General features: G+C 39.1%; 100 protein-coding genes. 26 read left to right on the top strand and 74 right to left on the bottom strand.

Features of this window, described 5'->3' with window-relative positions:
• Positions 1-48: 48 nt before the first annotated feature.
• The 5 genes from DWV85_RS07160 to glmS form a co-directional block, all read right to left on the bottom strand.
• Positions 49-705 (bottom strand): amino acid ABC transporter permease, encoded by a 657-nt coding sequence (locus DWV85_RS07160; RefSeq protein WP_004693858.1) that lies wholly within the window; start codon positions 703-705, stop codon positions 49-51.
• A gap of 123 nt (positions 706-828) precedes the next feature.
• The gene (locus DWV85_RS07155) at positions 829-1,641 is read right to left on the bottom strand and encodes an amino acid ABC transporter substrate-binding protein (RefSeq protein WP_004693860.1); all 813 of its coding nucleotides are present in this window, start codon (positions 1,639-1,641) and stop codon (positions 829-831) included.
• A gap of 259 nt (positions 1,642-1,900) precedes the next feature.
• A complete protein-coding gene (locus tag DWV85_RS07150; protein WP_021147724.1) occupies positions 1,901-2,377 on the bottom strand; it encodes a hypothetical protein in 477 nt (158 codons plus the stop codon).
• 36 nt (positions 2,378-2,413) lie between these two features.
• Positions 2,414-3,400 carry a tryptophan--tRNA ligase gene (gene trpS / locus DWV85_RS07145; protein WP_123138422.1) on the bottom strand — a complete coding sequence of 329 codons (987 nt, stop codon included), beginning with the start codon at positions 3,398-3,400 and terminating at the stop codon, positions 2,414-2,416.
• Between the two features lie 56 nt (positions 3,401-3,456).
• On the bottom strand, positions 3,457-5,289 hold the full coding sequence (gene glmS, locus DWV85_RS07140) for a glutamine--fructose-6-phosphate transaminase (isomerizing) (RefSeq protein ID WP_119562334.1): 1,833 nt from the start codon (positions 5,287-5,289) through the stop codon (positions 3,457-3,459).
• 524 nt (positions 5,290-5,813) lie between these two features.
• Between glmS and DWV85_RS07135 the strand changes: the two genes are divergently transcribed.
• Complete coding sequence (locus tag DWV85_RS07135) at positions 5,814-7,334, top strand: hypothetical protein (protein ID WP_123138421.1); 1,521 nt, start codon at positions 5,814-5,816, stop codon at positions 7,332-7,334.
• Positions 7,335-7,453: 119 nt separating this feature from the next.
• Here the strand turns inward: DWV85_RS07135 and DWV85_RS07130 are convergent, their stop codons facing one another.
• From DWV85_RS07130 to DWV85_RS07070, 13 genes are all read right to left on the bottom strand, one after another.
• A complete protein-coding gene (locus DWV85_RS07130) occupies positions 7,454-8,476 on the bottom strand; it encodes a tetratricopeptide repeat protein (RefSeq protein ID WP_123138420.1) in 1,023 nt (340 codons plus the stop codon).
• Positions 8,477-8,709: 233 nt separating this feature from the next.
• Positions 8,710-10,062 (bottom strand): phosphoglucosamine mutase, encoded by a 1,353-nt coding sequence (glmM, locus tag DWV85_RS07125; RefSeq protein WP_123138419.1) that lies wholly within the window; start codon positions 10,060-10,062, stop codon positions 8,710-8,712.
• A 186-nt stretch (positions 10,063-10,248) separates the two neighbouring features.
• A complete protein-coding gene (locus tag DWV85_RS07120) occupies positions 10,249-11,847 on the bottom strand; it encodes an FAD-dependent protein (protein ID WP_123138418.1) in 1,599 nt (532 codons plus the stop codon).
• Positions 11,848-12,063: 216 nt separating this feature from the next.
• Positions 12,064-12,990 carry a CdaR family protein gene (locus DWV85_RS07115; protein ID WP_004693876.1) on the bottom strand — a complete coding sequence of 309 codons (927 nt, stop codon included), beginning with the start codon at positions 12,988-12,990 and terminating at the stop codon, positions 12,064-12,066.
• The gene (cdaA, locus tag DWV85_RS07110; protein WP_004697909.1) at positions 12,987-13,799 is read right to left on the bottom strand and encodes a diadenylate cyclase CdaA; all 813 of its coding nucleotides are present in this window, start codon (positions 13,797-13,799) and stop codon (positions 12,987-12,989) included. The genes DWV85_RS07115 and cdaA overlap by 4 nt, the downstream gene beginning before the upstream one ends.
• A gap of 117 nt (positions 13,800-13,916) precedes the next feature.
• Positions 13,917-14,231, bottom strand: coding sequence for an XdhC family protein (locus DWV85_RS07105; RefSeq protein WP_004693881.1), 315 nt, complete (start codon positions 14,229-14,231; stop codon positions 13,917-13,919).
• Complete coding sequence (locus DWV85_RS07100; protein ID WP_008602931.1) at positions 14,221-14,949, bottom strand: XdhC family protein; 729 nt, start codon at positions 14,947-14,949, stop codon at positions 14,221-14,223. The genes DWV85_RS07105 and DWV85_RS07100 overlap by 11 nt, the downstream gene beginning before the upstream one ends.
• Entirely contained in the window at positions 14,933-15,745 is an 813-nt protein-coding gene (gene yqeB, locus DWV85_RS07095; protein ID WP_123138417.1) for a selenium-dependent molybdenum cofactor biosynthesis protein YqeB, read from the bottom strand. The genes DWV85_RS07100 and yqeB overlap by 17 nt, the downstream gene beginning before the upstream one ends.
• On the bottom strand, positions 15,742-16,422 hold the full coding sequence (locus tag DWV85_RS07090) for a nucleotidyltransferase family protein (RefSeq protein ID WP_255422594.1): 681 nt from the start codon (positions 16,420-16,422) through the stop codon (positions 15,742-15,744). The genes yqeB and DWV85_RS07090 overlap by 4 nt, the downstream gene beginning before the upstream one ends.
• 48 nt (positions 16,423-16,470) lie before the next feature.
• Complete coding sequence (gene yqeC / locus DWV85_RS07085; RefSeq protein ID WP_008715366.1) at positions 16,471-17,229, bottom strand: selenium cofactor biosynthesis protein YqeC; 759 nt, start codon at positions 17,227-17,229, stop codon at positions 16,471-16,473.
• A 41-nt stretch (positions 17,230-17,270) separates the two neighbouring features.
• Complete coding sequence (locus DWV85_RS07080) at positions 17,271-19,568, bottom strand: molybdopterin cofactor-binding domain-containing protein (RefSeq protein WP_123138415.1); 2,298 nt, start codon at positions 19,566-19,568, stop codon at positions 17,271-17,273.
• On the bottom strand, positions 19,568-20,020 hold the full coding sequence (locus tag DWV85_RS07075) for a 2Fe-2S iron-sulfur cluster-binding protein (protein WP_123138414.1): 453 nt from the start codon (positions 20,018-20,020) through the stop codon (positions 19,568-19,570). Before DWV85_RS07075 ends, DWV85_RS07080 begins: the two co-directional genes overlap by 1 nt.
• The gene (locus DWV85_RS07070; protein ID WP_004697661.1) at positions 20,020-20,802 is read right to left on the bottom strand and encodes an FAD binding domain-containing protein; all 783 of its coding nucleotides are present in this window, start codon (positions 20,800-20,802) and stop codon (positions 20,020-20,022) included. Before DWV85_RS07070 ends, DWV85_RS07075 begins: the two co-directional genes overlap by 1 nt.
• A 155-nt stretch (positions 20,803-20,957) precedes the next feature.
• On the opposite strand from DWV85_RS07070, the gene DWV85_RS07065 reads away from it, so the two are divergent.
• The gene (locus DWV85_RS07065) at positions 20,958-21,842 is read left to right on the top strand and encodes a QueG-associated DUF1730 domain-containing protein (RefSeq protein WP_123138413.1); all 885 of its coding nucleotides are present in this window, start codon (positions 20,958-20,960) and stop codon (positions 21,840-21,842) included.
• Positions 21,843-21,989: 147 nt separating this feature from the next.
• Here DWV85_RS07065 and yfbR read toward each other — a convergent pair whose 3' ends face one another.
• From yfbR to DWV85_RS07050, 3 genes are read right to left on the bottom strand one after another with little or no spacing between them, the layout of a single operon-like run.
• A complete protein-coding gene (gene yfbR / locus DWV85_RS07060; protein WP_123138412.1) occupies positions 21,990-22,580 on the bottom strand; it encodes a 5'-deoxynucleotidase in 591 nt (196 codons plus the stop codon).
• A 25-nt stretch (positions 22,581-22,605) separates the two neighbouring features.
• Positions 22,606-23,463 carry a D-alanyl-D-alanine carboxypeptidase family protein gene (locus tag DWV85_RS07055; RefSeq protein WP_123138411.1) on the bottom strand — a complete coding sequence of 286 codons (858 nt, stop codon included), beginning with the start codon at positions 23,461-23,463 and terminating at the stop codon, positions 22,606-22,608.
• A gap of 25 nt (positions 23,464-23,488) precedes the next feature.
• The gene (locus DWV85_RS07050; RefSeq protein ID WP_008602951.1) at positions 23,489-24,418 is read right to left on the bottom strand and encodes a mechanosensitive ion channel family protein; all 930 of its coding nucleotides are present in this window, start codon (positions 24,416-24,418) and stop codon (positions 23,489-23,491) included.
• A 175-nt stretch (positions 24,419-24,593) separates the two neighbouring features.
• Between DWV85_RS07050 and DWV85_RS07045 the strand changes: the two genes are divergently transcribed.
• Positions 24,594-25,370 (top strand): adenosylcobinamide amidohydrolase, encoded by a 777-nt coding sequence (locus tag DWV85_RS07045; RefSeq protein WP_004697710.1) that lies wholly within the window; start codon positions 24,594-24,596, stop codon positions 25,368-25,370.
• 275 nt (positions 25,371-25,645) lie between these two features.
• Here DWV85_RS07045 and DWV85_RS07040 read toward each other — a convergent pair whose 3' ends face one another.
• The 3 genes from DWV85_RS07040 to DWV85_RS07030 are packed head-to-tail and all read right to left on the bottom strand — an operon-like array spanning position 25,646 to position 28,889.
• Positions 25,646-26,623, bottom strand: a complete 978-nt coding sequence (locus tag DWV85_RS07040) for an asparaginase (protein WP_123138410.1) — start codon at positions 26,621-26,623, stop codon at positions 25,646-25,648.
• 38 nt (positions 26,624-26,661) lie between these two features.
• On the bottom strand, positions 26,662-27,429 hold the full coding sequence (nadE, locus tag DWV85_RS07035) for an NAD(+) synthase (RefSeq protein WP_123138409.1): 768 nt from the start codon (positions 27,427-27,429) through the stop codon (positions 26,662-26,664).
• A gap of 8 nt (positions 27,430-27,437) precedes the next feature.
• The gene (locus DWV85_RS07030) at positions 27,438-28,889 is read right to left on the bottom strand and encodes a nicotinate phosphoribosyltransferase (protein ID WP_118091037.1); all 1,452 of its coding nucleotides are present in this window, start codon (positions 28,887-28,889) and stop codon (positions 27,438-27,440) included.
• Positions 28,890-29,190: 301 nt separating this feature from the next.
• On the opposite strand from DWV85_RS07030, the gene DWV85_RS07025 reads away from it, so the two are divergent.
• The 4 genes from DWV85_RS07025 (at position 29,191) to DWV85_RS07010 (ending at position 34,288) form a co-directional block, all read left to right on the top strand.
• The gene (locus DWV85_RS07025; RefSeq protein WP_118091038.1) at positions 29,191-30,639 is read left to right on the top strand and encodes an aminoacyl-histidine dipeptidase; all 1,449 of its coding nucleotides are present in this window, start codon (positions 29,191-29,193) and stop codon (positions 30,637-30,639) included.
• Positions 30,640-31,063: 424 nt separating this feature from the next.
• Positions 31,064-31,933: a GTP-binding protein gene (locus DWV85_RS07020; RefSeq protein WP_008602960.1), complete on the top strand. Its 870-nt coding sequence runs from the start codon at positions 31,064-31,066 to the stop codon at positions 31,931-31,933.
• Complete coding sequence (locus DWV85_RS07015) at positions 31,930-33,465, top strand: permease (RefSeq protein ID WP_123138408.1); 1,536 nt, start codon at positions 31,930-31,932, stop codon at positions 33,463-33,465. Before DWV85_RS07020 ends, DWV85_RS07015 begins: the two co-directional genes overlap by 4 nt.
• Positions 33,466-33,523: 58 nt before the next feature.
• Positions 33,524-34,288 (top strand): TIGR03943 family protein, encoded by a 765-nt coding sequence (locus tag DWV85_RS07010; protein WP_008715346.1) that lies wholly within the window; start codon positions 33,524-33,526, stop codon positions 34,286-34,288.
• Between the two features lie 168 nt (positions 34,289-34,456).
• Here the strand turns inward: DWV85_RS07010 and DWV85_RS07005 are convergent, their stop codons facing one another.
• The gene (locus DWV85_RS07005; protein WP_008602966.1) at positions 34,457-35,023 is read right to left on the bottom strand and encodes a biotin transporter BioY; all 567 of its coding nucleotides are present in this window, start codon (positions 35,021-35,023) and stop codon (positions 34,457-34,459) included.
• A gap of 394 nt (positions 35,024-35,417) precedes the next feature.
• Here DWV85_RS07005 and DWV85_RS07000 point away from each other — a divergent pair, with 394 nt between their 5' ends.
• Positions 35,418-36,005: a PepSY domain-containing protein gene (locus DWV85_RS07000; protein WP_008602968.1), complete on the top strand. Its 588-nt coding sequence runs from the start codon at positions 35,418-35,420 to the stop codon at positions 36,003-36,005.
• 482 nt (positions 36,006-36,487) lie between these two features.
• Here DWV85_RS07000 and DWV85_RS06995 read toward each other — a convergent pair whose 3' ends face one another.
• The 7 genes from DWV85_RS06995 to DWV85_RS06965 form a co-directional block, all read right to left on the bottom strand.
• Positions 36,488-37,759, bottom strand: a complete 1,272-nt coding sequence (locus tag DWV85_RS06995) for an O-acetylhomoserine aminocarboxypropyltransferase/cysteine synthase family protein (RefSeq protein ID WP_123138407.1) — start codon at positions 37,757-37,759, stop codon at positions 36,488-36,490.
• Between the two features lie 289 nt (positions 37,760-38,048).
• Positions 38,049-39,008 (bottom strand): homoserine O-succinyltransferase, encoded by a 960-nt coding sequence (metA, locus tag DWV85_RS06990; protein WP_004697897.1) that lies wholly within the window; start codon positions 39,006-39,008, stop codon positions 38,049-38,051.
• Between the two features lie 43 nt (positions 39,009-39,051).
• On the bottom strand, positions 39,052-40,236 hold the full coding sequence (locus DWV85_RS06985; protein WP_123138406.1) for a MalY/PatB family protein: 1,185 nt from the start codon (positions 40,234-40,236) through the stop codon (positions 39,052-39,054).
• A 10-nt stretch (positions 40,237-40,246) separates the two neighbouring features.
• Entirely contained in the window at positions 40,247-41,380 is a 1,134-nt protein-coding gene (locus DWV85_RS06980) for a PLP-dependent aspartate aminotransferase family protein (protein ID WP_038125772.1), read from the bottom strand.
• 152 nt (positions 41,381-41,532) lie between these two features.
• A complete protein-coding gene (locus DWV85_RS06975) occupies positions 41,533-42,036 on the bottom strand; it encodes a hypothetical protein (protein ID WP_008602979.1) in 504 nt (167 codons plus the stop codon).
• Positions 42,037-42,095: 59 nt separating this feature from the next.
• Entirely contained in the window at positions 42,096-42,500 is a 405-nt protein-coding gene (locus DWV85_RS06970) for a PACE efflux transporter (RefSeq protein ID WP_123138405.1), read from the bottom strand.
• 399 nt (positions 42,501-42,899) lie between these two features.
• Complete coding sequence (locus tag DWV85_RS06965; protein ID WP_118091041.1) at positions 42,900-44,366, bottom strand: DASS family sodium-coupled anion symporter; 1,467 nt, start codon at positions 44,364-44,366, stop codon at positions 42,900-42,902.
• Between the two features lie 208 nt (positions 44,367-44,574).
• On the opposite strand from DWV85_RS06965, the gene DWV85_RS09400 reads away from it, so the two are divergent.
• Positions 44,575-44,880 carry a hypothetical protein gene (locus DWV85_RS09400; protein ID WP_077708046.1) on the top strand — a complete coding sequence of 102 codons (306 nt, stop codon included), beginning with the start codon at positions 44,575-44,577 and terminating at the stop codon, positions 44,878-44,880.
• Here the strand turns inward: DWV85_RS09400 and DWV85_RS06955 are convergent.
• The 6 genes from DWV85_RS06955 to DWV85_RS06930 form a co-directional block, all read right to left on the bottom strand.
• A complete protein-coding gene (locus tag DWV85_RS06955) occupies positions 44,856-45,065 on the bottom strand; it encodes a hypothetical protein (protein ID WP_012863840.1) in 210 nt (69 codons plus the stop codon). The two genes, DWV85_RS09400 and DWV85_RS06955, sit on opposite strands and share 25 nt — an antisense overlap.
• Positions 45,066-45,377: 312 nt before the next feature.
• Positions 45,378-46,202: a MetQ/NlpA family ABC transporter substrate-binding protein gene (locus DWV85_RS06950; protein ID WP_008602988.1), complete on the bottom strand. Its 825-nt coding sequence runs from the start codon at positions 46,200-46,202 to the stop codon at positions 45,378-45,380.
• Between the two features lie 54 nt (positions 46,203-46,256).
• Complete coding sequence (locus tag DWV85_RS06945; protein WP_123138404.1) at positions 46,257-46,928, bottom strand: methionine ABC transporter permease; 672 nt, start codon at positions 46,926-46,928, stop codon at positions 46,257-46,259.
• A complete protein-coding gene (locus tag DWV85_RS06940; RefSeq protein WP_118091044.1) occupies positions 46,928-47,950 on the bottom strand; it encodes an ATP-binding cassette domain-containing protein in 1,023 nt (340 codons plus the stop codon). Before DWV85_RS06940 ends, DWV85_RS06945 begins: the two co-directional genes overlap by 1 nt.
• A gap of 253 nt (positions 47,951-48,203) precedes the next feature.
• On the bottom strand, positions 48,204-49,070 hold the full coding sequence (locus tag DWV85_RS06935; RefSeq protein ID WP_039965380.1) for an EamA family transporter: 867 nt from the start codon (positions 49,068-49,070) through the stop codon (positions 48,204-48,206).
• 319 nt (positions 49,071-49,389) lie between these two features.
• Entirely contained in the window at positions 49,390-50,262 is an 873-nt protein-coding gene (locus DWV85_RS06930) for a helix-turn-helix transcriptional regulator (RefSeq protein WP_123138403.1), read from the bottom strand.
• A 519-nt stretch (positions 50,263-50,781) separates the two neighbouring features.
• Between DWV85_RS06930 and pflB the strand changes: the two genes are divergently transcribed.
• The 3 genes from pflB to pflA all read left to right on the top strand — a co-directional run bounded on the left by pflB (position 50,782) and on the right by pflA (position 54,000).
• Positions 50,782-52,899 (top strand): formate C-acetyltransferase, encoded by a 2,118-nt coding sequence (pflB, locus tag DWV85_RS06925; protein WP_123138402.1) that lies wholly within the window; start codon positions 50,782-50,784, stop codon positions 52,897-52,899.
• 75 nt (positions 52,900-52,974) lie between these two features.
• Entirely contained in the window at positions 52,975-53,211 is a 237-nt protein-coding gene (gene grcA3, locus DWV85_RS06920) for an autonomous glycyl radical cofactor GrcA3 (RefSeq protein WP_004693956.1), read from the top strand.
• A 12-nt stretch (positions 53,212-53,223) separates the two neighbouring features.
• Positions 53,224-54,000, top strand: coding sequence for a pyruvate formate-lyase-activating protein (gene pflA / locus DWV85_RS06915; RefSeq protein WP_004693958.1), 777 nt, complete (start codon positions 53,224-53,226; stop codon positions 53,998-54,000).
• Positions 54,001-54,119: 119 nt separating this feature from the next.
• Here pflA and DWV85_RS06910 read toward each other — a convergent pair whose 3' ends face one another.
• Positions 54,120-56,015, bottom strand: a complete 1,896-nt coding sequence (locus DWV85_RS06910; protein WP_012863834.1) for a cation-translocating P-type ATPase — start codon at positions 56,013-56,015, stop codon at positions 54,120-54,122.
• A 200-nt stretch (positions 56,016-56,215) separates the two neighbouring features.
• Here DWV85_RS06910 and DWV85_RS06905 point away from each other — a divergent pair, with 200 nt between their 5' ends.
• On the top strand, positions 56,216-56,779 hold the full coding sequence (locus DWV85_RS06905; protein ID WP_008603003.1) for a TetR/AcrR family transcriptional regulator: 564 nt from the start codon (positions 56,216-56,218) through the stop codon (positions 56,777-56,779).
• A gap of 14 nt (positions 56,780-56,793) precedes the next feature.
• Here the strand turns inward: DWV85_RS06905 and DWV85_RS06900 are convergent, their stop codons facing one another.
• Positions 56,794-57,744, bottom strand: coding sequence for an NAD(P)-dependent oxidoreductase (locus DWV85_RS06900; RefSeq protein WP_123138401.1), 951 nt, complete (start codon positions 57,742-57,744; stop codon positions 56,794-56,796).
• Between the two features lie 310 nt (positions 57,745-58,054).
• Between DWV85_RS06900 and alr the strand changes: the two genes are divergently transcribed.
• Positions 58,055-59,167 (top strand): alanine racemase, encoded by a 1,113-nt coding sequence (alr, locus tag DWV85_RS06895; RefSeq protein ID WP_004697849.1) that lies wholly within the window; start codon positions 58,055-58,057, stop codon positions 59,165-59,167.
• A gap of 404 nt (positions 59,168-59,571) precedes the next feature.
• Here the strand turns inward: alr and DWV85_RS06890 are convergent, their stop codons facing one another.
• The 3 genes from DWV85_RS06890 to DWV85_RS06880 form a co-directional block, all read right to left on the bottom strand.
• Positions 59,572-59,850 (bottom strand): hypothetical protein, encoded by a 279-nt coding sequence (locus DWV85_RS06890; protein WP_004693966.1) that lies wholly within the window; start codon positions 59,848-59,850, stop codon positions 59,572-59,574.
• 158 nt (positions 59,851-60,008) lie between these two features.
• Entirely contained in the window at positions 60,009-60,629 is a 621-nt protein-coding gene (locus DWV85_RS06885) for a ribonuclease E (protein ID WP_119562388.1), read from the bottom strand.
• Between the two features lie 515 nt (positions 60,630-61,144).
• Positions 61,145-61,708, bottom strand: coding sequence for a PepSY domain-containing protein (locus DWV85_RS06880; RefSeq protein WP_004693970.1), 564 nt, complete (start codon positions 61,706-61,708; stop codon positions 61,145-61,147).
• Between the two features lie 160 nt (positions 61,709-61,868).
• On the opposite strand from DWV85_RS06880, the gene fliB reads away from it, so the two are divergent.
• Positions 61,869-62,780 carry a flagellin lysine-N-methylase gene (fliB, locus tag DWV85_RS06875; protein WP_123138400.1) on the top strand — a complete coding sequence of 304 codons (912 nt, stop codon included), beginning with the start codon at positions 61,869-61,871 and terminating at the stop codon, positions 62,778-62,780.
• A 54-nt stretch (positions 62,781-62,834) separates the two neighbouring features.
• On the opposite strand, the gene DWV85_RS06870 is transcribed toward fliB, so the two are convergent.
• The 4 genes from DWV85_RS06870 to DWV85_RS06855 all read right to left on the bottom strand — a co-directional run bounded on the left by DWV85_RS06870 (position 62,835) and on the right by DWV85_RS06855 (position 66,397).
• Positions 62,835-63,464, bottom strand: a complete 630-nt coding sequence (locus tag DWV85_RS06870; RefSeq protein ID WP_024061725.1) for a hypothetical protein — start codon at positions 63,462-63,464, stop codon at positions 62,835-62,837.
• 72 nt (positions 63,465-63,536) lie between these two features.
• Positions 63,537-64,220: a hypothetical protein gene (locus DWV85_RS06865; RefSeq protein ID WP_021147683.1), complete on the bottom strand. Its 684-nt coding sequence runs from the start codon at positions 64,218-64,220 to the stop codon at positions 63,537-63,539.
• Positions 64,221-64,459: 239 nt separating this feature from the next.
• Entirely contained in the window at positions 64,460-65,131 is a 672-nt protein-coding gene (locus DWV85_RS06860; RefSeq protein ID WP_123138399.1) for a hypothetical protein, read from the bottom strand.
• A gap of 351 nt (positions 65,132-65,482) precedes the next feature.
• Positions 65,483-66,397 carry a metal ABC transporter substrate-binding protein gene (locus DWV85_RS06855; RefSeq protein ID WP_004693983.1) on the bottom strand — a complete coding sequence of 305 codons (915 nt, stop codon included), beginning with the start codon at positions 66,395-66,397 and terminating at the stop codon, positions 65,483-65,485.
• A 147-nt stretch (positions 66,398-66,544) separates the two neighbouring features.
• Here DWV85_RS06855 and DWV85_RS06850 point away from each other — a divergent pair, with 147 nt between their 5' ends.
• The 3 genes from DWV85_RS06850 to DWV85_RS06840 all read left to right on the top strand — a co-directional run bounded on the left by DWV85_RS06850 (position 66,545) and on the right by DWV85_RS06840 (position 68,782).
• The gene (locus DWV85_RS06850) at positions 66,545-67,330 is read left to right on the top strand and encodes a metal ABC transporter ATP-binding protein (RefSeq protein WP_008603025.1); all 786 of its coding nucleotides are present in this window, start codon (positions 66,545-66,547) and stop codon (positions 67,328-67,330) included.
• Positions 67,323-68,141, top strand: a complete 819-nt coding sequence (locus tag DWV85_RS06845; RefSeq protein ID WP_004693987.1) for a metal ABC transporter permease — start codon at positions 67,323-67,325, stop codon at positions 68,139-68,141. The genes DWV85_RS06850 and DWV85_RS06845 overlap by 8 nt, the downstream gene beginning before the upstream one ends.
• A 230-nt stretch (positions 68,142-68,371) precedes the next feature.
• Positions 68,372-68,782: a Fur family transcriptional regulator gene (locus DWV85_RS06840; RefSeq protein WP_008603029.1), complete on the top strand. Its 411-nt coding sequence runs from the start codon at positions 68,372-68,374 to the stop codon at positions 68,780-68,782.
• Positions 68,783-68,863: 81 nt separating this feature from the next.
• Here DWV85_RS06840 and DWV85_RS06835 read toward each other — a convergent pair whose 3' ends face one another.
• The 4 genes from DWV85_RS06835 to DWV85_RS06820 form a co-directional block, all read right to left on the bottom strand.
• Positions 68,864-70,204, bottom strand: coding sequence for an anaerobic C4-dicarboxylate transporter (locus DWV85_RS06835; protein WP_008603031.1), 1,341 nt, complete (start codon positions 70,202-70,204; stop codon positions 68,864-68,866).
• Between the two features lie 187 nt (positions 70,205-70,391).
• Positions 70,392-71,780 carry an adenosylmethionine--8-amino-7-oxononanoate transaminase gene (gene bioA, locus DWV85_RS06830; RefSeq protein WP_123138398.1) on the bottom strand — a complete coding sequence of 463 codons (1,389 nt, stop codon included), beginning with the start codon at positions 71,778-71,780 and terminating at the stop codon, positions 70,392-70,394.
• A 204-nt stretch (positions 71,781-71,984) separates the two neighbouring features.
• The gene (gene bioD / locus DWV85_RS06825) at positions 71,985-72,737 is read right to left on the bottom strand and encodes a dethiobiotin synthase (RefSeq protein WP_123138397.1); all 753 of its coding nucleotides are present in this window, start codon (positions 72,735-72,737) and stop codon (positions 71,985-71,987) included.
• Between the two features lie 562 nt (positions 72,738-73,299).
• A complete protein-coding gene (locus DWV85_RS06820) occupies positions 73,300-73,845 on the bottom strand; it encodes a carbonic anhydrase (protein ID WP_123138396.1) in 546 nt (181 codons plus the stop codon).
• A 347-nt stretch (positions 73,846-74,192) separates the two neighbouring features.
• On the opposite strand from DWV85_RS06820, the gene DWV85_RS06815 reads away from it, so the two are divergent.
• Together DWV85_RS06815 and DWV85_RS06810 are read left to right on the top strand one after the other, a co-directional pair.
• Positions 74,193-75,233 carry a YeiH family protein gene (locus DWV85_RS06815; protein ID WP_024061052.1) on the top strand — a complete coding sequence of 347 codons (1,041 nt, stop codon included), beginning with the start codon at positions 74,193-74,195 and terminating at the stop codon, positions 75,231-75,233.
• Between the two features lie 135 nt (positions 75,234-75,368).
• Positions 75,369-75,983 (top strand): LysE family transporter, encoded by a 615-nt coding sequence (locus DWV85_RS06810; protein WP_123138395.1) that lies wholly within the window; start codon positions 75,369-75,371, stop codon positions 75,981-75,983.
• A gap of 140 nt (positions 75,984-76,123) precedes the next feature.
• Here DWV85_RS06810 and DWV85_RS06805 read toward each other — a convergent pair whose 3' ends face one another.
• From DWV85_RS06805 to DWV85_RS06760, 10 genes are all read right to left on the bottom strand, one after another.
• The gene (locus DWV85_RS06805; RefSeq protein ID WP_021147672.1) at positions 76,124-77,008 is read right to left on the bottom strand and encodes a LysR family transcriptional regulator; all 885 of its coding nucleotides are present in this window, start codon (positions 77,006-77,008) and stop codon (positions 76,124-76,126) included.
• Between the two features lie 195 nt (positions 77,009-77,203).
• Positions 77,204-78,409 carry an MFS transporter gene (locus tag DWV85_RS06800; protein ID WP_008715280.1) on the bottom strand — a complete coding sequence of 402 codons (1,206 nt, stop codon included), beginning with the start codon at positions 78,407-78,409 and terminating at the stop codon, positions 77,204-77,206.
• 291 nt (positions 78,410-78,700) lie between these two features.
• Positions 78,701-79,306 (bottom strand): hypothetical protein, encoded by a 606-nt coding sequence (locus tag DWV85_RS06795; RefSeq protein ID WP_008715278.1) that lies wholly within the window; start codon positions 79,304-79,306, stop codon positions 78,701-78,703.
• 119 nt (positions 79,307-79,425) lie between these two features.
• The gene (locus DWV85_RS06790) at positions 79,426-80,697 is read right to left on the bottom strand and encodes a putative porin (RefSeq protein WP_004697905.1); all 1,272 of its coding nucleotides are present in this window, start codon (positions 80,695-80,697) and stop codon (positions 79,426-79,428) included.
• Positions 80,698-80,948: 251 nt separating this feature from the next.
• On the bottom strand, positions 80,949-81,551 hold the full coding sequence (locus DWV85_RS06785; RefSeq protein WP_165851649.1) for a hypothetical protein: 603 nt from the start codon (positions 81,549-81,551) through the stop codon (positions 80,949-80,951).
• Between the two features lie 324 nt (positions 81,552-81,875).
• Positions 81,876-82,547, bottom strand: a complete 672-nt coding sequence (gene narI / locus DWV85_RS06780) for a respiratory nitrate reductase subunit gamma (RefSeq protein WP_123138393.1) — start codon at positions 82,545-82,547, stop codon at positions 81,876-81,878.
• Complete coding sequence (narJ, locus tag DWV85_RS06775) at positions 82,544-83,068, bottom strand: nitrate reductase molybdenum cofactor assembly chaperone (protein WP_039969529.1); 525 nt, start codon at positions 83,066-83,068, stop codon at positions 82,544-82,546. The genes narI and narJ overlap by 4 nt, the downstream gene beginning before the upstream one ends.
• Positions 83,068-84,495, bottom strand: a complete 1,428-nt coding sequence (gene narH, locus DWV85_RS06770; protein ID WP_123138392.1) for a nitrate reductase subunit beta — start codon at positions 84,493-84,495, stop codon at positions 83,068-83,070. The genes narJ and narH overlap by 1 nt, the downstream gene beginning before the upstream one ends.
• Entirely contained in the window at positions 84,485-88,162 is a 3,678-nt protein-coding gene (locus DWV85_RS06765; RefSeq protein WP_123138391.1) for a nitrate reductase subunit alpha, read from the bottom strand. Before DWV85_RS06765 ends, narH begins: the two co-directional genes overlap by 11 nt.
• Positions 88,163-88,233: 71 nt before the next feature.
• Positions 88,234-88,920: a Crp/Fnr family transcriptional regulator gene (locus tag DWV85_RS06760; protein ID WP_123138390.1), complete on the bottom strand. Its 687-nt coding sequence runs from the start codon at positions 88,918-88,920 to the stop codon at positions 88,234-88,236.
• A gap of 362 nt (positions 88,921-89,282) precedes the next feature.
• Between DWV85_RS06760 and DWV85_RS06755 the strand changes: the two genes are divergently transcribed.
• Positions 89,283-90,620, top strand: a complete 1,338-nt coding sequence (locus tag DWV85_RS06755; RefSeq protein WP_004697837.1) for an MFS transporter — start codon at positions 89,283-89,285, stop codon at positions 90,618-90,620.
• A 665-nt stretch (positions 90,621-91,285) separates the two neighbouring features.
• Here DWV85_RS06755 and hemQ read toward each other — a convergent pair.
• From hemQ to DWV85_RS06725, 6 genes are all read right to left on the bottom strand, one after another.
• Positions 91,286-92,017, bottom strand: coding sequence for a hydrogen peroxide-dependent heme synthase (gene hemQ, locus DWV85_RS06750; RefSeq protein ID WP_123138389.1), 732 nt, complete (start codon positions 92,015-92,017; stop codon positions 91,286-91,288).
• 230 nt (positions 92,018-92,247) lie between these two features.
• Positions 92,248-93,864 carry a protoporphyrinogen oxidase gene (gene hemG, locus DWV85_RS06745; protein WP_123138388.1) on the bottom strand — a complete coding sequence of 539 codons (1,617 nt, stop codon included), beginning with the start codon at positions 93,862-93,864 and terminating at the stop codon, positions 92,248-92,250.
• Complete coding sequence (gene hemH / locus DWV85_RS06740) at positions 93,861-94,760, bottom strand: ferrochelatase (protein WP_012863809.1); 900 nt, start codon at positions 94,758-94,760, stop codon at positions 93,861-93,863. The genes hemG and hemH overlap by 4 nt, the downstream gene beginning before the upstream one ends.
• A gap of 4 nt (positions 94,761-94,764) precedes the next feature.
• Complete coding sequence (gene hemE / locus DWV85_RS06735; protein WP_123138387.1) at positions 94,765-95,808, bottom strand: uroporphyrinogen decarboxylase; 1,044 nt, start codon at positions 95,806-95,808, stop codon at positions 94,765-94,767.
• Between the two features lie 264 nt (positions 95,809-96,072).
• The gene (locus DWV85_RS06730) at positions 96,073-98,967 is read right to left on the bottom strand and encodes an AAA family ATPase (RefSeq protein ID WP_123138386.1); all 2,895 of its coding nucleotides are present in this window, start codon (positions 98,965-98,967) and stop codon (positions 96,073-96,075) included.
• On the bottom strand, positions 98,957-100,228 hold the full coding sequence (locus DWV85_RS06725) for a DNA repair exonuclease (protein ID WP_123138385.1): 1,272 nt from the start codon (positions 100,226-100,228) through the stop codon (positions 98,957-98,959). Before DWV85_RS06725 ends, DWV85_RS06730 begins: the two co-directional genes overlap by 11 nt.
• A gap of 327 nt (positions 100,229-100,555) precedes the next feature.
• Here DWV85_RS06725 and bioB point away from each other — a divergent pair, with 327 nt between their 5' ends.
• Entirely contained in the window at positions 100,556-101,584 is a 1,029-nt protein-coding gene (bioB, locus tag DWV85_RS06720) for a biotin synthase BioB (protein ID WP_004694042.1), read from the top strand.
• A gap of 120 nt (positions 101,585-101,704) precedes the next feature.
• Here the strand turns inward: bioB and DWV85_RS06715 are convergent, their stop codons facing one another.
• The 7 genes from DWV85_RS06715 to DWV85_RS06685 all read right to left on the bottom strand — a co-directional run bounded on the left by DWV85_RS06715 (position 101,705) and on the right by DWV85_RS06685 (position 110,945).
• Positions 101,705-102,067, bottom strand: a complete 363-nt coding sequence (locus tag DWV85_RS06715; RefSeq protein WP_008603073.1) for a hypothetical protein — start codon at positions 102,065-102,067, stop codon at positions 101,705-101,707.
• A gap of 594 nt (positions 102,068-102,661) precedes the next feature.
• Entirely contained in the window at positions 102,662-104,821 is a 2,160-nt protein-coding gene (gene cooS, locus DWV85_RS06710) for an anaerobic carbon-monoxide dehydrogenase catalytic subunit (protein WP_077708012.1), read from the bottom strand.
• Positions 104,822-105,229: 408 nt separating this feature from the next.
• Positions 105,230-106,135, bottom strand: coding sequence for a LysR family transcriptional regulator (locus DWV85_RS06705; RefSeq protein WP_123138384.1), 906 nt, complete (start codon positions 106,133-106,135; stop codon positions 105,230-105,232).
• A gap of 231 nt (positions 106,136-106,366) precedes the next feature.
• Positions 106,367-107,995, bottom strand: coding sequence for a phosphoenolpyruvate carboxykinase (ATP) (locus DWV85_RS06700; RefSeq protein WP_077708010.1), 1,629 nt, complete (start codon positions 107,993-107,995; stop codon positions 106,367-106,369).
• Between the two features lie 368 nt (positions 107,996-108,363).
• Positions 108,364-109,980, bottom strand: coding sequence for a PAS domain-containing protein (locus tag DWV85_RS06695; RefSeq protein WP_123138383.1), 1,617 nt, complete (start codon positions 109,978-109,980; stop codon positions 108,364-108,366).
• Positions 109,981-110,209: 229 nt separating this feature from the next.
• Complete coding sequence (locus DWV85_RS06690; protein WP_004694054.1) at positions 110,210-110,557, bottom strand: TonB family protein; 348 nt, start codon at positions 110,555-110,557, stop codon at positions 110,210-110,212.
• 10 nt (positions 110,558-110,567) lie between these two features.
• Positions 110,568-110,945, bottom strand: coding sequence for an energy transducer TonB (locus tag DWV85_RS06685; protein ID WP_012863799.1), 378 nt, complete (start codon positions 110,943-110,945; stop codon positions 110,568-110,570).
• A gap of 464 nt (positions 110,946-111,409) precedes the next feature.
• Here DWV85_RS06685 and DWV85_RS06680 point away from each other — a divergent pair, with 464 nt between their 5' ends.
• The 4 genes from DWV85_RS06680 to DWV85_RS06665 all read left to right on the top strand — a co-directional run bounded on the left by DWV85_RS06680 (position 111,410) and on the right by DWV85_RS06665 (position 115,287).
• On the top strand, positions 111,410-112,351 hold the full coding sequence (locus tag DWV85_RS06680) for a zinc ABC transporter substrate-binding protein (protein ID WP_012863797.1): 942 nt from the start codon (positions 111,410-111,412) through the stop codon (positions 112,349-112,351).
• A 145-nt stretch (positions 112,352-112,496) separates the two neighbouring features.
• The gene (locus tag DWV85_RS06675; protein WP_077708006.1) at positions 112,497-113,228 is read left to right on the top strand and encodes a metal ABC transporter ATP-binding protein; all 732 of its coding nucleotides are present in this window, start codon (positions 112,497-112,499) and stop codon (positions 113,226-113,228) included.
• Entirely contained in the window at positions 113,225-114,190 is a 966-nt protein-coding gene (locus tag DWV85_RS06670) for a metal ABC transporter permease (protein ID WP_123138382.1), read from the top strand. The genes DWV85_RS06675 and DWV85_RS06670 overlap by 4 nt, the downstream gene beginning before the upstream one ends.
• Complete coding sequence (locus DWV85_RS06665) at positions 114,187-115,287, top strand: metal ABC transporter permease (RefSeq protein ID WP_008603090.1); 1,101 nt, start codon at positions 114,187-114,189, stop codon at positions 115,285-115,287. Before DWV85_RS06670 ends, DWV85_RS06665 begins: the two co-directional genes overlap by 4 nt.
• Positions 115,288-115,343: the final 56 nt, after the last annotated feature.

Here is a 115,343-nt window from a genome sequence, read left to right as displayed (position 1 = left end):
ATAAAACTAGCTACATCATTACATACGACAAACTATCATAGAATTAGATTAATCTTCGTATACAGCAAATCTTCGTTCTAAGTAGTTGAAGATATTCGTTAAAATAAAGGTAAAGATCAAGTAGAATAATGCTGCCACGAGGAATGCAGAAATATCAAAGTCACGTTGTACGATAGATTTTGTAATACGCAAGATATCATTCATCGCTAATACATATACAAGAGATGTATCTTTCAATAAGTTAATCGTCTCATTCGCAAGAGGAGGCAATACACGTTTAAACATTTGTGGCAAAATGATCTTACGCATAGTTTGTGCATAGGTAAAACCAAGCACCTTCGCCCCTTCGTACTGACCTCGAGAGATAGATTGAATGCCCCCACGGAAAATCTCACATAAATAAGCTGCGTAGTTTAATACGAAGGTAAGAACTGCTGCCGTCGCATCATCCATTTGAATGGCACCGTCTGTGATGATTGGTAATGCATAATAGACGAATAAAATTTGTAGCATCAACGGTGTGCCCCGCATTAAATATACGAAAGCATCGACAAGCTTATCTACTAAAGGCAATTTAGATAGGCGTAACATAGCCATTAAAATGCCGCCAGGAATAGATAAAATCCATACAATACAGAATAGCGATACGGTTACCTTTAAACCATCAGCGATGGTTGGGATAATCTGCAATAAATAATCTAACATGAAAGACTCCTTCAAAACACGACTAGAGAAGGGCCATCTGGCCGCTTCTCTAGTGTACATTTCGTTCTTTAATTATCAGTTGTACCTACTGACCATAGTACTATTAGTATATCACGAATTGTACTATTTAGCATCGCTCTTATCTAAGTCTGCGCCTGAGCCTAACCATTTTTCAGCAATTTTATCAGCAGTACCGTCTTTTTTCATTTCAGCTAAGATACCATTAATTTTGTCACGCAAAGCAGTATCATCTTTGCGGAAACCAACAGCGAAATTATCAACGCCGTAGTCAGTACCTTCTACGATTTTGTATTTACCAGGTTCTTTTGTCATAAGATAACGAGCGATTACACCGTCAGCAATAACCGCATCAACACGACCAATACCAAGATCCATAAATGCACTTACAAAATCCGCATAGGATTTTGTTTCTTTAACCGTCTTACCGCTTGGGTCGTTTTGCAATGCTGCTTCACCAGTACTAGCTTGTTGCACGCCTACTACCTTACCAGCTAAATCGGCTTTACCTTTAATGGAATCATCGTCATTACGAACAATGACATATTGTTTATCCTTCATATATGTATTGGAGAACAAAATATTTTTCTCCCGCTCAGGAGAAACTGTTAAGCCATTCCACAACGCATCAATTTTTTTTGATTTTAGTTCCGCTTCTTTACTAGACCAGTCGATAGCTTTGAACTCTACATCCATGCCAGCACGTTTAGCTGCTTCTTTAGCCATGTCGATATCAAAGCCAACGATTTCACCTTTTTCATCTTTAAAGCCCATTGGAGGGAAACTATCATCTAAACCGATAACAACTTTCTTAGGCAATTCTGTATTAGCTTTTTTAGCGTCACCACCACAACCTGTTACAAATGCCATCATAGACACGGCTGCAAGGCCAACGGCCATCATCTTTTTCCAATTCATAACTATCCTCCACGGCGATTATCGCCCATTTACTACTTAATAATATGTTCAATACAGATTTAGATTCCGTACTTAATGATTGTATTATACTTTAGTTTGTTAAAGTTGTAAATAGTTAATTCGATGAATTTTGCATTTTTTATTTTACAGACTCTCCACATATATAGTTTATGATTCTAGATTCATTTGCTTTATGTTTCTGTAGTCCTATATTTATATTTATGTATGCCTATATTATATGACGCTTCGTACTTACACTTTATGACTGCGTATGTTTATGGATAGCCTCAATCATCGCCATTTTATCCTTATACGCCACCTGATGCAGATCAAGTGGTATCACATAGATCCCACCATGACCATTCATTGCTTGCAACTCACGCCATTCCTCAGTGAATCCAATAATATGCTCATAATCAACAAAGACGAAATATTCATCCCCATAGAATAAACTGTGAAAGTATTCTTTCACAGAAAAAGGCCTACGTTTTAACACGAGGCCCTTTTCACAGATAAAAGCTTGACTTTCACCTAATCTATGAAGGGTCCATAATATCACGAGCAACAACAGATAATACCATACACGTTCCGCCCAGTCTGAGGGCATATATTTTACAATCAACGCACACGCAACTAGACCGATGATGCGACCGGTCCATTGTATACCACGATGTATTTCTAAGCTCTGTTGTACGGCACCTGATAAAAAGCGTTCCATCGCCTCTTGTTTCGTCATGGTTTACCTCACAAATTGAAAGTCTACTATATGATTTTATTTACGGCACAAGCCCATAGCTTGCTCTACTTTACGATACATTTGACTCGCTTTAGCATGAGCCTTAGCAGCCCCTTCATCGAGAATTACATCCAACTCAGGACTTGTAATCAATTCATTGTAACGTTGTTGAATTGGCTCAAGGGTTGCTACTAATAGATCGGCAATATCGGATTTAAATACACCGTAACCCTTACCAGCATACATTTCTTCGATAGATTCGTAGCTGTCTTTTGTAATAGCACAGTAAATCCCCATCAAGTTAGAGATGCCAGGTTTATTTTCTTTATCATAGCGAACCGCATTATCAGAATCAGTTTGAGCTCGTTTCAACTTTTTCACGATTAAATCTGGTGCATCCAAAAGACGGATTGTAGCATTTTGGTTATCATCAGATTTACTCATTTTCTTAGTTGGTTCTTGCAAGCTCATAACGCGAGCGCCACCTTCTCCGACCTTGATATCAGGTACTACAAAAGTTTCACCGAATCTACGGTTAAAACGCTCTGCTAAATTACGAGTCAACTCGAGATGTTGCTTTTGGTCTTCCCCTACAGGAACATAATTCGTACCATATAGCAAAATATCTGCCGCCATCAACGGTGGATACGTAAGCAATGCAGTTGGAATAGAATCCCCTTGCTTTTGAGACTTATCCTTGTACTGAGTCATACGCTCTAATTCGCCAACATAGCTAATAGATTGCATAACCCAACCGAGCTTAACATGCTCAGGTACTTCAGATTGAACAAACAATGTTACCTTTTTAGGATCAAGGCCAACCGCAAGGTACAATGCAGCCAAATTACGAGTGTTTTGAAATAATTCTTTTGGATCTTGCGGTACCGTAATCGCATGTTGGTTAACGATACAATAGTAACATTCATCAGTATCTTGATAGTCTAAGAAATTACGTAAAGCCCCCAAATAGTTACCAAGTGTTAACTCCCCACTTGGTTGGATGCCGGAAAATATAACTGCCATAATAGTCTCCCTATATTGAAATAAACCAACAGTGCCAAAGCACTGTTGGTTATATATTATTCTACGGTTACAGATTTAGCCAAATTACGTGGTTTATCTACGTCTGCACCGCGTGTAATTGCTGCATAATACGCCAATAGTTGCAATGGTACAACTGCTAAGATTGGAGCGATAAATTTATTCGCACGAGGCACATAAATTGTGTGGTCTACGTGTTTAGATAATTCTTCGTCACCTTTCATGCCAATACCGATTACAATAGCTTCACGAGCTTTTACCTCTCGGATGTTGCTGATCATCTTATCGTAAACATCCTCTTGTGTAGCCAATGCGATAACAGGTACGCCCTCTTCGATAAGAGCCAATGTACCATGTTTCAATTCGCCACCAGCATATGCTTCAGCGTGGATGTAAGAAATTTCTTTCAACTTCAAAGCACCTTCCATCGCTACTGCATAGTCGATAGCACGGCCCAAGAAGAATGCATCAGATTTGAAGCCATAATGTTTAGCAAAAGCTTTCATATCTTCGTCTACTTCAAAGATTTCATGAATCAAGGATGGTAAGTTTTTAACGCCGCTAAGAATTTCTTCGGCTAAGGCTGGATTTAATTTACCATTTAATTGACCTAGGTATACGGCGAACAACAATCCCGCTACTAATTGAGTAGTATACGCTTTTGTGGACGCTACAGAAATTTCAGGGCCAGCCCATGTGTAAACTTTGTTATCTGCTTCACGAGAAATGCTGGAACCAACAACATTGGTAATGGCCAATGATTTGGCGCCAAGGCGTTTAGCTTCTTTCAAAGCCGCCAATGTATCGGATGTTTCACCAGATTGACTAATAACGATACATAATGTTTTATCATCAGTCAACGGGTTGCTGTAACGGTATTCAGATGCTATTTCCACATCAACTGGAATACGCGCCAAGTTTTCAATATATTGTTTTGTTACAAGACCTGCATGGTATGCAGTACCGCATGCAACGATGAGAATTTTATTGAAAGCGGCTACATCTTCAGCAGTCCAATTTAGCTCATCAAAGATTGCTGTTTTACCATCTTCAGCGATATGTGTACCGAATGTATCGCGAACAGCTTTAGGTTGATCATGAATCTCTTTCAACATGAAATGCTCATAACCACCTTTTTCTGCTGCTTCCGCATTCCAGTTTACATGGAATACTTCTTTATCAACAGGGTTACCTTCACGGTCGAATACGGATACATTATCACGAGTTACGATAGCTAATTCACCATCGCTCAAGATGTATGTATCACGTGTGTAGTTAATGATAGCTGGAATATCGGATGCGACAAAGTTTTCACCTTTGCCAAGTCCGATAACCAATGGGTTTTCTTTTTTAGTACAAATGATTTTATCCGGCTCATCGGAGCAGATGATTTCAAGAGCATACGCACCATCAACACGAGCTAGCATGCGGCGTACTGTGCCCACGAAATCGCCATCGTACATATCCTCTAACAAATGAGCTACAACTTCTGTATCAGTTTCAGATTTGAAATGGTACCCTTTTGCAAGGAGCTCTTCTTTCAAAGGCATGTAGTTTTCAATAATGCCGTTGTGTACAACAGCAAATTTACCATCTTCAGATGCATGAGGGTGGGCGTTCATATCGGATGGACGACCATGTGTAGCCCAACGTGTATGACCAATGCCTACAGTTCCTTCATTAGGATCTGCTTTCACAACTGCCTCAAGATTAGCAAGACGGCCAACCTTCTTTTGAATTTTAATTACATTTTCAGGGCCGATAACAGCAATACCTGCAGAGTCATAACCACGGTATTCTAACTTTGCCATACCGTCCAACAAGAAATCAGATGCTTGATTAAAGCCAATGTATCCTACGATACCGCACATACGTATATCCTCCTATAACTGGGGGTATTTCTAGCCCCAGCAAAAACTAAGGCTAACTAATTAATGTTCTAGATTAATATTCTATTTAATGTATTAAATATTAGTTCAATACAATCCATTCAGATATACTTTGTCCCCATCGTTACCGATGGGCTTTTTAATACCTGTTACGACATGAATATGCCGGAAGAGCATCCGCTGATGACTCGATCACTCTTCACCTCGTCTACCCTAACGACTGCCTTCGCGGGTACTTGCGCTATTCGCCTTTACGAATTTGGAATTCCTTTCTGTGATATACGGCAGAATCAGTACAAAATAAAATATGTACTGACGTATATTATACTAAAAAAATCGATAAAAAGTAAACCACCACAGATAATTCAAAAAGCATAGAAAAGATTGTTTCTATGCTTCACGTCCTTTTCATTGTAAGAAATTATACTTCTATCATTCTAAATTTTACACAATTAGATTTTGTTGTATTTTCAAAATGTATGTATATAATTTGGGAGATGATAATCATGAATAAAACAACTATAAAGAAGCAACATAAAATTAAAAAGAACAGTTTATCATATAGAAAATTGCGTCGTTGGGTATTACCTGCAGTCCTTGGTGCAGCTCTGTCGACATTAGCGGTTATCCCCACCTTAGCCGTAGAGACTCAAACTAGTACTAACGTAGCAGTTGTAACCTCAACAGAACAAACTAAAACAGTACCATCCGCACAAGGAAGCACACCTCCAAACGGCGCACCTCACGGCAAAGCACCTGCGGGTCAATCACCTACAGGCACGTCTAACCAAATACTTCCAAATGGGAATCCTCCTTCTGGCACTCCTAACGATATGCCTCCAACAGCTATGCAGAATGGAGCCCCTAATGGAATGGCACCACAAGTTGAAGTAGATCCTAGTACTTTTAAAGGCACGACTATCGTTACAGAAAACAAATCCATTGCTCACGAATCGATGACAAACACAACAGCCGATCAGAATGCTTTCATCGGTAAAAATAAAGCGGTAATTGATATTGAAAATAGCGTTTTCGATAAAACAGGCGACACTACAAGCGATGACAACAGCAATTTCCGTGGTCAAAACGCAGTAGTCCTCGGTATCGACGGGAGCCAAATCAATATTAAAGGCAGTAATATTACATCTAATTCTAAAGGGTCTAACGCAGTCTTTGCCACTGGTGAGGGCTCTGTTATCAACGTAGAAAACACTAATATCCATACCAAAAGCGATTCCTCTCGTGGTTTAGATGCCACTTACAAAGGCACTGTAAATGGCAAAAATCTAACTATCACCACTGAAGGTGCTCATTCTGCCACACTTGCTACAGATCGCGGAGAAGGCACTATCACCGCAGAAGCAGCCAAACTTACGACATCTGGCGAAGGCAGCCCTGTTATCTACTCCACGGGTAATATTATAGTGAACAATGTCAACGGCATAGCGAATAACAGTGAAATTGGCGTCGTAGAAGGTAAGAACTCCATTACCCTTACAAACTCCAATGTAACAGGCTACAAAGATAATGGTTTCATGCTATATCAAAGCTTCTCTGGTGATGCTGAAAGCGGTATTGCTCGTCTGAAAGCAGAGAATAATACACTTACAACTCACGCTACAGGTGCGTTCCTCTATGTAAACAACACTACTGCTGAAGTAGACCTTTCTAACAATGTAATCTCTATGCCGAACACTTCTACCCTAGTGAAAGCAGCTGCCGACTCCCGTTGGGGAAAAGCTGGTGAGAACGGCGGTCATCTTACACTCCGCACATCTAATCAAGAACTAAGCGGTAATATTATGGCTGATTCAATCAGTACCATCGTACTAGACATGACAAATGGATCTAGCCTTGTAGGCGCTGTAAACACAGACAATGCTGCTAAAGAAGTAACTGTGAAACTCAGCAAAGACTCCAATTGGATACTCACAGGCGACAGCTATGTAAAATCCTTGAACAACGAAGACACAACAGGTAGTAACATTCACTTAAATGGATATAAACTCGTTGTGGCTAATAAATAATAATAAAAGCACTACTTTGAATTATTCCAATCCAAAGTAGTGCTATTCTTTTTCAATCAAAACTATAAAACTTCAACTATATAAATATTCTTTAGCTCTATCACTATGAAGTTAGCGTATTATAAGTTATGAGTTAAACGGTCTATCAAATAGCATCCATATTCTGGCCATAGTTGCAATTCAAGTATAGGTATAAAATTTTCATTTTTAATCTTATACACCAATATATCTAAATCTTCAATATCCTCTTCCCAACTTTTTATACAGTTTTGTTTTTCTTCTTCACTAGAAAAATCTTCATCTACTTTTGTTTCCTCAAGAGACAATATTAGTTCTTCTCTCTTTTCAGCAATTTCTTTCTTAAAATAATCATGCTGATTATTAAGCCAAAGAGCAAAGTAATACGGAGGTCCAGAAACAATACAATCTACTTTTGACTTTTCACATTCCTCTAGAAATAAGGTATACTCACCTAATACATAATAAGCTTCATATACCTGAAAATCATGAATAATGTCAGAATCATAATATTTGTCTTTATATTGTTCATCCTGACCAAGCTTAATTTGTTTTAAACGATTCATCGCTTGATCTTTATAGCCCAAATACACATCACAATAAGCAATAGAGAGTAATAATCGCATTCTATTTGGGTAGTTTTTTAATAACCCTTCAAAAGTAGTCTTTGCTTTCTCATATTTCTTAAGCTCAAACAAACACACTGCATAGCCAAAGTTCATTTCATAATCGTTCGATACTATTATTCCCTTTTCAAAAGCATGTAAACTTCTCTTTAAGTCCTCTGCAGAACCTTTCTCTCTATAAGCTGAAAAATGATATAAAGCCAGCCCTCTGTAAGTCTCTATATATGGGGACTTTAATTTTACAGCAGCAGATAGATAGTCATATTCTTTTATACTCCCCTCATCACTATAATAAAAAGCCAGATTAGTATAAACTTTAGCTTTTTCAGCATCACTCAATTTATCTCTATATTTTTCTAAGAAGGCCTCTAATATAAGCTGTGAATTTCTATCTCTCCTTGATTGTGACTCAGCATATGCAAGCTCACAAGCAGACTCTACACTATTTGGACACTCATTAAGGAGATTTCCAAGCTCCCGTTGATTTACAATCTTCATACGACACCTTAACTATTTACCAATAAGACTTAAACTATATAGCTATAATAACATATAGTGATGGTTCCATTCGGTAACCATCCTAAATAAATATAAAATAAATACCCTCCTATATATGTTCCTGCAGCGACTTTACGTAGGACGGAGCAAAGGGACATATATAGGAGGGTATACCTTTGATATAAATTGTAGAATGGAACCAAACGAAGTAGTATCAAACTACTCATTAAGAGTTAATCCGCAAGCCCTTGTTCTCTACCGATAATATCAGCAATTTCTTGGCACAGGGATTGTAGTTCTTCTTGATTAGGACCTTCAGCCATGACGCGAATGAGTGGTTCTGTCCCGGATGCACGTACTAAAACGCGACCTTCGTCACCAAGTTCTCCTTCAGCTGTTACGATAGCAGCTTTGATGAGGTCATTGTCTTCCCAGCCAGTTTTTGTAGCTACACGAACATTTACAAGAACTTGTGGGTATTTTGTCATAATGCCGGCCAATTCAGAAAGAGGTTGCTTTTTCTCCTTCATAAGAGCTGCCACTTGAACAGCTGTTAACATGCCGTCACCAGTGGTATTGTGATCTAAAAAGATTACGTGACCAGATTGTTCACCACCAACGGAAAGATTATGTTCACGCATGTATTCCAATACATATCGATCACCAACAGCAGTGGAAACTGTTTTCATACCAAGTTCTTCTGCTGCTTTATGGAATCCAATATTACTCATAACGGTACCAACTATGGTATCACCTTTAAGTTTGCCTTCTTCTTTCAACTTAAGGGCGCATAGCAACATGATTTGATCACCATCAAGGACTTGACCTTTTTCATCAACCAATAAACAGCGGTCAGCATCGCCATCATTAGCAATACCAAGGTCTGCATTATGTTGTTGTACGGCTACTTGTAAACCTTCAATATGTGTGGAACCACAATGATGATTGATATTCAAACCATCTGGATTCACATTAATATTGATGACTTTAGCCCCTAGTCCAGACAAAATTTCCGGGCCTACACTGGACGCTGCGCCATTGGCACCATCATAAACGATAGTCAACCCTTCAAGGGACGTATCGATTGTGTGACGTACAAAATGAGCATATAAATGAGCCAAGTTACTATTGAACTCAATTTTACCAATACCATCACCTGTAGGACGTGCCAATTCATTATCTGCACTTTGACGAACATATTTTTCCAATTCATCTTCCACTTCATCAGGTAATTTATAGCCATTACCATCAAAGAATTTAATGCCATTATCTGGATATGGATTGTGAGATGCAGAAATAACAGCACCTGCATCAAAACCTTGTTGACGTACAAGGTACGCTACTGCTGGAGTTGGGATAACGCCTGCAATTACTACATTACCACCAACAGAACAAATGCCCGCCGCTAATGCACTTTCAAGCATAGAACCAGAAATTCGCGTATCGCGACCAATCAAGAACGTAGGGTGATCCTTTGCCTTACCAAAATGTGTTCCTGCCGCACGACCTAAATGATAGGCTAATTCCGGCGTTAAAAACTCATTAACAACACCACGTACACCATCTGTACCAAATAAACGAGCCATAATTATCCTCCTCTAAGGATTTGTGAAGGTTTCACAAGTCTATATATCTACCGTGTGTATCTTTTCAATAATTACTGTTGTGTATTATATCATAATATAGAAAGCATACCTACTATAAAGTCACATCTATATTACATAAATAGTATGAATCTATACTGTAATTCAATTCATCAGTATAATTCCCCACTAATTAGGTTTTGCATATTTTGCCATACATAAAATGGCCGTTTCCGCACCATCAAGGGCAGCACTCATAATTCCCCCTGCATAGCCAGCCCCCTCACCCATAGGATAAAAACCTCCTACAGTAGGAGAAATGCGTTCTTCATTGCGTCCCATACGAAGCGGTGCAGAGGTACGCGTTTCAACGCCTGTCATACACACCGCAGGATCATCAAATCCTCGGATGCGACGCCCCCAGTATGGCAAGGCCCGCTCTAATACGGATGTGACGAATGATGGCAAGCAATCATGTAAATCGCAATTTACAACACCTGGCTCGTAGCTATATATACTATTTTGTACGCTAGGTGCTTGTGAAAGTCCTAAAAACTGTCCTACAGTTTGTGCAGGTGCATGGAAGTTAGAACCGCCCAACTCATAGGCCTTGCGTTCCCATTCTCGTTGAAATGCGACGCCATCTAAAGGATGAGTACCAAAGTCATCTGGACCTACGTTGACTACGATAGCACTATTAGCAACACCGCTATCCCGAGCGTATAAACTCATGCCATTTACGACAACGCCACCATCTTCAGAGGCAGATGCTACTACTTGACCTCCTGGGCACATACAGAAGCTATATGCAGTACGACCTGATTCTTTATCGTGGTATACGAGAGAATATTCCGCTGCACCAAGGCCCAAACTAGATGGATCTACACCATATTGAGACTCATCAATTACAGCCTGATCATGCTCAATACGAACACCGATAGCAAATGGTTTTGCCGTCATTTCCACATTGCGTTTATAAAGCATTTCATATGTGTCACGTGCACTATGGCCTACACCAGACAAAACAACAGTCGTATCAATACGCTCACTACCATTAACTTCAACGCCTACGATACGGTCATTTTCAATAAATAAATCCGTTACCTTAGAACCAAAGCGGACTTCACCGCCCCATTCAATGATGCGCTCACGCATAGCTTTTACCATGGTACGCAATTTATCAGTACCTACATGAGGTTTATGTTTATATAAGATTTCTTCAGGCGCGCCAAACTCTACAAAGTATTTAGATATTTCATGTAACCGCGGATGGGTAATGCGAGTTGTTAACTTACCATCGGAAAAAGTTCCTGCGCCGCCTTCCCCAAACTGTACGTTGGACTCAGGCTTAAATATGCCCTTTTTCCAAAATGTCTCTACATCATGACTACGTGTATCTACATCTTGACCGCGTTCAAGTACGATTGGGCGATAGCCTTCACGAGCTAAGTAAAAGGCTGCCAGCATCCCCGCAGGGCCAAAGCCCATAACAACAGGACGATGTGCTAATGGTACAGCCCCCAAAACGATAGGTTCTGGATCTTCTGCAGCAAATACAGATACATCCTTTTCTTTACCAAGCTTTTTCATGACTTGAGCTTCATTATGAACCTCAATGAATAGAGTATATACAAAAACAATGTTTGGCTTCTTACGGGCATCTACGGCACGTCGAACAACATGAATCGTTTCGATAGCACCACGTAATGGGGGATATTTCTTTTCTACAATACTTTTGATATCCGACTTAACCGTAACAGCCACGCGGAGATTTATTATTCTAATCATATCTTTCCTATTAAAGCCTCCCTTTTAGGTGAGCCTACTTCTTTAATCTTTGACCAAAATTCTTTACCACTTGACCAGTAAAAAAATAGTCATACATCTTTATTATACAACACTCCTATAAAAGCTAATATATAAATCATAAAAAGGCCCTAATAGAGAAATATTCACTCTATTAGGGTCTTTGTCGCAAGATTTCAAAGCCTTACAAAAAACTTATCATCCATTAAGTACTTTCTTTTGTATTTCTACTTTCACCCGTACCGTTGTGGTATTGCTATTAACTCCATTCGGTAATACTAAATTATAGTTACCCTGTACAGTTTCAGTAGCACCCGATACATCGATAGGTTCCGTTTGTATTTCTGTAACGGAATCAATCATTTCTTCACGACCTGTAACTGTTAGTTGCGTTGGTGTAGCAGACGTGGATTTAACTTCATAACCTTCTGCTACTGTACCAACAGTCGGAACAGTAATAGGAACCGCCTTTTCTTTACGTAATAAGTTGAGTTCATATTGTGCTTGGCCTTGGTTTGGATTAATATGTACATCCAGTACATTACCTGCCGTATCCCAAGCTTCTAAAGTACTAACAGCGCTAAAGTTCTTCGTTTGACCAGCCACATTGACTTTCATCACAACCTTGCTCACTGCATTAACTTGTTGCTTACGACCAGAAACAGTTACCTCTTTCGGCACAATCGTTACCGATTTCAAAGCAATATCATCAGAGAACTTGCCGATTGGAACTATTTCAACAGGAATCGTTTTCTCTGCATATTCATCAACATTGATGATGATGTTATCTGGTTTAACCTCCACAAGATTCATCCCTGCCGGAGGCGTAAAATTAATAGTTACATTATTTTGACCTGGTTTTACACCAGATGCATCAATATAAGCCCGTAAATTATCTGATTTCATAGACATAATGGTATCACGTGGACCAGCCAGAACAACACGGACCACATCTGGTGCATCTTCTATGATATAGCCAGAATTGAGATTTTGAACCTGAACAGGTATTGTATAGGTTACTTCCATCACAGGGTTCTGATCGCGCATAATAAAGAACCACATGACGATAGCCGCTAGCAAGGATAATAATTTAGCAGGCCAATTGCGTTTCAAATGAATCATCATTTATTTGCCCTCCATTTCCACATACTAGTAATGGTTTGACGAGGGCGTTCCATAAAGGTGCGCAATGCCTCTTTAATTTGATCCTCTGGTAAATGGCGATAAATATGACCCCCATATGTATAAGAGATGGTCCCTGTTTCCTCACTGACAACGACTACGACAGCGTCTGTTTGCTCAGATAAGCCAATAGCTGCACGGTGACGTGTACCTAGTTCAGTACTCAATGTGCGGTCCTCAGTCAACGGCAACAAGCAGCCCGCTGCACGGATTCGCCCATCACGAATAATCAAGGCCCCATCATGAAGCGGTGTACTAGGAACAAAGATATTTTTAATCAACTCGCGACTCAATACAGCATCGATAAGAATACCAGTATCTACAAAGTCATTGAGACCTACTTCACGTTCAAAAACGATAAGTGCCCCAGTATGTTCACGAGACATAACGCGAGCCGCAGCCATCACTTCATTAATGGCCATATCCATTTCTTCTTCGTTTACATTTTGTGCCTTGCTGAAGATTCGTCCACGCCCCAATTGTTCTAGAGCACGACGCAATTCTGGTTGGAATACAACGGGTAACGCAAAGAGAAGAACGGTCATACTTTGTTGCAAAATCCAGTTGATAACGTATAGATTTAACAGATGACTTAATAAATTTAAAATTGCCAACATAACGAGACCTTTTAAAAGAGAAACGGCCCGTGTATCTTTAAGCAATTTATATAAATAGTAAATACCAATAGCAACGATTATGATATCAACGATATCAAGAAGCCTAAAGGTATGTATAAGTGCGTCAATATGCATAAAAATAGCTCCTTATACAAAATAATAAGGTACAATCAATTCTTTGACTGTACCTTATATTTTAACTCATTTTGAGAGTACTGTAAATTTATAAACAAACGCTGAATGAGATTTTTATTAGATGTTTTGTGTTTCAATCCAAACATCCATTTGGCCCCCACAAACCATGCCTTCTTTAACAGCTACGTCATCATCGAGATGAACATCGATACGACGGTGAGCTTCTTTTTTATTCAAAGAGTCCACCGCACTTAGGCGGATTTCATTTTCCGCACGTCCGCCGCCGATAGTGCCAAAAATAGATCCATCAGGAAATACAACCATAGATGTACCAGCTTTACGAGGTGTGGATCCACAGGTATATAAAATAGTGGCTACTGCTAAGGTTTCGTTTTTACGTTCACTAAGGTATTCAATAAACTCACGATTCATGGATCACTCTACCTTTCCGCAATGAGCCGCCTTTTTTACCACGCACCACTGCCAAATATTCACTAACGATAGATAATGCAATTTCCTCAGGCGTTTGAGCTCCTAAATCTAGACCAATAGGCGCATATACCATATCTAACTCATCTTGAGTCCATCCTTGCTCACGCAACACTTCAAAAGCGTGATGGATGCGTTTTTGGCTGCCCATAACGCCCATATAGGTAGGCAAGTACCCTCGTAATTGTTCTAAGCATATATTATCGTACTCATGAGCACGTGTCACAATGATAAAACCAGTATATTCATCAAGAGGTAAATCGTTCTTGAAGTTTTCTAAAGGCAAGCATTTACGTATGACACGTTCATCAAAGAATTCAGGAACTACATATTCTGGACGGTCATCTACGACTGTAACACGACATCCAATAAACAACAGCAAATCTGTAATCGCTCGGCTAACATGACCTGCGCCTAATACGAGAACTGACGGATCATTTTCTACAGGTTGTACGAAACACTCCATTTCGCCTACCATGCATAGAGAATTTAGCTTTGCTTTATCTACAGTAAACCCTTCAATAGGAGTTCCGTATAGAACCCTTCCATCTTCAGCATAAATAGTCTTATCCCCTTGACGAGGACCGGATAGAACAGTAACCATCACAGTAGTTTCAGTAACCTGTAGACGATCTTTCATCACATCATAAATTGTTTCCATCTAGATTCCTTTCATAATCCCAAGCGGTAACAGCCTCTAATACACCTCCACCGACAGCAAGGGATTTATCTGAAATACTATAGCAATGAGACTCTTCACAACGAGCATCCACATCAGCCAACTTAAAATGATCTGATACGATGAGCCCACTTTTTAAAATGCCTCGTAGAATACCTGTAATTTTTGCTCTTACTGGTTCTTCATCGACATAACCAATTACTTCATTAGCTTGTACAGAATCCCCAATATGACGTTTTGCTGTAAATAGTCCAGCCTTTGGAGAATGAATAACGCGCTCATGAGTGTAGCCACCTACATTTCCAGGGATACCTGTATTAGGTTGAGCTGATCCATCATAGATACAGCGACCTAATGAATGACCACGCATCGTTTCAATGACCACATCTACATCTTCTCCAGCAGTAAATCCAGGGCCCACACCGATAACGAGATCTGCATCATCCCGTTTTGTACCAAGATTCTTTTTACTCAAAATAGCATCGACTACAATCTCTGGTTTTAAAGTGTCCAATAATTCCTCATATGAGCTAGTGACAACGGGGATGATTTCCTGTGCCAATGTATCCTTCACTTCACTAAGAGACACATGACGAGCAACAAAACGTTCCAAAATCATTTCTCCACGATGAACCGCATTACCGTAACATACTTCGCGGCGAATCATGGTAGGAATCGCTATTTCACTAATTACAACGGGATAGCCCGCCCGTCTCAATCTATATACAGCGCCGGAAGCAATGTCTCCGCCTCCACGCATGAGTACCAATGGTTTCATAATGCCTCACTTTCACGATGTTTCAAACGCTCAAAATCATCGGGTGTATCGATATCGTCGCCAATATCATCACTAATCCATAATTTCACGACATGGGCTTTACCATCACCATGAATAATGGTCTTACCCCCTTGATCCCCTTGAATCTGTTGTAAATAATCAAACCAATGAGAACCAAAGAGAACGGGATTTCCCGAGTGATAATTTGCCCCATAATGTGGAACGACGATAGTTTTCGGATGAAAGTTTTCATTAAACGCACGAATGACCTCGTGTACAACAGCACTCGTCAGAAGTGGTTGATCTCCTACTGAACAGAGAATACCGTCTAGCGGTATGGATGACGTATTCATCAAATGACGTACTCCCATCGCTATGGATACGCCTTGCCCTAGTTCAGGATGGTCATTTCGAAGGGCTTCAAAACCATAGTTTGTGACAATTGGTTCTAATTTCTCATGATCATCACCAGTAACCGCCACAAAAGGTAGCCTACACGATACAGTAGAAGCCACCTGTCCACCCCATCCACCTTGAAGAGCCCCACAGACCGCATCTAGAACAGTCTTACCACGCCAGGGCAAGAGTTGCTTATTACATCCCATACGCTTGGATTGTCCTCCCACAAGGAGGACAATGCCAATATGCAAAGGATGACGGTCTATGGGGTCTCTCATGGGACTAAAAGCGGTATTACAATTTGCTTTCATAATAGTCATGAGTACCTACCGACATTGAATAATGCGACGGATTTCACAACTTGCTTTATATCCATCAGCCAAAATGATAGCCGTAATATCACTATCAACAATATGATCAATAAAATCATCGATAATGCGATGTTGCACTGTTTCATAACCAGTACAGAATAATATTTTCTTACCTTTACTGTATTGGAATAAACCTTGCCTATGCAAAACAAGATCAGCCAACATACGAGGAGTTACAATAGCCCCCATATCGCGTTTTACAATATCTTGAACCAGCTCGATATTATGTACGTGCTCATCATCTAATGGGGCCCCTAGCATTTGTAGATTCACGAGGCCAATCGTAGTCTTTGTAAGAGATGGAATGACAGGTTCGGTCATCTTAGGTGCCTTGAGCCATTTTTCCTTCGCCCCATCTGCTTCTACAACAATTTGCCAATTGGGATGTAACTTGGATAAACCATCGATGAGATCACAATCTAAAGAGTCTACTTTTGTTCCTGTAATTCCAGCGAACCACGCACCACAATAGCCACGTAAAAGTCGGTCAGTACAATACTCATCAGCTTCATTAATATTACGAGTATAAATCGGTTCATAATGAGCCACCTGAGACTCATAAAGTCGAGTCGTAGTCGTAACTACGATGGGCTGACCTTTCAGCCGTCCATATTCTACTAGTTTTGAAAGCACAGTCGTTTTACCGCCTGCCCCAACAAGGGCAACGATTCCCGGCTGAATCAATCGATTCCAATAGGATGTTTGTGATGTCATAGAACCAGGCCTCCTTAGAAAGTAAAAGGAACTAGAAATCTCTATACTTTATATTTCTCGTCCATAGCCATAAATACCTTCTCAGGTGTCATAGGTAATGTACGAATATCCGCACCAACTGCATTTTTAATGGCATGTTGGATAGCAGGGCACCCCGTATTGATGACAACCTCACCAATAGATTTAGCTCCGAAGCCACCTGTAGGCTCGTAAGATTCTACAAAGTCTGTATGTAATTCACCAATATCCTGACGGGTTGGGATTTTATAAGTCATAAGATTGTTTGTTTCTAAACGACCATTGTTGGAATAGCGTACATCTTCATATAAAGCCATGCCGATAGCTTGTACTACACCACCCTCAACTTGAACGCGAGCCAATTTAGGATTGATAACCGTACCACAATCAACACAAGAATAGAAATGAAGAGGAATAACCTTACCTGTTTGTTTATCTACCTTCACCTCAGCAATAGATGCCATAAATGGAGGTGGAGACGTATGACTCCCCCATGTAGCAAAACCAGACAATTGCTCCGCATTAACACCAACTAATAATTTTGGTGCCAATTGATGGATATCCATTGTTTTAGCACCATCTTTTGTGGTAGCTACAACGCCGTCAAAGTCAACGTTTTCAACGTCGGTTTCAAAGAATTGAGCGAATTTAGCAATAATCTTAGTGCGCAATTCTTCTGCTGCCATCTTAGCAGCAGTACCTGTTACATAGGTTGTACTAGAAGCGTAAGACCCTGGATCGAATGGTACGATATCTGTATCTGATTCAATAACAGTCATATATTCCATAGGACAGCCGATTACTTCACAGGCCATTTGAGTCAATACGGTATTAGACCCCATGCCCATATCAGAAGACCCAGTATACAGTGTATAATTACCATCGTCACCAAGGCGGATTTCAACAGACGCCACATCGATATTCGCGACACCAGAGCCTTGTAATGCTAAAGCCATGCCCAGTCCACCGCGATAACGCTCATCAATGTCCCAAGAATGAGGGCGTTCATCCCAACGAGCCATTTCTTTTACGCGATTTACAGTATCTTGGAAAAGACCAGAATCAAGATATTCATCTGGAGCATATACTAAGCTTTGTTCACCTTCCGCTATTAAGTTCTTCTGACGTAATTCAGCTGGATCAATCCCCATCTTATCAGCTAACTGGTTTACTGCACATTCTAATGGCCACAATGCTTCTGTTGCACCATACCCACGGAAAGCACCACCAGGAGTTTGGTTAGTATACACACCCTCTGTACCATAATGAACAGCAGTCGCTTTGTTGTACAAAGGTACAGATTTATGTTCGCCAGCCGTTGTAGTAGTGAAGCAATGAGTTGCATGTGCACCAGCGGCTGTGATGGAGTCCATATCAATAACTTTAATAATGCCATCTTTTGTAGCACCTACACGGATTTTCCATTCACGAGCATGACGTGTAGTAGAGCAAGTTTGTGCTTCTGTACGATCGTATAAGAGATAACAAGGTTTTTTCAATGTCCACGCTACAAAGGCCGTCATAATTTCTGTACAAGCCGTTTGTTTAGAGCCGAAACCGCCGCCGATACGAGGTTTAATAACACGGACTTTTGTGGCCGGAATACCGAGTGCACGAGCGATGTGACGGCGTACATGGAATACGATTTGCGTCGAGGATACGATAACTACACGACCTAGCGCATCTATATATCCAAAGCTTTGGAATGGTTCCATCGCTGTTTGGCGTGTGGCCTGGTCAAAGTATGTGCCTTCTGCCACGTAATCACATTTAGCAAGTTCTGCTTCCACATCTCCTACCCGTTTGTGATAGGATACGCAAATATTGCGTTTGTAATCTTGTCCTACAGGGATATTATTGTGAATATCATCTTCAGGATGTACTATAGTTTCATGGTCGATAGCAGTGTGCATATCAAGTACAGGTTTCTGTACTTCGTATTCAATCTTGATAAGCGGCATTGCTTTAAGTGCTGTAGCCTCATCTTTTGCTACGATAAGAGCTACTTCGTCTCCAACATAGCGAACTACAGGGTCCAAGATGAGCGCATCATAAGCGGATGGCTCTGGATATGTTTGACCTGCTAATGTGAATCGCGTATTAGGCACATCTTCATAAGTAAAAATAGCTTCTACGCCAGGGATCAATTTGGCTTTAGATGTATCAATAGATTTGATGCGCGCCTGAGCATGAGGACTACGAAGGGCCTTAATAACGAGCGCATCTTTGGGAACAAAATCACCAGTATAAGACGGTTTACCAGACAAAATACCTTTGGAGTCAACTTTGTCATAGGACTTACCAATATGCTTGTTCATCATTATAGGCCTCCTTCTAAGAATTTACGAACTCCTCGAAGTTGTGATTCATAACCAGTACAGCGACATAAGTTACCTATGAGGTATTCGCGAATCTCATCATCGCTAGCCTTTGGATTTTTGCGTTTCAAATTAATAGCACTCATCATCATGCCAGTTGTACAAAAACCACACTGATCTGCGCCTTCACTTGCGATACAAGCCGCTAATAATTCAGCTTCCTCTTGTAAGCCTTCTAATGTAGTAATTTTATGGCCTGGCGCACGAAATGTAGGGTATGCACAGGACAAAATAATTTCGTCATCCACCCATACAGTGCAAAGGCCACAGTTTGTAGTATCACAGCCACAGCGGACACTGTAATAGCCAAGATTACGCAATGTATCTAGCAACATCTCATCAGTTAGCACATTAACAGTTACATTTTTGTTATTAATATTAAGTACGAGTTCCATTATTGTGCCACCTCCTTAGCTAAGCGTTGAACCATTGCTTTTACCATTTCCATGCGATATTCTTTAGACGCATGAGAGTTAGATTGATACACTAGTTCTTCAGATGCCAATTGACCTGCCTCTTTTGCGGCAGATAATCCTTTTTCTGAAAGCAAAGCACTTGCTTTAACAGCTAATTGAGGTACACCAGGTCTTGTACCGATATACAATTCAACCCCTTTTTCATCATGGCGAAGAGCACCTGTCAATAACGGGAAATCACCACGAGAGATGCGAAGAGCTTCAACAGATACAGGTACATCTACTTTAGGGATGCGAATCTCCACGAGAATATCACGTTCTCTATATGTCATATAATCTTGCATGGACATACGACCGCCTTTAAAGGTAACGATGTCTGCATGCACTGCCAATAGCGCAGGGATGATATCAGAGAAGCCAAACTTACTTGCTACAGAACCGCCCATGGTAGCAGTATTTCTAAATTGAACGCCAAGAATCTCCTTAACGCCTTTAACTACGGCACCGCCGCAGAATTGTTGTAAAGGCTCAAAGCGTTCCACATCTCCTTGTGTCGCCATAGCGCCAATTACAAACTCCTTATCTTCTTCACGAACATAACGCAAATCAAGACTCGCCATATCAATCACTGATGGCCAAGTACGTCGTCCTAGACGCAGCCAACAGCCGCCTGCTAGCATAGGAGCAGTTTTGTTCTTTGTGGCTAATTCATAAGCCTCTTCCACCGTCTTCGGTTGTAATACTTTCATAAATGCTAACATAATCTGTCCTCTCAATGGTATACTAATACTAACAGAATTACGGTGCTAACTATAAAAATACAGTTCTCACCAAACTACAAACTTAACAAAAAACTATAGAATCTCGTGCATTTCTTATACTTTTATTTTACCAATTATTTACCACTAAATCTACGATGAAAGATATAAATTTACAGGAAATTTGCAAAGAATTACATATTTATGAATTTGGAATTGCCTCATGGCCACTACCTGAACAGGCCAAAACTATTTTATTTGAAAGCAACCCCTGCCCCTTCACTACGGCAGATGTGGAGGCAAGACTACTAGGAACGACTCAGTTTATGCCCAAAAGTGCCATCGTTTGTCTATTCCCGTACCATGTACAACACAAAGGCCATGCCAATCTATCTCGCTATACATGGTCAACAGATTATCACCTGGTCATTAATGAATATTTAGAACGTCTTATTGAAAGATTACAAATAATTGATGACTCGGCTCAGTTCTCCATTCATTGCGACACCTCTCCTTTAGCAGATCGGTACATGGCCTACTTAGCAGGCCTTGGCTTTTACGGAAAGAACAACTGTTTTATCAGCCCTAAATGGGGTTCTTATGTCGTTATTGGTACGATTTTAACAACACTAGAACTCAAACCAAATACCCCTCTTGAGCAGTCCTGTATAGGATGCAATCGTTGTATTACAGCATGCTTAGGCCAATGTTTGGGCCATGACGAATTTAAATTCGCGACTTGTAAAAGCTACTTAACTCAGAAAAAAGGAGAACTTACCAATGAAGAGGAACAGATTCTCGCTAAAACACCACTCGTATTTGGTTGTGATGTGTGCCAAGAGGTGTGTCCTCACAACAAAGATATTCCAACTACGCCCATCCCAGAATTCCAACAGATAGAACCGTATATCAATATAGACGAACTAGAAACACTAACGAACAAAGAATTCAAAGCAAAATACGGTCATCGAGCCTTCTCGTGGCGAGGTAAAAAAATACTAATGAGAAATCAAGAGATTATAGATAGAAAAAATAAACTATAATTATTACACGATATGCTGCTAATGGTCACACAAAGAGATTGTCATTAATACTCACATGAGCAAACTGTTACTAATAGGCACATAAGTAGAAGAATCTATAATTACATAAAACTAAAAAAGACGACCTCTGGTCGTCTCTTTTAGTAGTTATTTAATTTCGTAATAGTTCAACTCATCCAAGCTTTTACCAAGAGCAGGGATATATATTTCAAGAAACATATCTACCTCAGGCATATTTAGCGTTTTCAACTTGGCTAAAATAGAGTCATGTGCCTCTTTAAACTCATCATTTCCTGCCTTGAGCTCTTTGACGCATTTCATATAGGCGGAAATTGTATCGGCAGCCTTAACGATAGGCCATTCTGGACTAGCCTCTGCATCAACAAGTATAGGCTTATAAACAGATTGTAACCGATCTGGCAAGGTTGATAGCATTTTTTCTTGCGCCAAAGTTTCAACCTCACCATACAGTTCACGCAACTTTGGATCAAAATACTTGATTGGTGTCGGCATATCTCCTGTAAAGATTTCACTCACCTCATGATACATGGCGATGACAGCTACCTTATTAATATCTACATTTCCACCGAAGTATTCATTTTTTATAGCTCCCAAATTGTGGGCTACCATAGCCACTTCAAGGCTATGTTCTTGAATATTTTCTATTTCCGTATTTCGCATGAGGCTCCATCGATTGATAAAGCGCATGCGTTTTAAAAATGCAAAAAATGAACTCATATGTCCCCCATTACACAACAGGTCCTTAAATTACCCCACGGAGTTTAAAGCCATAATCAAGGAATTGCACCGCTTCATCCCAACGGTTATCATCGTTTAACATGACTACAATCATAGTATGGCCCTTACGTGTGGCAGACGCAATCAAACATTCTCCTGCTGCATTTGTAAAACCTGTTTTCAAGCCATTTGCACCAGGATATTTGTTGCGAATGAAGTGGTTTGTAGTACGAATTGTTTCTGGTGCACGGTTTTGGTACGGCACCTTATAGTAATCATTGGCAACTTTGTCACGGAACATTTGGTATTTCATGCCATATGCGGCAATCATCGCTAAATCACGAGCCGTAGAATGGTGACCCTTTTGTGTTAATCCATGAGGATTCAAGAACACACTATTCTTTGCCCCCGCTTTTGCAGCAATGCGAGTCATATCCTTAGCAAATTTATCCACAGAACCACTTACATTTTCGGCTACTACAACGGCCGCATCATTACCACTAGCAACCATCATACCTTCAAGAACACCTTCCAATGTAATCTGATCGCCTACGCGAACCCCAAGGTTTGATTCTTCCATGCTCGTTGCATAGCTACTTATAGTAGCTAATTCATCAAGCTGTGTGCCCTTTAATTCTAAGGCAGTTAACAAGGTGACCATTTTTGTAGTACTAGCTGGATGCATCCACTTATCTGGGTTCTTTGCAAATAAAATTTCTTTTGTATCTGCATCAATTAGGACTACGGCCTTACCAACAGTAGAAGGAGGTGTAATGTATGCAGCTTGAGCAACACTAGCACCTATAAATATGATTCCTATAAAAGTTATGGCCAATACCAATTTCTTATAAAACATATGAATATTCGTCGTTAAAAGTGTCATCACTCTCGTTCTACCTTCCAGTATCTTAACTTTCAAGACTATCATCTAGTGCTACATTTGTAGTAGTTGCTTTCTTTTTTGTCCCTTTAATTTCACCTGTCGATGTATCTACATTTTGAATATATACTACACGTTGAGGATATGGAATATCGATACCATATTTATCAAAGGCATCTTTTACATCAGACATGATGCTATATTGAACATCGAGAAAATCATTCGACTTAACACGAGCATAAGCAGCAATTCGTACAGAATTATCTCCAAATTCAGAAATACCTATTTCCATATTCTTCGGATTAAGGACACGTTTATCTGCTGCAAAAATATTTTTTAAGATTTTTATTGCCTCATGATGATCATTATTATAACCAATGTCAAACGTAAATGGGATAACCCGTTCTGTAGTATAAACAATGTTAGTTACAGCTTGTGATGTAAGAAGAGAGTTAGGTATGTATACATTCTTTTGATCTTTTGTAGTAATAACTGTATACATAAATTGGATTGATTTAACACTGCCGACTACATCACCCACCTGAATAACGTGACCCGCTCTAAAAGGTTTGAAGATAAGAATTAATAAACCAGATGCTAAGTTAGAAAGGTTATTCTGTAAGGCGAGACCAATACCTAAACCAAAAGCACCAAAAGCAGCTATAAAGGATGTTGTAGGAATACCGATTTGGTTTAAGCAAATCAATACTAACCCTACTAGCAAGGCATAATTAATAATTTGAGTGATAAAGCTCATTGCTGCTGAGTCATAGGAAGCTTTTGTCATAATGCGCACTGCAAAAGCTTTTACCCATTTAATAGCATATCGCCCTATCCAAAATAAAATTAGTGCTAATAAGATATTTCCAGCTTGTGCAAAAAACCAGTCCCTTATTTGAATTAATATATTAGCGTCTTTAAAAAGAAATTCAGAAACAGCACTTAAGAAATTAGCCATAGTAACCATCCATAATATAAATCTATACAATCACAAATATCTATCACAACATAATAGCAATATAATAACGGTAAATATATATGCTATAATTTTACATATGCATTTGCAATACGATAATAAAGATATTATATCGTTATATTCCATATATAACAATCATAAAACTAGGGAGACTTACATGTTCAAAAATCTATACGAAGCACCCCAAGAGCTCGCTACTGGAGGCTATGTAACTAGAGAGTTACACTCCGTTACGGTACACTTTGACGATATCCACTATTCTCTTTCGAGCGGACAATTAAATGGTGGCTATCACCATACGCTAGCGGTACGCAACCAACAGCTAACATATCAAATCGAAACAGAAAAAGATTTACCCGGTGGCTCTGTAGCCGATTATTTGGCTCAAGAATTTGAACATATTGATACTCCTGTTCATTTTAGTACAGCACTTCTCACGTCTGCCACAATGCATCTACACGCCTATGCCAAAGTTGAAGAACATGATACTATTGTGGAAACTATCGTGACTGCAGGCTATGAAAAAACGGCACATCGCGCAGGTACAGGCTATTGTTACGAAGAGCGTGATGGAGACTTCATAGTGCCAGGCACAATCAATATCCTCGTATTTACAAATAAAGCTTTAACAGATAGCGCTATGGTAAAAGCTGTTATGACAATTACCGAAGCAAAAACCGCAGCCCTTCAAGATTGGAATGTTGAAAGCGTACGCCTCCATCCGTTTATTAATGAAGATATTCCTGATGCAATTACAAAAGAACGAAAAACATCTGCCACAGGTACCTCTACAGATGGTATCATTCTCACCATTGATACAAATGGAGATATCTTAACAGATGCTGGTTCCTTTTCACTATTTGGAGACACCTTAGCCAAGGCCGTCTATGTAGGCGTACAAAGAGCACTAGAAAATGCTATCGGCGCTGAATAATCCTATTTTGTAATATACAAAAATATCTAGAATGATACCCCAAAAATTATTATTCAATACCCCACTCATATATGAAAAATATAATACAAATGAAAAACCGCACATCCTAGGCGATCGGAATGTGCGGTTTATTGCATATAAAACTGTTACATATAGTATAATTTTTGAAAATGAATATCAAATTAAAATTTGAGATATTTTCTCAAATTTTTCAAATTAATTATTAGATTCAAAGAATTATTATGTTTCATATGTTCCATGAGTATTATGTGCCTTTAATATTCATGGAAGAATTGTTGTAACTTTTTAAGATTTTTAGTTTTTGTAAGCCCTAGCATCAATAAAATACGCGCTTTTTGTGGACTTAAAGTATCACATACTAGATAGTTTGCCAGTGCATCTTGTGGCACTGCAGATACCATACCACTACCGGTACGAGAAGCACGTACCGTTGGAAACTTTGTATTCTGTGTGATTTGACGTACGTTTTGTGGGATTGTACCATGACCAAGACCTGTTAAAATTAAACCGTCAGGATTTGTAGCAACTACACTCATAGGCACCATATCATCCATACCACCATAGCAGGTCATTATAACTACACGAGGTAACTCAGACAATTTACTCACATCAAATACAGAGTCTTGAGTATGACGTCGAGTAGACACTTTATAATAGTGGGCAACACCATCTTGTACAATACCAAGATGCCCCACTAATGGACTATCAAAAGTCGCTACATTAGTAGTGTTGCATTTAGATACATCCCTTGCCCCATCAATGTAGCCATTTAATACGACTATCACACCTTTACCTACAGACGATGGTGTTCTCGCTACTTGGATAGCTTGCAATAAATTAATTGGCCCGTCTGCACTAATAGCACCTGCGGGTCTCATAGATCCAGTAATAACAATTGGCTTGTCTGTATGAACTGTCAGATTCAGAAAATATGCCGTCTCCTCCATGCTATCTGTGCCATGAGTAATAACAACACCACCGATATCATCTCGATTAACCAATTTTTGCACCAACTTAGAAAGTTCTAACCAGTGATTTACGGTAATATCGGAGCTTTCAATATTACTAAACTGAGTATATGTATAAGGACCATACGGTTTTGTACCAGGTACGGAGGCTAAGATTTTGTCAAGTCCTAACACCCCTGCCGTATAGCCTGTTAAATCAGTATTTGAAGTACCTTTTCCTGCAATAGTTCCTCCAGTACCAATCAAAGCGATTTTTGTCTCCATATTACCTCCACTATAAATCAAGATTTTCACCCTATCAATTAAAGGTTTGGGTCAAATGACGGCATCAACTCTAATTTATGTTTATTAATTCGATTCAGATAGTCGATTCGCTCTTTTGTTGGCTGATCTTCAATTTCACCAGTTCTGATATAACGATCCAGTATAGCATAGGTAAATCCCAATTTATCCTCATCGGACTGACCACTAAGACCATCACTTGGCACCTTATCAACTAGGTGCAATGGAATATCAAGAAGTTTTCCTATTTGACGAACTTCTTCTACTACGAGTTGTGCGAGAGGGCTAAAATCACCTGCACTATCTCCGTATTTTGTAGAGTATCCTACGTAGTCTTCAGATCCATTACAAGTATTTGCTACACGAGCACCATTTGGTAAATTTTGTCCTACTGCATAGAGAGTTGCCATCCGGAGACGAGGCGGGGTATTAATGGCAGCATCTTTAGATAAATCGGTTCTCCCCGTTACAACATCATACCCCTTAGCCTGAACGATAGCATGAGTTAGCGCCTCATAGGCAGCACCAATATTGACCGTCATGTGCGGAATTCCTAAATGATTTACCACTGCCTGAGCATCATCAATATCCGATTGCACTCCATTTGGCATAAGAACACCAACTACGCGATCTGCACCGAGAGCTTCTTTGCAAAGAGCTGCCACGATAGTCGAGTCCTTACCACCTGAAATACCAACTACAGCACTACAGTTAGGACCATTTTTACCAAAATAATCTCGAATCCATTGAATGAGGGCATCCTTTGTAGCTTGTGGATTTTCTAACATAGGCCCTCCTACTTTTTCCGATAAATACGGTTCAATAAATCCATCTTCAATTGATAGTAGCTAGGACTCATATCAAGGTAGTGACGATGTGGATTTTCAAAGCGTTGCTCTTCAGGCCAAATTTCATTAGCTAATTGATCTTGCACATATGCTCGAATTTCCTCTAGTGTTGGTAAGTCCACAACTAATTTACCATCCTTGATAATAAGCTGCTTCATCTCTTTAAAAGTACAATTTTCAAAATATAATTCACGCCAAGGTTGCTCAGGATCGATATAACGATATGGTTCCTCTGTATCAGGTACCTCTCTCAACAATGTTAATAGATCTGCAATCGCACGACCTTTATCATTATAAACACGATATACCTTTTTAAGACCTGGATTAGTAATTTTTTCTACACTTTCAGAAATCTTGATACGAGGTTCCCACATACCATCTTTCTCGATGCTAGCAATTTTATATACCGCACCAAATACGGGGTCACTCTTAGAGGTAATGAGGCGTTCCCCTACACCAAAAATATCAATAGGGCCACCTTGTATGAGCAAAGATGTGATTGTATACTCATCTAGACTATTAGATGCCATAATTTTACAATCTTCTAAGCCTGCATCATCTAGCATGCGCCGCGCTTTTTTCGCCAAATACGCAAGGTCACCAGAATCTAGGCGAATTCCTTTTAAGCGTTTCCCCATTGGCTCTAATACATCCTTTGCTACCTTAATAGCATTGGGCACGCCAGAGTTTAACACATCATAAGTATCAACAAGGAATACTGCATTATCTGGATACACTTCAGCATAGGCTTTGAAAGCATCGTATTCAGAGCCATAGTACATGACCCAACTATGCGCCATAGTACCGCTGACAGGAATGCCAAATTGTTGCCCTGCTAAAACGGTTGCAGTGGACTGAACACCACCAATATAAGCGGCTCTTGCACCGTATACGGCTGCGTCTACATTATGTGCACGACGAGCACCAAAGTCAGCCACAATACGCCCATCCGCAGCGCGAACGATGCGATTAGCTTTTGTGGCGATAAGAGATTGATGGTTCATCATAGTAAGCACTGCAGTTTCTACGATTTGTGCATCTATGAGAGGCGCCACAATTGTAATTACAGGTTCATTAGGATAGATGATAGAACCTTCTGGGAAGGCATATACATCACCGGTGAAAGAGAAATCTTTTAGATATGCTAAAAATTCTTCACTAAAAATACCCTGACTCCGTAAATAAGAGATATCACTTTCATCAAAGTGTAAATTTAAAATGTACTCAACGATTTGTTCGAGACCACCAAAAATAGCAAAACCGCCCTTGTCTGGATTACGTCTAAAGAAAACATCAAATGCGACGCGATCCACATTTTTTAATTTTGTAAAGTAGCCATGTGCCATAGTCATCTCATAAAAATCCATAAGCATGCTAATATTGCGGCTTTCATGTTGCATTGGTTCACCAACCTTCTAAGATCTATAGAAATTTAGTTAATTGTTATTCGTTATTCGTATACCCTCATTATACAATATTATTCCTATATAGCTAGCACCTAGCATAAGCTATCCTAATAATCTTTATTGTGATATAACTATATATATACAATAATAATTTATATAGTTCGTATGTATGAAAGGACCTAGTCTAGACTGTAAAACAAGCGACCATTACGCTATAATATTTTATTTTATATTGTTTTAAAAGCTTTCAATAATACATATATGTCTATTTTACATGAGAATGAAAGGTACCATTATGGAAACAATCGTTCAAGCAAAACGCGTATTAGAAATTTTTAAAGAAATGAGCCAAATTCCTCGTGAGTCCGGCAATGAAAAAGGCATCAGCGATTACATCGTGAACTTTGCTAAAAATTTAGGTCTTGAAGTTCATCAAGACGAAATCTTTAATGTAGTTATCAAAAAAGCTGCATCTCCAGGTTATGAAAACCGTCCATCCATCATTTTACAAGGTCATATTGATATGGTTTGTGTTAAAGACCATGACTCTAACCACGACTTCTCTAAAGATCCAATCGCTAATATCATCGAAGGCGAATGGATGCACGCAGACCATACAACATTAGGTGCCGATAATGGCATGGGTGCTGCTATGATGCTTGCTCTCCTTGAAGATGAAAGCCAACAACATGGACCAATGCAATTATTATTCACTACCAACGAAGAAACTGGTATGGATGGTGCCTTTGCCATTAAAGAAGGTCAAGTAACTGGTGACTACTTACTCAACCTAGATACAGAAGTAGAACATGACTTCACCGTTAGTTGTGCTGGCGGTTGCCACGTACATGTAAAAATTCCATTGTTACGCGATAACAATCAACCAGGCTATGATGCGGGCTTATCCATTACAGTAACCGGTCTTAAAGGGGGGCACTCCGGCATCGAAATCAACGAGCAACGAGCTAATGCAAACCAAGTACTAACCCGTGTACTCTATGATATTCAACAACAATATCCTATTAGCTTAGCGTCTTTCGAAGGTGGCGTAAAACATAATGCAATCCCGTCTAAGGCAGTAGCTGTACTATCCGTACGCTCTGAAGATGTGGCAGCCATTAAAACATTGCTCGCATACCAAGAAAAACAATACCAACACGAATATAGCGTACAGGATCCAGGCCTTACATTTGTAGTTGAAGATGTTCCTACTCCTGAAATAGTATATGCAGAAGACACAACAGAAGCACTTATTACATATATCTATCTTGCACAAGATGGGGTTCATTCTGTAAGTAAGTCTATCCCAAACCTTGTAGAAACATCTAATAATATTGCTATCGTACGTGAAAATCAACATACCATTGAAATACTCATTTCTATTCGTAGTTCCAATAGCAATAGTCTTGAATTCTTAACGAAAAAAATGATGCTTCTTGCAAAAGCACTTGGCGTAGCTGCAGAGCGTACAGGTGGATATCCAGCATGGGAATACGACAAAGGCTCAAAATTGGAAGAACAAGCGATTTCCTTGCATAACGAAATGTTCGATACACCAGCTAATGTAAATGCTATTCACGCAGGTCTCGAATGTGGTTTGTTAAAAGGCGTATTGCCAAATACACAAATGATTAGCTTTGGGCCTACTATCGTAAGTCCTCATACACCATCAGAACGCGTTCATTTACCTTCTGTTGAAAATGTATATGTGTACCTCAAAGCATTATTAGCAAAATTACAATAAAATAAATAATTACTATATTTTTGATGTATAATTTGTTATACTATAAGCAAATAACACATCAAGTTACGAGACCCATGTAATAGTGACTCTCCAACCCTCCTACAAGTAATTCAGCCATCTCTCCAACTGAATTATCTTGTAGGAGGGATTTTTTTCATAAAAATTTTTCAACTACATAAATAAATATTTATTCATACAGGAGTATTCTTTCATATATGAACAACATGGAATGCATCGTTTTATTTATAAATAATTATGAATATCAACTACATGTGCCAGTATACTCATATATAGTATATAATCTATAAATTTCAGAGAAGGCTGTTAAACTCTGATAAACTTGCTAGTTTCCATATACCCCATAGAGTATTTTCTGTGTTATCCTATAGGTGTATACTGTGTTTACATTACGCAGGAGGTATATATGATTCCAATAGTTATCATATCCGGATTTCTAGGTTCTGGAAAAACAACATTCTTACAACATATACTAAAAGAACATACATCGAAAGATAAAATTCTTATTATAGAAAACGATTTTGGTGAAACTAGCCTCGATGCTGCTAATCTTGCAAAAACAGGGGCCACAGTCCGTGAAGTAACATCTGGCTGTATTTGCTGTAGCTTACAAGGAAATTTCCAACAAGCACTACTTGATATTCTGCAAAATTACAAAATCGATATGATCTACATCGAGCCATCAGGTGTTAGCAAGCTCAGTGAAATCATCCATACTTGTAACGACGAGGACATTGCAAAATCTGCTTACATTCACGCATCAATAACGACTGTCGATGCTATGCAAGCACCAATGTTTATCAAAAATTTTGGTCTTTTCTTCAAGGATCAAATCACTCATAGTGATGCGATTTTTTTGAGCCATACAGAAGATATTCAACAGACAAGCATTACAAAACGTATGATTCGCGACCTCGCGCCACATACACCAATTCATGAAGAAGCATGGGATACCATTGGTTTGCGTGATTACATCAAGCGCCTGTATCATTGTCATGATGATCACTGCTTACACGATGAACATTTATTTATGAGTCATACCTTTAAGGATTTGCGCACCCTTAGTCTTGCACAATGGAAAACCATTTTAGAAGGCATGCCTGATACAGTGCTTCGTGCCAAAGGGATTGTACCAACCACGGAAGGTCCTCACGAACTCCAATACGGCACTCATTACTGTTCGCTTTCACCTAGTGAAACTAATGACTATAGTTTAGTCGTTATCGGCACAGATTTTAATGTACCAATGGTACATAACGAAGTGTGTCAATCATGATACCAGTTTATATCGTTACAGGGTTTATTGGATCCGGTAAAAGCACGTTCATAAACGAACAATTACAATACCGTAAAAAGCTAGGCGGTACCGCAATAATCAGCGCCGAAGAAGGCAGTGAACCTCTCATCAAAGAGCCCTTACAACTCAATGCGGATGAACTCAGTGCCATTGTTCCTAGCGATATCAAGTCTTACGAATTGATAGCCTGTAAAATCGGGGATTATTTAAAACGACTACAGCCAAAAGAGCTATGGATTGAGTGGAATGGCATGGTAAGCTTTCATCAACTAGAAGCCTTACTATATAGCGATATATTAAGCCACCTATTACAAGTAGAAAAGGTATTGTATATTTGTACCGATCAATTTGTTTCAACCATACTCCCTGGTTTAGGTAATGATGTAATGAGTCAATTGTATAGTGCAGATTGTATTATCACAGAATCCAATACACATCACGCTTTACTACGTACCTACAACGGAGAGGCTAAAATTATAACAGCTCCTACACCAGAAAAAGTAGAACAACTGTGCCGGAATTCCACATGGGGACTCATTCCTAATCTATTAGTTATTGGTATTACAACCTATATACTGTTGGTCACAGCTTTTCGCCATGACATCCCCTATTCCATTCACCAATGCTTCGCCATAATCACGGGCCTCATCATCGAGGCCATTCCATTCCTTTTATTAGGCACGGTAGGCTCAACGATTATTCGCTATTTCGTACCACAACGAGTATTACTAAAACTGTTAGGTGACCATTCTTTGAAAAGCTATGGGGCTGCTATGGTCAGTGGCTTTGCCTTGCCAATTTGTGACTGTGCCATCATCCCCTTATTCAAGGCGCTAATAGATCGAGGCATCCCTTTATCAGTAGCTCTTTTATTTATGCTCGCTAGCCCGATTATCAACCCTATCACCATTCTTTCTACATGGTATGCGTTTCCTGACAATCCCATGCTCTCCGTATGGCGTATCGTTTTAGGACTAGGTGTTGCCTTGTTAGTAGCCCTATCGTTCCGATTTTGGCCTCCAGCCACATCTATTTTGAAAGCAAGAACACCACAGAATCTTAGCTACGAAGAAATCGTTTTAGAAACAACTAAAACTAAACATATCGAAAAAAAAAGATTGTTAGTCCATATGGAACGAGAGTTTTCTCAACTCTTATTCTATTTTTCCATGGCGGCAACTGTACTATCTATAGTTCAAGTGTATGGCAAGCCTTGGCTTCTCAACGCAGGATTAACCTTGCCAGAATTTACAGCCATTCCAATTTTGCTGATGTTAGCATTCTTCTTTTCAGTCTGCTCTACATCAGATGCCATCATCGGTAAATCCTTGAGCACCTTATTTCCTATTAGCTCCGTAATGGGCTTTCTCATCTTAGGTCCGATGCTAGATATCAAAAACGTATATATATTAAAGCAATATATGCCTACCTCATTTATCATACGATTAAGCATAACGATTGCCGTTATGTCCTATATGGCAGCATTAGTATTCAAATTCTTTCTTAGCTAATTTACAAATTTTTATAATCATTATCTCAGTTCTTAATTAATTAAAAGGAGATGATTTCATGACATTAGGACTGAAAGATCGCTTTTCTATCGTGAAAGGTCTATTGTATCTCATCTTAGGTATCTGTTGTATTTACCTCATTGTGACAGGTCGTTATTTGAACTATATTGCACCGCGTTATGAACTTTTACTAGGTATTAGTGGCGTTGCCCTTATTTTAGGTGGTCTAGCGACGATTATTTGGGCACCGTCAAAATACTACAAGCATAACTGGAAATCTATCGTTCCGATTATTATTCCTATTATGTTGCTCATCGTTCCTCCCGTTCTTGTACCCTCAACAGGCGTTCATGGTGCCACTCGTGTAAACGATGATACTAACAATTTTGACTTTACAAACGATGCTATTGGAGAGGTTGTCACTGTTAACAGTGAAAGCAAAGAGCCAGGAATTTCCAAGGACAAAAAAGAAATCGTTTTGAACTCAGACAATTTCTATCAAACCATTGTAAAAGTTGGATCTAATGCTGATCAATATAAAGACTACACAGTTTATATGACAGGCTATGTGAACCGCGAAGATAATACATTAAAATCTAACGAATTTACTATTTCTCGTATGGCTATGGCTTGTTGTATTGCTGACGTTGCCCCTATTGGCATGACAGCCTATAAAACAGATGGTGATAGCTTACAAAATGAACAATGGGTATCGATTGAAGGAAAGGTTTCTACCCGAGACTTCCACGGTCGTAAACAACCATATGTAGAGATTACAAAAATCAAATCTGCAGAACCTATTTTAGGCTATGTATACCCTTAAGAATTACATAAAAAACGAGGCTTAACGCCTCGTTTTTAATAGGAATGATTCTGTTAAATAAAATAACGTATATTTCATAATTCAATGTCTATATGAATCTACAACAGATTGACGCCTTATAATAGTTATTCTAGTTATTCTAATTATAATAGTTATTAAAACGTCCTATTAGTGCTGTAATTCTTTAATAATTCTCTTGCCGAGAGATGCTGCTACAGCGCACAAGAAAATATCTGGGCCAACTGGGATTAGGAAGCAAGTAATAATGACAGCTTCCACACCAATCGGCTTACCTAAATACAGATTCATAATAAAGTATAGGTACACCATGCCAAGACCATATACAATAAATAGATTTAATATGGATCCGGCTAGCAAACGTTTAAACGATAGTGTATCCATTGTCTCTGCAATGCGTCCTACTGCATACGCACCAACCATAAAACCAATTAAATAACCAAAGGTAGGTTGCAAAATATAACTAGGACCACCACCAGATGTAAAAATAGGAACCCCAACAAGACCTAGTACAATATAAATGCCAACACTAGCGGCACCTAAACGACTACCTAAAACAATGCCCGCTAATGTAGTAAATAAGATTTGCAATGTAAACGGACAATTCGGTAATGGGACCCGTATAAAAGCACCAACCGCGATTAGCGCCACAAAGAGTGCTGTCATCGTTAACTGACGGGTGGTAATGCGAGTTTGTTTTGATACAGTAGAGCTCATGGTATACCTCCATTCATAACAGACCTAAGCAGGAATTTGTGCTATCAATGGAGAATAAAAGTCCAAGATAACACGGAAACAAACTACTAACTATCTAAATTAAAGCACTTGTATTTTTAATTGTCAACTATAGTGATTGACTTTTAGTTTACTATATAGTCTAATACTATATATACTATGTTTTTAGTACTTTTTAAATTTGACTATAGCTAATAGTTATTATCAATAGTTCATAATAACTAAAAGATATACTCATCTTCATACAAAAACTACTAAACTTCATTTATCTTTCATATAACAATATTAAATTATACGTAAGTAGATTGAGTAAAATCTACTTTCACAAAATCGTAACTAAACGAAAATTATAATTTGGTATCAGGAGGCATTGCTTATGAAAAATGTTAAGAAAGTATCCAAAGTACTATGTGCATTTGGCGTTAGTACAGTATTATTAGCAGGTGTAGTTGGTGCAGCTAGCAACCATGGTTACAACAACCATAGCAACTGGAACGGTGTTGGTAGCGTTGCTCCATCCGCACAAGCTAACTATTCTGTTGACTATATGGGCGCTGTTACAGTATTCCAACAACAATTCCCTGGCGCTACTGTAAAATCTATTTCCTATGATGCAAAACACAATCCTTACTATGAAGTAGAAGGTTATTATGGCAACCGTGAAGTAGAGCTTAAAGTAGACGAAGCATCTGGTCAAATCGTTGGTAAAGAAGTAAAAGGTTACTCCAAAGCTTCTAAAACAATTAACGTTCAAAACATCATCATTCCTGAAGTAGCTGAAACAAAAGCTATGGAAAAAGTTGGTTCTGATTTCCAAACTATGGATTGGACCGTTGAACGTGAAAACGGCAGAGTTGTATATGAATTCGATATGACAACTGGCGGCGGTAAAAATGCTGAAGTAAAAGTAGACGCTACATCCGGTAAAGTTATTAGCGCTAAAGTTAAAAACACAAAATACTAAGATTTTCATTTCATCAAGTGAAACCCTATCCTAACCCACTTAGATGACACACTACACATATAACACACATACTATACACACTGTATCCTTTGGATACACTCTCTAACACACTCTCAGAGAGCCCGTAACACTAACCACGGACTCCCTAAATCCTATCTCACACAATAGGAAAACGGTCTGTGCTCACACACCACAGACCAAACGTTACACACACTATACTCCCTTAAAGACCTTGGATCATTAAATCCAAGGTCTTTTTATGCCCATTCTATCAAGATTATATTACACCTACACAACATTTCATTCTTATAAAGACAACAACACACTAATAACGAAAAAGCCTCCCTGCGGGAGGCCTTTTGTATAAGTTTTATAGGTTTGATAGTTATGTGTTCTATTTCTTAAGCAAAGTTCAGCTTAAGGATGTCATTTGTAAGTTTTAAAGGTTTGATCTATAGTTTTCCAAACAAGAGGTACGAAAATTATGCTTTATCTAAAGCTTGTGCCAAGTCTTCGATGATATCATCGATATTTTCAAGGCCGATGGATACACGGATCATATCTGGTGTTACGCCAGCAGATTTTTGTTGTTCTTCGTTAAGTTGTGCATGTGTTGTGGATGCAGGATGGATAACAAGAGATTTAGCATCTGCTACGTTGGCAAGGTTGGAGAAGATTTCCAAGGAGTCAACAAGTTTAATACCTGCTTCTTTACCACCTTTTACACCGAATGTGAATACTGCACCAACACCTTTAGGGAAGTATTTATCAGCTAATGCTTTGTATTTGCTATCTTCTAATTCTGGATAGCTTACCCATGCTACCTTAGGATGTTTGCTCAAGAAATCTACTACTTTACGAGCATTTTCTACGTGACGTTCTACGCGCAAGGACAATGTTTCAATACCTTGTAAGATTTGCCATGCTGCAAGTGGAGTAATGCATGCACCAGTATCACGAAGTAATTGAGCACGAATTTTTACAGTGAATGGGATTGGCAAATTACCAAATACTAATCCATTGTAGTGTTCGTCACCTTCGGAGAAGCCAGGGTATTTACCAGAACCTTTATAGTCGAATTTACCAGATTCTACAACTACGCCAGCCAATGTTGTACCGTGACCACCAAGGTATTTAGTAGCAGAGTGTACAACTACGTCAGCACCATGTTCTAATGGACGGAATAAGTATGGAGATGCAAATGTATTGTCTACAATCAAGATGATATTGTGTTTATGTGCAATATCAGCTATGGCTTGTACATCGATAAGATTAATACCAGGGTTACCAATAGATTCGATATAAACGGCTTTAGTCTTTTCATCGATAGCTGCTTCAAATTCTTCCAAATGATCCGGATTTACGAATTTAGTTTGAATCCCCAAACGAGGCAATGTAGCAGTAAACAAATTATAAGTACCACCATACAATGTGGATGCAGCAACAATATTATCACCAGCATCTGCTACATTTAAAATAGAGTACGTAACCGCTGCAGAACCAGATGCTACTGCAATACCAGCAGCACCGCCTTCAAGTTCTGCCACTCGAGCATCTAATACATCTGTAGTAGGATTGCCAAGGCGAGAGTAAATACCACCAGGATTAGTCAATGCAAAACGACCTGCGGCTTCCTCAGCATCTTTAAATACGAAAGATGTAGTTTGATAAATCGGTACTGCACGAGAACCTGTTGGATCCACGGTATGACCAGCATGTAATTGTAATGTTTCAAATCTGTATTGTTTACTCATTATAATAACTCCTTTATATTAACTATATTTTAAGTTCGTTCTTTATGCCTAGTATAGTACTATGTTTTAAAAAATATGTCTACTATTTTTTATATTCTTTTCTCCATAACTTTAAACTATGGTGGACAAAGGAGGATAAAAGCTTTTACCAAAACCGCTAAAGCGAACTAAGTCATTTATGAGAAATAAAATCCCCTAATTACTTCCAAAGAACTAGCTCCCTTGAGAGATGTTAGAAGTAATTAGGGGTACATAGTACTATCAATAGATTAGAAATAAGTACTTACATTTAGATGTAAGCGCCTAAATTTTTATCCCGTTCAAATTTCATTTTTTGGATTTGTTCAATAATGTACGGTGTTTCTTGGTATACATAGTAGTTTAACCAGTTTGTAAATAAAAGTGTACTTACAGAGCGCCAGCGCACGATGGGACGTTGTTTCGGATCATTATCTGGGAAGTAGTTTTCAGGAACTGCAATATCCATACCTTTTTTGATATCCCGCACGTACTCACGGTTAAGTGTGTCCCAATCGTATTCGGCATGACCAAATACAAAGATATGTTTATTATCTAAGCTACGAACGATAGCAGCACCTGTTGGTTCAGACCCAGCCAAAAGTTCCAAGTCACGATTTTCCTTAATTTGTTGCAACGAAACTGTGGTGTGACGAGAATGTGGCATCCAAAACTTTTCATCAAATCCACGCATGAGTACTGGTCGATCATTATAAATATCATGTTCGTAAACACCGAATAATTTCTCATCCATAATAGATTTGTTAATACCAAAGTGATGATATAAACCAGCTTGAGCTCCCCAACATATATAGAAGGTCGAATATACATGTTCTTCGCCCCAGTTCATGATTTCTACGAGTTCAGACCAATAGTCTACCTCTTCAAAAGGCATTAACTCTACAGGAGCACCGGTAATAATCATACCATCAAAGAACTGGTCTTTTACCTCATCAAAGGTGCGGTAGAAGGTTTCTAAATATTGTTCATCTGTATTTTTAGCCTTACGAGATGCAGTATGTAACAATGTTAAATTAACTTGCAATGGGCTATTACTGAGAGCACGCAAAATTTGTGTCTCCGTCACTTCTTTAGTAGGCATCAAATTGACTAGCAAAATTTGCAAAGGTCGGATCTGTTGATTCTCCGCCCGTTCAGTATCCATAACGAAAATATTCTCTTGAGCTAATTTCGTAATGGCCGGTAAATTTTTTATTACTTTAATAGGCATAATGTCACCTCTACATATTCTACAATTTGATAACCTAATCTAATTAAAAGCCCTTAGCCTCATAGGCACGGCGCCAAGATTCGAGCCCTTCTTCTAATATTTTACGAGGACAAGCAACATTAATGCGTTCAAAGTCCTCCCCATCGATGCCAAACATAGAACCCGTATCGAGCCATAGCTTGGCATCATTGATGATCCATTCGTCTCGCTCTTTAGGGCTCAGCGACAATTGAGAGCAATCTAGCCACATGAGATATGTCCCTTCAGGACGATATACATGAATCTTTGGCATATATTTTGCTATATAGTCGATGGTAAATTGAATATTATCTTGAATATATTCTTTCAATTCATCAAGCCAAGGAGCCCCCACTTTGTAGGCTCCTTCACAGCCAACGATCCCCATCGTATTCAACTGGCTATAACCAGCACGATCTATTTCTTTGATAAAACGGCGGCGTAAGGAATCATTGGGAATGAAAATATTACTTACTTGTAAGCCTGCAATGTTGAAGGTCTTACTAGGTGCTGTACATACAACACAGTGTTCTGCATAGCTTTCACCAAGGTCCGCAAATACCTTGTGCGTATGCCCTTTCCATACAAAATCTGCATGAATTTCATCGCTCACGATGAGCACATTGTATTTAATACAAATATCGCCGAGGCGTTTTAACTCGTCTTCAGTCCACACGCGCCCTACTGGATTATGCGGATTACACAAGAGGAATAATGTAACATTTTCCTCAATGATTGCGCGCTCGATGCCTTCAAAATCGATAGTGTATTTTTCGTCGCCTTTGATGAGTGGCACATTGATAAGACGCCGATTGTTGTCATCAATAACCATGCTAAATGGGTAGTACACCGGTTGGTTGATGAGCACACCTTCCCCCTCCTTGGTGAAAGCTCGAACCGCCATCGCCAAAGCAAATACGATACCAGGCGTTTTAACAAGCCATTTTTGTTCTGGAGTCCAATTAAAACGTGTAGTAAACCAATTCTTTAACACATCGAAATACTCATCATCAGATTCGGTATAACCAAATACGCCATGGTTTACGCGGTCCAATAAAATTTGCTTTAATTCAGGGGGAATTTCAAAATCCATATCCGCTACCCAGAATGGTAACACATCAGCTGGTTTACCGCGCTTAACAGCAAAATCATATTTTAAAGATTTCGTGTGCGTTCTATCTAAAATTTGATCAAAGTTATATTGTCCCATAGGAACTCCTTTATTTATTAAAAGCTTGTTCCAAGTCTGCAATCAAGTCTTCTGTATCTTCAATCCCTACAGATAAACGCAACAAACGACGTGTAATACCTTTACGTTCTGCATCTTCAGGTTTTAAATCTGGATGTGTTTGCGTTACAGGATATGTCAACAAGGATTCTGTACCACCAAGACTTTCAGCGAATTGAATAAGCTTAATACCTTCTAATACTTGTTTAGCCGTTTCTTCGCTGTCTACTTCAAAGGATAGCATGCCTCCAAAGCCTGTTGTTTGAGCTTTATTGATTTCATAACCAGGATGTTCTGGAAGGCCTGGGAACAAAACTTTAGTTACTTTTGGTTGTTTTTTTAGCCATTCAGCAAGAGCAATGGCATTCTTTTGATGTTGCTCCATGCGTAGAGCCAATGTTTTTACACCGCGAATAACGAGCCAGCTATCCATAGCAGATAAACATGCACCTACGGTTTTATATGTTAAACGCAATTTTGCAGCGATTTCTTCGTCTTTTACAATAGTAAAACCAGAAATTACATCGTGATGACCACCGATGAATTTTGTACCACTATGAACAACAATATCGGCACCCAAGGTCAATGGTTTTTGGAAGTATGGGCTCAAGAAGGTATTGTCGATGATTACTAGCGCATTGCGTTCGTGAGCCAATGCACAAAGTGCACGAATATCGGTTATCTCCATCATAGGATTTGTTGGTGTTTCAATATATACAGCCTTTGTATTCGGTTTAAAAGCCGCTTTCACCGCATCAAGATCAGAAGTGCCTACATACGTAAACTCGATACCATTTTGCTCGTAAATATTCGTGAACATGCGGATAGAGCCACCATACAAATCATCACCCAAGATGATATGATCCCCAGGGGAGAATAGATGGAATACTGCGTCCACAGCTGCCATACCGGAGGAAAATGCCAATGCATCTGTACCTTCTTCAAGGCCAGCTATCAATTGTTCCAAACGGTCGCGCGTTGGATTAGACTCGCGCGAATATTGATAACCTGTTGTATCCCCCAACTTTGGATGGGAAAATGTACTAGACATATAGATTGCAGGGGAAATGGCACCAGTGCTATCTGGTTTGCCACTGCCGTGAACACATTTTGTATTAAATTTCATTCCTATCAACTCCTCATATTTGTATACAATATATTAATTATAAAAGTAGACAATGATTACGGTCAACAAAAATGGGCACTCATAGGTCTTGAGTGCCCTTAAAAGGTCATATATATTTTGAATGGGTTGTCATAACTATAAGTTAAGTTCACCTAATATTTAGTGCGTTTTGTAATAAGTAATGCCAAAATTATACCTAATGACGAAGTTACCAATTGCGGCCAACTAGATACGAAAAGCATGGTATTTACAATCTTTGGTGGAAATTGGAACAAGGAGAAGAACAAGGAATACCCTCCAAAGAGTACGCCGGCTTTTACCAAAGCAGCCACAATGATAAGCAATGCCTTTGGTTTATGTTGTAACCAGTGAGCTACGAATACATACGCAGTCGTACCAAGAGCCGTAATCAAAATAAATGGTGGCAACGGCAACATACCTTGTAAATGCGCTACTACTGGAGCAATCCAAGCGATGACGAGTCCATTCTTCCAACCATAGCGCCACGTTGCAAGCACAAATGTAGCAGATGTAATGGAACCGATGAGGAACATACTCACCTGGTTTGGAATAAATGGAAACATGAGGCGCAAGCTTTGCGCCAATAAGGCAACGGCCAACAAGAGACCTGTACCTGTAATAGATTTTGTAGACATAAGAACCTCCTACTATACGATATAGATTTTTCAAGAGGTACCTACCTCATATATTAAAACTAAGCTTCTACAAATAATAAACGTACCCGATCATATACCCAATTATAAACATACGTATAACCTAATATGACTAATGTCATCGTTATATCTGTAACAAAGGCCATCCAAAAGCTCATATGCATCATGTACATAATAATCGGTACTGTAGCAAGCATAAACAAACCTTCAAACAACACCGCATGAACTGTACGGATTACAGGACCTCGTGCTAATCGATCACCTGGTACTAGTTTATCAAATATCCAGTTAAACACAAAATTCCAAACCATAGCCAGTAAGGAAAAAATAACCATCAAAGCAAGAGGCTGACCCTCATGAGGAACAAACTGCATCACCGACCAGCCAATCATAACACAGCCCACCTCATATAAAATCGACTGTACAACACGCTCTGTAGCAGACATAATAATAAACCACCTCCATCAGAAACCCCAAATAAAGATATTTACTATCACATCAATATTATATTTATTTTTTTAGATTTGTCGAGCTCTGTCGAGTTTTTCCATTTTCGGATATAAAGAAAGCCCCTCGTAGTGTTCTGTAAGCTCGACTTGCTACTCCCGAAGTGAGTATTGCCATTTTGAGATAGAAGAAGCCGCCATATGTCTGTCCAGCGACTTGCCCTCCCGAAGTGAGCTATGCCATTTTCGGATATAAAGGAAGCCCCTCGTAGCGTTCTGTAAGCTCGACTTGCTTTTCCCAAAGTGAGTATTGCCATTTCAGGATAAAAGAAGCCGCCATATGTCTGTCCAGCGACTTGCAACGAATGGAGCGCAGAGAGACATATGGCGGCGGAAAGCCTATCCTAAAAGTGGCATTACGAACTGAATCCATGGAATACCCACCACAATAAATATCGCAAGGTAGATAATCCCAAAGATAGCACCTAATTTCCAGAATTCAGGGCCTTTATTATAACCACTAGCAAACCAAATTGGGCTATGACCAGTACCATATGGTGTAAGGATACCCATAATACCCATTGGTACTAAAAGAATCAACATAACTTGAGCTGGATCAACACTAGGAATCTGAAGAATTAGAGTAGCAAATAAGCCTACCATGGCAGTTACATAAGCGGTGCCAGAAGCAAAGAAGTAACGAAGCAAGCAGAATGCTAATAACAAACCAAGAACTGCCATTGTGGGATCTAAGGATACTAAAGAACCACCTGCAGATTTAGCAAGCCACTCCAAAAAGCCTACGTTTTTAAGACCCGCAGCCATAGGTACGAGTGTAGCGAACCAAGTCAAAACATTCCATGCTGGTTTGTTAGCAAGGAAGTCTTGCCATGTCATAATCTTGGTGAAAATCATCAAGATAATAACAATCAAAGCTGTTGTAGTTGGGTTCACTTTAAATGTAGAAGCACCAATCCACAACACAAGAGCCAATACAGAAATCAAGGCCATGAAGATTTCACTGCGTGTCATGGAACCTAATTTCTTATATTCATCCCTTGCCCATGCTGCAATTTCAGGGGACCCTTTTACCTCCGGTTTACAGAATACATAGGTCAATAATGGTGTGATGATAAATAGTATAATACCCACTGGCAAGAATGCTAGGAACCATGTGCCCCAGTTGGCAGCTACGATACCCGACTTTGCAGACAATTCAAGAGCCAATGGATTTGGCGCCGCACCAGTCAAGAAAATAGAGCTAGATACACAAGTTGTTGCCAATGCTACCCAGTTCAAATAGGAACCAATTTTACGAGGATTCTTATCGGGGTAAGAATCGAACATCGGACAAATACTAGATACAATTGGATAAATCGTACCACCAGAACGAGCCGCATTACTTGGAATAAATGGAGCCAACACAAGGTCAGTAATAGCAATAGCATACCCAAGGCCTAAAGAGGACTTTCCAAGCTTGGCTACGAGGAACAATGCAATACGTCGACCAAGACCAGAATTTTCATAACCGATACCGATCATAAATGCTGCGAATATCAACCACACGATAGCATTAGAGAAACCGCTAAGTCCCCAGCTGATAGCTTGGGCATCCGTAATAGCCTTTGCTACACCAGTTGCTTTGTCTATAATAGGTGCTGGACCAACCTTAAATAACATAGATACGGTAACAGCAATGATACCGATGAAAGCTGGTGGCATTGGTTCTAAAATCAACCCCACCACAAGGCCTGCAAAAATACTTACATAAATCCAAGAATTTGCGCTAAGACCTTCAGGAGCACCGATGAGCCATACAAGAATAGCTACTACAAGCGGTGCAAATAATTTCCAATTCAACTTCATTAAGAACACTCCTTACTAAAAATAAAACTGCAAAATTGCTAATACAGTATAGCAGAATTTTTTTAGTGAGAATATAATATTCGTCATAATACTTATTGATTAATACTAAACTTTTAGTAATAGTTTTTACTAGATATTTTTGGTTTTATACAATACAATATAAATATCGAAAATTATTAATTTAACTAAAATTACTGAAAGGATTTAAATGAAACCTTTTATACGCTATATAAAATCTTTATGGTTTCCAGTCATTATCGTATCAATTCTTTCGTTACTCACCGTGGCAGGCACATTATATATACCAACCTTAACGGCCACAATCATCAACGATGGCGTAGATATTCGCGACGTATCTCGTGAAAGCTTACACAACACGGTAGGCATGGTACTGCAAGATACTTGGATTTTTACCGGCACTATCACAGAACAAGGAACACACCACGAACTCATCAAACGCGGTGGTCACTATAAAGAACTATACGAAAACTATGTGGCAGGAATAAGTATATAAAATTCAGGATTGCCATTAACATCAATGTGAAGGGTTCCATATCCATCATTGATATCTTTCGTCATTTCATATATAGTAACCATAGAAGCAGAATTACTGGTCTGACTACCTGTACCTTTATGTACAGCAGCAGCAGTAATTCTGCTTTTTATTATAATATATAATTTCATATAAATTAAAATCATTAGGTGAAACCCTTATTTTATTCAAACCTTGTTCCGTAGTTAACCTAATAGCACCTAAATCAAACAAATCAAAATCATGTGACGACCCATGACACGCAGCTTGATAGTACTGATAATTATATTGTTTTTGAAGCTTGTCTAAATCTTTTTCGTTTAGTATACTATTGTTAATCATAAACTGATTAACACTCATTTGTCCGCTTGATTGGACGTTATTGACTGTTAATTGGTTTATTTTTTGTATTACCATACAATAGAATTATAGGAAAAAAGAACCACCGATAAGCTGCAACTTATCGGTGGTTCTCTTATTTATTCACCTTTTGGTACAAACCATAAACCGTTATTATTTTTTTCCATGTAATCCTTAAATTCTTGAGAATGATAAGCTGCTACAATGTCTTTTGCCCATTGAGCCTCTTTGTTTTTCTCGTTTACTACAAGTTGTAATAACCATTGTGGCAATACATCTTCATTTGCCAATGCAGATTTAGGATCAATTTTTGCATTATAAATAATAGCTCCTGTAATAACAATATAATCAAAATCAGTACGTACAGAAGGAATTGTAAGGGACTTCATTTCTGTAAATTTAAGATGTTTAGGATTTTCAATAATATCTGCTTGTGTGACTGTCGCTAAGTCTTTATTAGGATCAAGTTTAATCCAACCGATTTTTTGCAACAACGCATAGGCACGAGCCATGTTAGACGCATCATTAGGAACTGCAATAGTATCGCCATCAGCTACTTGATCTAAAGATGTCTTAGAACCACTAAAGATACCAGCTGGCACTGTTGGAATTGGGGTCAATGCTACAAGATGACCATTTTGTTTTTCGTTGAAGTTTTTCATGTATGCTGTATGTTGTTCAACATTAAAATCAACTTCACCATCACTCAATACTTGGTCTGCTTGTACCAAGTCAGACATATCTACACCTTTGAAGGTATAGCCTTGTTTTTCTAAAATTGGTTTTACACCTTTTTCAAACAATTCAGAATAAGGGCCTTGAGATTTACTATAGGTTAATTCTTTTTTAGCACCATTATCGCTATTATTAGAGCCGCAACCTGCGATAAAAGCTACGCTAAATACTAATGCCATACCAAGGGCAAGGAATTTTTTAAATTTCATAGTACATTCTCCTATACTTTCACAATCCATATAACTAAAATCTATTTCATCAAATTAGGAACGACGCGCACGACGTGCAAAGTAGTTACCTATTGTTTGAATAATTTGAACAAAAATAATTAAAATAACAACGGTAAATAGCATCAATGGGAAGTTCAACCGTTCATAACCATAGGTAAGAGCCAAGTCACCTACACCACCTGCACCAATGGCACCAGCCATAGCAGTAGCACCGATAAGACCTATAGTACCTGTTGTAATGGATAAGATAAGCGATCCCTTTGCCTCTGGTAAAAGGAAATGCCAAATCACCTCAAAATGAGAGGCCCCCATAGACTGTGCAGCCTCAATAATGCCTTTATTGACCTCTAAAATAGAGTTTTCAAAGAGTCGAGCAAGATAAGGCGCAATGAATATAACAAGCGGTACAATAGCCGCCGTTGTGCCCACACGAGTACCAACAATCATCTTAGTCAACGGTAAGATAAACACCATCAAGATGATAAATGGTACGGAACGCACGATATTAACAATTGTATTTGTAATGGTATAAACAACACTATTTTTAACAATCCCATTAGAATTTGTTACCACCAGTGTAACTGCAATAATTAACCCTAGTATTGTACCAATGAATAGAGATAGGAACACCATATATAATGTTTGTTCTGCAGCTAGTAATAACTGCGAACCGGGAACGCCAAGTTCTTGCATAAAGAAATCCATTATAGTGCCACCTCCTGCCATTCAATGCCTTGTGTCACAAGATACTCTTTTACCTTGCCCACTTCAAGATCATCACCAATGAACTGAACGATGAAAATTCCAAGTACCGTATGCTCTAACTCTGTTACCGTAGCAAACAACACACTCGTTTCTAAATCAAAAGTTTTATTAATATGATATAGCACATTATCAGTTGTATTATTTCCTAAGAAGTGCATTTTAAGTATTGTGTAAGGCCTTTTATCACAAGCCAAGGTATGTTTAACTGTAGATGGGATTTCATCAGGAATAACAGTCCTAACAAATCGTTTTGTTGTTTCATGCTTAGGTTTACTAAACACCTCAAGTACAGAACCTCTCTCGATAAGCTTCCCATGTTCCATAACTACAACGCGATTACATATCTTTTGGATTACATCTATCTCATGAGTTACGATAACGACTGTTACCCCTAGTTCACGATTAACGCGTTCTAATAATTGAAGAATAGACTCTGTTGTATCTGGATCAAGAGCACTTGTTGCTTCATCGCAAAGCAGAATTGATGGATCTGTAGCCAACGCACGAGCAATACCAACGCGCTGCTTTTGACCACCAGATAATTCTCCTGGATAGGCATTTGCTTTATCACCTAAATCAACAAAGTCTAACAAGGTTTTAACCTTATTATCAATCTCTGATTTAGGAACTTTATTTAGAATTAATGGAATCGCCACATTATCATACACAGATTTAGCATTCAATAAATTGAACTGTTGAAACACCATGCCGATGCGCTTACGAACCTTTCTGAGCTCGTTAAAACTTAAACCATTGATATTCACACCATCTATTTCAACATGACCAGAGGTAGGTACCTCTAAAGCATTAATCATGCGTAACAGTGTAGATTTACCGGCTCCACTAAAGCCAATAATGCCAAATATGTCGCCTTTTTCTATGGTAAAGTTTACATCAGATAATGCAGTAACCTTTTGCTTATTAACATCAAACTCTTTCGTTACATTTCGTATAGCAATCACTGTACCACCTCTTTTCCTACAATTCAGTAGGAATTAATTTTAAATTTAAAACATATCTATAAGGTATGATTTAATTATGTACTTAGATTACTACAATTTATAAGGACTGTCAAACCAAAAAAGAACCTCACCAGTTAAAAGGTTGAGGTTCTTTTATTATATAGCTCTTATCTTATAAGGGTTCACATCCCTATTTATCTAATTTTATTTTTTTACATCAAGCTGAACCAATTCAAACACTAACAAAAATAAATTATCTATATCGATTAAAGAGATATAGGGATCCTAAAATGACAGGCGCCCCTATATAGAGACCCATATTAGGTATTTCCCCCAATAAGAAGGCTGCTACAATAGCTGCCACTATAGGCGAGATATACATAAAATTAGTTACATCAGAAACCTTTTCAGCATGTTCCAAGGCATAGCTCCAGAATACAAAGCCTAACGCACTAGATAGGAATGCTAAATAGGCCATAGCAAATTTTGCACTAATCGGTGCCACCACAATCAATTCAATAGCATGTTCCGCAAAGGGCAATGCCATAATAGCCCCCGTAAACATAGACCACATGGCGATAGTGATAGGCTTATGTCCCTTTAAACTAAGTCCACGATTTAGAATATTATACACTGCAAAGAGTATCATCCCTAACAAAGTCCACAAGGCTCCTACAGGAATAGTAAGGGCGGAATTCCATAGAATAATTATGGCTACACCTATAAATGCAGTTATGGTAAATAGCCATCCTATAGGTCGTATTGTATCCTTATAAATAATCGTGGCCATCAGTGCTGTCGTCATCGGAGTCAAGGCCATAATAATACTGGATGTGGCCGCTGGAATTGTGCGCAAGCCTTCATTAAATACAACTTGGTAAAGAAAATTCCCTGTAGCACCTAACAGAATATATAGTCCCCACTCACGCCATGTTGTCGGTATATGTAGCCCTTTTACAACACCGATTACCAGCATAAGTAAAGCGCCACCCATGACCCTTGCCACAGACAATGTCAATGAATCTACTGACTGTAATGCTATTTTACTGAAAGGAAATGCAGTAGCCCACACCGCAATAGTAGCAGAAGCACCTAAAAGTGCTTTCTTTCGATTTGTCATTAACATCCACCTTTCAATAGCATTCGCCTATACAATCTTATAATCCACTTTGATTAACGTATATTCTATCCAAATTATTTCTATCTTGATTCATTCTACCAAGATCATGTTATCTACATGTTTTATAGCTTAATAACACTATCTCAATAGTACCATAATATACCCCTAACACTACAATAAATTAAATCATATTTTTTATTCCTATGAAGGGGATGCTTTGTTCCTTATGGGACCTACAAAATGTGTAACAAAGTCGTTAGAAAAAGTAATAACGCTTTATGAAAACTATGTAGCAGATATGTCTATGTAGTTAATACAACTATTCACTTAACTTGACTATTGTAAGTTCACTATTGATTCCATTAATTTCAATTTGATTTTCTGATTTAGACACAGAAAAATCGTCTACAAGATGTCCACGATCTTCAAAGAGCAATTTAGTACGAATACCTTTTTTCACCGCTTTGAAAGCATACTCGTGAGGGACATGCAGCCGAGATTTCGCCGATATCTGATTCACATCAATTCGCCCCGTATAATCCGCTACATATATCTCCATTGGAGAGTTGTTATCCAGCTCTATATGACTGTTACCGCCGGCAATATAAATTTCTTTAACCGCTCCGTCTAGCTCAAACTTTTCACTAATAATATCAAATAGCTCTAGTTTTTCACAATGGGTCGCTAGCTCCGTATCTCCCATATATTTTTCAGGCAAATTTATAAAAATCCACAAATGTTCTTTTACAAGCTCTTCAGATAAGGATTTGGAACAATTTACATCCACATCGATACGCCTTTTGATATCATCGATTTTTACTTTCACCAGTTCCGTCAAATTTTCAATAGTATCACTGACCAATTGAACCTTTATCTTCTCACCCTCTCCAGCTCTCATTTTTACGCAATTAACAGAACCCAGTTTAATATCGAAATGTTTTATCTCATCGATATCATATTCTACGATGCTTTCATAAGGATATCGAGGTTTAACCGCTTCTTCTGAAAGCAATTCATCCACAGAGACATTGAATACACCTGAAAGGGCCTTTAAATTTGAAATATCCGGCATTCCATTGCCCGATTCCCACTTTGTTATGGCCTGTCTCGACACATTAAGTGTTTCTGCTAATTTCCCCTGAGATAATCCAGATTGTGTTCTATACTCCCGTAATTTTTCATTAAAATCCATAATGTGACCTCCTATTTTAAGCAATATCAGTTACTCTTCAACAAGAGCTGCTCAGAGTATAGTATATAGTGTCAGTGAAGAAAAGAAACGCTTGTTTTCCTGGCTGGCAACGTTCCGTAGCATTACAATATACATGCATTTATAAAGACTTGCAGGCTGATTCTGTACAAGATATAAACGGCCTCCGAACAGTACACAAATATAAACTATCCAATCATACTATTGAATAATCCGCCTTCATCCTCTTTAATAAAATTTTTATTTCCTTTATTAATATTGATATGCAATTTCATATTATTATATATACATTAAATGAAATTGCAAAAAGCAAAATCCCATATAAGCCTATATATACTGGTGTATTTAAACAATTTAGCTTATGGAAATTTATGAGATACTTCACAAAATTGCATAGTATGTATTGAAAATCTATATCATCTATTCATTGTAGAATTGCTACAAACATTGTACACTATAGGCATAGAAATCTATAGTTATATCCTTTTATGGAGGTGCAAAATGCAACATACTGCATGGAAAGATTTTAACACAGGTGTGTGGGATAAAGCCGTTGATGTACGCGACTTTATTCAAAGAAACTATATCCCCTATGAAGGGGACGATTCCTTCCTTTCTGGTCCTACAGAACGAACAACAAAATTGTGGGAACAAGTAATGAAGCTTTATGAAGAAGAACGTGAAAAAGGCGGCATGCTCGATGCTGATACTTCTGTGGCCACACACATTACTGCCCATGCGCCAGGATATATCGACAAAGACCTTGAAACAATCGTTGGTTTGCAAACTGACAAACCTTTAAAACGCGCTATGTTCCCATATGGTGGTTTGCGTACGGCAAAATCCGCTATCGAAGAATACGGATTCAAAATGGATCCGCAAACAGAGGACTTCTTCAAGAAACATCGCAAAACTCACAATGATGGCGTATTTGATGTATATACTCCAGAAATGCGTGCTGCACGTACAGCTCATATTGTAACTGGTTTGCCAGATGCGTACAGCCGCGGTCGTATTATCGGTGACTATCGTCGTATCGCTCTTTACGGGGTTGATTATCTCATTGAAGATAAAAAAGAACAATTTAGCATTACAATGGGTGACATGCTAGAAGATGTTATTCGCGACCGTGAGGAAATACAAGATCAAATCCGCTCTTTGAAAGAATTGAAAGAAATGGCAGCATCCTATGGCTATGATATTTCCAAACCAGCTAAGGATGTTCGTGAAGCTATGCAATGGATTTACTTCGGCTATCTTGGTGCTATTAAAGAGCAAAACGGTGCTGCTATGTCCATTGGTCGTAACTCCACATTCCTCGATATCTATGCGGAACGAGACCTTCGCAACGGCACATACACAGAGGAACAAATCCAAGAATTCGTAGACCATTTCATTATGAAATTGCGCATGGTTCGCTTCGCACGTATCCACGAATACAACAATTTGTTCACAGGTGACCCTGTTTGGACCACTGAATCCATCGGTGGTATGGGTACTGACGGCCGTACATTGGTTTCTAAGATGTCCTTCCGTTACCTACATACATTGACTAACCTTGGCCCTGCTCCAGAGCCAAACCTCACTGTATTATGGTCCCCTCGCATGCCTATCGGTTTCCGCCGTTTCTGTGCGAAATTATCCATTGAAACATCTTCCATTCAATACGAAAATGACGAATTGATGCGTCCTAACTCTGGTGATGACTACGCCATCGCATGTTGCGTATCCCCAATGCGTATCGGTAAAGAAATGCAATTCTTTGGTGCTCGTTCCAACTTGGCGAAATGCTTGCTTTACGCTATCAACGGTGGCGTTGACGAAAAGTTGAAGAAACAAATTGGTCCTAAATACCGCCCTATCACTTCCGAATACTTAGAATTTGACGAAGTATGGGAAAAATTCGACGACATGATGGAATGGTTGGCAGGCGTATATGTAAATGCCTTGAACATCATTCACTACATGCACGATAAATATGCTTATGAAAAACTAGAAATGGCATTGCATGACCGCAAGGTAACTCGTTGGTTTGCAACTGGTATCGCTGGTTTATCCGTAGTAGCAGACTCCTTATCCGCTATTAAATATGCTAAGGTAAAACCTATCCGTGACGAAAATGGCATCGCTGTTGATTTCGAAATCGAAGGTGACTTCCCTAAATATGGTAACGATGATGACCGTGTAGATAGCTTGGCAGCAAAGGTTGTTTCCACATTTATGAACAAGATTCGTAAACATCCTACATATCGTCAATCCGTTCCAACTATGAGCTTGTTAACAATTACTTCCAACGTAGTATATGGTACTGCTACAGGTTCTACTCCAGATGGCCGTAAAGCTGGCGAAGCTTTCGCTCCTGGCGCGAACCCAATGCACGGTCGTGATTCTCACGGTGCTGTATCCTCGTTGGCATCCGTAGCTAAAATGCCATGGCGTGATTGCTCCGATGGTATTTCTAATACCTTCTCTATCATTCCGGACGCATTAGGTAAATCTGGTGAAACATTTGTTTCCGTCAGCGATTTTGATATTGAGTTAGACCCTTCTCAATTGCCTAACAGCAATACAAACTTCGCATGCAGCGAACCAAATGTTACTATAAAGGAAGATAAATAAAATCTTCCACAGTATCGGACTGCTTTCACCGGCACCGATACGAGTGTTAGTCTTGGTTGAAAGGAGGTTATACCCATGAGCAACCAACAAGTTGATAACTTGGTAGAGTTATTGGATGGTTATTCCCAAAAGGGCGGCCATCATTTGAACGTTAACGTGTTTACTCGTGAAACATTGTTAGACGCTCAAAAACATCCTGAGTTGTACCCTCAATTGACGATTCGTGTATCCGGTTATGCGGTGCACTTCAACAAATTGACAAAACAACAACAGGACGAAGTTATTTCCCGTACATTCCATCAACGTATCTAATCGAGGTTTCCTATGACTGGACGTATTCATTCGGTTGAAACGATGGGTACGGTTGATGGTCCAGGCATGCGCATGGTGGTATTTCTTCAAGGATGCCCCATGCGCTGTGCTTATTGCCATAATCCTGATACATGGGATGAAACTAGCGATAATGCTAAATTCATGACCGTAAAGGAATTATGGGACCAGTACGAACGTAACCGCCAATTTTATACTAATGGTGGTATCACCGTCACAGGTGGGGAAGCTCTTATGCAAATCGACTTTGTTATTGAGCTTTTCACATATTTCCGTGAAAGAAACGTCCATACCTGTTTAGATACAAGTGGAATTTGTTTTGACCCCCACCAAGAGGTGGCATACCGTAAATTACTCAGTGTAACTAGTCTCGTCATCCTAGACATTAAGGAAATCGATCCAGCCAAGCATTTATGGTTAACGGGTAAACCGTTAGAGCCCATTCTCGGGTTTGCTCGATTGACGGCAGACGTGGAAGTTCCGATTTGGGTTCGTCACGTAGTAGTCCCTACGATTACAGATAATGCCGATCGTCACTATCGTCTAGGCTTTTTCCTAGGATCTCTGAAAAATTTACAAGCCGTTGATTGCTTACCTTATCACGTTATGGGTATTGCTAAATATAAGGAGTTAGGTATTCCCTATCGCCTAGAGGGCATCCCAGCTGCAACGAAAGATATTGCAGCTAAAGCGACAAGAACCGTGGTGGAAGGCATCAAGGCCTATAGACGCCATTGGTGGAGTCCCATCAAAACACAACATCAATCATAATCAAGTTTGAGGATAACTACCTCCCTTGATATATATAAATATATATACCAAGACTTGATCTATGATAGCCCTAATCAATAGAGCCGCCCCCATACAACCGGGGACGGCTCTTATTGCATTTAAATAAACTTTCTATCATACAAACGGGCAGCGATGAGGACCACTAAACAAGATCCCACATTATGCACTAATGCACCTGTAGTAGGCGTCAAAACCTCAAGCAATGAGAGAATAATAGCGATACAATTAATGACCATTGATAAAGCAATACTAAATTTTATAGTTTTAATCGTAGCATCTGATAATCGTTTAATATAAGGAATTTTACTAAGGTCATCACTCATCAAAGCAATGTCTGCTGTTTCTATGGCAATATCACTACCAATAGTCCCCATTGCAATACTCACATCAGCAGTCTTCATAGCCGGTGCATCGTTAATTCCATCGCCAACCATACAAACCTTATGATGTTTCCCTTGCAATGATTCGATAATACTTACTTTTTCTCCTGGTAAAAGCTCCGCATGTATTTCGGAAACGCCAGATTTCTTTCCAATATATGTAGCTGCTTCTTTACTATCACCAGTAAGTAATACTGTTGTCATATCTAAGCTTGAGATAGCAGATATCATATTTATCGCATCATTTCGCATTGTATCAGATAATGTAATGATACCTATAATATGCTCTTTATCTGCAATAATGACAGATACCTTTCCTTCACTTCGATATACATTAATGGCTTTTTGAATAGAATCACATACAATAATATTATGCTCTTCAAGAAATCGTTCATTTCCACAATATAATTCCCGACCTTTTATTACGGCTATAATCCCTTTACCTACAGACATCGTAAATGAAGTAGTATCAAGTATTTCTAAATCTTGCTCTATGGCATGAGAAACGATAGCCTTGCCAATAGGATGTTCGCTCTTAGCCTCTACAGATGCAGCTAATTGAAGAATATCAATCTCACTATAATCTGTATCAACGGCTAAAATAGATTGAACTGATAACTGACCACGTGTTAATGTGCCGGTTTTATCAAATGCCATGGTATCTACTTTTCCCATAGTTTCAAGAATTTCACCAGATTTAATAATAACGCCATGTTTAGTAGCTTGACCAATAGCGGCCATAACCGCAGTAGGTGTAGCAAGCACCAATGCACAAGGACAAAACACAACCAACACAGTAACACCGACGATGATATTACCAGTTACTAAATAGCCTATACATGCAATCATCAATGCAATAGGAACCAATCGACTAGCAACAATATCAGCTATACGCTGAATCGGAGCCTGTTTCTGTTCCGCATTTTTAATAAGTTGAATCATTTTTTGAATAGAACTATCTTCGCCCACTTTGGTAGCTATAATATCTATGGCACCAAAACAGTTAATCGTTCCGCCAAATACATCATCATCAATTGTTTTATCAACAGGGATAGACTCTCCTGTCATAATAGATTGATCTACCGTTGTTTCACCATTAATAATGCGTCCATCTACAGGCATCGTTTCGCCCGGAAGGATTCGTAAATAATCACCACTTTGTATAGACTCTACAGGAACCATCATTTCTTTGTTATCTTGTATTTTACGACCCTTAACAGGTGCTAATGAAATTAACTTCTTTAACCCTTTTTTTGCTCGCTCCGTAGTTGCTTCTTCAAGGAGAGCGCCTAAAGCCATAATAAAGGCGACCTCACCAGCCGCAAATATATCTCCAATAGCAATGGCCGCAAACATAGCCATGGAAATCAATAAAGCTGACGAGATTTTACTAATCCCCTTATTATATATAATCCTTCGTATAGATAAATATACAAGAGGAAAACCACAAATAATAACGGTAATCCAGGAAGGTTCAAAAGGGATTATATTTTGAAATAGTCTCTGTCCACAAAACTCTTCTATCAAATGCGGAATTCCATCAAGCAGTAAAAATAGCCCCGCTAAAATCGTCATATATAAACCAGATAATATATCATGTATTCGATGTACCATATGGCAATCCCCTTATCAGACTTTCCCAATCAATATGAATTGAATTACAACTATACTTACAGTACAATAATTACAATAGCGAACACCTTGTTCATTTTAATTGTATCAACCTATGGTATTAATACAATATATAAAACAGCGTATATGTTCATTATGGAACATATACGCTATTCTGTACTTAAAGAATGACAGGAGTTATTATGGATCGTAGACAGAAAAAAACTCGTAAAGCCATATTTATAGCTTTTAACAAATTATTATCTAATAAGGCGTATGACAAAATCACCGTTCAAGAAATCATTAGTGCCGCAGACATTGGCCGCACCACCTTTTATGCTCATTTCGACACAAAAGAAGCATTGCTAGAAGCACTCTGCGAAGACTTATTTTTACATATAAAAGATAGTATTAATCACTTACCGCATGCTCATGGGCTGTATCAACAAAGTATTTACCCTGTCTCAGTATTTGGTCATTTATTACAACATTTACAGCAAAATGAAAATAAAATCCTCGAACTACTAGCTAGTGATAATAACGAAATCTTTTTGCGCTATTTCAGGGATCATCTAAATGAGTTGGTACAAGGATATTTTATCAACCAAGACCGTAAAGCAAATACAAATCTACCGGATGACTTTATTATTAATCATATTTCAGGTAGCTTTGTGGAAATGGTGTTATGGTGGGTAAAAAACGGCATGAAAGAATCGCCTACAGAATTAGACAATTACTTCCATGCCGTTATAGAACCTATTATATAATTATTTAAAATTTATCAAGATACAACATTGATTGGTTCCCCCTTAAAGAAGGCTTGTACATTATCTCGAATAATGCCTACCAAGCGTTGACGTGTTTCAAGGCCTTTCCAACCCATGTGCGGAGTAATGATGACGTTATCTAGTGTATAGAGAGGACTATCCTCTGCAGGAGGCTCTACCTCTTGTACATCGAGACCGGCCCCAGCGATACGTTTAGCGGCTAATGCTTCACAAAGATCCCTTTCATTAATGAGAAGTCCACGGCCCGTATTCACAATGACCGCATTAGGCTTCATCTTACCGATTGTTTTTTTATTAATAAGATGTTTAGTTTGGTCATTTAGCGGGCAATGTAAGGAAATATAGTCACTATTTTCTAGCAGTTCATCAAGGCTCACATAACGAATGCCATCACCATCAGCCTTTGGTGTACGTGTATGCACTAAGATGTTCATGCCTAGCGCTTTTGCAACTTTGATGACTTCCATACCGATGTGACCAGCTCCGACAACACCTAATGTTTTACCATTCACTTCTGTATGGCTCACTTGAAGGTATTTCGTGAAATTGCTGCGATCACCTTTAACAAGCATACCAATTTGTTGCTGCATGGTAGAAGCAAAATTGAGGATCATCATGATCACTGTATGTGCTACACGCTCTGTGCTATACGCAGGAATATTGCACACAGTGATGCCCTTTTTCTTTGCTGCATCAAGGTCAATATTATTATAGCCAGTACCTGCTTCTACGATAAGCTCTACAGTATCAGGAAATTGTGAAAGCAATTCGGCACTTACAGGCAATTCTTTTGTAACCACAACACGAGCACCTTGAATCCGTTCAATAAGCTCAGCATTCGTACTATCTTCGTAGACCTGCACATCATTAGATAATATGGAGAAATCCAATGCATGGTCATAATTCATTTTACCTGCATTTACCACTACTACACGTTCACTCATGAGAACCTCCTAAATTGAATAGCCTAAAACATAGGTAATACCACTTCTATATAAATTATACATAAATTATACTATTATTTATATAATTTTATACTAAAATAACTTCTATTATATATCAACTACCTATACCAATTAATATACTTTCACAACTAATTAGTATACTTTCACAATAATTGTATATAATATATGTATAAATCCTATAAAATTCAAAGTAAAACTCATTTTTCTGTATATAACTTTCACAAAAGTATTGTGTAATTCCCCAAAAGTTATAAAATAAAAGTAATGTTATATAGAATTGAGGAATACAATGAGACCTACCTATTTGACCATAAATACAAGTCTCGTTCGCGAGAATTTGCGTAAAATTAAAGATAGTTTACCTGAATGGAGTACGTCTACAGCTGTCATCAAGGCCAATGGCTACGGCCACGGCAGTGTTATGATGGGGCGTATTGCCGTGGAGGAAGGTTACGAATCCTTAGCCGTTGCTATTCCAGAGGAGTCCGTACCACTTCGCAATGCAGGTATTATGGTACCTATTTATTTATTAGGTCTCACAAGGCCACAATCCTTTGAACTTGTGGCAGACACTAATTCGATTCCTGCCGTTTGTGAATCTACCGACTTGGAATCACTCAATAAAGTAGCCGATAATCACGACATGATTATTCGCGTTGCTGTTGCCGTTGATACAGGCATGCATCGCATCGGTATCAAGCCTGAGGATGCCATTGAGTTTATCAAACGCATTGAGTCCTACGAAAATTTGGAAATAGACGGATTCTTCTCTCACATGAGCAATGCTGATGCGGCGGATCAATCACACGCCCATAGCCAAACGCAAAAATTTCATCGCATGGTAGATGAAATACGAGCATTCCGTCCAGAAGCAGATTACCGTTTCTCCCTCGCCAACAGTGCAGGTCTTTTATCTGTCAAAGATAGTCTATTCACAGATGCTCGTCCTGGTATTATTCAATACGGTATCATGCCATCTCTTGATGTGCCAAATCGATTGGGCTTAAAACCTGTTTTATCTTTCCATAGTGAAGTTGTTCATGTACAACATATCCCTGCTGGCGAAGGCATTGGATATGGATCTACCTATATCACAACTGAACCAATGACAATTGCTACTATCCCTGTAGGCTATGCGGATGGCTACCCTCGTAGTTTATCCAATCGGGGCACCGTACTGATTCATGGCACTCGTTGTCCCGTAGTAGGTCGTATTTGTATGGATCAATTCATGGTTTCTGTTCCGGATACAATCACGGTAAAGCCTGGCGATAAGGTGGTGCTTCTAGGGTCTCAAGGTCATGAAAGCATTTCTGCTTTAGAAATTGCAGCCCTTGCTTCCACAATTCCTTATGAGATCTTTTGTGGATTCTCAGAGCGCGTACCACGACAATATATTTAACCTATGTAAAATAAAGAAAGCCCGTATCACATGTAGAATTCTACATGTGATACGGGCTTTCTTGCTCTCCTATACCCAGCGTGCTGTAAAGCAGTTACGTTCTTATTGTGAGAGAGAGTATATATACCAAGTATATAATCTTATGATTCGGAGGGAACCACAATTCATAAGGGGCCCTCTGAACGATAGATGGCATAGGAGAGAGTCAATGTTTATCTATCCAATCCAGAGGGCTGTGTGTAATTGTTTATTGTGTGTGTTGTTTATTGTGTGTGTTTTTGTGTGTTTTTGTGTGTTGTGTATGTGTGTGTAAGTGTATTTATGTTATGTGTGTATAGTTTTGAGTGCTTAGTGTTCGTTTTTGAAAGGGTTTGCTTTACAGCGCTATAGAATAGGAGATCAACTTATTTTGCTACCGTCCCTGTTTTAGCATCCAATACAACGGATATCGGTTTATTTTGTGCATCATGGAATTCTATGGTATATAGTGATTTTCCATTTTGATTAGCAAGAGACCACGCATTAATACCAGTCGCTACCTTGCCAGACTGTACGAAAGCTGCATTAATTGCCACATGTGGAGGTATTACTGTTCCGGCATCAATAGCACTAGCTTCCATAGATGCATCATATGCTTTAGGAGTACCATCAGTTACATTACCAGTAGCCACATCTAGAGTCATAGAATGAGCACCACTAGTATTAAAACCAGCTACTTCATAGATGGCAGTTTTACCTTGAGTTTTGAAGGATACATTAGTGATTTTGGAGTTTCCAAATTTACTTTCGAATTGGTCAATTAAATAATTAGCACCAACTACGAAAATACTATTTTGGTCTACTACGCCTTCTTGCTGATTGGTTGTGCTAGGTTGTGATTTTCTACTTTTAGAGTTTTTTTTTCCTCTTTAGTAGGCTCTTCTTTATCAGCTTTTTTTTCGTCTTTCACAACTTTTACTTTAGGCGCTTTGTCTACTGCAGCTTTTTTAGTATTTTTAACTTCTTTATCATGCTTTGCTACAGATTCTGATTTTTTATCGCCACCGCGTACTACTCTTGTTTCACTAGGAGCTTTAGCTACAGATGCAGTTTCAATAGTAGGAACTGCTGCTGCAGGATTTTCTGTACTAGGTACTACAGTTTCTTGAGCTACTGGTGTTTTAACATCTTGTGTAGCTGTTGGAACTGGTGTAGTATTACGAACTGCGGTACCTACTTGATTACCGTCTGCTACAGGAGCTACCGGAGTTTTAGGTGCAACTGCAGTAGTAGCCACATCTGGAGCCACCGCTGTAGTAGGAACTACTGGATCAGTAACTGGTTGTGCTGGAGTCGCTGCACTCGCTGTTTCTTGTGTAACAGGCATTGGAGTTACTGGTTCAGCTGCTGTTACAGCTACAGTGGCACCAAATACGCCAGCCACTGCTAAAGCAATACTACTTTTTAAAATAGATTTTTTCATCTTGTCCTCCTTATTAATTCATTTACATGCAACTTTACGCATGTATATTTCCAGTCAACTCAATGTCATCATGTAAGTTCCAAAACATATATCTAGCATGGACTTGTAGATATATAGCTTGGAAATTTCAGATATACTTGAGTTTGTCTTTCGACTGGTACACATACTATCGACAGTCTATGAAGTCAAAATGTAGAAGCATTATTAAAAGCTTATTTTATAGTGAGTTTAGAATGAATTTATATATAATTCCTATGAAATCCTATGGGATTTACTTTATACTTAAAAATTCCATGAAAAACATATCAAAAGCCGTTTATCCCATATATAAGGGATAAACGGCTTCAAAATATACGTATCGATATCTAAAATTTCACATTCATGAGCAAACTTTCACAAAAAATGCCTCAATACTAGTTATTTTTTTAAGAAAAATAGTATTAAGGCATTTAATTATTATATTCAGAATAAAATAACTAGGCACTATTAAGATATAATAACTAGTCAATCATATATTAATCGTCAAATTTAACAGATAGCAATTTACCATTCATTGCATCCATACGCACATGTACCTCTTTATTATCTGCTGTACCAAAGCTAACTTTGTACACGATCTTACCTTTATCATAGCGCACAGCCCATTCATTAAGGCTCACAGCTTTACCTTTTGTTTGGGCGTAAGCAAAGTTCACCACAGCTGCAGGCGGTAAGATTTCCCGAGGATCAAACGATTTTTTCTTTAGTGATTTATGGAAGTCCCCTTCGCGCTTTTCAAAGATTTGATTAGTAGCATAGATATACGTTAACTCATACTTGCCAGATTCATCAAAACCTTCAACATCATACTTAATTTGACCTCCATCCGCATCAAAGGCGATTTCCGTAATTCCTGCATTTGGATGATTTTGGATAAAGGCATTTAATAAACCATTAGCGCCTACAATCGCCGCATGGTTGCCATCAACAACTGCCACAGTTGGCTCTACAGCTACTAAAGGGGCTGCACTTGCATTTGGCATGCCAAATGCCGCTGCCAAGGCCAATACAAGGCTACCTTTTACAAAAAATGATCTCATTGGTTCCTCCATATCTCAAACAGTTATCATAACAATATATATACAATTATACACTAAATCAACGCGGTTTATAATCTTTATTTATATAATTAGTGCATGTACCTACGCCCTATGATACAATGCACATAGATTCATTTTTGTAACTACATGTGAGCTAACTATGATTTCAATTTACCCCACTATATATCACGCATTTCAATGCAAGGCCGATCAATGCGAAAATACATGTTGTCAGCTGTGGACCATCGATATAGATGAGCCTACTGCTAAACGTTACCATGCTATGACTGGCTCTCTTGGTGAAAACTTACGCCAAGCCATCACTGTTGATGATGAAGGCAGTCATTTTATCTTTTCTAAAGCACAATCTATGTGTCCCTTACTCAATGAGAAAGGTCTATGCAAAGTAGTTCTTGAATTAGGAGAAGAAGGACTTTGTGACACCTGTCATATGCATCCACGCTTTTATAAATACATTGAAGACTTAGAACTATGTGGCGTTGGATTATCTTGTGAAGCATCGGTTGAACTATTAGCCCAACAAGAACCGATGGACTTTCTCCTCTTTACAATTGAAGATGACCATAATGAATTCAACTCTGAGGAGCGATTAACACTCCACAATATTTTTGAATTATTAGCCTTTGATTTAGATCCTAATCTATTCCAATATACGCCAAAGCCCTCAAAGCAGTCTTTCAAAGAACTATTAGACCTATATAAACAAACGGAACCCATCGATGAGAATTGGACAGCACAAGTTAATACATTATCTAGTAAACTAGACCAACTCATCGCATCCGTACAGACCTATATACAGCAAGAGGATATGAGCCTATTTAACAAAGTGTACCAATATATATTGTATCGCCAAATCGATATGCTATCAGATTATTCCTTGGAATCTATCTTAGCCTATGCAAAGGATGGTACTGACTATATACTTATAGCCAGCGCCTTAGAGGGACAACCATTAAAACAAATTGCTAGATGGTCACAACAAATCGAATACGACGAAGATAATGTGGCGCTATTATTACAACACTACGAAGCCCAACTTATTATAGAGTGAACAAAAACCGCAAGAATTTTATCTTGCGGTTTTTTTAAGTCTTATTATAATACATCATTTGAAGAGAGTATGAACAAAGCGAATCCATTGAGGTAATACAGAGACAGATAATAATGCCACAATAAAGATAACAATATAGGTTTTAATGATACCTAATTCAACATAACGTCTCATTAATTGGGCTACAATGAACACGGCATAATACTGGCTGAACATCGTAATAAGATAAGCCATATCCCCTACATATTTTTGAAGAGACAAAGAGAAAAAAATAATCCCTAGTATATGAATTAATACTAAGACAACCGTGCGAAGTGCATTTGTATAAGCTAATCCATATATATAATTGCGCAATACCCCACCATAAGTACCACGACCACCTAATAAAACAAGTAAGCGCCATATAACAAATGAACCGATGATAATTTGAAAAATTAAAAATACAGAACTTGCTAAAATACTAATTACATCAAAATGAGTTAACCCAGTAATCCGTTTAATTCCGAGCATTGGAGATATAACTTTCACCATAAACGGTAAGCTATAGGTCATTATATATAATACAATAGTAGATACGACTAGATTCAGAATGGCTCTTGTATGAGATCCATAATTGATAATATTCTGAAAAGATTGTTCGCTAAGCCTGGTAAATAAATGCAATATATCCTTATTCCATGTCATAAATGCTCCTTTTAGTTTAAAACTAGTAAAAAAGGACGAGCCATGTCTCGTCCTAGATATATCATATGTATTTTATCGAGTCAACATATAAATCCATTCAAACACGTGTGCTACCAAAAGAGCAATCAACATTAGAATCAAACCTTCATAAGGGGTCCCATTAATACATGCTCCCACAATACGTCCCATAGTTTGTAACAATAATACGGTACTTAAAACACATAGCACAATCATACAGAAGCCAATGATTGCTTGCAGTATTAATGGTACCGAAGTTAAAATCAGCATAATCCCTGCTGTAAAAGTAATCAATGCCACAACAAGTTGAGCAAATGACATGATATGCAAAATACCGGTTGTAACAGTTCGAACATAAAATTTACGCTGTTGAGCAACCGCATAAACTATAATGATACATGCCATGAAAATAACTTTTCCGATTACCCATGCAAAGCGACCCATATTCCAAAATTCTCTAGGACTACCCATCTGTTCCAAAAAAAGTTGTATTTCATGTTGACCTACTGGAAGAGATAGCGATTCCCACCTTACTAATAACGAAGAATTGCGTATAAACGCACGTATAGCATCTAAATATACGCCTTCACCTACAATAGTAAATTGATAACATATGAGTGTTAATAGCAGCATTCCTATGAGTTGCCCATAGGCAATATCAAAGTGATACATACGAGGATTATTCTCTTCAATAGGGTTTAATAAACGATAGATAAACTGCATTAAACCCACCATCATAGGTATCACCACCTTTTACACAATATACATACATAACATTCAAGTTTAAATACTATAACATACAACACACCAAAAGGAACTATAAAAAATAGTTCCTTTTCATTTTCCGTTCATCATTATAGCACAAAAGAGCCTATAAAAGAATGTGGTTTTACCATATTCTAATTGCGATTCCTTTAAAATATAAAAAAGGGGCTGTTTTGTTACAGCCCCCCTTTCATATTTTTCATGTTATGTAATTATCTGGAAGTAGCAAGTGCTATCATTCCAATCAAGATACCTAAAACGATTATGGGAATTAAACTCGTAATAATAGAAATGCCAAAAGTTGCTAAACGGGATTTATTAATTTGGCGACTTAACAATGTTAAACATACCCAGAATGTATAAACTGCAAAAACTATCGTTGCGAATATAATAATAATTATCCATACGATACTACCTACTGTAGAATCAGGATTAGATCCTAGTAGCAACAAAAATGGCAATGATAGTAATAGAAAGCCAATGAAATATACTAGGCCCATAATCTGATTATAAGCTTGTTCATACCACATGATCTTTAACACAGACTCATATGTAGTATTCGCATCAAATTTATTGGCGACCCAAGAGAAAATCGCAGAATAAATAGCAATACCAATAAAAGCAAATAGCAAGCCAACCGCTAGGCCTAATATACCGGCCCCAGAAAGAGCCGCCGCACCAGTAAGTGCAACACTAAGTTTATCCACAAATATCATACTCAAAAAAGTAGGTAGAATATTTGAAAATACGAATGCCACCAATGCCAAAGCTACTGTAGCATAGAACCCTTTTCGACAAGATCCATGCTCTACAATCTGTGGAATACCGCGTTTAAAGGGAGCTACCACAAGCTGCCAAATATCTGAATACCATTTTGTTTCCATAAAACCTCCAAAACACCTATATTTCTTTAATTGTAACACAAACTATATTTAAACCGTCATGGACAACATTATACCTCCCACACCAAAGATGAAGGATATTATGTAAAAAGAAATTCCCGTTATCCAAAGATTTAGACCAAATTGCTTATAGGTAACTTGCCCCTTCAAAATAATAACTATGGTCAAGCCCTTTCATCAGCAACCCCTGATTTATTAATGATAACCATATTAGGTTTCCTTTTTATTTCATCTATTAATATATTATACTATATAATTCAAATTTTAAGACATTATTCTAACCTATTATAACGCAAAAAAGCAGCCCCACTAGGGGCCGCCTTTTCGTTTATCTTATTGCAAAGATGCTGCAATTTTTGTAAGGTTTTCATCCATACGTTCTAAGTATGTTTTATTATCTTCGTTGCTTTCGATAGTATAAATAGTTTCTACCTTAGCACCTACTTCTTGTGCCAAAGTTTTGGATACTTCTGGGCTAGCCATTTCTTCTGCAAAGATAGTAGTAATATGGTTTTCTTTAGCGTATTCGATGAGTTTAGCCAATTGTGCTGCATTAGGTTCACCTTCAGCAAATACATCTTCCACACTGTTTTGTTCTAAACCAAAATCACGGCATAGGTACGCAAATGCTGCATGGCCTGTAACAAAGTTTTTATGCGGAGCTTTAGCGAATTGCTCTTCATATTTTTTAATCATTGCATCTAATTTAGCAACGTATTCAGTATAATTCTTTTCATAATAATCCTTGTTTGCTGGGTCAACTTTTACAAGGGCATCCTTGATATTTTTCACTTCAATTTTAGCATTTTTCAAAGATAACCATGCATGAGGATCTTCTGCACCATGTTCTTTAATTTCTTCTGGGTCAGTATTTTTAATAGCTTCAACACCTTCAGTAGCTACAACAGATACGAGTTTATCATTTTTAGCTGCTTCGATAGCTTGTTTTGCCCAAGGCTCCATACCAAAACCGTTATACACAAATACTTGAGCTGTTGCCAATTGTTTCATATTTTCAGGCTTCAATTCGAAATCATGTGGTTCTACGCCATCTGGTATAATAGTAGATACCTCTACCTTGTCACCACCAATAGCCTTAGTAAACTCAGCCATTGCATTAAAGCTTGTTACCACTTGGATTTTTTTACTTGCTTGTTCCTTCTGTGCATTCGGTGCATCGTTGCCACAACCTGCAAATAAAGCAGCCATCATAATACCTACAACTAACAAAATCAGTTTCTTGATCATCGTAGTCCTCCTTTGTAAAAACCTGATCGCTATGCCTATACAGAATATAAACCATTCTTTAGTTGCAGTTGCGACTCAGTTGCATTTGTAATATAGTTATAGTATAAACTTACTTAGAATTTTGTCAATCAGAAATGTGGTTTTCATATGTTATCAATAGAACATCTTTATTTTTCCTATCAAGGTCAACCGCCTTATGTGTTAAATGACCTTAATTTACATATTCACAGTGGTGATTATATATCCATCGTTGGGGATAATGGGTGTGGTAAAAGTACCTTGCTCCGTCTCATTTTAGGTTTTCTTACCCCTGTAAAAGGCTCTATCAAGCGAAGCACCAATAATATTCGGTATGTGTCTCAAAAAAATGACTTCTCTCACGCAGGCTTTCCTATTACGGTAAAAGAAATCCTCGATTCCTACCGTAAACTTTTAAAGATTAAGGATAAACAGGAAGTCAATCGCGTATTAGAGCTTACCCATATGACGGAATTTAAAGACCGTCTCATCAGCAAACTTTCAGGTGGACAAGCTCAGCGTGTATCTATCGCCCGCGCCCTCATCGGTAAGCCTGACCTCATCATCCTCGATGAGCCTTCAACAGGTATCGATAGAAAAAGCCAAGAGGGCATCTATGCTCTACTTCGAAATTTGAACCAAGAGCACCATATTACGATTATCTCTGTTGAGCACAATATCGAAATGGCTCTCGCCAACTCTACCAATATCTACCATATTGCAAATGGTCAAGGTCACCTTTGCTCCCCTGAGCAATATGCTAGTGAAATCATGCACAGTACAGGTCGCAATCCAATAGATCACAAAAACTGCTCCTGTTTCACAGATGTAACAATAGAAGCTCAGGCTCAGGCTCAGGCTCAGGCTCAGGCTCAGGCCGATGATACCACAGTTGAGGAGGTGCGCCATGTTTAGTTATGATTTCATGCAAAATGCCTTCTTCGTAGCAATTTGTATTTCTCTTTTATGTCCATGTATTGGTATCTTCATGGTGCTACGCCGTTCCAGTATGATTGGCGATACCATGAGTCACGCATCGCTAGCAGGTATTACACTAGGTTTATTAACGAATACTAATCCAATTTTAGGAGCCTTTATCTTCACTGCCATCTGCGGTGCACTCATCGAGTTCTTGCGAAAATATTTTTCACACCATCTCGATCTTATTCTTACTATCATCTTATCCCTCAGCATCGGTACAGCTATTACACTTATTAGCTCAGGCAAACTAAAGGCTAACGCAAATGTATTCTTCTTTGGTAGCATCCTAACGGTAAACGCAACCGATATGATTAGTATTGCAGTGCTCACCATTTTATCAGTATTAACGCTATACTTTTTGTATAACTCCTTACTCTACATCGCTTACGATGAAGAAGCGGCTCGTGTAGCAGGTGTTAAGGTAGATTTTATCAACTATATCTTTGCTATCTTAATGGCTGCCGCCGTATCCATTTCTATTAAAATCGTTGGTGTTCTCGTATTGAGTGCCATGATTGCATTACCAGTAGCATCTGCATTACAATTAGAAAAAGGATTTAAAATAACTTTATTATGCTCCATTGGATTTAGCTTACTTGCCATGATTATCGGACTTTTTGGATCCTACTTCCTTAACGTAGCACCTGGTGGCTTCGTGTCCCTAACGTCGGTAGGTATTTTACTGGTAGTGTTAGTCATTAAAAATATTCGCACCATCATACGACGCTTTCAGTTTAGTAGATAAGCTAAAACAATAATTTATATATTTAGGCATAAATATTATAGCTAGTTAGAGTAATATAACTAGTTAGAGTCAAATAATACAGCTAGTAGATTAAAAAATATAACTAGTTAAATATAAAAATATATCTAACCAAATGCGATAGCATATTTGATATTCTATTAGCCATATAAGTCATTTAACTATACAGGTGTATAGCATGTTTAGTATTAAAATAGAATCGAAAGAGAGCTATGAATACAACAACTTGGCCAGAAGGCATAAAAAAGACCAAACAGCGCGAAGCCATTTGGTCTGTATTAACAACTACAGATAAACCCATTACAGCCCTTGAAATCGCAGAACGCTTAGGTGACGGTAGCACTACTTGGATGTCTACTATCTACCGTACACTTGAACTATTAGAAACTAAGGGTATCGTTACACGTACCACGCTCATGGGTAGTGATATGGCATATTATGAAATCACCCCTCATACACACCGCCACTATGCTGTATGTACGAGCTGTGGTGCTATGATACCACTCCATACCTGTCCTGTCGTAGAAATGCCTAAAGAACTCAGCAAAGCAGGATTTACTGTGACGGAACATCACTTAGAGATTGCTGGAATCTGTAGAAACTGTAAGGATAAAAATAAATAACAAAAAGGACGTAACACTGTAGTTACGTCCTTTAACGTTTTAGCGTATACTTTGGAATTAACCGTATTTAGCTTTCACCAATTACAGCATCAACGGAGCCACTAAGAAACCGAGTGCTACGGAGATGGCAATAGCAAGTACGCCAGGTATGAAGAACGGATGGTTAAATACGAGTTTACCAATTCGTGTAGAGCCCGTATCGTCCATTTGTACAGCCCCCAAAAGTGTTGGATATGTAGGCAATACAAAGAGTGCAGATACAGCTGCAAAGGATGCGATAATAATATAAACGGATCCTGTGTTCTCTGGTGTAATACCGAGAGCTAGAATTACAGCTGGTACCAAAGCTTGCGTAGTTGCCGCTTGACTATACAACAATGTACTTGCAAAGAAGAACGCTACCGCCAATAGGAACGGATATGCTGTTACCATGCTAGAAGCGAGCGCTTTGATTTCAGGGATATGACCTTTTACAAAGGTATCACCCAACCATGCTACGCCTAGTACACAGACACAAGCGGATAAGCCGGATTTGAATGTACTTGTATTAACAAGTTCTGCTGTATCAAGCTTACAGAAGAATGTGATAGCAGCCGCAATAATCATCATAAAGCCGATGATAGCATCATTTCGACCAAAGATAACTGGTTTAATAATACCAATGTTTTTGGAAATTGCTGTTGCGTAGAATACGATACAAATGATACCAATCAAGAAAATCAATACTGAAGTTTTTGCACCAGGTTTTAAGTGGAAATCAGTGCTTTTTTCACGAGGTGGCGCCACGTGACCTGCCGCCAAACGTTCTTGATACACTGGATCAGAAGATAAATCATTATTCGCAAAGGTAGACATGATAAATGCCGTAATCATAACCCCTACAAATGTTGTGGAAATACAGATGGCGAGCAATGTAGGATAGTTAACACCATATGGCTCAAGGAACCCACTCATAGCAACTACTGCTGCCGATACAGGACTCGCTGTGATACCAATTTGGCTTGCTACAACGGCGATAGATAATGGCACAGATGGCTTAATGTTTTCACTTTTCGCCACCTCTACGATTACTGGAATCATAGAGAATGCTGTATGACCAGTACCCGCTAGAATAGTTAAGAAATACGTAACAGTTGGTGCCAAATAGTTGATATGCTTAGGATTTTTACGCAAAATACTTTCAGCAATGCGCACCAAATAATCAAGACCGCCGGCTAACTGTAAGGCACAGATGGCTGCGATAGCAGACATGATAATCAGAATTACATCCCATGGAATCTGTCCCGGAAACATCCCCATACCAAGGCTTAACAACACAACCCCAAGGCCGCCAGCGTAACCGATGCCCATGCCACCTAGGCGAACACCGAGGAAGATGGCACCAAATAAAATAATAACTTGCATAATTACATAAATGTCCATACGATGACCTCCTTTATACATATATAGTATCATAGATATGCTAAATAATCATCGAATTTTGGCAATGTATAGTCTATAGTTTAAAATATGACGAAATTTCGATATGTTATGCAAAAAAACTACACCCCATTGCCTTAAACTACTAACAAAAGACAATAGGTGTAGCTTTTCAATAATTAATTTAGCATTATAAAATAATTGGGCGCATATCTTCAAGTATCCCCTCTTCCTCAGTTGCACGTTGGATACTTTCACCTACAATACGAACCATGTCCTCTAATTGTTCCACAGTCGATGCCAATGGAGGCATAAGGATAACCACGTCGCCAATAGGGCGGCAAATAAGACCTTGTTCACGGGCAAGGATTGCCACCTTAGCACCTACCGCATCATTTGGGCGATACGCTTCGTGGGTGGACACATCTTTTTCAAGTTCAATACCTACGATGAGACCCCGCTGACGAACCTCTTTCACATGCTTCAAAGATTTAATAGGTTCTAAGGCCTTTGCGAAAGCTTCTACTTTAGCAGGCAATTGTTCAATTACCTTTTCATCACGGAATACTTTCAAAGAAGCCAACGCAACGGCACAGGCCAAGGCATTACCAGTATAGGAGTGACCATGATAGAATGTTTTCTTTTCCTCAAAGGTGCCAAGGAATGCATCGAATACGCGTTGTGTAGTCAATGTTGCTGCTAATGGAAGGTACCCACCAGTGATGCCTTTGGATAAGGTCATAAAATCTGGAGATACTCCTTCATGTTCGCAAGCAAAGAATTTGCCAGTTCGGCCAAAGCCAGTAGCTACTTCGTCAACGATGAGGAATACATCGTGTTGTTCTGTTAACTCACGAACCCGTTTCAAATAACCGTGAGGCATTACGAGCATGCCTGCCGCTGCTTGCACCAATGGTTCCATAACAAGAGCTGTAATTTCATCGCCTTCTTCGTTAAGGATGCGTTCCAATTCAGTCAACGACTCTTCAAAAGCTTTATCTCGATCTGCCAAATCTCTATACACACCAGGGCTTGGCAATGTTAATGGTTTAAATAATAGATTATGGAATACTTGGTGAAATAATTGAATACCACCTACGGATACGGTACCTAATGTATCCCCATGATAGCCTGCATTGAGGGCAATGAACTTAGTCTTTTTCGTTTGCCCTACTTGTTGACGGTATTGGTACGCCATTTTAATAGCCACTTCGATAGCTGTACTGCCATCATCAGAGAGGAATACTTTATCTAAGCCTTCTGGAGCAAGCTCTACAAGTTCTTTACACAATTGTGCAGACGGAGGACTTACGAGGCCTAATAACGTGCTATGCGCAATTTTATCGATTTGATCCTTCAATGCTTGGTTCAATACAGGATGGTTGTGACCATGAATATTAACCCACAAAGAGGATACACCATCGTAATACTTTTTACCGTTCTCATCGATGAGGTATACCCCCTCACCGCGTTCAATTACTACTGGTTCTTGTGCTAGCCAATCTTGCATTTGTGTAAATGGATGCCATACAAACTCGTGGTCCCATTGTGCTGCTTGTGAAAGCTGTTTCTCTGCCATTTTGTCACCTCATACTTACTAAGTTTTACAAACTATAACTCTCTATTACATATACCTTATATAAACTAAATTAAATTGCCCTATCTAAGGTATGCTAAATTACAAATTTAATATGTCTCAAAATCACTGTTAATATGTACTCAATATCACTTCTAACATATATTAAATTGCTATAGCTAATATATGGAAGCAGCCAATTATTATTTATAGACCTAATACTGTATTCCATAATTCCTTAGAATCAATAAAAGATCGAGCCCATCCAAGTTGAACCTTGTGAATATCCGGTCCTTGGTATGGCGGCACTACAGATACTACAGGAACACCTGTATAACGCTCCATATCTGCCACATTTGTTTTCAACAAGAACAAATCTACAGCTGTCGTATCATTTACGATAATAGCTTTCACCTCAATACCATGCAACTTAGCATATTCGCAAGTCAAAACAGCGCGATTAATAGATCCAAGACGACCGTCTGCTACGACAATAGCTGGTAATTGGATATCTTTCATAAAATCTGTGAAAGTTTTATCTCCATAGAGAGGGGTCGTGATACCGCCAGCACCTTCTACAAAGGTTATATCATAGCGACTCACTACATCCAAAGTATGTTCTACAAGACCATCATAATCGATCTCGATACCAGCCAATTCCGCTGCAAGGCGAGGAGAAAAATCACCGGCAATAGCGTAAGGATTCACCTCATGACGACGAGATTCAGGAATACCTGCCGAACGCATCAAATGCGTCGCATCTTTACTCTCAAGGCCAATATTATAATTATCCTCATCCATCGTCACACATTCAGGGAAAGGAACTGCACTAGAAGACACAGGTTTCACCATACCAACAGCAAAGCCATCGTCTACAGCCATCGCCCCCAATAACCCTGTCACAAATGTCTTACCTACATCTGTATCTGTACCAATTATAGAAATACCTAACTGCTTCATACAAAGCTCCTCTCAAGCGAATACTTACTGCCGCATAGGTTAACTAATTTATGTGATTAAGTTTACAATCTAATTACAATATACAGCGAAAAGGAATATATAGTCAACCTATTATTACGCTTAAGGTTTACCATAATAGGACTATATGGGGCCCGAATACATTAGTGAGAGCCTAGTTAAAAATCACAGAACCTAGCTCATCGCTCCAAAGCGAGCTAAGTCGCTCTTTACTAGGTTCTGTGATTTTTATGGCTGTACTTATGTAATAGTCCCATATAGTCCTACCATCAACCTTAAATGCAAAAATAATAGGTTGGCTATATAGAGAGCAAGAAAAGGGAATGGCTAAGCCATTCCCTTTCTCCGTTCACTCTTGATGCGGCGAAATTACGCTAACTCGTTAATAGACATTCAGATTTGATGGGACTAATTCATAGGTACAGTTAGAAAAAGGGCAATAACTAACCGACTAGCGACTTAGCTCGCTTTGGAGCGTAGAGGTTAGTTATCGTTCTTTTTCACCTAAATGTACAAATCAACTTGGGCCCCATCAAATCTTAGCCTAGATTTCGAGGTAGCGAAATTCGCCTGTATCAGGATCCATCATGCCTCCATAGACCCCCATTCCTTTTGGAAATAGTGGATGGTGGCGTAGGAAGTTAACTGTATAAATTACATTGTCTTCAGAGATATGGAATCGATCCATCCAGTCGATAAGGCCCGGTTCAATCATGCGAATAGCATCTTCACTAATACCTTTCGCTTTCATAGATTCCATGAATGTTGTAGCAGAAAAATCAATCATACCGCAGTTTTCATGACCGATGATTAGCACATCTTCAATTTCCATACCATAGGTAGCAACGAGCAAGCTTTGCACAATGTTATCGATAGGTTGTGTTACACTATTTCCTGCAGTTTTGATGACAATTATCTCACCTCGATTAAAGCCTAGTGCTTCTTCTAGCATACCTACTAAGCGGGTATCCATACAAGTTACGATGCCTAACTTTTTTGTAGGATGGCTTGTTAGCCCCGCCTTTGGTAGCTCAGGGTGTTGTTTCACATATTCTTTATTGGTTTCAATTATTTTTGTAATATCAATCATAAGGGTCCTCACTTTATATACTCTATTTCCACCTGAAATAGATTCTATTCATTATATACACCTTATTCATCACAAAACAAGTTTAAATTTCAACTTATAAATTATTATTATGAATTTTACGATTATACAAAATCTTTAACTCAATAATATTAACTCCTATCTTATAATTTGTTTTTATTTATATTAATCATATAAAAACTTCAAAAATGCGATGAATATTCTGTATAATTCTGACATATATAGTAGATTTAAAAACCCTTCCTATGGTACTATTAACACTATAGAAAGCAAACGCCACATGATACCGCATATGACGTGAACTGTATGTACAGTAAGGAGGTTTTATAATGGGTATCAATCAAAAAACGTTGCCAGGCATTTTGCTCTGTGCCATTCTCGCTATTCCTTGTTGGCTACTAGGACAGCAATTTCATCTAGTAGGTAGTCCAATCTTTGCCATCATTTTAGGTATAATTATCGGTTCTATCTTCACCTCTTGGAAACGGGAAAAAACAGGTGCTGGCATTGGATTTACATCCAAAAAGATTTTACAGTGGGCCGTTATTTTGTTGGGCTTTGGTCTTAACATTACACAGATTCTACATGTAGGTTGGATTTCTTTACCTGTCATCATTTCTACCATCGCTACATCGTTAATCGTATCCTATGTTATTTATCGATTAACCCATATTGACTCTAACTCAGCAGTCCTCATTGGTGTTGGTTCATCCATTTGTGGTGGTTCCGCTATTGCTGCTGCGGCTCCAGTTATTAAAGCAGAGGATCATGATATTGCACAAGCAATCTCTGTTGTATTCTTCTTCAATGTAGTAGCCGCCTTCGTATTCCCTCAATTAGGCGACGCCATTGGGCTCTCTAACATGGGCTTTGGATTGTTCGCTGGTACTGCAGTTAACGATACTTCTTCTGTAACAGCAACAGCTGCTGTATGGGATAGTATGAAAGGTACGGGCACTCAAGTTTTGGAATATGCTACTATCGTAAAGCTAACACGTACCCTAGCTATTATTCCTATATGTTTAGGCCTCGCTAGTTATCAAGTATACAAAGCCAAGAAAAATGCCTCTCAGACAGATGGTGCAAACGTTAGTATTGCTAAGATTTTCCCAAGATTCGTTTTATACTTTGTACTTTGCTCCCTTATCACAACAGCATTATCCTATGCTAATGTAGATATTCAATTCTTGAGTATCTTCAAAACAATTTCCAAATACTTTATTACAATGGCCATGGTAGCAATCGGCCTTAATACAAATATTGTAAAATTATTAAAATCCGGCGGCTCTGCTCTAGCCTTAGGTGCTTGTTGCTGGATTGCTATTTCTGTCGTAAGCCTTATGGCACAACATATGATAGGTTTATGGTAGAAAATATACATATATTGTATATTATGTTATAATTATATATGAATAGAATAGTAAGGACCCCTCCAGTAATGGAGGGGTTTCGTGCTACTATTCACCTTATTAGTACTTTATCATACCATAGTCAGGAGGGTTAATATGTACTTCTTACAAGGACTTCTTGTCGGCCTCGCTACGTTTGCCCCTGTTGGCATGCAAAACCTCTTCATTATTAATACGGCCTTGGTGCAACCTGTCCGTCGCATTATATTGACGCTAATCATACTAGCGTTTTTTGACATGAGTTTAAGTGCTGCCGCCTTCTATGGTATTGGTGCCGTTCTTGAAATGTGGCCACTCACAAAGCTCATAGTTCTCCTCTTTGGAGGCCTCCTCATTGTTTATATGGGCTTTAATATATTTAAAACTGAACCAGACATGCACAATGTGGACACACATATCCCAATTAGAAAAATTATTGTCTCAGCCATTGCGGTATCATGGGGCAATCCTCAAGCCATTCTAGATGCGACAATGATGCTCGGTGCTTTTCAAGCTAATATTCCAAAAGAAAGCATCTACCACTTCTTCGCTGGTTTCTTAGTTATGACACCAATTTGGTTTGGTTCTCTAGCTACTACAATGCATCTACTAGCTAAAAAAATTAAAATTACTCATATGGCATGGATTAACCGTTTCTGTGGTTCGGTTCTCGTCATTTATGGTATCAAACTATCTATTGATGGCTTCATGATGTTAAGAGACTTTTTGTAAGGTTATACTCATAGATACAAAGAAAAGTCTAAATCACTAATACCATCATAACTATATAAGAAAAATACAAATAAATGATGTACAGAAAAAGAAAAAAGTCGTTAACAAGTTGTTAACGACTTTTTCATTTATAATCTCATTTATAATTCTTCAAGTACCTGCCGGAACATATCTCTAAGAGCTACAATATACGAATTATTTTGATTTCGTTGCGATATAAAGTAGTAGTGGCGTTCCATAGGCTTACCATGATTCGTCAATACCTTACGCTCGATACCTGGCATAGGATCTGTTAAGTATTTAAAACAATCTAATAGTAATAGCCCTTGCTGCCCTGCAACCAGGTATCGTGCTTCTTCTAACGTGCGAGCATAAGCGAAGGCGCCATTATAACCTATGGCCTTACGATAGTGTTCCTCTTCAGACAAGGTATATTTCCCGCGACACAATAAAATAAGTGGTAAATCATCGATATGCTTTAGTTCTACACAATCTTCATTAGTATATCCTTGTGGTACCTCTATAAATGTAGTGGCTTTATCAATTAAATGACTTTCAAAATCATCAGATAAAATTTGCCATTGATCATTAAATACTACATCTACACGACGATCACTAAGCATGCCATATAGCTCTTCATGGCTGCCGCTGTACATACGAATATCTAAATTTTTATAACGCTTTGCCATGCGAATCACAGTTTGCTGCATAGCAATCCCACTATAACGGTTCAAATAGCCAATGCGCAAACTCACCCGTGCATCTGTACCAATGCGCGTCGTTTCTACCTTAATATCATGGAACCGTTCTAATAGCTTCTTACCAGATCGATATAAATATTGTCCTGCTGGTGTTAGATGAAAACTTCGTTTCTCTCGAACCATTAATTCAACACCAAGGCTATTTTCAAGAGCTTTGATTTGCTGAGATATAGCAGATTGAGATACATATTGCTCTGTTGCAGCTTGTGTAAAACTATTATTATCTACTACACATACAAAATACTCTAATTGTTTTAATAACATAACGATGCACTCTCATCTCTCTTACGGATTAGACAAATCAATACCTTTGAAACATTTCGCAACATATAACCCCATATCGGAGTTTGCTATACGTTTTCTCTACATAGTATCTTACATAGAATCTATAGTATCTATCGATCCTCTACATAATACTAAATATATTTAACTATGTCTAAAACGGTGAAAGCAGATCAGCTATGCCGATTGACTTTCACTGGGAATAACTAAACTACGATAAATAAACAGCGCCGCTACAAAGAATATAGCTGCTGTAGACCAAAAGACCGCCCCGTACCCAAAGGCACGAGCAATCATGCCACTAAGGACAGGCCCCAATACATTTCCCATCATGGCCACACTAGACACCGCACCAAACACGATACCTCGTCGCTCAATAGGAACCGCCTTGGATATGAGCGTATTGGCAATCGGTGTAATAAAACCCATGAAGAATCCTGCAATGGCACGGAATATGCCAAGACCCCATATACTAGGCATTATATATTGAAGTATAAACAAAGTCCCTACGGCCCATGTAGCAGTAAAAACAATACGAGGCATGGTTAAACGTTCTGTTATCTTGCCAATGGAGATTGAAGCTAAAGCACTAAACAAACCGGCGCCAAAGATGATTATACCAACAATAGTGGCTACAAACTCATCATTCATATGCATATAGTGCTTAATGTATAGTGGTAAAATGGGACCAATACCAGTAATACCAAAATTACATAAGAACAATAATCCTACCAAGAGGCGAACTCGAGGTATGACCAAAAAGGATTTAATTAGAGACAGCTGCGACTCTCTAGCATCTACCTTATGCTCAAACTGTAGATTAGGCATGAATAGATAAATTCCCAACATACAAAGCCCTGTTAAGGCTGAGAACATAACAAATGGTGCACGATAACCTAATAAGTCCGCCACCAAACCACCCATGAGTGGTCCAAAAACGAGACCCATAACCATGGAGGCTTGATATAAACCCATTGCCCAAGGTACCTTATTTTCAGGGGTTACGAGAATAATAATAGCCAATCCTATTGGAACATAGCCCCCTACCACACCTTGCAATATACGTAACATTAATAACTGCCATGGTGTTTGTGTAAAAGCACAGGCGCCAACAGTCACCATCAGGGTAAACAAGATGAACATCATCACCTTACGCGGACCAAGCTGATTAGCCTTACGCGACCAATAGGGTGCACTCAGTGCCACCATACAAGGCGTTACACCTGATACAAGGCCTGCCCACATGGCGGCTTCTCCTGGATCATGAAGACCTAGCTCAGCTAAAAATAACGGAAGAAAGGATAATACACCAATAATTGTTATACCCCCACCAACCTGTATAGTACAGATTAGGTATATAATTCGTTTCCAAGAAGAATCCATAATATCCTTCTTTCTTATTTAAAATTACCTATAAAGGTAGTAATATACATATCGATATGAGCTAAAGAATACTATAATACAAAAGAAATGTTTATAGAACAGATTTTTAATCTTACCTCAAAAGAATGCAACAGCATATATTTACATAAATCCATAGAATATATACTTATAATTCTATTGTATCGCAAACAACCTAAAAAGACCATCGCTTATACCCATAAGGGTCAGCGATGGTCTTTTTTATCGTGTGATTCTCCTACTTTTACCAAAGAAAGAGATGCCTACGATATATTATTTTTGTTTGAACATCCAATAAATATAGTAAATAACAAGCGCATAAGTCACTACGTCAAACACAGGTAAGAATGGCACCATTTTAGATAAACGTCCAAATCCATGAACATGGATATTTGCCGCAATAATAGCAACAAGATTCAAGCGATGAATCCAGATTGCTTTTCTACGAGATACAGATTTTGCCATATTCCCTACCCAAGGTGTTAAGTATAATACCGCAAAGATAAGAGCAATAAACATAGCCACAAGGGAGATATAACCACCCCAGAAGCCTAAGAAGGATTTCAAAGCTTTCAAGAAGTATACATACCAGTGTGCACATACGAGAACCACACTAACAATACCTACGATGCGATGAATTTCAAACATTTCTTTTGGATTGTATCGTTTGATAAACCATTTTGGTTTTGTTGCAATGTATGTTAATACAAGCCATGCCACATAAGGAATAAGGCCTAAATGAACCTTCCAATTGCCGAATGGTCTACCACCTGTTACATAACCATATTCCACCATCCCCATAAATATTAAGGATAAAACTGCAATCCAAATTAAAATATGGTATTTACTCTTAAACTGTTTTTTTACAACTTCTGCCATAATAAACCTCTCTATGTCTTATACAATCTACAAGTATACATCTAGTTTGGCCTAATGTAGCATGCTAATAAAACACTCTCACCCTATAGCATTCTACTTAGAACTAATTACTGATTAAATTAGAATTTAAAGTTAAGATCCGCACGATAGTAATCATTTACGCGATTACCCTCTTGTGTCTTAGCATTGAAACCGTAGTATGCATTAATGCCGATATTTTTCTCTGGTGCGTAGGATGCACCTAATTGCCATGCTTTATAGCCTTCATACCGTGTTTTCTTTAATAAATCATTAGATTCATATTTTTGTGTTTTAAATACAGGTGCATTCTTAGCTTGATCAAAGTAATCTAATCGGATAGTCCAAGAGTTCTTCTTATTAATTTTATAGTCGCCCCATTTAACGCCAACGTTCCAAATATCGGAATCACTCAAGCCAGATGCTTTTACCCACTCGCCATCAATACCGAATTTACCAATATTATACTTAGCATTAAATCCATATATATTATCGAATTCGTTATTTTTCTTGCCATTACCCATACGTACATTCGTTGTACCTACATGAGCAAACATACCACCAAAACCAAAGCGATCATTAACAGCTACATTAGCATTGATAAGACCTACATCACCATTATCAGCTTTACTAGTCTTAGCAAAACGACCTGCTGTCATGTAACCATAAGCGCCATTTAATGTAACTTTATCACCAAGCTTAGCTGTAGCGCCTACCCCATCAAAGTTAGAGCTATAAATCAAGCCACCACCAAATTTTTGAGTATAGCGACCCGCATCGACCACAACATTTTTACCGAATTTGTGTTCTACGTATGCCAAATCCCAATTAGCTTGTGCCTCTTTAGAGCTATCACCTAGCTCAATAGAACCTGATGTAATACGTGCTTTGACAGAGGTATTTTTATTAACCTTTGCGTCGAGACCTAGACGTACACGAGCTGTGATCTTATCTTCGTAATCATAACCATCGCCACCCTCTTTACCGATGTAATTGATACGAGCATCACCAGTAACTTTTACATTGCCTACGCGGTCTTCCAATTTAGCTACACGCACACCAAGTGTATTCAATTCATTGGAAAATTCATCCGCCAAGCGATTTAACATAGCTTGTTGTTCCGCATTTGCCCGATCTTGATTAGCCATACCTTTCGCAATCATTTGAGCCATTTCATAACGCGTAATATTATTTTGCCCTTTGAAAGTACCATCAGGATATCCATTGATAATACCAGCTGTAGCCAATTGATCTACTGCTTGATAAGCCCAACTATCAGAAGGAACATCAGAAAATGGGTTAACAGCAAAAGCTGTAGCCACACCCATCATGGCAGCCACTGCAAAAGCACTGGTCATTTTACGTTTAATCATACTAAACCTCACACAATAAAAATAACAAGAATAAAAATGAATAAATAATGAATCTGTGAACCTAATTATCATTATCATGTTTAACATACAGATAATAACAATTTTCATTATATGAGTAAAGAGAAAATGTATATCAATCTCATAATCATTTATGACTCAAACTGATAATATCCTATGTTAATTTACTAGAAACTATAAATGTAACGAAAAATCCCTTCTGCATGATACAGAAGGGATTCTAGTAATTCATATTATTTCTTTTTAAATATCAAGTAAATGCAGTAAAGAACGAGACCGTATGTAATGATATCAAACACTTGTAAAAATGGCACCATTTTAGAAATACGATTAAAACCATGAATATGGATATCTGCAGCAACAAGTGCTACAAGATTTAATCGATGTAACCAAATACCTACATTACGACCAGATGGTGTAACCTTTCTAAGTTTTGGAGTTAAAAACGCAAGGCCAGAGATTGTAGCAATACTAAAGGAGGTAAGAGCCACATATCCGCCCCACCAACCAAGGATGGATTTAGCCGCTTTACCAAAATAGAGATATAAATGGAATGCAATAACAGCTACAGTGGCAATACCTAATGCACGGTGTACCTTATACATGTCACCTAAATTATAGCGGCTTGTAAACCATTTAGGGCGAGTCGTTAAATAGGTCATGACGATCCATACACACCATGGCACAAGACCCGTATACACTTTATAGTTACCAAAGGCACGACCACCGGCCATGTAGCCCCACTCTAATAAACCGATCATAACTAAGGAGAAAATAGCAATCCATACAAAGATATGGTAAATACTTTTTTTCTGTTTTGTTTCAACTTGATTCATCATATACCTCTCGAAAATAATACTTAAAAAATTCAATATATACGATATAGTTTATCATTTAAATCGAATTTTGTAGATTACTTATATTAGATACATAGTATATATTATAAGAATAATTCTAAATTAAAATACTTATTATAGTCATTCTAAGCTTATTACAATGAATAAATTTCTTCTCTACAGGGAATACATTGTAATCTACTAATACAGAATCGGTAAATAAAAAGCCCCTCATAGTTGTGAGCATATGCTTTCACCACTACAAGGGGCCATAGATTAATGAATCCTATTATATATAGGCATACAAGTTAATCATCATCCTAATTATTTTTGATCCCGTTTACGATATACGATGAACGGACGTGTTAAGTAGTTGAGTGGAACACTCAAGCAGTGTACCAAACGGCTGAATGGGAAGATAATAGCAACCACCATCCATGCCAACATGTGGAATTTAAACATGAATGGCACGCCTTCCATCAAGGATGGATCAGGCATAAAGGATAATAAGCTACGGAACCATGGGCCGATGGATACACGGTAGTCAAAAAAGCCAGATGCATTAAGCAATGTACCAGCCATACCACTAAAGATAGCTAATGTTAAGAATAAATATAGCCATTTATCAAAGCCAGATGTATTTACTTTCATAGCAGGTACAGTAAAGCGGCGTTTCATCAAGAGCAAGAAACCAACGATGAAGATGATACCCGCTACAGCACCCATATATAATGCACCTTCATGGTACATATGGTCATTAATACCCATAGCTGCAGTCCAAGTTTTAGGCACTAATACACCTACTACGTGACCGCCGATAACGCATAGCAAACCAAAGTGGAACAATGGATTGGCAATGCGCAATTGTTTTTTCTCTAAAAATTGACTCGATTTTGTAGTCCAGTTTCTTTCAAAGTAGAAGAAACGAACCAAAGTACCTACGATTAAGAAGGTGAATGCGATGTAAGGCAACGCGCCCCAAAGGAATAGATTCATCGTGCACCGTCCTCCAATCCATTTGCAACAGACAAGATAATATCAAACAAGAATGCATAAGGCAATTTAGCCTCAATGAAGCGTTCTCTAATGTATTCCAATTTTGGCTTACAATAGTCGTAAATTTCTTTTGCTTTTTCTTCATCGATAACGGCACATAATTCAAGAAGTGCCGGAATATAGTCTGGCATTTCTTTTGGCAAATCATAGTCGTTTTCAAGGAAGAACGCTTTAAATTTAACGAGTTCTTCTGCTTGTTCCCCTGTACCTTGCAATTCATAAGTCGATAAGTACATCGTTGTATTTTGACTAAAATCAAAGGTACGAACATACTGGTCTTCGAATTCTTTTTTATTAGCATCCTCTACATAGTCGAAGAATTCTAATAAACCTTGGCGAAGCTGAGGATGCCCAACGGATTGGGCGTCCTCTCTCCATTCAGGTAGTTCGTTATACCATTGTTCATCAGGATAGCGTAGAAGAAATGACGCAATAAGAGCGATTTTCTGAGCATCCTTCATTATTGACATCCCCCTGTCGGGCAAGCAAAGCCGCGATTTTGTTGCATTTCTAGGCGACCTTCGCGAGATACTTTAACATCAGATGGAATAACAAAGCGATCGTTGTATTTAGACAATGCCAACAATTTGTACATACCGTACATTTGGTCTTCTGTTAAATCAACTTTGTGTTCAATAGGACCGTCACCTGTTTCACGACGGCGCATGTATTCACGCATGTCGAGAACACGTTGCAATGTACGAGCTAAGATTTCTGTATTACCTGCTGTAAACAAGTTAGCAAGGTATTGTACAGGTACGCGCATTTCATGTGCATCTGGCAAGTATACATCAGATGTAACACGTTGTAAAATTGGGCTGAGCGGTGGCACATACCAAACCATTGGCAATGTGCGATACTCTGGATGCAATGGCAATGCAACGCCCCATTCTTTTACAAGCTTGTAAACAGGAGATTTTTTAGCTGCTTTCAAGAATGCTTCAGAGATACCTGCTTCGCGAGCGGCTTTAATAACCTCTGGATCATTAGGGTCCAAGATTAAATCTACTGTATTTTGGTAGATGTCTTGTTCATCCTTCGTAGCTGCCATTTCTTGAACTTTGTCCATATCGTATAAGACTACACCAACATAGCGCATACGACCTACACATGTTTCAGCGCATATTTGAGGCAGACCATTTTCCAAACGAGGATAACAGAATACGCATTTTTCAGCTTTATTCGTTTCCCAGTTATAGAAGATTTTTTTGTATGGACAAGATGGAACGCAATGTCTCCAACCGCGGCATACATCTTGAGAAACAAGTACAACACCATCTTCATCACGCTTGTAGATAGCACCGGATGGGCATGCTGCTACACATGCAGGATTCAAACAGTGGTTACAAAGACGTGGTAAATAACGCATAAATACTTCTTCGTAGTCAAATACGATATCTTGCCCCATCTTAGTCAAGTTCACGTCTGCACGAGCATGTTGACCGCCAGCCAAGTCATCATCCCAGTTAGGGCCCCAAGTCACTTCCATTTTTTGTTTCGTTACAAGAGAACGAGGCCGAGCTACTGGTTGGTTATTTTTACGACCACCATGAATCAATGTTTCATAGTCGTAAGTCCAAGGTTCGAAATAATCCTTCAACTCTGGTTGTTCAGGATGGAAGAATAATTTCATCAAACGATTTGTTTTAGAACCTGTAGAAAGAGCTAATTTACCGGAGTTATCTAGCGTCCAGCCGCCCTTCCATTTTTCTTGGTCTTCCCAATTACGAGGATAGCCTACACCTGGGCGAGTTTCCACGTTATTAAAGTACATATATTCCGCGCCTTCGCGGTTCGTCCATGTATTTTTACAAGTGATAGAGCATGTATGACAGCCTAAACACTTATCCAAATTTAGGACCATGGATACTTGAGCTTTAATCTTCAAGCCAATCCACCTCCTTCAACTTACGAGCCACAATTGTCATATCACGTTGGTTACCAGTTGGGCCATAGTAGTTAAAGCCATAGCTCAATTGACCATAACCGCCAATCATATGTGTCGGTTTCATGTAAATATGAGTTGGTGCATTGTGTGTACCACCGCGACGGTCTTTCTTAACTTGCGTACCAGGAACGTTGATGTGACGATCTTGAGCGTGATGCATATAGGAAATGCCACGAGGAATACGTGGAGATACAACTGCACGAGCTGCCACAACACCATTTTTATTGAAAGCTTCTACCCAGTCATTATCTTTAACACCGATTTCTGCTGCATCATCTTCGTTGAGCCAAATAGTTTGACCACCACGGAACAATGTCAACATTTGTTGGCTATCGAAGTACATACTATGTGTAGCCCACTTATTATGTGGAGTTAAGTATTTCAATGTAATTTCTGGAATGCCTTCTTGTTTGTAGTCACCTTGTACTGGTTTGTAGGACAATACAGGTTTATACAACGCCATGGCTTCACCATAATCACGCATCATTTCATGATCGCAATAGAAGGATTGACGACCTGTTACGGTACGGAATGGTACTTTGTCCTCTGTAGATGTTGTAAATGGAGAGTAACGACGGTTTTTATCGTTCTTACCAGTACTTGTTACAGAGCTAATGATAAAGCGCGGTTGGCGAACCATGTCATCGAAGGTAATCTTTTCTTGTTCACGACCTTTTGCGTTCTTTTCAAGATTAGAAAGACCTGTTTTTTCTTCCATTGCTTTCCAAGAGCGAACAGCCAATTTACCATTTGTACAAGAAGACAATGTTAATACAGCATTACAAGCTTCTTTACATTCGTAAATGCTTGGACGGCCATGAGAAATAAATTCTGGATTATCGATTGTACCATTTTGTGCATACAATGTTTGATATTCATCAGATACATCCCAAGCCAAGCCATGGGCACCTATTTTGTTTTCGATGTTAGGTCCCAAAGCAATGTATTTTTCAAAGATTTGGCTATAGTCGCGTTTTACATGAACAAGGTTAGGCATTGTTTTACCAGGAATTGGTTCACATTCGCCTTTGCTCCAGTCGAGAACCTTACCTTCTGGTTGAGCCACTTCACCTGGGCTATCATGACCAAGAGGCAATGCTACGATATCTTCGTATTCTGTGAAGCCAGACTCTTTTGCTACGCGAGAAACTGTTTCTGCAAGGGTACGGAATGTATCCCAGTCAGATTTAGTTTCCCATGCGCAATCAACAGCTGCTTGGAATACATGTACATATGGATGCATATCAGTAGAAGACAAGTCTTCTTTTTCATACCATGTAGCTGCAGGGAATACGATATCAGAGTACAAGCCTGTAGATGCCATGCGGAAATCGATGTCGATGAGAAGGTCGAGTTTACCTGCCCCATCAGCTTCACGCCATTTGATTTCTTCTGGACGTGTAGCTGCGTCATCATCTTCTAATACTGCATTTTTAGTGCCTAATAAATGCTTCAAGAAGTATTCGTGGCCCTTAGAAGAAGAACCGATAAGGTTTGCACGCCATACAAACAAGTTGCGTGGGTGATTTTCTTTAGCTGCTGGATCTTCTACACAGAATTGTAATTCTTTATTTTTCAAAGCTTGCGCCACATATTGGTTAATTTCTGCTTCTGTACCAGCACCAGCTGCACGAGCATCGTTAATCAATTCTTGGCTGCCTTTATTGAAAGTAGGATACGATGGTAACCAACCTAAACGAGCCGCTAATACGTTATAATCACCAGGGTGACGATAACGAGGCTTAGCTAATTTAGATACGCGGTCTGCCAAGTCGATGCAATCAGAACGATATTGTTCTGTAGCAAAATAGAACCAAGATGTACTATTTTGCAAACGAGGAGCTTTACTCCAGTCGTTAGCTGTCATGATACCGCCCCAACCTTCAATAGGACGAAGTTTTTCTTGACCTACGTAGTGAGCCCAACCACCACCGTTAACACCTTCTGTACCACAGAACATGATAAGGTTCAAGATTGTACGGTAAATAATATCCGCATGATACCAGTGGTTGATACCGCCACCCATGATAATCATGGAGCGACCTTTAGTTTTTTCTGCATTGTCTGCAAATTCACGAGCTGTAGCAATAGCGATTTCTGCTTTTACGCCAGTAATTTTTTCTTGCCATGTAGGTGTGTATGGAGTGTCATCAGTGTAAGCTTTAGCCACTTCACCGCCGATACCACGGTCGATACCATAGTTAGCAAGAATGAGGTCATATACGGTAGTTACTTTTACAGGACCATCTGCAGTTTGTACCGTAATGGTAGGAATAGCACGTTCAATAACGCCTTCGTGTTCTTCATCACCAAAGTATGGCAACTTAACAACAGTCACTTCTTCGCGTTGATCAAACACGGATAGGCGAGGGTCGATTTTAGCTCCTGTATCGCGGTTTTCAAGGCGTAAGTTCCATTTTTCAGGGTTTGTGTGACGATCTCCCATTGTACCATTAGGAACAACGATTTCATTAGTTGTATCATCGATCAATACCATTTGGAAGTCAGAGCCTTCCTCTTGGCGACCTAAATCCTTAGCATTCAAGAAACGGCCTGGTTGTACAGTACCATTGATATCTTCAACGCGTACAAGGAATGGCATATCTGTAAACTCTTTAGCATACTCTTTGAAGTATGGAGTTTCCTTGTCGATGTAGTATTCTTTTAAGATTACGTGGCCCATTGCCATAGCAAGAGCCGCATCAGTACCGGCTTTTACATTGAGCCAAGCATCGGAAGAAGTTGTAGATTCCGCATAGTCAGGGGATACGGATACAACTTTAGTACCTTTGTAGCGTACCTCTGTTAAGAAATGAGCATCTGGCGTACGAGTCAACGGTACGTTAGAACCCCAAGTCATGATGTAACCAGCATTATACCAGTCACCAGATTCAGGAGTATCTGTTTGTTCACCCCAAACTTGAGGGCTAGAAGGTGGTAAATCGGCATACCAGTCATAGAAAGACAATGGTGAGCCACCCATTAAGTTAAGGAAACGAGCACCTGATGCATAGGACAACATGGACATCGCTGGAATTACAGAGAAACCTGCATTGCGGTCAGGGCCGTATGTTTTTGCTGTATATAATAAGGATGCTGCTGTAATTTCTGTCGCTTCATCCCATGTGGAGCGCACAAAGCCACCCATACCACGGGCAGATTTGTATTTTTTTGCTTTTTCAGGATCCTCTACGATAGATTTCCAAGCTTCGATTGGGTTCTTAGCATTCTTTTTCGCTTCTCTCCAAAGCTCAGCCAATTCGCCGCGCACATATGGATATTTTACGCGCAATGGGCTATAGAGATACCAAGAGAATGTTGCACCACGAGGGCACCCACGTGGTTCGTAATCCGGCATATCATCTGGTGTTTCAGGGTAATCAGTAGCCTGATTTTCCCACGCTACAACACCATTCTTAACGTAGATATTCCAGCTACAAGAACCAGTACAGTTTACGCCATGCGTTGTGCGGACAACTTTATCGTAAGACCAACGGTCACGATAAAAATTTTCCCACTCGCGGCCGCCATCTTCAGTTATTTGATGGCCGCTTGGAGATACGTTCTTCTTGCGAAGAAACTTAAACTTTTGAGACAACAAGCTCATCTCGTGTCCTCCTTCAAAACTACAAAAAAATCCCTTGTGCTAGCTGAGCTAACACAAGGGAGAAAATCCTGTTATTCGATATTACTAATATTAGGGTCTATATTATCAACCTCTAAATCAAGTAATCCGATTAAAGCGTCAAAATCACAGATTACTAGATGGTGTTTGTCATAGGCTACATAGCCCAACTTACGCAACTCACTTAGCATGCGATTTAAACTTTCTCTTGATGTGGCAGCAAATTCAGCCAACTCTTGATTTGTTAGGGCAATATCAATAAAGATACCATCCTCGCGCTTTACACCATAACTATTGGCTAAGCGCAACAAGGTAGAATAGAATGCTCCCTTCTTGCCGTAAAGTAGCAAGTCCCGGTATTTTGCCTGTTGACGACGCATATGTAAAGTGTAGATTTTCATCATTGCAATAGCCAATGAATGGTCTTTTGCAATAGCCCCTTCCAACACATCATAGCGTATACAATAAACAGAGCAATCCTCCCGAGCAATGGCGTTGAACACATATGTTCTAGTGTTCTCCTCATACAACGGAACCTCACCAATTACATTATTCGGCCCTACTAAACGCAACGCAAAAATGTGTCCGCTAGCTTCGAACTTCTTAATGCTCATTCTACCTTTTACTACTACGTAAAAGTATTCTGCCTTGTCCCCCTCACGGAAGAGAAAATCACCTTTTTTAAGATGTAGTTCCTCACCCGGCAAAGCAAGCAATTGGTTAATTAATTTTTGATCCATACCATTATCACTCCACAGTACTTTTATAACAAAATCCATTAGTTATACTAATCTATTTATAGTAAAAGTACGTATACTATATACTTTTTCGTATATATATGATTATTATAACTTATTAATTTCAGAATATGTGTGTTTTACATCACATTCACAAAAAAAATTACACTATATAATATATCTGTGATGTAAGACATTGAAAAATATTAATGCTACAATAATTATAACGCAGTTTTGTAAGTAAATCGAATGCTTTCTATGGAAATTCTTTAGATTTTACTATTTATATATATATATAACTATATATAATCTTATATATTTTTCTTGTCTACGTGTATAGTTGTTACAGTAAGGAGAAGTTCAAAATGAACGAACTAAAAATGCCTCAAGTAGGTGCAAGCCGCAGCGAAATCGTGGCTAATTGGCAACCGGAGAATCCGGAATTTTGGGAAAAGTTTGGCAAAAAAATTGCTAAACAAAACCTCGTTATATCCACTATTGCCTTAACACTTTCATTCTGTGTTTGGTACTTATGGGCAACCATTGCGGCTCAGCTAAATAGCGCTGGATTTAACTTTACTACTGATCAATTATTTACATTGGCTGCCTTACCAGGCCTAGTAGGTGCCACATTGCGATTTGTATACACATACATGCCAGCACTGTTAGGCGGTAAAAACTGGACATTTATTTCCACAATTATCTTATTAGTTCCTGTTGTGTGGCTCGGCTTTGCTGTACAAGATACAACAACTTCTTATGCGACATTTATGATTTTAACAGCCCTTATCGGTTTAGCAGGTGCCAACTTCTCATCCTCTATGGCATACATTGGTAACTTCTTCCCTAAATCTGAAAAAGGCACAGCTCTTGGTATCAACGGTGGCGTTGGTAATCTTGGCATTTCTGTAATCTACTTCCTAGCTCCATTTGCTATGGGATCTGCGGCTTTAGGTAGTGTATTTGGTGTAACGCCAACAATTATTAAGGGCAACGCAGTATATCTAGCTAATGCAGCTTTCATGTGGGTTGTACCTCTTGTTGTTATCCTTGCATTGATGACTCGCTTCATGGATAACCTACCTCTAGAAAAACCAAATCCTAAAAACCTCGTACAAATCTTTGGTAACAAGCACACATGGGCGCTAACATTGCTCTATACATGTTCTTTCGGTGCATTCTCTGGTTACGCAGCAGCACTTGGTCTATTAGTAGGCAAAGAATTCCCTGAAATTCCATTTGCTTCTATCGCATTTGTAGGTCCACTCGTAGCAGGTGCCCTTCGTCCTGTGGGTGGTTGGTTAGCAGATAAAATCAATAGTGGTACAAAAGTTACCTTTATTAGTCTTATCGGCTTATGTGCATCAACCGCATTAATTGCAGTTGGTGTAGATATGCACAACTTCCCATTCTTCTTTGCAATGTCCGTATTAACTTTTGTATGCTGTGGTTTTGCTACCGGCGCAACATTCCGTATGATTCCACACGTATTTGGCAATCCATTGCTCTCCTCTTTAATTACAGGTTTCGTAGCCGCTGTAGCTGCATATGGTGCCTTCATTACTCCTAAAATCTTCGGCTTTGTATATTCCATGTTCGGCAATATTCACCCAGCCTTTGCTGTATTACTTGCGTTCAACCTTGTAACTGTATCTGTGTGCTACTGGTTCTATGTGCGTAAAGGTGCAAACATGAACGTATAAGGGTATAACAGAAACTATAATTCACAACCAAATAAGGTAATAAAAGACTCCCTCAACAATCCTCCATGCGAATTAGTTCTGCGGCCATAGGCCTTGAACCCGCAAGTCGGATTTTATGAGGGAGTTCTTTTATTGAAAATTAGAAATGTATTAGCATTTTAGCGTAAGGTGAATTATAGTTTCTGTTATCTAAGTGGGAAGAAAGAACCTCGTAAGTCGGATTGATGCGGGGTTCTCTTTTATAAAAATATAGCCATGAATAAGATAATCGAATATAGTGAATTATATTTTACACAGTACAGTGCGTACAGCAAATTTTCTATTCAAAATTATAGCCTTCATTTTGAGGGAAGAAAAATGGACTGCTAAGCAGTCCATTCATTCTAATTTGACGATATATATCTTTATCTCTATAATATAAATAGATAGTCAGACGAGTAGGAACGTCAGGCGCATCTCAAAAACAAAACATATAGGAAATGGCCTTTCTGTTTATCTAATTACACTGGGTAACGGAGGGCTATTTGCTTTTTGAGAGACCCAACCTCGCCGACTACCTTAAGAACATTATAAATCGAACGAATATACGATACAACAAGCAGTTATTTATCGATATATATGAATTAAATAATAACAAAAAGGGACTGCCAAGCAGTCCCTTTTTATTATCCAAAAATTTCTTCTAGTAGTGCATCGTCGATGATGGTACCAACGTAGAAGTCGCTGAAGATGCCGTATTTTGCACTGGCTTCTTCGAAGCGCATATCGTATACGATTTTTTTGAATTGGATGTCGTCGTTACTAAAGATAGTAATACCCCATTCCCAGTCGTCTAGGCCACAGCCACCAGTAGTGAATTCAGATAATACATCCAAGTATGTTTTACCAAGTTCACCGTGAGCTTTCATCAAAGCACCGCGCTCTTGCAGTGGTAACATGAACCAATTGTCATCACCTTCGCGTTTTTTACTCATATTATAAAAACAGATATATTTATCGCGAGGTACATGAGGATATAATTTTTGATTAACCTCCTCTGTATCTAACTTGGCCTTAACATAGGTGCTTACTTCTGTTACAGAAGTATAAGAATAAGTTTGCACCAACACGCTTGCAATAGCTAAACGACGGAATTTACGTTCTACTTGAGCCAAGTATTCAAGGGATGGACCGAGAATCCATAAGATTAAATCCCCTTTTGCTCCATTACAATCATAGAATGCATAGCTACCTTCTTTAGCTTGATGTTTAGCTTCAAGGTCGGCTAAGAATGCTTTTAATTCATTGCGCGCTGCTGCTTTTTCATCCTCTGTGAAGCAGTTCCATGCGCTGAAATCCATGGCGAATACCATGTGTTGGCTATGCCAACCTTCTACTGTAGGGATTGCTTTTCCCATTATGATCACTCCTATCTATGGTGATTATATCAAAATAATAATGTATATCTATAATTACGGAAATCAAAAGACTCCACTTACTATTATAGCATATAGAGTCTTTTCAATTTAGTTTCTATTGAGATTTTTTATTAGTACATTCTTTAGTTAAGACTAAACTTCTACTTTTATGCTGAGGATAATCCTATAGCTCTTAATACTATACTAACTCTTTTAAGCAAGTCACTATTTTACTTGTCATTCACAAGTTTTTCTACCAGTTCTTTTGCTTGTTTTACACCATCAGGGATTCCAATGCCATCAAAGGGCGTACCGATGAGATGTAAATTTGGATAATGCTCCGCCACATGTTCACGAACAGATTTAATGCCTGCACGATGGCCTACATTATATTGAGGCATACAGTGAATGAGGCGATTGATGCGCACCCACTCTGGTTTGACAGAGAAACCCATGATATGTTGAATTTCTTTAACTGCCAATTCTGAAAGTTCCTCTTCGCTGAGTCGTTCTACTACATCATTACCAGGCTTACCAATAAAGACTCGCAACACCACCTTGTCATCTGGCGTTGTTTGAGGCCATTTTTGATTAAGAATAGTACACGCTGTAAGAGGCGTATCTGTATTTCTAGTAATAAGCAAACCCGATCCCTTGAGAGCACCATCAAAGGTGCTTTTATCAAAAGACATAATAGCAATGGCGCAACTAGATTGCTCCATGGAACGCAAGAAGTCAAAACCCTGATCATCCTTAAACCATTGTGTATACGTTGCCGGCGGCGTACTAATAATCACATGATCTGCCATAGATTGACAACCACAAGAATTGTTATACTGATTGACCACATCGATTGCGTACACACCTTCAACATATCGAATATCAGAAACTAGTGTACCTGTATGCAAATGTACATTACTAGGCATAGCCTCAACGATAGCGGTAATCACGCTTTCAAGGCCGCCTGTCAATTGACGAAACATGCCGGATTGAGCAGCAGTACCCTTTCGACTTTCCATATCCGCTTGTGTCTTAGCAGACTGATGATTAGAACTAGTCTTTGTCATTTGACTAGAATTGTTTACACTATTACCAGCAGAAGTATCTTGACTAGTCTTAGCTTCGTGACTTTCAAATTGACGGTCCGTCATAGTGCCTTTACCAGCTCGAGGAACATCACCTTCAGTAACAGCCCCTTTGGCGGCCTTAGAGACACCTGCTTTGGAGTGACTCATCTTAGCAGCCATCATACCTTTTACCATGTTCCCATACTTTTGTTCTACTTGAATAAAATGAGGGAATGTCGACAATAGGCTAATTTTATAAATATCGCCACCATAGATACCCGCTAATAGGGGCTCGATGAGTTTATCCATCATTTCTTGTCCTAAGTGGTATTTGAAAAAATGACCAATGGATACATCCCCATTTTTATCGAGTTGGTATGGTTTCTTAAAATAATCTAGGCCAGCACGCAATTTACCAGGCCATGAAATGAGTGTTGCTTTCACAAAGGGCATCATTTCCGTAGGAATGCCCATGATGGAGCCGCCCGGAATTGGGTGGATAGAGCCCTTATCATATACAAAGGCTTGACCTGTTTCATTAGACACAAGGGTATCACCTAGTCCAAGATCATGCACGAGATCTGTCATTTCTGTTTTACGCCCCAAATAGGAGTCAGGACCGAGTTCCACTACGAAGTCATCCACACGTTGCGTTTGTATTTTCCCACCAAATCGTGGTGCTTGTTCGAAAAGAGTAATGGTCCATTCCGGCTTTGCATGGCCTAAATAATAAGCCGCTGTTAGCCCTGTTAAGCCACCGCCCACAATTGTTACATTCACGAATGAATCCTTTCTATTATTGCACTCGCCATTGCTTGTAAAAATGTTTCATTACAATTTGGCATGGGTGCACGCATATATGTTGCGCCCTTTGCTTCAACGAGTTCTTTACACTCCACATCATTATCGTACAGTACCTCAACGTGATTGCTTACAAATCCAAATGGTACAAAAGCAATGCGAGTAGCACCAGTTTGTAAAGCTTCATTGATTGCATCCTCTACGGTAGGTTCCAACCATTGGCCATGAGGAGCCGCACTTTGCCATGCCACAGTCCAGTTCGGTAATTTACAATATTCAGCAATCTCTTTAGCGCTTTCCTCTAAAGCCAACGCATACGAATCGCCATCATGATTATTGATAAGAGGTATACTGTGCGCACTAAAAATAACGAATACATCTTTAGCATTATGCACACACTTTGAAAGTGCTTTTACCCAGTATTCCTTAAAAGTTGGTTGATCCCACCATGAACGGATAAAGTCAAATGTCACATTATCATGGTTTGAAATGGCTGCTTGCACTTGTTTTTCATAAGCTCCAGTACCGAGAGCGGTGAAGAATGGAGCTGTTACAATAGCGATAATATGCTCCACTCCTTGCTGGACTAAGCAGTCAACCGCATCTGCAATGGATGGTTTCATGTGTAAAAAACCAATAGCGGAAGGCATAGTTGGCAACAGAGTAAGCAATGCTTTATATTGGCACTCTGCCATAGTTTGAAGCTCAATATTTTCCCATTGACCGATTGTATCATAACGCTTAGTGAGATTTGTAATCTCTGCTTCCGTTGGTACACGGCCACGACGAATGCTCGTCATATAGGGTACTAAATCATCCTTACTTAAAGGGCTACCATAAGACAGGAATAATAATCCTTTTTTTTCTACTTTCACTAATTTACCTCTCTTGAGCCCAAATCTCACGACTACGCTCATGCACATAGTCCGTTAGCCAATGGAGTTTTTGAGGATCTGCCTCGGGGAATACGCCATGACCTAAATTAAAGATATGGCGACCATAGCGAACTCCTTCGAGCAAAATACGATCTACTTCGTGAGCCAATGTTTTTTCGTCTCCGAACAGATACGCTGGATCTAAGTTACCTTGCACGGTTTGCGTTACACCCCGTTCATTCGCCATAACAATGGAACTACGCCAATCAAGGGCAATGACGTCTAATGGCAAATGAGACCAAATAGACACCAAATGGTCAGTGCCAACGCCATTCATCGCTATAGGTAAATGAGGATATTTAGCTTTTACAGCCTTAATGATTCGTTCCATATGAGGGTAAATCCCTTGTTTATACTGATCTGCATTAACAGCCCCTACCCAAGAGTCGAAGATTTGAAGTGCATTGGCACCCGCTTCGGCTTGCATGGATAAGTACGCAATGGACATGTCCGCCAGTTTAGTCATCAATGCATTCCACACATGAGGAGCACCGATGAGCATGCCACGAGTCTTATTGTAGTTCTTCGTTGGTCCCCCTTCGATAAGGTAGGATGCAATCGTAAACGGCGCACCGCAAAAACCAATGAGTGGCACGTCGAGCATGCCAGATGTTAAGAGTGTAATCGTTTTACCGATATACTCTACCTTGGTAGGATCAAAGGAATCTAGAGCCTCTACATCAGCCATAGAACGGATAGGCGTGCTAAACACAGGACCCACACCGGCCTTGAGCTCAACATTTACATTCATAGCCACCATTGGGCTCATGATATCTTTGTAAAGGATAGCCGCATCAACGCCGTATTCCTTAACAGGTAATTCCGTAACACGAGCACATAACTCGGGCTCTTTTGTAATTTCAAATAATGAATATTTCTCTTTGATTTTGCGATATTCCGCTTGGCTACGACCAGCTTGACGCATATACCACACAGGCGTTACACCAGGGTTCTTCCCTTGGATCATGTCCAAATAAGCTGTGTTCAAGTACTCAACCCCTTTCGTTCTAAATGTATACTAACACACTATGGTAACTAAAACAGTTACTTTAGTTACAATCACACACATTATTTATTCTTTAATAATCCCTAATAATCCCTGTGAAAGCATGTGCCTCCACAGGGATTATTATTTCATTACCACTTTGATTTAACTAAGACTTTAATTCAAGTATGTCGTTAAATTTACTAGTACTGTAATGTAACCACTACTTTAATTTGACTGAGTCTTTAATTCAAGTCCGAAATTCATTTAGCTACGACTTAGTCTATGGCAATCGATGCCCATAATAGATTGAGCCATATCATATACGGAGCGTTGACAGGTAAAAAGCCAAATCTGTTGATTCTTTCCAAGCTCAGCCAACAGTTCCAAGGCACTACGTTGACGATTTTCGTCAAAGCGCACCAAAATATCATCCAAAATAATCGGCAAGGATTCTACTTGATAAGAGAATACCTTTGCTAAGGCAAGACGCAATGCCAAGTATACTTGGTCAGCTAGACCACTAGACCAGAATTTAAGTTCTAGTCGTTCCCCATCGTTGTTGATAAGTGCTACCCCTTTGTTGATACCTAGAATATCAAGTGTATACCTCTCACCAGTTAGGCTTTCAACATAAGAGGATGCAAGTTCTAACATATGAGGTTGTTTTTCTTGTTCATATGATTGTTGAGCCTTATCCATACAATGGCTTATCAATACTTGCGTAGCCCAATCTTCCAGAGCAGACTCTAATTCACTTTGTAAAGCTTCACGTTCTTGCAACATTTGGTGTTGTTCTTGGTCAGATCCAAGTGTACGCATGGCTTCAACGATTTGACCGCGACGCTCGTACAAGGTAGCCAATTTATCTTCAATAGAGGCTATTTCACGCTCAGAGTGAGCCAATTCATCTAACCAGTTATCTTTGTTGCCTTCTCGCAAACGACGATAGAACAGGTCTTTATTCTCCGCATCAGGAGCAAGTAAATCCAGCTGTACCTGACTTTGCTTGTAGATAGTTTGCCACTGTTTATATTGGTCCTCATCGATAAGATGTTGACGATACTCGTTGGAACTTTCCATACCCGCTTTATGGAGCAGTTCTTGTTGACGAAGGAGTAGCTCTTTTTCCTTACGATGCCAATTATCATATTCATTACGGAAGCTTTTACGTTGTGCTTCCTTTTGTTCCCATACAATTTTATTTTGTTGGAAGTTCTTATATTGGTTATAAATGCGTTTTAGCTCTGTTGGAGATACTGGCGCCTCTATCCCAAGGTTATACCACAAAGCCATCGCTTGGTCTTCAATAATACGTAGGCCTTCTTTATGCTCCGCTAAACGCTTTTCATAGCCTTCTATAGTACGTAGTTGCTCATGATATTGATCATATTCATGTTTGAGGCCAAAGAAATCATCTTCATCGAGACTCTTAGCCGCCCCTTGTGGTAACCAGTTTTGCCATGCTGCGAGAGCTTCATCGTAAATACCTTGTAATGTATGACCTTCTTGAATCCAACGTTCAAGATGTGCCACCCCTTCTAAGGATGGTACAGGACTCGCTGTAGGCGTAGCAGCCTTGATCAAAGCCTCTAGCTGATGTTCTACATCAGATTTACGGGAAGATAAAATTTGTAACTCATAGTTTAATTTAGACACATCAGAGTTACCATTATGAAACCTCCAGGTAGCATACCAGAATAGCCCCATAGATAGAATCAAGAAAATAAAACCACCTATAGTATATAATGCAGATTCAAGAACCAACAGGCCTGCTAATACTACCAATACAGCTATAACAGCACCTATACCACTAATGCGTTGTAGCCATTTTGGCAGAATTGTGGGCTGTGCGTCTGAACCATAACTATTCCGTCTAGCCTCTAGTCTAGCCTCTACTTGATCTATATCCATTAAGATACGATCTAATTCACGTTCTAAATATTCTTTTTTAGCTAATTCTTCTTCACTAAAGTTAGGTAAAGTTGCACCTTCAAGGTTCGCCGTCGGCACCTCATCGGTAGCCTCTGCAGGTTTGCGGTCTTGCCAATGTAAAAGTTGTTCTTTTGCGGTGCGCAAACGACTTGCCAAACGTTCTCCATCAAACCAATTGATGTCTTCTGCCATTGGCTCATCGTGACGCCACGCAGAATGTAAGGTGCGTGAAAACTCTAATTGTTCTCTAACCTTACGGATGTACGCATCGCCTTCTTCGCACTCACGGCGTAATTGCTCCCATTTAGCACCTTGTTGAATGAGGTCTTCAATATCTTGGCCGTAAGTTCCAAATGGGCTATCAGGACTAAAGTTAGCGGGCATCAATGCCGCTTCCTTTTCCTGCCATAATTGCATATTGTCACGAGCCCGTTTTATTTCTTCATCAAGACGTAGGAACTCATCACGACTCAAGGCGAGCTCACTATTATACTGCTGCATGTGCATACGCGCCTCTTCACTGCGACGATATGTATCCCACGCACGCAATACTACATCGATACCATCCCGATATTCCTTCCATTCTTTCAACTGATTTTGCAATTCCATTTCGGTTTGCTCCGTACTGTGAAAGACGGTTTGTAATTCCACATATTGCGCTTCATGCTCCGCCAACTGACTCAACTTTTGACGGTTTTCTTTAAGCTCATCCATCAATACATTGATGCGACGTTTACCATTCGAGGATGCTACAAGTAGGTCTGTAGCCCCTTTTTCAACATCCTTAACAGCTCCACCTAAGTGTTCTCCTCCTTCGGCGCCAAAGAATCGAGAACGAACCTCTACCTCTTGTAATACATCAAGGCCTTGTAGATCGTCTAATGTTAACGCAAATATGCGGTTATATGTTTTTTTATCGATGCCATGCCACCAATGTTGAGCCGGCTCTTCATGGATGGCAGGATGACCAGGGCTGTAAAAGTCTAACTGCTTACCCTTACGACCGATATAGTAACTTTCACCATTACGGTCCACATCAAGGGCCCCCGTCATAGGGCCATAAGCCTTATGAGTACCGCCAAATAACAAGGTGCGCATCCCTTCGAGCAAGGATGTTTTACCACTTTCATTAGGGCCATACATGAGTTGAACCCCATTGTCACCCGTGGTGAAAGACCAGTCGCGATATGGGCCAAATTCATCAAATCGTATGCGTTTAATGTTCATCATTAGCCCCCATCAATACAGTAACACCTTCAATTTCACAACGTTTCAAAGCTCGTGCCAATAATTCATCACTCAATAAATCGGCATATGCGCCTAAGCGCTTAAATTCAGGACGATCAGCCATGATTTGACGCGCAATCTGTATCGCATCTCCATCTACCATATCGTCATAAGCACGCAAGTAATCACCTACTACATCTGTTAATAAACGTCGTTCAACTAGATTAATACTAGGTCGTGTATTAGAAATAATACGGTAAGGCATAACGAATATAGATTTGCCTTTCTCTTCATTTTGAGACTCTTGCAACCATAGTTTTCGAATCCCCTCTTGCGTACATAGGCGATGTAGAGGTCCCGTTCCGGACAAAACGAGGGACAACAAGATGTTTTTCTTATGTTGCTTTCGCAAGTTTTCTTTTTTACGCCGCAAAATCTCTAAGAAATCTGTTTCATTTTGCATGCCAGCAATATCGATTTTGATTTCCTCAAATCGAACAGCACAGGTGTCGATAAATCGCAAATCACAATGACCATTATGAGATACGGATACAAGATAACATCCCTTAGGTCCATGTTCTTTACGATGCAATCCTTGCGAATTACCCGCATAAACTACGAGAGGTTCCTCGCTAAGAACTTGAGATTTATGAATATGACCCAATGCCCAATAATCCATGGCAGCCTCTGTTAAATCAGTTAAGTTACAAGGTCCTGTTACATTATGATTTTCAGAGCCTACACTAGAACCTACAGTACCATGCATGACAGCAAGGGAAAACTCATCCCGTTCAAAAGCTCTGTATTGACGAGCATAGTTGTCGCTTTCATTACCATGACCACAACTAATGCCATATACGCCACCAATTTCTATATTATTAACGATGAGCGGGAAACGCTGTACCTGTTCGCTAGAAAATATATGGACATTATCTGGCATCTGCAGTTGCGCTTTCCAGCTTTCAGCAGGATCATGATTACCTTGTACCATATAAACATCAATACGATGCTCAGCCAAGCGATACATGGCGCGCACAAAACGGACTTGAGCCTCTAAATTATGGTCTTCGCTATTATAAATATCTCCAGCTATTACGACAGCATGCACATGTTCTGTAATAGCAGTATCAATAATTTTATCTAAGGCTACATAGGTTGCTTCACTTACGGCGCGATCAACAGCATTGCTAATACCTGTAGCATATTGAAAGGGTGCCCCTAAATGCAGATCACCACAGTGTATAAATCGAAACGGCTGCATCTATATCCACTCCTCCATTAATATTTTTATTATAGTTATATATAGTAATTACAATAGTTTATTATACTACAAAACCTTAAAGATAAGTTAAAAATAACTATCATTTAGCATCAAAAAGATATAGTTAAACTAAACTTCTCTTAACTATTAATAAATATAAATTATAAGATAAGCTCATATTCTCTCATCATAAGATATGAATCATAACATGTTATTATTTTTGTTAACCAATTCATGTATTAAGTTGACAATTTATACATGAACGTTTACAATCAAATTGTCAATATATTATGTTTTTATTAAGTTAACAATTTCCCGGAGGCTATTATGGCTTTGCCTATAGATCAACAACCATCCCAAGTGGGTACATACGAAAAAATTCTTACCATTGCAAACCGCATCATGAACGGCGGCGAAATTACAAAAGAAGAAGCAATCGAGCTGATTCATACTTCAGATGATGATACCATGATTCTACTCGCTATGGCTGATAAAATTCGCCAACATTTCAATGATAATTCTGTGGATGTATGTGCCATTGTTAATGCTCGGTCCGGCAAATGTCCTGAAAACTGTAAATTCTGTGCTCAATCCGCACACCACAACACAGGCGTTCAGGAGTATCCTTTCATGGATGAAGAAAGCATTCTCCAAGCAGCACGTAAAGCTAAAGAGGCTGGTGCAATTCGTTTTTCCATCGTAACAAGTGGTCGTAATACTAATAACCCTGATGAATTTGATCAAATCATCCATGTATTAGGCCGTATCAAAAATGAAATTGGCCTTGAAATCTGCTGTTCCCTTGGGTTGTTAACTTACGAACAAGCACTCAAATTAAAAGAAGTTGGTGTTACTCGATACCACTCCAATATCGAAACGGCACCTAGTCACTTCCCAGATATTTGTACTACACATTCCTACGAAGATAAAATGTTTACCATAGATAATGCACAAAAAGCAGGCATCCGTGTTTGCTCTGGTGGCATTCTTGGCCTTAACGAAACATTAGAACAACGCGTAGAAATGGCGTTCGAACTTAAACGTTTACATATTGACTCCGTGCCATTAAACATTTTGAATCCTGTTAAAGGGACTCCATTTGAAAGCAACGAAGCTTTACGTCCATTGGATATCTTACGTACCTTCGCCGTATTCCGTTTCATCTTGCCAAATGCATTGATTCGTACTGCAGGCGGTCGCGAAGTAAATCTACGGGACTTACAAGCTTATGCTCTAAAAGGTGGCCTAAACGGTATCATGGTTGGTGGCTACTTAACCACTGGCGGTCGTTCACCTCAAGACGATCTCCAAATGATTCAAGACTTGGAGTTGACTCGCAATACAGCTCAAGTCTAAAAACCTCATATATACCATTCTCCATATCTAGAGGATGTAGTATATAAATTATTCCCTAATGCTTTATAAATATTTTACACATAAAAAGAACCATCTAGTTTGCTGTACTAGATGGTTCTTTTATTTCCATAATAAAATGTAAATGGCTTGACCATTTGTGTTACCCGCAATGGGCTCAGGATTCTCATTAAATTCTACATTTTCATACGGCGTCCCGTCTGACATGTACGCATCTACCTTCAATGTTTCCATGGTTCGATTATATCTACTGATATAAACTTTATATCGCAATTCGTCGCCACCCAGTTCATTAACTCGCAGCCACAAAAGTGCATCGTAATCACTCTTCTGTACACTGTCATTGTCAATAAATAATTGGTTTCCTGATGCATCTGGTCCAACATAGTACCAGTCCGTTGCGTTAGTAGTCCCCCCTATACTGAGTAGCCACAAAAGTGTTAATATGGTGAATATTTTACTCATATGACTGCCCCTCTCATGCTATCGAGCTGTATATTTTATAAAAGCTTAATGTGGATAAACCTTTATAAAATATACAACTTCTCCTTTATATAATACCAAAATTGTCCCATATTTATCAACAATAATTAAAATTAATTACCATGTTTTTTACAAATATAAGAAACTTAAAGAAATTTATTAAATTTCTTCATTTTTAACTCATTTACCCTTCCTATAATGATAATGTCAAATGATAGACAAAGGTAACAATTCCCTGGTTACCGTACGTGTATTTATCTCCCGACAAGTAATACTAACCCCAAACCTACTACTTGTTTAAATACATGTTTCATTTGATATTAATACTAACACTCCCCTTACATGAAAAAAGGACTCTATATAGAGTCCTTTTTTCGTTGCTTCATAAACTTATACATATTGTTAAGTCTATATACATATTACCATAAGGGTTAATAGTAAAGGGTTTGTAAGAACTCACGAATTAACAAGTAACACTATACTCTTATATAAAGAAAAAAGCTCAAAAGCTTAAGGAAATACGATAACCATTACGCTTTTGAGCGTTTCTTATTATAAACTATAATTTACTAATTACTATTTTACTTCAGCCCAACCTAAAGCAGCGCGTTTTTCATCGATATCTGCCAAGATTTTCTCAGCTACTTTAGCAGGATCTGTATTAACATACATAACAGAACCTAAGATGTCTTTAGTGTCCTCTTTCAACCATTTTGTTACAGCATCAGAGCCTTGTGTAGGTGGTTCAACGCAGTGGTAAGAGTTAATACCCATTAGGCGGAAGCCAAGGGATGCATCGATACCTTTTTCGTTAGACCATTCAGGACTAGACATAGCAAATGGCAATTGAGGTAAGTTAAGGCCAAGTTCTGCAGCAATACCGCCGAAGATACCAGAGGAACGCGCATTATCTACACATTCACCCACATGCCATACTGGTGGTTGATCATCGCCCAAGAACTCTTGCAATGCAGGGCTACATTTCTTGTTAGCATCTGTATTACAATAGCCAAGTTTCATCAATGGGAAAGATGCACAACCGTTTGTAAGGATGATACAGCCATTTTTAATAAGTGTATCAACAATATCTACAGTTGCCTTTTCATAGATAACACGAGGGTTAGAACAACCTACTACGTTAACGATACCGCGAACTTTACCAGATTTTAAAGCCTCTGCCAATGGTTTGAAGGAACCATAATGTTTAACAGTGGATTCTGGAGAGAAGCCAACTTCTGCTGTGATTTCGTATGGCGGAATGAATACAGGCATACCTTTACGCAATTCATGCGCTTCAAGAGCACGATCCAAAATTTTGCGAGCCAAATCTTTTGTTTCAGCCAAGTTAGTGTGATGATGATCGTAGCCGATGTGTTCAGCACCTGGTAAACGAGCTGCATCAGACGTAGTGATAACCTTTGTGTTGAAGCAACGTGCTACGTCCATGATAGCAGGATATACGTCTTGTACGTCAGCTACCCAGCAATCGAGTGCGCCTGTACCAAGTACGAGCTCAGCGCCGATAGCATTACACAATGGAATAACATTTTCATAGCGGTACATACTGGATAAGCCAGAGCAGCAAATACCATAGAATTGAATACCTTTAGCTCCGATAGCTTTTGCTTTTTCTAAATACTCTTCGGACGCACCAATCTTACAAATTTGAGAAACCAATGTTGGCAAGTGACCATGAACAGCGATGTTAACATACCCTTTTTTCAAGGCTCCAATGTTAACTTTGGATGTACGGCGACCGCCTTGACCGAATAATGCATCAGTAGCGATATCTGCGGCCACTACGCCTGTGAATGTGAACGCAAGACCACAACGCAAGAACTGCTTCATGTTGCTTTCCCAATCGCCATCTGTACCTACGGTTGTACGATGATATGCATCAAAGGCTTCATTGTATGCGGAAACAGGCAAGATATCCAAGTTTTTCCAAACTTCGCGACGCTCTGCAGGAGCCATAGCTGTAATTGTTTTATATTCACCTGGCAATGCACGGCTCAAATCTTCGAGCAATACATCTGCTAAATCATTAGCCACTTCTTTCAAGGAACGACCTTCTTCAGGGATGTTGAAAGCCTTACATACAGTACGGATTTTTTCTTCCCCTAAAATTGGAATGTCCAATTGGTCATTAGCAGCAGCTTTCAAAGAAATCAAGATTTCACGAGCATGTGCACCATGTTGAGTCAAACCACCTGCAGCAGCACGTGTCATATTACGAGCTACGATGAGGTCAGCATCCGCACCGCAGACACCACGAGGACTCTTAGGTGTAATTTTACAAGGGCCCATGAAACAGATACGACAACATATACCAGCAATACCAAATGTACATTGTGGTTGTTGTTTATCAAAGCGGTCAAATACCGTATCACAACCGATTTGCTCCATACGAAGAATCATTTCACGCACAGCAGGATCTGGTGTTTGTTCAATTACATCTTGTTTTGTAGGCCATGTTTTACGATACTCAGCAACAGCTTTCATGTAGTCATTTACACCATGTTCATGAGGTACCCCTGGTTCATGAGTGTGTGGCACCCATTTATCCGTCGGAAGAGCCTTTGCATGACTATGATCGTGGTCATGTTGATGATCGTGGTCGTGACCATGATGATCATGACCGCCACAGTGGCAATGATGTTCATGATTATGGTCGTGACCATGTTGTTCACCATGATTGTGTTCATGGGTATTTTTATTTTCCACATCTTTACTCATTTGAAACCTCCTAGGGGCCTACATAGGCCAACCAATAAAAACAAAAACATATTCTACTTTTAATTCACTTTAAATCCACTACAATGATGGGTTTTAAATCCTATCTCCTAAATATGTTTTAATCTACTATAAGTATATTTTCTGAAAAGACATTTGTCAATTAGAATTTGAGAAATTTTTGACGCATCTATATCTAAGAATATGATAATTACTATATTTATTTAATTCGATTCTTTCAGTTTCTTTTCATAAATAAAAAGAGACTAATTCCTAATTTTTACAGGAATTAGTCTCTTTATTTTATTGATTAATTGATTGATTTACGTATTAATTTATATATTAATTATTAATTTATTAATATGATCCACCCCTCAGGATATGCCACCTAACCATCTTTATACCTATACACTACAAAAATTGCAGCATGATATGTGCTACTTCAGATAAATGGAAACGTTTTGCCCGATCAGACCTCGCCACAAGAACTAATTGGCGGAAACAAAGTTTCGATGCAAGAGGATAGAATTTAACCTTATCGTCATCCCCCTTTCTATTGAGCGTGCTCGGCAAGAATGTAATACCATAATCATCTTCTACCAAGGACCGGCATGAATCTAGAGTTTCAGAGCCAATGACGGCTTTGGGCACAAAGCATTCCGCTTGGCATAAACGGTTTACCAACGTCCGTAATTTGAGTCCTTCTCTTAGCAAAATAAACGGAAATGCTCCAAAGGGTGCAATTTCTCGAATTCCATCACCAGTCATGAGAGAATCTGCAATGGCTATAGCCTTCTTATTTTCCACACTAATGGCCAATAAAATCTGCTCATCTAAAACGGGATAACTTTCAAGATCCTGAGAATAAATCGGCGTTGGGAATAACCCTACATCTACTAAACCATCACAAATTTGCTGTTCCAAGAAGTGAGATTCACCCTCTACAACATGGAACTCCCAAGACGGTTCAATCTGTTGAAAGCTTTTCAATGTTTTCCCGAGCATATGATGTCCATAAAATTGAGACAAGCCGATACGCACATGATAGGCTACATCTGTGCCTTGATTAGTGATAGATTGCGTTAAAGCCTCCGCCTTTAAAACTAACGGCATGCCCTCTTTTGCAATTTGTAATGCCGCAGCCGTTGGCACGACTTTTGTACGATCACGAACAAACAACGTAACTCCTAGCTCTGCTTCAATACGACGAATTCCCTGACTCAACGCCGGCTGAGAAATATATAACTTTTTAGATGCCTTAGAAAATGATGCCATCTCAACGATGGTACTAATATATTTAATGTCTTTTATGTCCATATACGAGTCCTTATAACTATGTACATATACAAGTCTTATAATAAAACATTATTTCTATTATAACTATATATTACTAAAATATACGTTACATATACATGGGGAAAATAAAAAAATACCAAGAAATTTAGTGCCTTACAAACCTAAATTTCTTGGTATGTCTTATAAGTTAAACGAACTACATATAGTATGCGGTAAAACCGCATTCTATTACAGCCCTTTTTAATTTTTAGATTACATTAAAGATTTAAGTACATCCAATACTTCTTGAGGTAATTCGTTTTTATGACCTTTAAGTTTTTCTACATAATCATAGCGGAACTCAAAAGCTTGGTGCAATTGGTGATGATACTCGCGTACTTCGAATGGAGGTTCAAAACCTGGTACCTCTACATAAGAAAGATTTTCGTATTCACAGAACGGTTTAAATTCTAATGTACCTTCTACTAAACGCTCTAATAAATCAAGAGTAACTTCTTTAGGAATTTTATTTTCCAAGAAGAAGCCGGTGTTCATGATGTAGCACTCTACGCCACATTTAGAAAATAATTTTTTGTAGCTTTCATAATCACGAACCAATGGATATGTACGGAATGGATTTGCATATGGTTCGATAACAAGCGCATTTGGATCGACGTGAGCATCAAGTTTTTCTGCTGTAGAACGACGAGTCGCAAGGGTTGCACCCATTGTAGAAGCCAATACAGGATCAGAAATCTTAAGGATTGGTGGCAATGTTTTATCTTTCATAAGCCATACAATCGCATTAACAGGTTCACCTACGTAGTTTACGCGGTTATCTGTCCAGAATTGAGATTTAATAGCACGTCCATTGCTGTTTCGCACATCTTCGGCCAGTACAACCTTACGGCCATCCTCATCCATCGTTACACCTACATTTTGTAGCGTCAACAAGAATTCGTTAGCAGGATGTTCCACAGGATAATCTTGCATTTTGTCAAAGTATGTAGGTTCAAGAGCAATAGAACTCAAATCGTTTGTATTGATAACATACGCATCGTCATGCAAGATAGAAATATCATAACGACCATCATGTTTTTCATGAGTCAATGTGGATTTACCGGAACCGGACAAACCGAATACACCAATAGTGTAGGATTTGCCCCCTTCAAGGTTGTAACGTTTCATACCGCCGTGGCATGCAACATAATCAAAGCGGTTTGCCAAGGACCACGCAAGTGTAAGCGTACCTTTTTTATGCTCCCCGAAGTAGCGCATACCAAGAATCATGGCACAGTTATGAGCAGGGTCAAAAATAGCAAGACCACCTGGATGACCTGGCACAACATAGTCAGGATCAGAGTAAATATAGATATCGCCTTCCGGAATGTCTACACTATCGTTGTAGAATTCTTTTACAGCCGCATCAAAGAACTTAAAGTTCATAAGCCAAGAATATAAAATAGACGCGTGATCTTTTGGAATCATCAAATGAGCACGAGCTGTGAATTTTTTATCAAGACCAACGATAGATTCCGCAGAAATCCACTCTTTATTGCGGCTATCATATACTGCGTCACGTGCAATGTTAGCGAGTTCAACTTCATCTATGCCTTCATCGCCAATAATGCGGCGAGCTTTAGCATAACGGCCAGTAGTTTTACCATCGTTTGTAACAAGAACCTTTGCATCAGCTGGCAAACCTTGCTCTAACGGTTTAAATACTGGCATATCGAGGACGATAACACCTGGCTCTTCAGAGGCTAATTGATACGCTTGTGCCACAGATGTTACAGGAGTTACATTGTTCCCATAGAATGCAGTTTCAATTGTACTGCGCATCATAGAAAATAATGGGTTTGTTTTGATTTCACTTTGCTTCCAAACGCGTCTTGTCGACATAGTATCTAGATCCTCACCTTTAAATATATTAGTAATTTCTCTTGTAAAAGTAATGTTGTACATGAAAACACTGCTAAGGCAAATACTTTCATTATTTTCTATTTTACCCTTTTCAATCAAATTTGTATACATAAAACAAATGATTTATAGGAAATTAATGTATGTTTATTTTGAATTAGTGCAACACATTTGTAATGTAATAAATTAATACCTAGCGGCATAAAACTATTAGTATGCAATGGAACACCTTAAAAACTAGACATAGTTACAAAGTAACTAGTTATATTTACAAATCAACTAGTCAAATAGCTAAACGAAAAAGAGGCAAGGTCCTAAACACTTGCCTCTTTCACGTTTAAAAAATGCAATTATTTCTTATCTTTATTGATAAATGCATCGATTTTACTAATTAGATCATCTACCTCAAAATCGCCACGTTCTGCCATCATCTTAATTGTTGCCACCTTGGCCATTACTTTTACCATAGGTGTTTTTAATTTCTCAAATTTAGGATTCAAAGAAATCAAATGATCTACAATATCTGGACGATGTTTAATTAAATTAGACAATGTTGTTTTTGCATCGATGTGGAATCGACCATCTGCATCAGTTGTTAATGGTTCTTCTTCTACCTCTTCTGCTGCCTCTTGAGCCAAGGATTTTTCTTTACCACCATCGCCTACAAAATCAGTTTTATCCCAAGTCAACAATGTACGAGAACCCTCAAGTTCACGGATATGAGTACAGTCTTGCATCATTTCCAATACGCCGCGGAATTTACCATTTTCATCGCGCACCGCTGTGTAGATAACATAGATGAACAAGCCTGGTTTATTAATCCAGAATTCCGCTTGGCTTTGTTCGCCAGAACGGAACTTCTCTACGATTTCCTCTACTATATGAACAGATTTTGCGGGGTGACAATTCTTCACCTCACGGCCGATAACGTTCGCACTGCGAGGGAAAATACGATGTGCCGTATCGCTGTAGAACTTAACTAGTTCATTTTCATCTACATAGGATAAATCTACCGGTAAATGACGGAACAACAAATTAATTTGCTCTAATGTCAATTTACCCGTTGCCACATCGAGGACTGCATCCTTACCAGTGGGCGCACCACCAACAGGGCCTACATATTTAGATAGCAAGCCCGCTAAATCATTTAAAAATTCGTTAGATACAGCACCACCTTGAGCTGAATTATTGCCATTCAATTGCGCCGCAGAATCATTAATACCTGGCACTACATATAAACCTGGCGCATTGATGATAGCATAACCAATTTCATGGTCATTTTTACTCATCCGAACAAACTCTTCGTCACTCAACAATTTATAAGATGTGGGCAATAAGACTTCTAGTTCTTTAGAATTCAAATCCCGTAATTTCGCCAAGGTTTCTGGTACAGACGCTAGGAATTCTTCGTATTTATCCTCTCGAAGCAATGCATAGGATGCAGAGATAGCATCGCGCACAGCATCATCAAAGGTCCACATAATGCGCGTTGGGCGGTCAAAACCGTGGTCCTCAAGCATTGGATACAGTTGATTTTGCTTACGAGACAGATGTGTTCTCCACTCTGCTAAGGAATCAAAAACGCCGAGCCACGGATTTTTGATAAACTTCTCTTGCTTTAATAATTCATCCGCTTCTAGAGCAACCTTCTCAACAGCGTTGATTTCTTCCAAGTATGCCCACAACGGATGGTTTTCAGGGTATTCATTTTCGGCACGTACTAAAACGCCGTCAAATAAATCTAAGAGATCATCCATTTTCTCTAGGATTTCTTCGTCCTTGTAAACACCTTTCAAGCTTTGCTCTGCATAGGCAAACTCATCAGGTGTACAAGTACCTAGTTTCTCTTTTAAAATGCGATTGCCCTCTTCTAAGGACAATTTACCATCTAAATAATCTTCTTTAATGGACACAATAATTCTGTAACGTTCATTGTTAATATCTAGCTTTTGTTTTAATGGATTCATATGCTTATACCTCCACGGGCTAATCTATAATTATATTTTTATTATACCATTTTGAAAGTAATTTTCAGTTGCTACAGATACAATTTTGATTTATTTTTAAAATTTACGAATCCAATGTTATGAAAGTGAATAACCTTACTTTATTTTTTAGAATATTTTAGCATACAAAAACTGCACTTCAAAAATTGTGTCCAATTTTTGGAGTGCAGTTCTGTATGAGTGATTTTGATTAGTTTTTAAAATCAATATATTCAGTTTTAGAAGATGCTACAGGTTTACCATTAGAATCTGTGGCAGGACTAAATCTCCATTTAGAAATAGTATCAACAATGGCTGCATCAAGAGTACTAGAACCACTAGATGAGACAACTTCAACGTCTCCTACAGAACCATCTTCCTTGATGGTAAAACGTATATCTGCACCATGAGCAGCTTCACCATAGGCAGCGAGCAATGCTCGGTCAATAGGTGGTGTAGCTATAGCTACTGGTGGATCATATGGAGCTGCCAACACAGAAGCTACCATACTCATTACAAACAATGAGCTTAAGATAATACAACGCAACACTTTATTCATCATTTTCTCCTTATTTAGCTTTCACAGCTTGCTTAGGCAGAGTAATTGTCATCCCAATAATGGATTCGTGTGCCTTTTGATCTGTGCCAATAGCAGGGGTAAACTTCCACTGCAAAATTGCTTTTTTTACTGCTTCATCAACGGGAGCATATCCAGAAGAGCGCTCTACGAAAACATTTTTAACATTACCTTTTTTATCAATCAAGAAGCGTACGCGCATATCAGGCGCTACCGTAGCGGTTTGAGGGATTTCAGGCAACTCAGGTTTTACAATAGTAACCTCTCTTGGAGATTCTAAAAACTTCGCTGCATCAGCTGTATAATCACTTAACATGCCAAAAGATGCAACGAGTACTGCTGCAGCAGCGTATCGGAATAATTTATTCATAAGAAGCCTCCTTATTAACCTTTTACCTATGCATAATATCATACTAAATAAAGATGAATATTAAAAGAATAAATTCTTATTGATAAAATTTCTCATTTATGATATATTGAATTCAAGATAACTGTCCGGACTCACATATCTAGTTGATATGACAAAAAACTACACAAAGGAGGTTCATCATGAGACGTAGAAAGCGTATTCAAATGAAGGTCATGATGGTACTTGGTATCGTTGCCCTCGTTGGGCCTAGCCATCTACAAGCACTTATTCCCTAGATTATTTTGACCTTAGCAGAAGACTGTATAACTGCCACTAGCCGCTACGTTAGTAGCGGCTATTTTTCCGTTTAAATTCAGAGAGATATTCTCCTTCTTCAAATTATTTCATTATTAGAACAAAATATTTCTCTCAAACAAAGTCATTAATGTTTTTAAATTTAGTATCTATAAAAAAGGAGGCTTATTATGAAATTTAATCGAATTTTATTAGTCGTCGTATCATTAGCACTTATAGTATTTGCCCTTGCAGGCTGCGGAAAGGACACAGCCCAAGATAGTCAGAAAAAACTTAATGTCGTAGCTACAACGACGATGTTAACGGATTTAGTAAAAGAAATCGGCGGAGACCATGTAACCGTACAAGGTCTCATGGGACCTGGTGTAGACCCTCATCTATATCAAGCGAGTGCAGGCGATGTAACAGCTATGTCTAAGGCGGATGTTGTTGTATACAACGGCATTCACTTGGAAGGTAAAATGGGCTCCATTTTCGATAATCTAACAAAGCAAAATAAAGCAACCATCCGCGTATCTGATGCCATTGATCCAGCTACATTGCTCGACTTTGACGAAGAAGATGGTGTAAAAACAAAAGACCCTCATATTTGGTTTGACGTTGCTAACTGGAAACTGGCAGCAAAAGCAGTATACGAAGGTCTTGCGAAAGCCGATCCGGCTCATAAAGAAGATTACAAAAAACGCTATGACGCATATCTTACTAAGTTAGATGAAACTGATGCGTACGTTAAAGCTCAAGCAGAATCTATTCCGAAAGAATCTCGCGTACTTGTAACAGCTCATGATGCATTCCAATACTTCGCTCGCGCGTACGGCTTTGAAGTAAAAGGTTTGCAAGGTGTAAGTACTGCTACAGAAGCAGGCACACAAGATGTGAATGAACTGGTTCAATATATCGTAGACCACAAAATTAAAGCGATTTTCGTAGAGTCTTCTGTACCACATAAAACAATTGAAGCCGTTCAAGAAGCAGCTAAGGCTAAAGGCTGGAATGTTGCCATCGGTGGCGAATTATATTCCGACTCTCTCGGCTCCGAAGGCACTGAAGGCGGTACATATATCGGCATGGTAAAAGCCAATATTGATACAATTACCAAAGCACTTAAATAATCAATTGCTAGATTTTCTTAATTAAATACAACAAAGTAAATTTACGTATACTAACTTAAATAGACTCAAATTTACTTTGTTATTGTAAGTACATGTGCTACTAGCGATATTAGCTAGTGGCACTCATTAATACAAGGAGGTTTCCATGGAATGGGCCGTTGAAGTTGAAGATATGACCGTAGCATATACGACAAAACCCGTATTATGGGACGTAGATATGAAGGTACCCATCGGTTCCTTAGCGGCCATTGTCGGCCCTAATGGGGCCGGTAAGTCCACATTATTAAAGGCCATGCTCGGTCTACTAACAGTTATCTCAGGAAGTGTAAAATTTTATATCGATCACCACTTAGCGATGGACAAAAACGATTACAAAAAAATCGCCTACGTCCCTCAAAGTGGCAGCGTAGACTGGGACTTCCCTACCACAGTACTAGATGTAGTACTCATGGGCCGTTATGGTCATCTAGGTTGGTTTAAGCGTCCTAGCAAAAAGGATAAGGAACTCGCCCTCTCCATGATTGAAAAAATGGGTATGAGCGACTATGTGGACAGACAAATTCGCCAGCTTTCAGGGGGACAACAACAACGCGTCTTCCTCGCAAGAGCCCTCGTCCAAGAGGCAGATATTTACCTCATGGACGAACCATTCAAGGGCGTCGATAAAACTACAGAGCATGCTATTATTTCGCTTTTACAAGAAATGAAAGCTCGAGGCAAAACGGTTATCGTCGTCCACCACGATTTAAATACGGTGCCCCAATATTTCGATTGGGTAACGATGGTAAACAAACAAACTATCGCCTATGGCCCCGTAGCAGATACATTTACGGACGAAGCTATTGAGCGCACCTATGGGAAGGGGAGGATTGTATGACCATACTCCAATCCTATACGACGCAGATGGTACTGCTCGGCACGGCGTTATTAGGCCTCGCTAGTGGTATCGCTGGCACCTTTGCGGTGCTTCGCAAGGAAAGTCTCATCGGTGACGGCCTATCTCATGCGGCACTACCCGGTGTGGTCATTGCCTTCTTGCTGACGGGCATCAAGGACATCGAAGTTCTCATCGCAGGTGCTGCCCTATCCTCTATCACTGCGGCTTGGCTCATTACCATCACAGTAGAAAACAGCAAAATCAAATTTGATGGCGCTTTAGCCACCATACTCTCCGCCTTCTTTGGGCTCGGTATGGTATTGCTCACCTATGTACAAAGCTTAAACAATGCTGGTCAAGCGGGGCTTTCAAAATTTATATTTGGACAGGCAGCCACCATATTAGCGCGCGATGTGTACATCACATCTGCAGCAGCGCTCATCATCATCGTGTTAACCGCATTATTCTGGAAGGAGTTAAAGCTTATCTCCTTCGATGTGGAATACGCCAAAACACTACAAATTCCCGTCACTTTCACCCTTATTTTATATCGTTCACTATTAATCATGACCATCATTATCGGCATTCAATCGGTAGGGGCTATCTTGATTAGCTCTCTCCTCATTGCACCCGCCGTTGGGGCAAGACAGTGGACGAATAAACTGGGCACCATGTGTATATTAGCAGGATTTTTCGGCATGATATCTGCCATCGGCGGTACTATCTGGAGTACATCGATCCCAAAATTACCGACAGGTCCAGCTATCATCGTCATTTTATCGATTCTCGTATTATTGAGTCTCATCTTTGCTCCTAACAGAGGTATGCTCTGGCAGTTCCGTAAAAATAGACAGTCAAAGCACGCATTATTGTTAGAAACCACAAGGGCTCCCAAATCCAATGCACAGCAAAGTATTTACGTAGCAGAGGACGCACAACCTCGCATAGGAGGTGCCCCATGACAGTTCATACAGAGATATTGCTCATTGCCATTGCGGTATCCATCGCATGTGCCATCCCTGGGGTCTTCCTCGTATTGCGCCGCATGTCCATGATGGCCGATGCCATTACGCACACCGTATTTCTCGGCATCGTGCTCGCTTTCTTTATGACGGAAGATTTAAACTCTCCATTTCTACTCGTCGGGGCTACCTTAGTTGGTGTAGGCACCGTATGGCTTACAGAAATGATACACAATACGGGACTTGTCAACGAAGATGCGTCTATCGGCATCATCTTCCCTCTTCTATTCTCTATCGCCATCATTCTAGTCAGCCTATACAGCGGTAACGCTCATCTCGATGTAGATACCGCATTACTCGGCGAAATAGCCTTTGCCCCCTTTGATCGATGGATTGTGAACGGCACCGACTTGGGGCCTGTATCGCTATGGATTTCTCTAGGCGTGGCGATCATCAATTTAATATTAGTCATGCTGTTCTACAAGGAATTGCAACTCTCCACCTTTGATCCGCTACTAGCGGGACTCTTCGGCTTTATGCCAGCCCTCATTCACTATGTGCTGATGACCATGGTATCCCTCACCGTTGTAGCCTCGTTCCAAGCGGTAGGCGCCATTCTCGTCATCGGCCTCATGATAGGGCCTGCGGTCATCGCTTATTTATGGACGGACTCTGTGAAAGCCATGCTTACTAGCAGTATCATCATCGGTATTATCTGTGCCGTCGTCGGTACGGAAGTAGCTTTCACCATGGATGTATCCATCGCGGGTTCCATTGCAACCACCATCGGTATCGCACTAATTATCGCTGTTATTGCAACACCGAAGACAGGCTATATCGCCACATACCGCCGTCAACGTCACTTACGCCGCCATTATCGGGAAACGATGATGCTATGCCATATTTATACACATATGGATACACCTATCGCGCACGTTGAAAACGGCATCGGTACCATTCATGAACATTTGAACTGGAGGCCTGATTATACTCATCAAGCTGCTTCACAGCTAAAGAAACAAGGTCTATTATATGTGACGAATGGACACTACGTGCTGACTGATAAGGGTATAGCACAGGTAAAAGAAATTATTTAATTACTCTCAATCATATCTCTCTAAAGATAAACATTTTTTCCAACAAAAGATAAATA

This window comes from Veillonella sp. AF13-2, from assembly GCF_003603295.1.
Classification (GTDB): domain Bacteria; phylum Bacillota; class Negativicutes; order Veillonellales; family Veillonellaceae; genus Veillonella; species Veillonella parvula_E.
The sequence above is the reverse complement of the archived record's forward strand: the minus strand, read 5'-3'. Positions and strand labels throughout refer to the sequence as shown.

Excerpts from the sequence above, each read along its gene's own strand:
- DWV85_RS07160 (WP_004693858.1), bottom strand. The coding sequence starts at position 705 with ATGTTAGATTATTTATTGCAGATTATCCCAACCATCGCTGATGGTTTA.
- DWV85_RS07155 (WP_004693860.1), bottom strand. The coding sequence starts at position 1,641 with ATGAATTGGAAAAAGATGATGGCCGTTGGCCTTGCAGCCGTGTCTATG.
- DWV85_RS07150 (WP_021147724.1), bottom strand. The coding sequence starts at position 2,377 with ATGACGAAACAAGAGGCGATGGAACGCTTTTTATCAGGTGCCGTACAA.
- trpS (WP_123138422.1), bottom strand. The coding sequence starts at position 3,400 with ATGGCAGTTATATTTTCCGGCATCCAACCAAGTGGGGAGTTAACACTT.
- glmS (WP_119562334.1), bottom strand. The coding sequence starts at position 5,289 with ATGTGCGGTATCGTAGGATACATTGGCTTTAATCAAGCATCTGATTTC.
- DWV85_RS07135 (WP_123138421.1), top strand. The coding sequence starts at position 5,814 with ATGAATAAAACAACTATAAAGAAGCAACATAAAATTAAAAAGAACAGT.
- DWV85_RS07130 (WP_123138420.1), bottom strand. The coding sequence starts at position 8,476 with ATGAAGATTGTAAATCAACGGGAGCTTGGAAATCTCCTTAATGAGTGT.
- glmM (WP_123138419.1), bottom strand. The coding sequence starts at position 10,062 with ATGGCTCGTTTATTTGGTACAGATGGTGTACGTGGTGTTGTTAATGAG.
- DWV85_RS07120 (WP_123138418.1), bottom strand. The coding sequence starts at position 11,847 with ATGATTAGAATAATAAATCTCCGCGTGGCTGTTACGGTTAAGTCGGAT.
- DWV85_RS07115 (WP_004693876.1), bottom strand. The coding sequence starts at position 12,990 with ATGATGATTCATTTGAAACGCAATTGGCCTGCTAAATTATTATCCTTG.
- cdaA (WP_004697909.1), bottom strand. The coding sequence starts at position 13,799 with ATGCATATTGACGCACTTATACATACCTTTAGGCTTCTTGATATCGTT.
- DWV85_RS07105 (WP_004693881.1), bottom strand. The coding sequence starts at position 14,231 with ATGAATCGTGAGTTTATTGAATACCTTAGTGAACGTAAAAACGAAACC.
- DWV85_RS07100 (WP_008602931.1), bottom strand. The coding sequence starts at position 14,949 with ATGGAAACAATTTATGATGTGATGAAAGATCGTCTACAGGTTACTGAA.
- yqeB (WP_123138417.1), bottom strand. The coding sequence starts at position 15,745 with ATGAAACCATTGGTACTCATGCGTGGAGGCGGAGACATTGCTTCCGGC.
- DWV85_RS07090 (WP_255422594.1), bottom strand. The coding sequence starts at position 16,422 with ATGAGAGACCCCATAGACCGTCATCCTTTGCATATTGGCATTGTCCTC.
- yqeC (WP_008715366.1), bottom strand. The coding sequence starts at position 17,229 with ATGACATCACAAACATCCTATTGGAATCGATTGATTCAGCCGGGAATC.
- DWV85_RS07080 (WP_123138415.1), bottom strand. The coding sequence starts at position 19,568 with ATGATGAACAAGCATATTGGTAAGTCCTATGACAAAGTTGACTCCAAA.
- DWV85_RS07075 (WP_123138414.1), bottom strand. The coding sequence starts at position 20,020 with ATGGAACTCGTACTTAATATTAATAACAAAAATGTAACTGTTAATGTG.
- DWV85_RS07070 (WP_004697661.1), bottom strand. The coding sequence starts at position 20,802 with ATGTTAGCATTTATGAAAGTATTACAACCGAAGACGGTGGAAGAGGCT.
- DWV85_RS07065 (WP_123138413.1), top strand. The coding sequence starts at position 20,958 with ATGAAAGATATAAATTTACAGGAAATTTGCAAAGAATTACATATTTAT.
- yfbR (WP_123138412.1), bottom strand. The coding sequence starts at position 22,580 with ATGAGTTCATTTTTTGCATTTTTAAAACGCATGCGCTTTATCAATCGA.
- DWV85_RS07055 (WP_123138411.1), bottom strand. The coding sequence starts at position 23,463 with ATGACACTTTTAACGACGAATATTCATATGTTTTATAAGAAATTGGTA.
- DWV85_RS07050 (WP_008602951.1), bottom strand. The coding sequence starts at position 24,418 with ATGGCTAATTTCTTAAGTGCTGTTTCTGAATTTCTTTTTAAAGACGCT.
- DWV85_RS07045 (WP_004697710.1), top strand. The coding sequence starts at position 24,594 with ATGTTCAAAAATCTATACGAAGCACCCCAAGAGCTCGCTACTGGAGGC.
- DWV85_RS07040 (WP_123138410.1), bottom strand. The coding sequence starts at position 26,623 with ATGGAGACAAAAATCGCTTTGATTGGTACTGGAGGAACTATTGCAGGA.
- nadE (WP_123138409.1), bottom strand. The coding sequence starts at position 27,429 with ATGTTAGAAAATCCACAAGCTACAAAGGATGCCCTCATTCAATGGATT.
- DWV85_RS07030 (WP_118091037.1), bottom strand. The coding sequence starts at position 28,889 with ATGCAACATGAAAGCCGCAATATTAGCATGCTTATGGATTTTTATGAG.
- DWV85_RS07025 (WP_118091038.1), top strand. The coding sequence starts at position 29,191 with ATGGAAACAATCGTTCAAGCAAAACGCGTATTAGAAATTTTTAAAGAA.
- DWV85_RS07020 (WP_008602960.1), top strand. The coding sequence starts at position 31,064 with ATGATTCCAATAGTTATCATATCCGGATTTCTAGGTTCTGGAAAAACA.
- DWV85_RS07015 (WP_123138408.1), top strand. The coding sequence starts at position 31,930 with ATGATACCAGTTTATATCGTTACAGGGTTTATTGGATCCGGTAAAAGC.
- DWV85_RS07010 (WP_008715346.1), top strand. The coding sequence starts at position 33,524 with ATGACATTAGGACTGAAAGATCGCTTTTCTATCGTGAAAGGTCTATTG.
- DWV85_RS07005 (WP_008602966.1), bottom strand. The coding sequence starts at position 35,023 with ATGAGCTCTACTGTATCAAAACAAACTCGCATTACCACCCGTCAGTTA.
- DWV85_RS07000 (WP_008602968.1), top strand. The coding sequence starts at position 35,418 with ATGAAAAATGTTAAGAAAGTATCCAAAGTACTATGTGCATTTGGCGTT.
- DWV85_RS06995 (WP_123138407.1), bottom strand. The coding sequence starts at position 37,759 with ATGAGTAAACAATACAGATTTGAAACATTACAATTACATGCTGGTCAT.
- metA (WP_004697897.1), bottom strand. The coding sequence starts at position 39,008 with ATGCCTATTAAAGTAATAAAAAATTTACCGGCCATTACGAAATTAGCT.
- DWV85_RS06985 (WP_123138406.1), bottom strand. The coding sequence starts at position 40,236 with ATGGGACAATATAACTTTGATCAAATTTTAGATAGAACGCACACGAAA.
- DWV85_RS06980 (WP_038125772.1), bottom strand. The coding sequence starts at position 41,380 with ATGAAATTTAATACAAAATGTGTTCACGGCAGTGGCAAACCAGATAGC.
- DWV85_RS06975 (WP_008602979.1), bottom strand. The coding sequence starts at position 42,036 with ATGTCTACAAAATCTATTACAGGTACAGGTCTCTTGTTGGCCGTTGCC.
- DWV85_RS06970 (WP_123138405.1), bottom strand. The coding sequence starts at position 42,500 with ATGTCTGCTACAGAGCGTGTTGTACAGTCGATTTTATATGAGGTGGGC.
- DWV85_RS06965 (WP_118091041.1), bottom strand. The coding sequence starts at position 44,366 with ATGAAGTTGAATTGGAAATTATTTGCACCGCTTGTAGTAGCTATTCTT.
- DWV85_RS09400 (WP_077708046.1), top strand. The coding sequence starts at position 44,575 with ATGAAACCTTTTATACGCTATATAAAATCTTTATGGTTTCCAGTCATT.
- DWV85_RS06955 (WP_012863840.1), bottom strand. The coding sequence starts at position 45,065 with ATGATTTTAATTTATATGAAATTATATATTATAATAAAAAGCAGAATT.
- DWV85_RS06950 (WP_008602988.1), bottom strand. The coding sequence starts at position 46,202 with ATGAAATTTAAAAAATTCCTTGCCCTTGGTATGGCATTAGTATTTAGC.
- DWV85_RS06945 (WP_123138404.1), bottom strand. The coding sequence starts at position 46,928 with ATGGATTTCTTTATGCAAGAACTTGGCGTTCCCGGTTCGCAGTTATTA.
- DWV85_RS06935 (WP_039965380.1), bottom strand. The coding sequence starts at position 49,070 with ATGACAAATCGAAAGAAAGCACTTTTAGGTGCTTCTGCTACTATTGCG.
- DWV85_RS06930 (WP_123138403.1), bottom strand. The coding sequence starts at position 50,262 with ATGGATTTTAATGAAAAATTACGGGAGTATAGAACACAATCTGGATTA.
- pflB (WP_123138402.1), top strand. The coding sequence starts at position 50,782 with ATGCAACATACTGCATGGAAAGATTTTAACACAGGTGTGTGGGATAAA.
- grcA3 (WP_004693956.1), top strand. The coding sequence starts at position 52,975 with ATGAGCAACCAACAAGTTGATAACTTGGTAGAGTTATTGGATGGTTAT.
- pflA (WP_004693958.1), top strand. The coding sequence starts at position 53,224 with ATGACTGGACGTATTCATTCGGTTGAAACGATGGGTACGGTTGATGGT.
- DWV85_RS06910 (WP_012863834.1), bottom strand. The coding sequence starts at position 56,015 with ATGGTACATCGAATACATGATATATTATCTGGTTTATATATGACGATT.
- DWV85_RS06905 (WP_008603003.1), top strand. The coding sequence starts at position 56,216 with ATGGATCGTAGACAGAAAAAAACTCGTAAAGCCATATTTATAGCTTTT.
- DWV85_RS06900 (WP_123138401.1), bottom strand. The coding sequence starts at position 57,744 with ATGAGTGAACGTGTAGTAGTGGTAAATGCAGGTAAAATGAATTATGAC.
- alr (WP_004697849.1), top strand. The coding sequence starts at position 58,055 with ATGAGACCTACCTATTTGACCATAAATACAAGTCTCGTTCGCGAGAAT.
- DWV85_RS06890 (WP_004693966.1), bottom strand. The coding sequence starts at position 59,850 with ATGACTCTAGATGTGGCTACTGGTAATGTAACTGATGGTACTCCTAAA.
- DWV85_RS06885 (WP_119562388.1), bottom strand. The coding sequence starts at position 60,629 with ATGAAAAAATCTATTTTAAAAAGTAGTATTGCTTTAGCAGTGGCTGGC.
- DWV85_RS06880 (WP_004693970.1), bottom strand. The coding sequence starts at position 61,708 with ATGAGATCATTTTTTGTAAAAGGTAGCCTTGTATTGGCCTTGGCAGCG.
- fliB (WP_123138400.1), top strand. The coding sequence starts at position 61,869 with ATGATTTCAATTTACCCCACTATATATCACGCATTTCAATGCAAGGCC.
- DWV85_RS06870 (WP_024061725.1), bottom strand. The coding sequence starts at position 63,464 with ATGACATGGAATAAGGATATATTGCATTTATTTACCAGGCTTAGCGAA.
- DWV85_RS06865 (WP_021147683.1), bottom strand. The coding sequence starts at position 64,220 with ATGATGGTGGGTTTAATGCAGTTTATCTATCGTTTATTAAACCCTATT.
- DWV85_RS06860 (WP_123138399.1), bottom strand. The coding sequence starts at position 65,131 with ATGGAAACAAAATGGTATTCAGATATTTGGCAGCTTGTGGTAGCTCCC.
- DWV85_RS06855 (WP_004693983.1), bottom strand. The coding sequence starts at position 66,397 with ATGATCAAGAAACTGATTTTGTTAGTTGTAGGTATTATGATGGCTGCT.
- DWV85_RS06850 (WP_008603025.1), top strand. The coding sequence starts at position 66,545 with ATGTTATCAATAGAACATCTTTATTTTTCCTATCAAGGTCAACCGCCT.
- DWV85_RS06845 (WP_004693987.1), top strand. The coding sequence starts at position 67,323 with ATGTTTAGTTATGATTTCATGCAAAATGCCTTCTTCGTAGCAATTTGT.
- DWV85_RS06840 (WP_008603029.1), top strand. The coding sequence starts at position 68,372 with ATGAATACAACAACTTGGCCAGAAGGCATAAAAAAGACCAAACAGCGC.
- DWV85_RS06835 (WP_008603031.1), bottom strand. The coding sequence starts at position 70,204 with ATGGACATTTATGTAATTATGCAAGTTATTATTTTATTTGGTGCCATC.
- bioA (WP_123138398.1), bottom strand. The coding sequence starts at position 71,780 with ATGGCAGAGAAACAGCTTTCACAAGCAGCACAATGGGACCACGAGTTT.
- bioD (WP_123138397.1), bottom strand. The coding sequence starts at position 72,737 with ATGAAGCAGTTAGGTATTTCTATAATTGGTACAGATACAGATGTAGGT.
- DWV85_RS06820 (WP_123138396.1), bottom strand. The coding sequence starts at position 73,845 with ATGATTGATATTACAAAAATAATTGAAACCAATAAAGAATATGTGAAA.
- DWV85_RS06815 (WP_024061052.1), top strand. The coding sequence starts at position 74,193 with ATGGGTATCAATCAAAAAACGTTGCCAGGCATTTTGCTCTGTGCCATT.
- DWV85_RS06810 (WP_123138395.1), top strand. The coding sequence starts at position 75,369 with ATGTACTTCTTACAAGGACTTCTTGTCGGCCTCGCTACGTTTGCCCCT.
- DWV85_RS06805 (WP_021147672.1), bottom strand. The coding sequence starts at position 77,008 with ATGTTATTAAAACAATTAGAGTATTTTGTATGTGTAGTAGATAATAAT.
- DWV85_RS06800 (WP_008715280.1), bottom strand. The coding sequence starts at position 78,409 with ATGGATTCTTCTTGGAAACGAATTATATACCTAATCTGTACTATACAG.
- DWV85_RS06795 (WP_008715278.1), bottom strand. The coding sequence starts at position 79,306 with ATGGCAGAAGTTGTAAAAAAACAGTTTAAGAGTAAATACCATATTTTA.
- DWV85_RS06790 (WP_004697905.1), bottom strand. The coding sequence starts at position 80,697 with ATGATTAAACGTAAAATGACCAGTGCTTTTGCAGTGGCTGCCATGATG.
- DWV85_RS06785 (WP_165851649.1), bottom strand. The coding sequence starts at position 81,551 with ATGAATCAAGTTGAAACAAAACAGAAAAAAAGTATTTACCATATCTTT.
- narI (WP_123138393.1), bottom strand. The coding sequence starts at position 82,547 with ATGAATCTATTCCTTTGGGGCGCGTTGCCTTACATCGCATTCACCTTC.
- narJ (WP_039969529.1), bottom strand. The coding sequence starts at position 83,068 with ATGAAGGATGCTCAGAAAATCGCTCTTATTGCGTCATTTCTTCTACGC.
- DWV85_RS06765 (WP_123138391.1), bottom strand. The coding sequence starts at position 88,162 with ATGAGCTTGTTGTCTCAAAAGTTTAAGTTTCTTCGCAAGAAGAACGTA.
- DWV85_RS06760 (WP_123138390.1), bottom strand. The coding sequence starts at position 88,920 with ATGGATCAAAAATTAATTAACCAATTGCTTGCTTTGCCGGGTGAGGAA.
- DWV85_RS06755 (WP_004697837.1), top strand. The coding sequence starts at position 89,283 with ATGAACGAACTAAAAATGCCTCAAGTAGGTGCAAGCCGCAGCGAAATC.
- hemQ (WP_123138389.1), bottom strand. The coding sequence starts at position 92,017 with ATGGGAAAAGCAATCCCTACAGTAGAAGGTTGGCATAGCCAACACATG.
- DWV85_RS06730 (WP_123138386.1), bottom strand. The coding sequence starts at position 98,967 with ATGAACATTAAACGCATACGATTTGATGAATTTGGCCCATATCGCGAC.
- DWV85_RS06725 (WP_123138385.1), bottom strand. The coding sequence starts at position 100,228 with ATGCAGCCGTTTCGATTTATACACTGTGGTGATCTGCATTTAGGGGCA.
- bioB (WP_004694042.1), top strand. The coding sequence starts at position 100,556 with ATGGCTTTGCCTATAGATCAACAACCATCCCAAGTGGGTACATACGAA.
- DWV85_RS06715 (WP_008603073.1), bottom strand. The coding sequence starts at position 102,067 with ATGAGTAAAATATTCACCATATTAACACTTTTGTGGCTACTCAGTATA.
- cooS (WP_077708012.1), bottom strand. The coding sequence starts at position 104,821 with ATGAGTAAAGATGTGGAAAATAAAAATACCCATGAACACAATCATGGT.
- DWV85_RS06705 (WP_123138384.1), bottom strand. The coding sequence starts at position 106,135 with ATGGACATAAAAGACATTAAATATATTAGTACCATCGTTGAGATGGCA.
- DWV85_RS06700 (WP_077708010.1), bottom strand. The coding sequence starts at position 107,995 with ATGTCGACAAGACGCGTTTGGAAGCAAAGTGAAATCAAAACAAACCCA.
- DWV85_RS06695 (WP_123138383.1), bottom strand. The coding sequence starts at position 109,980 with ATGAATCCATTAAAACAAAAGCTAGATATTAACAATGAACGTTACAGA.
- DWV85_RS06690 (WP_004694054.1), bottom strand. The coding sequence starts at position 110,557 with ATGAATAAAGTGTTGCGTTGTATTATCTTAAGCTCATTGTTTGTAATG.
- DWV85_RS06685 (WP_012863799.1), bottom strand. The coding sequence starts at position 110,945 with ATGAATAAATTATTCCGATACGCTGCTGCAGCAGTACTCGTTGCATCT.
- DWV85_RS06680 (WP_012863797.1), top strand. The coding sequence starts at position 111,410 with ATGAAATTTAATCGAATTTTATTAGTCGTCGTATCATTAGCACTTATA.
- DWV85_RS06675 (WP_077708006.1), top strand. The coding sequence starts at position 112,497 with ATGGAATGGGCCGTTGAAGTTGAAGATATGACCGTAGCATATACGACA.
- DWV85_RS06670 (WP_123138382.1), top strand. The coding sequence starts at position 113,225 with ATGACCATACTCCAATCCTATACGACGCAGATGGTACTGCTCGGCACG.
- DWV85_RS06665 (WP_008603090.1), top strand. The coding sequence starts at position 114,187 with ATGACAGTTCATACAGAGATATTGCTCATTGCCATTGCGGTATCCATC.